This is a genomic window from Providencia sp. AGC89 (assembly GCF_053543535.1).
Genome location: NZ_JBIXLP010000046.1, coordinates 1 through 115,343, shown reverse-complemented (window position 1 = coordinate 115,343; position 115,343 = coordinate 1). Strand labels below are relative to the sequence as shown.

Here is a 115,343-nt window from a genome sequence, read left to right as displayed (position 1 = left end):
AGCATTAGTATCGATGGCTTTTGCTTGGACATTACGTTGGATTTTCCTAATGGAAGTTCAAGCTGTACCAAAATATAACATTATCGCTAACCCATATCATTTCCCACTGGGAACCGATGGACTATTGGCTATCGTAGGAACATTTGGTTTATGGATTGCGTTAACAATTATTGTTCGTGAAGGTGTTCGCTGGTTTGCGGGGAGAGTGCAACATGGCTAAATTCTCAAGACGTCAATGGCTTAAAGGTGGTTTGGTAGTTGGTGGTATCGCATTATTTGGTGCAAGCTACCGAGATGTGGCCAAACGCGCAGTCGATGGGCTAGTTAACGGCACTTCTGGTAAAGTCACTCTTGACCGCATTAATGGCAACTCTTTGCGACCAGAAGGTCAGGCGACTAAAGGCTGGCAAGAAAACCCGGAACAAGTAGTTGCAATGACCCAATGCTTTGGTTGTTGGACACAATGTGGTATTCGTGCCCGTGTCGATACCGCTAAAAATGAAGTATTACGTATCGCAGGTAACCCTTATCACCCATTATCACACGAAGAGCATTTTCCTTATGGAATGCCGCTGAAAACTGCATTTAATAAAATGAGCGGGGAATCAGGGCTAGAACATCGGTCAACCGCTTGTGCGCGTGGGGCAACCTTAATGGAAGGTTTAACTAGCCCACTGCGTATTTTAGAACCAATGAAACGTGTTGGTAAACGTGGAGAGGGCAAGTGGCAACGCATCAGTTTTGAGCAATTAATTAAAGAAGTTGTTGAAGGCGGTGATTTATTTGGTGAAGGCCATGTTGATGGTTTAAGAGCTATTCGTGACCTTGAAACGCCACTTGACCCAGCACAGCCAAAATTGGGCCCCAAAGCGAACCAGCTGCTGGTAACTAACGCAGGGGACGACGGGCGTGATGGGTTTATTCGTCGCTTTGCTCAAAACGCGTTTGGCAGTAAAAATTTCGGTGCCCACGGTTCCTATTGCGGTCTTGCTTATCGCGCCGGTTCGGGTGCTTTAATGGATGACTTAAACAAAAATGCGCACGTAAAACCAGATTGGGATAACGTTCGTTTTGCATTATTCCTTGGAACCTCACCAGCTCAGTCAGGTAACCCATTTAAACGCCAAGGTCGCCAGTTAGCGACAGCACGTCTGCGTGACTCGTTTAACTATGTGGTGGTTTCTCCTGCGCTACCACTGACAACCACACTGGCTAATGACCATGGTCACTGGGTGCCAGTACAACCCGGAACTGATGCAGCGTTAGTCATGGGAATGATCCGCTGGATCATTGAAAATGAGCGTTATAATGCCAAGTACCTTAGCGTGCCTAGTGAGAAATCAATGGAAGCGATGGGGGAGAAAAGTTGGACAAACTCAACGCATTTAGTCATTACTGATGATGCTCACCCATTAGCAGGCAAATTATTAATTTCATCTTATCTTACTGGCGAAGGCGACGATGAAAAAGCTTATGTCGTCCAAGATACGTCTGGTGAATTGAAACTTGCCAGTGAAGTCCCAGCCGCAGAGTTGTTTGTCACTCGCCAAGTGACATTGCATGATGGCAGTGAAGTTACCGTAAAATCGAGCTTCCAATGCTTAAAAGAAGCGGCCAATCGTATGACACTCCAAGAATATAGCGATCGCTGCCATGTTCCAGTGAAAACCATTGAATCATTAGGTAGAGCATTAACGTCATATGATAGAAAAGCTGCCGTTATTTCTCATGGCGGCATGATGGGCGGTAATGGCTTTTACACTGCATGGTCAGTCGTTATGCTTAACGCATTGATTGGTAACTTGAACTTGAAAGGTGGTGTGTCCGTTGGGGGCGGTAAATTCAACGGTGAAATGGATGGTCCACGTTACAAAATTGCCAGCTACAAAGGCAAAGTAAAACCAAAAGGCGTTGTTTTATCGCGTAGTAATGAAGTGTATGAAAAATCAGATGAGTTCAAAGCGCGCCTTGCGGCAGGGGAAAATCCGTATCCTGCAAAAGCACCTTGGTATCCGTTTGCTAAAGGGCAACTCACTGAGCAATTGGCATCAGCATTAATGGGTTATCCTTATGCATTAAAAGCCTGGATCACCAATATGACCAACCCGGTGTATGGAATCGCGGGTATCCGCCAAGTGATGGAAGAAAAACTGAAAGATCCAAAACACCTTCCGTTGATTATCGGTATTGATGCCTTTATGAATGAAACCACTGCGCTGGCAGATTATATCGTACCGGATACCCATAATTTTGAAAGTTGGGGTTTTAGCGCTCCTTGGTCAGGGGTTCAAGTTAAAGCGAGTACAGCGCGTTGGCCGATTGTTGAGTCACGCACCGCCAAAACGGCAGATGGTCAGCCCGTATCGATGGAAAGCTTCTGTATTGCAGTTGCCAAAGAATTGGGGTTACCTGGTTTTGGCGACAACGTGATTGAAGATATGGATGGCAACCTGCATTCACTAAATACAGCGGAAGATTATTATTTACGTGTTGCTGCGAATATGGCGTGGCTAGGTGAAAAACCAGTACCAGAAGCCGCTTCGGAAGATATCCAAATTAGTGGGGTAGAACGTATTTTACCTGCGATCACCAATACGCTAAAACCTGAAGAAGTTCGCCGTGTTGCTTATATCTTTACGCGAGGTGGCCGTTTCGCACCATATGAAAAAGCATGGGATGGCGATGCAACTGGTCCGCAATGGAAAAAAGGCTTACAAATTTGGAACCCAACTGTGGCCGTTAATCGCCACGCGATCACCGGTGAACGTTACAGTGGTTGCCCTACATATTACCCACCGCGTATGGCAAATGGTGACGATGTGAATGTGGTGTTCCCAGAAAAAGAATGGCCATTGAAACTAATGTCATTCAAATCCCATGTGATGAGTAGTTCGACAACAGTAATTGAACGCTTACGTCATGTTAAACCTACGAATCTTGTTGCTATTCACCCTGATGATGCCGCAAAAGTGGGGGTTAAACACGGAGATTGGATACGTATTACCACACCGGGTGGCCAAGCAGAGGCTCAAGTGAGTGTGCTTGATGGCGTGATGCCGGGAGTACTTGCAATTGAACATGGCTATGGTCATACCGAAATGGGCGCGAAACAGCATTATTTAGATGACCAACCGATGCCAATGAATGCTGCAAATGGTTCAGGGATCAATCTAAACGATTTAGGTTTTGCAGACCCAACAAGGGAAGTCGCCAATACATGGTTAGATTGGGTATCGGGTGCTTCTGTACGTCAAGGTTTACCTGCTCGAATTGAGCTCATTGGTTAAAAGAAGTAGTAAGGGTTGCTAGTGTGTGAGGGGCTGCATAGTCTCATCATTAGCAATCTGTTTTAAGCAGTTGACATTGCGCATAACACAGTGAGATTACCACACTGTAACTTCGGCAAATGCCTGGGAGGGGGAGCCCTCCCTTTTTTATTGGGTTAACGCAGAAGTGGCGAAATAGATTGCTCCAGCCCGACACTTTGTAGCATCAAAGCCCCCATCAGTATAAAGAAAACACCGGCAAAAATTTTTAATGCTATTCCCCAATATGGGGACAGCTGTTTTCCTGTTAACCGCGATAAACGAATAGCTTTATCACGCATAAAATGAACAAAAATAGCAATTAAACAAATGGTTAATGCTGTACCAACCGCCATTGCTAGCGCCGCGATAACTCCCCATGCGTATACTTCAATCACATAAGAAAACAATAATACGAGAATGGCACCAGAGCAAGGGCGTGCCCCCATAGATAGAATAATCAACACTTTACTTTTAAAACTAGATTGAATTTGGTGAGATTGGATGACGTGCTGATGACCACAGTGACAAACGGGGTGTGGTGTCAATGTTTTGGGCTGGATCATTCGCTTGGTTGATTGTGTTAATGGCTTAAGGTTTTTTATCACTAGTGGTGATAATGCCCTAGAAAGGCGTGTTTGCCAGTAACGGCGTAAAGCAGTAATACATAAAAAACAGCCAAGTATTATGACAAATAAATAGCTTAATTGTTCTGCATATAAGCTGACCTGATTCAAATGTTTGGTGGATAGCTGAAATAACACTAACACGACAGAAACTAACGTAATAGCAACGACCCCTTGTAAGAGCGATGCTAATAAACTAATGATAACACTCTGTTTTAAATGAGTTCCTTGGGTCGCTATATAGGTTGTGATAATGAGCTTTCCATGGCCGGGTCCCAGAGCATGTAAAAAACCGTATAAAAAGCTAACGGCAATTAGCAAACTTCCAGCATACAGTGGGTGTGAGCTGGTTTCTTGTAGTAAATCCGATAAACCTTGGTTTAACTGTTTTTGCCAGCCAATACTCAGTTGTAACCATGTTCCCCAATAGCGATACGCTAGCCAAATGGCGAAAGCTAATAAACTAAACGAGACAATGATTAGCAAAGTTTTTGTTGCTTTGTATACAGAGGATGAGGGGGTTAAGGACATCGAATATCAACTCGCTGTGCAAACTGTTTCCCAAGCGCTAAATCTTCTTCTGGGGTATCACTTTTATCTAAAGAAAATGCGTAAGCCCGCATCGAATCAGTGATATTGGCTTCTTGTAAGTCAATATCACAATTGGCTGCTAATTCAATTGGCAGAGTAATTTGTTGTTTATTTTGATACGTCATACTGACATAAAAGCTAGGGTCATAAGTTTGTATTTTGATATGTGAATCTGCAATAGGTAGTGGCTGCATAAATGAAGCTGTAAAGAAAAATACTAATGAAAACCCCTCTTTTTCTAAATGGTAGCTGTCAGGGATACGCTTAAAGTTAACCTTTTTGTCTTGATAATAAAAATCAGTGAAATAATTTTGCATTAAAATATTAGCCATAATAATGGCTTCTTGTTGTTTCCAGCGTGGGTCATCGGGTTTAACCCCTTTCAATTCATAGGCAATATCTGCCGATGTCATCGGGTCCATCTTCCAAACATAGCTTATACCTGAGTATTTGTTTTGTTTGGTTTCAAGGGACATTTGCATCTCAATAAAACTATGAGGATGAGCTGCAACGTGTGGCGCAAAGATAGCCAGTATTAATAGATATAAAGGAAAAAAACGTCTCATAAAGATAATCTAATTAGCCAAATATAAATATGTTATAACATAACGAATGGTGGGCGGGCATTAAAAACTTTTTGTTGATGTTTTATTTACAATACCCCTGCAAATAAAGGGTTTTTTATTAACATAATAACAGCGATAATATCCACCAAGATTAAAAAGCCTCAAGCAATGAGCTGAAATCTGAATAAATAGAAAATTATCAACGAGTTAAATAGGATTAAGAACACCATGCCAGTGTTACATAACCAAATTTCAAATAAAATATTAAAAGAACGCATGTTGGCGGAAACAGAGCCACGTACCACAATTTCTTTTTATAAATATTTTAATATTCAAGACCCAGTGGCGTTTCGCAATGAATGGTATCAACAGTTTACAGCGCTGAGTGTTTTTGGGCGTGTCTACATTGCGAAAGAAGGGGTGAATGCACAAATCAGTGTGCCTGAATCTAATGTTGATGCATTGCGCGAACTGATATATTCCACTGATACCGCACTAAATAACCTGCGTTTAAATATTGCGATTGACGATGACGGTAAGTCTTTCTGGGTGTTACGCATGAAAGTACGTGATCGCGTGGTGGCAGATGGCATCGAAGATGAAACCTTTAACCCAGCGAATACAGGGCAATATCTGAAAGCTCACGAAGTGAATGAAATGATTGACGATCCAAACACGGTATTCGTTGATATGCGTAATCATTACGAATATGAAGTGGGTCGTTTTGATAATGCAATTGAAATTCCATCAGATACTTTTAGGGAACAACTGCCGATGGCAGTGGAAATGCTGCAAGAGCAAAAAGATAAAAATGTTGTCATGTATTGCACTGGGGGGATTCGCTGTGAAAAAGCCAGTGCATATATGCTGCATAATGGCTTTAAAAATGTATACCATGTTGAAGGTGGCGTTATTGAGTATGCACGTAAAGCAAAGGAACAAGGTTTACCATTACGTTTTAAAGGGAAAAACTTTGTGTTCGACAACCGTATGGGAGAGCGCATTACGGATGATACCTTAGCCCAATGCCACCAATGTGGTGCACCATGTGATACTCATACTAATTGCAGTAATGATGGCTGCCACTTGTTGTTTATCCAATGCCCTAGCTGTGCAGAAAAATACGAGGGTTGCTGTAGTGTTTCTTGTACTGAGGAAATGAAACTCCCAGAGCAAGAACAACGTGCTCGCCGTGCAGGCCGTGAAGTCAGCAATAAGATTTTTAATAAATCGCGTCATCGTTTATCAGATGGCTTATTAAATAAAGAATAACGATAATAAGAAAGCCCTTTAATTAGGGCTCTCTCTTAATATAAATATTTAAATACATTATAGATAAAAAATAATTCAATTCTGTTTTTTACAAATACTTTCGAAGTGATATGTCTTTTCTGTGAATAAACCGTGCTATTACTAATCCCTAGTTTCCTTGAGATAATATGATTAGGTGTTTCATTCATCCAGTTATTAATAATGTTTTGTTCTTTTGCAGTGAAGATGGATGAATCTATATTATTAGCGAGCTTCGTGATATGTTCTATTTGTTCGTGTTCTCGAATCACTTTATCAAGGGTTTGGGTAATAATATTTTTGGATAGAATAAAAAAGTTATCCTTTAATAACAATGGGTTGGCTGTTTGTGGGTAAGGGGCATTTATATAAATATAAAACCTAATATTATTTTTTCTATTTAATAGATCTTGTAATACTGGACAGTAATTAGAGTAATGACAATAATAAGTTAAATTAGCCAATACAATACTTGGCGTGAATTCATTTATAAACCTGATAGCTTCCTCAATACAACCTGTACTAATAAATTCTAATTTTTCATTTTTAGATAAATATTCAGTAATGCCAAGTCTAGTGTAATAACATTCATCAATAACTAATATTCGCATCGGGAACATCCTTGTTCGAAAAGAGTCTTACAATAAATGGGAATTGCTAGTGAAGTCAACCGAGGATTAATAAAAATAGTAAATAGTGTTTTTATTTACAATTGTTATTTAGTTAAAAAGGTACAAGTAGTTATATATAAATATATAACTACTTGTTTGGTGAATATTATATAAAATAAAATGGATATTAAATTCTTAAATATCCATTCATTTCCCTAGTGTGTTTTAAGATTAAGTTCGATATATTCGCCTGACTCTATCTTATCTACGCCAGCTTGAAGTATATTAATCAATTGCTTAGCAACATCAGTCGTTAGCCACATAGTTTTATCCACAATGGCATCTCCTGAGTTTTTATCTTGTTCAGGGAGGTAGTGCAAACGCAACATCATCGCATCGTAGGAATCTACTGTGCTGATGTCCCAGCCAACAACTGGGTGAGTTTGAATAACATCATCTTTTCTATTCATGAAACCTCCTAATCAAACAGCGTGATAAATAGTAAATATCTATAACTGACTAAGAGCAATGTTCTCGAAATGAAGCCACTTTTAGTATAAGGAGATTTCGCTAATAAGGAAGCAATTAAAAATTTTTTTTGTATAAATGGCAGGAAATGCACAAAAATGGTGAGTATGACTATAAAAAGTAATATAGGAAGCCCAAATAGCTTCCTATAAGTGCTAATTATTTAGAAAGTGCGATTGTCCACTGAGAGTCCTCACCTGCTAAGAAAGGGACCAGCTTGTCATTACAACAATCAATTGATTCACAAGTAATATTGGGCTCTTTAGTTAATGTAATAAACCCGTCGTTAACAGGTAAATTATAAAACTTAGGGCCATTGAGTGAACAGAATGCTTCGAAGTGTGCTAGAGCGCCAAGTTCTTCAAAAACAGTGGCATAAGCGGCTAATGCAGTTGGCGCATTAAACACGCCAGCACACCCACAAGATGATTCTTTACGTGATTGCACATGTGGAGCCGTATCGGTACCTAGGAAAAAACGGTCACAGCCTGATGCTACCGCTGAGCGTAGTGCTTCTTGGTGAACGTTACGTTTTAAAATAGGTAAGCAGAATAAATGTGGCCTGACACCACCGACTAACATGTGATTACGGTTAAACATTAAATGCTGTGGTGTCAATGTGGCTGCGGTATATTCATTTGCTTCTTGGACGTATTGGGCCGCTTCTTTGGTCGTGATATGCTCAAACACAACCTTTAATTGTGGAAACTGCGCGCGCAAAGGTAGCATAACGTGTTCTATAAACAGCGCTTCACGGTCAAAAATATCAATATGGCTAGCGGTTACTTCCCCATGAATTAGCAAGGGCATACCTGCTTGTTCCATAGCCGCTAGTACGGGATAAATCTTTTTGATATCTGAGACACCATGGCTGGAATTAGTTGTCGCATTGGCAGGATACAATTTACAAGCCGTAAATACCCCTTCATGGAAGCCTTTAATCAGCTCAACAGGGTCAGTGCTATCAGTGAGGTAACATGTCATCAAGGGGGTAAATTGGTGACCTTCTGGAACGGCTTGAATAATACGTTCACGATAAGCTTTTGCCGCTTCAATTGTCGTCACTGGGGGGACAAGATTAGGCATGACAATGGCACGGCCAAAAAATTCACTCGTATAGGGAACGACCGTTTTTAACATATCATCATCGCGAAAATGAACATGCCAATCATCAGGGCGGCGGATTGTTAGGGTAGTTACAGTTGTCATTAAACCGGCTCCATAAGGGTAGAGAGGGGTGATGAGCGGGTGCTCAAGCCGGGATAGAATGATAAAGGGAAAGTCAAAAAATAGCTATGAGAAATCACAATTAAGGTTAATGTCATAGATAGATGAGGGGGAGATTAATGTACCAAAAGCAAAAAGCCTGCTTAATGATTAAGCAGGCTTTTCTAAATGATTGGCTCCTCCAGCTGGACTTGAACCAGCGACATACGGATTAACAGTCCGCCGTTCTACCGACTGAACTATGGAGGAACTCCTTGGTACGCAGAGGATATTAGCTTTCTCTTACTGGATTGTCAAAGGAGAATATCGAAAAAAAAGTTCGTTTGGCTGTTATCTGTGCGAACTGGGGGAAGTTTGATCGAAAATGATTTGGTGACAGTAAATTGAGGTTCATGCTGATAGGTAAATGAGTTAAAAGGTAAACCTCTATCATCTGTTTGTGGCTAAATTTTAGGTTGTTATTTCAGTGACTAACTTGTGGCTAATCACTGAGTTTGTAAACACGATTTGGTCGTCAAGAGACCTAGAAGCGTTAAAGAGGGATAACTAACACGGGTTGTCGAACGCCATTTAGCAAACCGCGGGTAACAGAAGTATTAAGCCAGCTAATACGCTTTTTGCTTTGAGAGCGCTATTTATTGTCCAAGCTTGGCATCTGCGTTTAGATAGAGACCCTGCACATCAATGGTTACGACAAGCGATAAAACAAATTTTCCTTGAAAAAGAGTGAGTGAAAATATACGGGGGAATTTATAATGGGGGCTTTACGGTATATAACCAGTTTGTGTGTGGTGGGTACTCAGTAGAAATAGATAGCAAAAAGCCCGCACTAGGCGGGCTTCTTAAATTTGGCTCCTCCAGCTGGACTTGAACCAGCGACATACGGATTAACAGTCCGCCGTTCTACCGACTGAACTATGGAGGAATTGCTTTGTTCCTGAGAACGAGGCGCATATTACCCATCCTATACTCAGTTGTAAAGCATAAAAATAAAAAAAATGATTAACTGCGTGTTAAGTAAGCAACTTGATGGTTATCTACCCCAATATGCATCAAAATTCAGGAAGTTTAGATAGTCATAGATAACAGAAAGGAATAAAAGGGCGAACCATTTTTTTGCCGATAGTACTGATAAGCTATAAGTACAACGAAAGTGAAGTTATTCGTTGAACCAATAATTTGCATCAACAATGATATGAAATAAAAAAGAGAGGATAGGTATGGATAACAAAAAGCCCGCACTAGGCGGGCTTCTTAAATTTGGCTCCTCCAGCTGGACTTGAACCAGCGACATACGGATTAACAGTCCGCCGTTCTACCGACTGAACTATGGAGGAATTGCTTTGTTCCTGAGAACGAGGCGCATATTACCCATCCTATACTCAGTTGTAAAGCATAAAAATAAAAAAAATGATTAACTGCGTGTTAAGTAAGCAACTTGATGGTTATCTACCCCAATATGCATCAAAATTCAGGAAGTTTAGATAGTCATAGATAACAGAAAGGAATAAAAGGGCGAACCATTTTTTTGCCGATAGTACTGATAAGCTATAAGTACAACGAAAGTGAAGTTATTCGTTGAACCAATAATTTGCATCAACAATGATATGAAATAAAAAAGAGAGGATAGGTATGGATAACAAAAAGCCCGCACTAGGCGGGCTTCTTAAATTTGGCTCCTCCAGCTGGACTTGAACCAGCGACATACGGATTAACAGTCCGCCGTTCTACCGACTGAACTATGGAGGAATTGCTTTGTTCCTGAGAACGAGGCGCATATTACCCATCCTATACTCAGTTGTAAAGCATAAAAATAAAAAAAATGATTAACTGCGTGTTAAGTAAGCAACTTGATGGTTATCTACCCCAATATGCATCAAAATTCAGGAAGTTTAGATAGTCATAGATAACAGAAAGGAATAAAAGGGCGAACCATTTTTTTGCCGATAGTACTGATAAGCTATAAGTACAACGAAAGTGAAGTTATTCGTTGAACCAATAATTTGCATCAACAATGATATGAAATAAAAAAGAGAGGATAGGTATGGATAACAAAAAGCCCGCACTAGGCGGGCTTCTTAAATTTGGCTCCTCCAGCTGGACTTGAACCAGCGACATACGGATTAACAGTCCGCCGTTCTACCGACTGAACTATGGAGGAATTGCTTTGTTCCTGAGAACGAGGCGCATATTACCCATCCTATACTCAGTTGTAAAGCATAAAAATAAAAAAAATGATTAACTGCGTGTTAAGTAAGCAACTTGATGGTTATCTACCCCAATATGCATCAAAATTCAGGAAGTTTAGATAGTCATAGATAACAGAAAGGAATAAAAGGGCGAACCATTTTTTTGCCGATAGTACTGATAAGCTATAAGTACAACGAAAGTGAAGTTATTCGTTGAACCAATAATTTGCATCAACAATGATATGAAATAAAAAAGAGAGGATAGGTATGGATAACAAAAAGCCCGCACTAGGCGGGCTTCTTAAATTTGGCTCCTCCAGCTGGACTTGAACCAGCGACATACGGATTAACAGTCCGCCGTTCTACCGACTGAACTATGGAGGAATTGCTTTGTTCCTGAGAACGAGGCGCATATTACCCATCCTATACTCAGTTGTAAAGCATAAAAATAAAAAAAATGATTAACTGCGTGTTAAGTAAGCAACTTGATGGTTATCTACCCCAATATGCATCAAAATTCAGGAAGTTTAGATAGTCATAGATAACAGAAAGGAATAAAAGGGCGAACCATTTTTTTGCCGATAGTACTGATAAGCTATAAGTACAACGAAAGTGAAGTTATTCGTTGAACCAATAATTTGCATCAACAATGATATGAAATAAAAAAGAGAGGATAGGTATGGATAACAAAAAGCCCGCACTAGGCGGGCTTCTTAAATTTGGCTCCTCCAGCTGGACTTGAACCAGCGACATACGGATTAACAGTCCGCCGTTCTACCGACTGAACTATGGAGGAATTGCTTTGTTCCTGAGAACGAGGCGCATATTACCCATCCTATACTCAGTTGTAAAGCATAAAAATAAAAAAAATGATTAACTGCGTGTTAAGTAAGCAACTTGATGGTTATCTACCCCAATATGCATCAAAATTCAGGAAGTTTAGATAGTCATAGATAACAGAAAGGAATAAAAGGGCGAACCATTTTTTTGCCGATAGTACTGATAAGCTATAAGTACAACGAAAGTGAAGTTATTCGTTGAACCAATAATTTGCATCAACAATGATATGAAATAAAAAAGAGAGGATAGGTATGGATAACAAAAAGCCCGCACTAGGCGGGCTTCTTAAATTTGGCTCCTCCAGCTGGACTTGAACCAGCGACATACGGATTAACAGTCCGCCGTTCTACCGACTGAACTATGGAGGAATTGCTTGTTCCTGAGAACGAGGCGAATATTAACGAGATCGACTCAGGCTGTCAACGGTAAAAACACAAAAAAAATCTAATTGCTCACTCACTGTTCATTATGGCTAACTTTTACGCTAGATAATTGATAATGCATTAATTTTGTGTTGCTAATTTACCTTGTAATGGCGTAGAAACTTCAGGGAAAACGACATGATAAATATCATAAAATGAAATTTCCCCTTTCAAGGCAATTAAACGTGATATTTCTTGCTTAATGGCTTGGCTAACCTCTTTCGAATCAAGTATTTTACGCACTGCGTTATCTGAAACTGGCTCAGTGACAAACCACTCACCGTTATAGCAAACACGTAAATCTAATACGCCGATATCTTCAAAGTGATAAACGGGTTTAATATCAAAAAGTAAAACACTGGCTAAAACTAAAAATAAGACAGTAATACCGAGTGTCCAATAAGGGCCAAAATATGGCGCGTACCAAAGAATAATAGCAAGAGGGATATAAGCGGCGACCATACCGATACATAAGTAAGGGTGATTACCAAGGAACTGGCTATTAAAGTAAGGCTTACCATCACGTTTTTCGCGTTTATTGATGGCATCTAAATCTTCAATGAGTATTTGTTTGATAATATCCATGTGATAACTCTCTGTCAGATATCTATACTAGGAGAGTATCACGAGCAGATTCGATTGTTATATATCAGTTAAGAAAAATATTTACTGGGATTGTCATTGTGGTGGGCATTTCTTGATTGTCTTTTTATAAAACGGGGCTCTTTTTATTAAATTTTTTTGTAAACTATCAACCAAATGCTGTGTTTTTATTAACATTATAGCCTGTAAAAGTGACGAACTCGAAAAAATTGCACAATTTTAGCGTTTGAACATATAAAATAGTTGCTATTATCTTTAAGTCATGAGTTAATGAGTATCGGCCTGTTTAGCAGTCCTATTTGATGTATGATTACTAAGTTAGTGTGTTCTAAAGAAGAAAGTTATCACAGATAGCCTTTGACCGTGACGCTTCATCTTGGTGTTTTCCTGATTAAATAGTTGACTCTGGCCCGTATATGCCAAAAAGGCAAGTTTTTTTGATGTTATATAGGAAAAGTCAAATGTCCGACAAAATGAAAGGTCAAGTTAAGTGGTTCAACGAGTCTAAAGGCTTCGGTTTCATCACTCCTGCTGATGGTAGCAAAGACGTTTTCGTCCACTTCTCTGCCATTCAGGGCGCTGGTTTCAAAACTCTGGCTGAAGGCCAGCAAGTTGAATTCACCATTGAAAACGGTGCAAAAGGCCCAGCAGCTGCTAACGTAACTGCAATCTAAGCTTATTGCTTAACTGATTTTCTAAAGCCCGTCATTTCTAATGACGGGCTTTTTCGTTTTTATTACATTTATGATTAACATCATTTCATTGGAAACTAAGTGTTATGAATATTAATGACCGTGTTTATGTAAAAACCGATGGGCAAGAGCGCCGAGAAGGTAAAATTTTACTCATTGAACCTTTCAATGAAGGCGTCATGTATTTAATTTCATTGCCGGATTACCCAGAAGGTATTTGGTTTTTTAATGAAAAAGATGGTGATGAAGGGACTTTTGTTGTCCCAATTGAAGGGTAGAGTTTTACTTTATTTAAAATAAATTAACACTTTGTTCTTTACATCATAAATTTCCCCACCTATACTCCACCCATCTTTTACTTAGGAGATTATTACTTGGACAGTCAGAGTTGGAATAAAAACTTAATTTAACGGCAAGCCAGTAATCGTCTTTTCTTTTCGCTGCTTGCCACTAGGGCGGGCGGTGTCTGATATTTTTCATCACACACACCCTTATATTATAAACAAAGTACTCTCTGCTATTTAGTTTAGTCAGTGTATTACTGCTATGTTGAGTGTGTATCATGTTGGTATATATTTACTCTCTATTCCCTCCAGGCAATAGCCAATAATTTTTAGGGTAATTTATTTACTCAAAATATGGCTATGTGCTTTTTATTAAGCATGTAAGTCTCATTATCCAAGCTGTTTTTGGAGGAGCTACTATGCTTTTTTCTCCTGATATTTTAAATCTGCTTTCTGCAATGTGCTTTGGCGCATTAATCGGTGCTGAACGCCAATGGCGTCAACGAATGGCTGGCCTTAGAACCAATGCTTTAGTGGCTACAGGTGCTGCGGTATTTATTTTAAGTTCGGTGACAACATCACCAGATAGCCCGGGCCGTATCGCGGCGCAAGTTGTCTCAGGAATTGGTTTTCTGGGCGCAGGCGTCATTATGCGTGAAGGTATGAATATTCGTGGCTTAAATACCGCGGCAACTCTTTGGTGCTCAGCAGGGATCGGCGTGTTGTGTGGATTAGGTCAGTACTCACTCGCCTTGATGGCCACACTGTTAATTTTATGTGCCAATATTTTACTAAGGGAAGCGGCTTCGCGGATCAATAAGCAACCACAGCAGCAAGCTCTTGATGTAGAGCAGCGCTATAAAATTCGCGTTATGTGTCATCAAACCGATGAAATCCTAGTAAGAACACTTATCTTGCAAGCCATTAATGGCTTACATATTCGTTTACGGTCTTTGAGTAGCGCGGACACTTTAAAGCCTGAACAACTGGAAGTGTGTGCTGAATTTTTAGCAACACCTGCCGAGCAGAAAGAAATCGAAGCATTGGTATGCCGAATAAGCCTTGAGCAAAGTGTCAGTGCTATCAATTGGAAAGTGGCATCAGAGCTACCCGCCTGATGCTAGAAATTAACTCACTATAGGAGCCGAAATGGACGATCACCCTCCGTCATGGAGTAGAAAATGGAGCTATCTAACGGATAATTAAAAGGTTTTTATTTTGGTTAGGTAGCGTAAAAATAGGCAATTGTTGTATTAGAGACAACGCTATGACTGAAATAAGACATCAACGCAAAAGCGTTAAAGCTGCTCCTGTTCGCCAAAAATTTATTGTTGGCGAACAGGCCAGTAAAAATATTGAGCAAGTACTTAATGAATATCAAACGAATTTATTAGGTCTGACAGAAAATGAGGCGATGGATCGCCTTGTTACTGAAGGGGAAAATGAAGTTGCTCATGAAAAAGCGCCTCCTGCTTGGAAGCAATTACTCATTTCTTTTAAAAATCCATTCATATTCGTACTCATTATATTGGCAATAGTGAGTTTTTTTACTGACTATCTTATACCTGAGCGACAAGGTGATGAGACTGATTTAACTGGTGTAATAATCATTATTACAATGGTTTTGCTGAGTGGGTTACTTCGTTTTTGGCAGGAGTATCGAACTAATAAAGCTGCTGAAGCCTTGAAATCATTAGTACGTACCACTGCTACCGTATTTCGACGTGATAATAAAACAGGTCGTTCTACTCGAAAAGAAGTGCCGATCAAATGCTTAGTACCCGGTGATATTGTTTTATTATCTGCCGGTGACATGGTTCCTGCAGATTTAAAATTGGTTGAATCGAGAGACTTATTTATAAGCCAAGCTATCTTAACCGGAGAATCTATACCGGTAGAAAAATATGACACTCTAGGTGATATTTCTGCTAAAAGTTTAGAACCTGTTTCACCAACAGAAAACGAGTTATTAGAAATATCCAATATTTGTTTGATGGGGACCAATGTAACCAGTGGAACAGCGCGTGGAATTGTTGTTGCCACAGGGTCAAACACATATTTAGGGTCATTAGCTAAATCCATTGTTGGTAGTCGGGCGCAAACGTCATTCGACCGTGGTGTTAATAGTGTAAGTTGGTTACTGATCCGTTTTATGTTAGTCATGGTACCTATCGTGCTACTGATTAATGGCTTCACAAAAGGAGATTGGTTTGAAGCCACGCTATTTTCACTAGCAGTTGCTGTTGGGTTAACGCCAGAAATGTTACCGATGATCGTTAGCTCGAATCTAGCTAAAGGCGCAATAGCAATGTCAAAGCACAAAGTTATTGTCAAAAGGTTAAATGCTATTCAAAACTTTGGTGCCATGGACGTACTTTGTACTGATAAAACAGGGACGTTAACGCAAGATAAAATTATTTTAGAACACTATTTAGACAATAATGGGCAGAAAAATAGTCAAATTTTGCAATTGGGGTGGCTCAATAGTTTCCATCAAAGCGGCACTAAAAACATGATGGATCAGGCGATAATTCGCCGAGGAAGAGGGAATAGTGAAGTTGAAAAACTAAAAGCATTTCAGAAAATTGATGAATTACCGTTTGATTTTATCAGACGTAAATTATCAGTGACGGTTAGAACCCCTTCAGGAGAGGCCTTGTTAATATGCAAGGGGGCAGCCGAAGAAATGCTGGCAGTATGTCAACATTATCAGCAGGATGGACAGTCTTATTTACTTGATGAGCAGGCGAGGGCGAAAATAACTGAGCTAGTAAGTGACTATAACAGGCAAGGTTTTCGTGTGTTGTTACTTGCGACTCGTCAGTTAAATGATGCGGAAGCTAGTTTGCCCTTATCTGCACAAGCGGAGCAACAGTTGGAGTTACAAGGTATTTTAACATTCCTTGACCCAGCAAAGGAAAGCGCTATTTCTGCAATTGCTGCACTGCGTGAAAATGGGGTTACTGTTAAAGTTCTGACGGGTGATAATGCCATTATTACCGAAAAAATTTGTCATGATGTAGGGCTAAATATTAGTGAAATCATGTCAGGTTTAGAAGTTGAAGCATTATCTGATGAAGAATTAAGTCAAAAAGTAGAGCAAGTTTCTGTTTTTTGTAAATTAACGCCATTACAAAAATCGCGTATTTTAAAAAGGTTACAAGCGAACGGTCATACTGTCGGTTTCTTGGGTGATGGGATCAATGACGCTCCTGCTTTACGAGATGCCGATGTGGGGATTTCTGTTGATACTGGAACAGATATCGCCAAGGAATCAGCAGATATTATTTTGCTAGAAAAAGATTTAATGGTGTTAGAGCAGGGGGTTATTAAAGGAAGAGAGACTTTTGGTAATATTATTAAATATTTAAATATGACTGCAAGTTCAAACTTTGGTAATGTATTTTCGGTATTAATTGCCAGTGCATTTATTCCATTCCTTCCTATGCTAGCCATTCACTTGCTCGTTCAAAATTTACTGTACGATATTTCCCAACTAGCATTACCTTGGGATAAAATGGATAAAGAGTTTTTAAAACGACCTCGTAAATGGGATGCAAAAAATATTGGGCGTTTTATGATTTGGATTGGGCCAACCTCTTCAATTTTTGATATCACAACTTTCGCCTTGATGTGGTATGTGTTCCAAGCAAATAGTGTTGCCCATGAAGCGCTTTTCCAGTCAGGTTGGTTTGTTGAGGGTTTGCTCTCGCAAACATTAGTTGTCCATATGTTAAGAACACAAAAAATTCCGTTTATTCAAAGTACAGCGGCATTACCTGTATTATTAACAACAGGGCTAATTATGGCATTAGGTTTATATATTCCATTCTCTTCATTTGGTGAAATGATTGGGTTACAGCCATTACCAATAGAGTATTTCCCATGGTTAGTATTAACATTGGTGAGCTATTGTGTTGTTGCTCAATTGATGAAGCAGTTTTATATTAAACGTTTTGGGACCTGGCTATAATAGGTTGTTAAATAAGAAAAAGGGAGGGCAAGGACTGCTCTCCCTATCTTCAACTAAACCGCCGTTTTTTTTCCGATTGAAAAGTATAAAGTAACAATCTCATCATTTGCTTGGTTGAGTTTATTTTCCAGCAATGCCACAGCTTCAGAATTTGCGCAATCTTTGACTTTCTTAAAATTAATATCCGGGAAAAAAATTTCCTGAATTCTGGCATTGACTGTATCAATTACATATTTGGTTACTGCTGCGCTATTTTCATTCGACTGTTCTTTTTTAAGGGATAGATAATGTGTAATTGCTTGTTTTATCTGAGTATGCTGAGGAAGAAGCTGTTTAATAAATAGTTGCGATGCATTTGTATCAATATCAGACTCAGGAATGCCACATTTTCTCGCAACACGATGAAAAATTTCTTTTTTATCATTAGAGGTAAGAGAGACTTTTGTTTTATCTAGTTTATCCGATAATTTTGCCCTTGTTTCATCAATAGCTCTGTTAATAGTGCTATTGATTTGAATTTTTTTTCGCCTTTTTTAAATTCTTTTAATAGGGTAACCTTTTCGATTTGAGATTTCAGTTTGCTCACAATTTTGTGTTCATTTAACGTAATCGTATTATTCTCAAATTTAAGTTCTATTTTTTTACTATTAATATTTAAAGCTTCTTTGATCTTATGGCTAAATTTACTACAACCCTTTGTTATGGTAATAAATGGCTTGGGTGACTTGACAACTTGGTTTAAATGCATGCTCATTATTTTTCCTTAATGTATTAAATCATTTTAATTCTATTAAGTTAAGGGGGGATAAGCTTGCAAAAAACTATGGGAAAAGTGAATGTATAGGAAGGGATGATTTCCTAGGTAATTAAGAGAATAAAAAGAGCCGCAATAGGGCTCTTTTTGGAAAACTGACTAATCTAAATAATTCTTTATTATAGACCTAAAGCCGTTTTCATTTGTTTCATCGCATCAATACCTTGTTGGCAAGCTTTGTCTTGCTGGTCTTTAGGTAGTGCTGCAACTTGCTTTTTACCTTCTTCCAGTTGACCTTTCATTGCATCCAACTGTGCTTTTGCTTGAGGGTTTTCTGAAGCTTTAGCAATTAAGCTATCAACTTCAGCGAAGTAAGTATTACAAGTTTCAGTTGCACCAGCAACTTCACCTTTTTTCTCTTCCTCTGAACAAGCAGTGATCGTCAGTGCCAATAAACCCATACCACAAGCTAAAATTAACTTTTTCATAATCAACCTTATTAAATTTATTTATTTATATAGCAAAACGAAGTATATAAGAGATGTTTTTAATATCAAACGTAACAAATCCTAAAATAATACTTCAATAATATAGTGGTATATGCGAAAGGTTGGATAATAATATCGGGATATTTTTTATTTTAGATTGCTATTATTCTTATAGCGATAAAATCATTGTTTATCAGTGTATTGAGTTGTTGTCATGAGACATGCATTCGAAGTAAGTACTGGGTACTAAGATAAAACATTTCAAAATTTAGCGAAGAAAATGACGTTGCTTACATATTATTGGGGTAAACATATTTTGAATTGAAAAATATGCTTACCCTAATGTTACGCATATTTACTTAACTTTATGGGGTCATATAACATTTTTATATTTATTATAATACTTTGTTATATGCGGTATCTATTGATTAAAACAAGGGTCAATTGTAACTAAATGTTTACATGTGAGTGATGAATTGGCTTTATTAAATATTTTTAGAATTAATATCTGTACATTTAAGATGCAACTATAGATACGAAAAGTGAGCTGCTTCACAAATTTACGAATAAAACCTTTGTATATGTATAAGTTTGATTTTTAAATCAAATTTTCTTTGTACGAAGATGAAATTATAAGGTAAAGTCTTTGCCTTTAGGCAGTCTGAACAGCTCATGTCGCTATTTGGTAGGTTAACAATAAGTGTACAGAGTTAACGGTATTTAGGTTAATTAGGTTGACGCTAAATCAAATTCATACCAAAATTGACTCACTGTTGAAATTCGCCAAAGAGCGAAATACAAGTTAGAATGCTTCAAATAAAGGGTATTAAATTTTCTTACACTACATTCTCAGGAGGATCATTCTCCTAAAGAGAAAGTAAGAGGGCGAGATGCGGGGTTACTCGTATCACTATGCAACATAGCAGATATTCTATTAATGCTATGGGCATGTAATGTATGTAGCTTGATTTATCTAGTTACAATTTTATATTTAGACTTACACACAGGGCTTTACCATTATGTCTGCTTCTATTGTAAAGAAACGGCCTCTGAGTCGTTACATTAAAGATTTTAAACATAGTCAAACTCATTGTGCACATTGTCACAAAACTTTGGATCGTATCTCTTTGGTTTTCAACGATGACATCTTAAATAAAGAAGCTATCGCTGATATGACTGAATTGGTTGATGAAAGTACTTGGGGGGAACTACAAGGTAAATTTACTGCACTTTGCCGTTTTTGTAGTGAGATTTATTGCAATAGTAATACTGATTATTTTGATATCATGTCATTTAAACAGTATTTATTCTTACAGACTGAGATGAGCCATAGTACTGTTCGCGAATATGTTGTTCGCTTACGCCGCTTAGATGAGTTGTTATCTTCATCTAACTTTTCTATGAAAGAATTTACTGCAAGTAAGGTTCAAGAACAGTTAAGTGAAAAAATGACAGACTCTGCATTTAGTAACTATAATATTGCCTTGCGCAAGTATGAGCAGTATTTATTCTGGGAATCAGAAAAAACTCAATAACATATTGAAAATACATAAATAATAGCTATTTTCATTGTTATAATTTAATGAATTGGTGTCCGTAGGGCACCTTTTGCGTTTTTATAGTATTAACCTATTGTTATAAAATGAATTATTATTCGAAATAATGCCCCAAAATTCATTATTCTCATTTGATAAAAAATATGGAAGGCTGAATATTCAAGGGATAAGTAAATAATGAATAGCACTATAAAGTAAAGACCTAGTCTCATGTACGGTGAAACTAGGTCTTTTGTTTTTTAGCCGATGGTCATTAAGCTTGCGTTACCGCCCGCGGCTGCGGTATTGACACTTAAGGAGCGTTCATGAACAAGGCGTTCGATAAGCAAGTTTGTTTCACCTCGTTCAAATCCTTGTACTGAAATAATTGGCCCTTTACGTTGTGCAATAGCTGCGCAAACGTCTTTTAACTGATCACTATCGCCGTGATAAATCACCCCTTCAATTGGCTCCTTCGTTTCTTGCCAGTTTTTAGTTAATGAGATTGATTTTCTCACTTTTTCAGGAAGTGATTTAAACAGTTTTTGATGGAGTTCGCTTTGTGGCCATAAGGACTGACAACCGGAGGAAAGAACCGCGGCTAACTGAATCAAACAATCTTTTTCGTTGTCACTAATACACAGAATTAAACCACGTGGGCGTAAGGTATATGTATTTCTTTCGCCTGTTGGGCCTGGCAACACTCTGGTGGTTCCAGCTTGTGTATAGCGAGTAAATAATTCAATTACCGAAGGTTCAATAATATTATTTTGTTTTTCTACCCATTGGGCAAAGGACTCAAAAGATGACAGTAAATCTGCTCGAGCACTTGCATCCATAGGTAAATGATTATCTTGTCTTTCTAATGTATTTGAAACTGCGTTATCCGGTCGTTCACTTAATAAACGATAAAGGTATAATGGACCGCCAGCTTTAGGCCCTGTGCCTGATAAGCCTTCTCCACCAAACGGTTGAACGCCAACAACCGCTCCGACCATATTGCGGTTAACATATAAATTTCCGACTTTAGCCTTAGAGACAACTTGGTTAATTGTTTCGTCAATGCGAGTGTGTACACCTAGAGTTAACCCATAACCGGCTGCATTAATTTGGTCTACTAAGGCATCTAATTCATTACGGTTAAAGCGAACAACATGCAGAACAGGGCCAAAAATTTCTTTTTTCAGCTCGTTGACATTATCTAGTTCAATTAATGTCGGTTTAACATAAGTTCCTTCTGTTTGTTCTTGTTGATCGTCAGGGTTTTCGAAAGCGGCTTGGAATACGGCTTTCCCTTTACTGCGCATTTGCTGAATATGTTGTTCAATATTTTCTTTTGCTTCGCGGTCGATAACTGGGCCAATATCAGTAGAAAGGTGCTCAGGGTTAGCCATCCGGCATTCTTCCATTGCGCCTTTTAACATGCGGATTGTTCTATCGGCAACATCTTCTTGTACGCATAAAATGCGTAACGCGGAGCAGCGTTGACCCGCACTATCAAATGCAGAAGCAACTACATCAGCAATAACTTGCTCTGTTAGCGCAGAAGAATCGACAATCATAGCATTCAAGCCCCCGGTCTCTGCAATGAGCGGAGTAGGGCGACCTTGTGCATCTAAACGCCCAGCAATATTACGTTGTAGTAGCCCTGCAACCTCAGTTGAACCTGTAAACATGACACCACGAACACGCTTATCACCAACCAACTGTGCACCGATAGTTTCCCCTTTACCGGGTAAAAACTGTAATACATCTCTCGGTATTCCCGCTTGATGAAGTATTGATACAGCAATGGCACCAATTAGCGGAGTTTGTTCAGCAGGTTTGGCGAGGACAGTATTACCTGCAGCAAGGGCTGCCGCAATTTGCCCTGAAAATATCGCCAATGGGAAGTTCCAAGGACTGATACAGACAATCGGACCTAACGGTCGATGGGTATTATTATCAAAGTCATTTTTGACTTGGGTCGCATAATAATTGAGGAAATCTACCGCCTCTCTGACTTCAGCGATTGCATTATTGTAGGTTTTACCCGCTTCACGTACTAAGACATCCAATAATGGTTGCAATTGCTGTTCCATCAGATCGGCTGCGCGTAATAAGATAGCTGCACGTTCAGAAGGGGGCGTTGCGAACCAAATGGTTCCTGCTTCATCGGCAATATTTAAGGCATGTTCCGCCTCTTGCTCAGTAGTTTCACGAACTTGCCCGACAATATCTTTATTACATGCAGGGTTAATGATTGGTGTCGATTCAGGTATTGCTTGGGATGGTTGGAAATCCCCACCGAGTAGCGGCTGGGCAATTTTTTGCTGCATTGCTGCACTGAGTAGAGCGCTAGATAAAGACGCCAAGCGATGTTCATTAGAAAGGTCAAGGCCCATAGAATTTACACGATCTTGACCATATAAATCGCGAGGTAATGGGATTTTGGGGTGCGGTAGCCCAATTTGGCCTTCTGTTTTTGATAATTCAAGGATGTCTTTTACTGGGTCTGCGACTAGCTCATCCAGTGGAATAGTTGCGTCAGCAATACGGTTGACAAATGAAGTGTTCGCGCCATTTTCCAGTAATCGGCGAACTAAATAGGCAAGTAAGGTTTCATGGGTGCCAACAGGCGCATAAATTCGGCAAGGGCGATTAAGTTTACCATCAGCAACTTTGCCTACGACTTGTTCATATAAAGGTTCACCCATACCGTGGAGGCATTGGAATTCATATTGCCCTGGGTAATAGTTTTTACCTGCAATTTGGTAGATAGCCGCAAGAGTATGTGCATTGTGTGTCGCAAATTGAGGGTAAATTAAATTTGGTACAGACAATAATTTACGAGCGCAAGCCAGATAAGAGACGTCAGTATATACTTTACGAGTATAAACAGGGTAACCCTCTAAACCGTCAATTTGAGCACGTTTAATTTCACTATCCCAATAAGCCCCTTTAACCAGACGGATCATCAAACGGCGTTGGCTACGCTCAGCTAAATTGATAATAGAGTCAATGACAAAAGGGCAACGCTTTTGGTAGGCCTGAATAACAAAGCCGATACCATTCCAGCCCGCCAATTGTGGTTCAAAACAGAGTTTTTCTAATAAATCTAAAGAAATTTCTAAACGGTCAGCTTCTTCTGCATCAATATTAATACCAATATCATATTGGTGTGCTTGTAATACTAAAGACAAGAGACGTGGGTATAATTCATCTATGACGCGTGAGTATTGGGCACGGCTATAACGCGGGTGTAGCGCCGATAATTTAATCGAAATACCCGGACCTTCATAGATACCGCGTCCATTTGATGCTTTACCAATCGCGTGGATCGCTTGCTGGTAAGATACCATATAATCTTGGGCATCTTTTTCTGTTAACGCAGCTTCTCCGAGCATATCGTAAGAGTAACGGAAGCCTTTATCTTCAAGCTTGCGTGCATTCGCTAGCGCTTGAGATATTGTTTCTCCTGTTACGAATTGCTCCCCCATTAGGCGCATTGCCATATCAACACCTTTGCGGACTAAAGGCTCACCACTTTTACTAATGATCCGATTCAAAGAGGTCGATAGTTTTGCTTCGTTGTGGGTAGAAACCAACTTACCTGTAAATAAAAGGCCCCATGTTGCTGCATTAACGAACATTGAACTACTTTGGCCTAGGTGTGATTGCCAGTTACCATTACTAATTTTATCGCGGATCAGGGCGTCACGGGTTGCTTTATCTGGAATACGAAGTAGGGCTTCTGCTAGGCACATTAATGCCACACCTTCTTGAGAGGACAGGGAAAATTCCTGTAGCAAACCTTGAACTAAGCCAGAACGACCGACACCATTTTTTTGGTTACGTAATTTTTCGGCAATCGAATAGGCTAATTTATGAGCAGCTTCGGCTTGTTCTACGGGCAGTTGTGCTTGCTGTAATAACATCGGTACTGCTTGTGTTTCAGGAACCCGATAGGCAGAAGTAATTGCGGAGCGTTTTACAGATTGTGGTAAAATGTGCTCTGCAAAATCTAAGAATGGCTGATAGCTAGAGTCAACCGTTGTGTCTTCATCTGTTGATTGGTTTTCTTTTGCGTCGACATCGGCTGATAGCTCAGGAAGAAATTGGCCATTATCGAATTGTTCTAGGTAATTATAAATAGCTTGTTTGATAAGCCAATGTGATGTGCGGTCAAGACGTTGAGCGGCATTTTTAATGCGTTCACGAGTTGCTTCATCAAGTCTCACACCCATAGTTGTTGTGCTACTCATCTTAATTCCTCTAGTTCACGAGTCGGTTAAATCGAAAAGTTACATCAGAGTATCCTAATGTTGCAACTTTGTGCAACATTGTTAATCGTGGTTTCTGAGGGAAATGTGAAACACATCTGGTTTTTATATGGTGAATATTATTTGCTCAATTTATGGTTATTTATTTTGTATATATTTCATATAGTTATAACCTTTTGGTTGTTGTGGTATTAGTTAGTCATTCATTTGTAAATCCGACTTTAAATTTTAACATTTGTGATATGGATTCTATTTATGGAATAAAAAATAGTTAATTTCTTGTTAATTTAATAGGAGTCTGTCTAGGATGGAGTCGCTAAGAAATTAAAATTAGTGCAACGCAAACAATCACAGCCTATTTGGTGTTCATAGAGATAAATGAAAAAGTGCAATAAAGTGCAACACCATGAAGTGACAAGTTATCAAAGGCAATTATATAAAGATAACTAACAATTTTTAAAAATACTCAATGGAGAAAACGGATGACTGTAAGCACTCCGATGATCATTATGTTCATCGTATACATTACTGGCATGTTATTAATCGGCTACTTGGCCTATCGCTCGACCAAAAACTTTGATGATTATATTCTTGGTGGCCGAAGCTTAGGGAGTGTTGTCACCGCATTATCTGCAGGTGCTTCCGATATGAGTGGTTGGTTGCTGATGGGGTTACCTGGTGCTATTTTCTTGGCGGGTATCTCTGAAAGCTGGATAGCAATTGGTTTAAGCCTAGGGGCTTACCTTAATTGGCTATTTGTTGCTGGGCGTTTACGCGTACAAACAGAAAAGAATAACAATGCCTTAACTTTACCCGATTATTTCACTAGCCGCTTTGAGGATAATAGTAAAATTTTACGTATTATCTCCGCTGTGGTTATTTTAGTTTTCTTTACTATCTACTGTGCATCAGGCGTTGTTGCTGGCGGTTTACTGTTTGAGAGCACATTCAATATGAGCTACGAAAAAGCCATGTGGTTAGGTGCATTAGCGACAATCGCTTATACCTTTTTAGGGGGTTTTTTGGCGGTTAGTTGGACAGATACCGTTCAAGCGTCATTAATGATTTTTGCTTTGATTCTGACGCCTATCGTGGTGATCCTTTCATTAGGTGGAATTGATACTTCAATTGAAGTTATAAAAGCGAAAAACCCTGAATACCTAGATATGTTTAAAGGAATGAACTTTGTTGCCATCCTATCGTTATTAGGCTGGGGGTTAGGCTATTTTGGCCAGCCTCACATTTTAGCGCGTTTTATGGCTGCAGATTCCCATCGCACTATTCGTTCTGCACGTCGTATTAGTATGACATGGATGGTTTTATGTTTAGTGGGAACTATTGCAGTAGGTTTCTTTGGTATTGCTTATTTTGAAAACAATCCAAGCTTAGCGGGTTCAGTGTCGAATAATAGTGAACGTATTTTCATGGAGTTAACCGGAATACTGTTTAACCCATGGATAGCGGGTATCTTGTTATCTGCAATATTAGCGGCAGTAATGAGCACATTAAGTTGCCAATTGTTAGTATGTGCAAGTGCGTTAACGGAAGATTTATATAAACCATTTTTCCGGAAGAAAGCGAGCCAAAAAGAGTTGGTTTGGGTCGGGCGTGGTATGGTGTTAGTTGTTGCAGCCATCGCTATTTATATTGCTCGTGACCCAAATAATAAAGTTTTAGCGCTAGTAAGTAATGCATGGGCAGGATTTGGTGCAGCATTTGGGCCAGTAGTATTAATCTCTGTGATGTGGAAGCGGATGACTCGTACAGGCGCATTGGCAGGTATGTTGGTGGGTGCTGTAACCGTATTAGTTTGGATGAAATATAAATGGTTCGATTTATATGAAATCATCCCAGGCTTTGTGTTTGCAACAATAGCAATTATTGTTGTCAGTATGGTAACTAAAGGGCCTAGTGCGGCAGCACAAGCACGGTTTGATGAAGCGGAAGCGGAATATAAATCTCATTAATTGAGGTGTACCGATAAGATAAAAAGCCGAGTAATTTCAATTGCTCGGCTTTTTTGTTTGTCAAATCAACAGCCTAGTAATTAATGGGCAAAGGTTAATTAACTTTCCTACGTTTAGCTATTTGGTAACCAATAGCCAAAACGATAAACCAGACTGGTGTTGCAATTAAAGCCTGTCTTGTATCGTGTTGGAATGCCAGTAACACCACCATAAAGGCGAAAAAGGCTAAGCTTAACCATGACATAACAATACCCGCAGGCATTTTATAACGTGAAGATTTATGCATCTCTGGTCGTTTCTTACGGAAATTCAAATAGCTATATAAGATCATACTCCAAATAAACATAAATAGGATAGCAGACACAGTGGTAACCAATGTAAATGCATGCATGATATCAGGAATAAAGTAGATCAGAATGATGCCGAAGCTCAGGCAGATGCAAGTAAATATTAGGCCTGTTGCTGGTACAGCTTTTTTTGATAATTGGCTGAATTGTTTTGGGGCATCCCCTTCTTTAGACAGCCCAAATAACATTCGACTGGTAGAAAATACACCACTGTTGGCTGATGAAGCCGCAGAAGTTAACACCACAAAATTGACAATGCTTGCAGCAGCAGGGAGGCTGATAAGGACAAACATTTCTACAAATGGGCTTTTATCAGCCAAGATAGTTCTCCATGGCGTTACTGCCATAATAACAATCAAGGACAAAACATAAAATGCAATAATTCGGATTGGGATTGCATTAATGGCTTTTGGTAATGATTTTTCGGGATCTCGAGTTTCTGCTGCTGCCGTTCCTACTAATTCAATCCCAACGAAAGCAAAAATAGCAATTTGGAAGCCAGCAAAAAAACCGCTTATTCCCATCGGGAACATACCGCCATCATTCCAAATATTATTTAAGGATGCGATATGCCCAGTTGGTGACTGGAAGTTCATGGCGATCAACGTCCCACCTACGGCAATTAAGGCAACAATGGCAACAATTTTTATCATTGCAAACCAAAACTCTAATTCACCAAATAGCCTGACTGAAACAAGGTTTAAGGTGAGTAGGCTGATCACACAGATAAACGAGGTTACCCATTCTGGAAATTCCGGAGCCCAAAAACTAACATAGGAGGTTATGGCAATAATATCCGCTATTCCTGTGATAACCCAGCAGAACCAGTAGGTCCAACCTACAAAAAAGCCAGCCCATGGGCCAATTAAGTCAGTTGAAAAATCACTAAAAGATTTATAATCAAGGTTGGATAGCAGCAGCTCTCCCATCGCTCGCATAACGAAAAACAGCACAAAACCAATTATCATATATACGAATATGATTGATGGGCCAGCAAGTGAGATAGTTTTACCTGACCCCATAAATAGGCCGGTTCCAATTGCGCCGCCAATTGCAATAAGTTGTATATGGCGGTTACTAAGGCTACGTTTTAATTGATTACGGTCAGCATTATGCTGCTTCGGTGTTGATGTTGGATTTTCTTCCATACTGTAAAGTGTCCGTAGTGGTTTGTTATTGTTAGCCACAGTCTTTTTTTATTTTGTGGTTATGTTTGCATGAAATATTGTGACATAAATCTCAATTAGAGTAAGGAAAAGTTACCTTACTGGAACCGGAGTGATGTTTATTCGAACTATAATTATCCTAAATTTAACATTCGCAACTAAAATTTAACTTAGGTAATAAAAATAGCAGAATAGTATTGACTGTATCAATTGATGGGCGTTAAATATTTCGTATTGGGTTGTTAGCTCAGTTGGTAGAGTAGGTGACTCTTAATCATTAGGTCGGGGGTTCGAGCCCCCCACAACCCACCAATTTTTTCAATAAGTTAGGTGTTGGTTGCGTTACTTATGCGTACCATTTGGGACGTATTTGGGACGTGAGCATTAAATATTGTATCAATTTGCTTGGTGTGTTTGGCTAAGTGATCTGGTGTTAAGTGTGCATATCGTAGAACCATTTTAATGTTTTTCCACCCGAAATCCCCATGATAGATTGGGCTTGACTGCATCACCACTTATCCCGAGTACCAAAACGAAAACGGCGACGAATTAGAAAGCGAGGCCCTTGCGATATTCCAAATGGTCACTGGATTGACGTGCGTGTAAATATGCCTAGTAACTTACTCTACAATCAAAAGCAAGCTGAAGCTGAGAGACTCGCTAAGCTAGAAGCAGAGCGATTAGCGCAAGAGGAAGCTAAATGTGTTGCGGAAGAAGCGGAAAGGGCAGAGCAGGAAGCGGCAGAACAGGTAGAGCAACAATAAAAATCAATGCGCCAACGACTTAAGCTGGCGCATTGGTTTAATCAACTTATTCTATCAAAATAGAGACATTCACATGCCCTTTGTAGGAGCCCGGCTTAACATTGCCTAGAGCGCATAAATTAAAATATAACGACTTAATAAAGTTTTGGCTAGGAAGCGTTGATAACGAGTGGCTGTTTAAGTATGAAATTGCGTCAGATGAGTTAGCATTACAAACAGTATCACTTTGAGAGCTTAATGATGTGGCGATATAAGGCAAGTCTGCTACAGCATTAGCAGTGCTACTCGTTAACACCATTCCTGTGGTGCTATTTTCCACCAGTGCATTCCCGGGGGATAACGTTAAAAAGCCTTCCTTTCCGGCCTCGTTACAGTTTACCTGTATAGACGCTAGGTTACTGGCTAATTTTTTCGGTGTCGGGAAATTCTGGCTTAATTGTGTTGGAAAAGTAATATCAGTTTGTGTTATAGGGGTGACTCTGCACGCTTTGAGTGCGGTGATAGTGAAGTTATCACCGCGAGTAAATAAAACGGGTCGACTTTCACTAGTTACGCCAGAAGATGTAGCTCGCAAAGCTACCGAGTTAATAGTTGAGCGTAATTTATATGTTCCCGGTTTTAACTTACCGCCAACAGCATAAGCAGAATAACTTGATACAGTAAAGACCGATGCGTTTTGACTACCATTAATACCTGTAGGTTTAAAAAATTTTTTACTGCCACTTCTCGGGTTTATCCCCCAAGAGCTCTCTGCTTTTTGATAGGGATTATTGTAAATATAAAGTCCATTCAATGAGGTTGTTTTTGTCTTATTGAGGGTTGCGGAAACATGTTGCATTGCCCCATAATCGCGCTTAAATTGTGCATTTAAGGCTCCATTGACAGTAAGTACAATCATCGGACCTTTAGGGTCGTTTTCGTTGACAAAGGGAATACCCGTTGTGCCTATTTCAGAATAATAGGGTAACCCTGAAACGACATTGCGTTCAGTGATGCTAAGTCCATAATAATCAGTATTGGCTTCAAGCGTCGTGATTGTTATAAGGTAGGCTGTAGTTACTGCAACAGGAGGAACAACCTCTCCTAAATATCCAGTTGCACCAACCGGCACTTTTAATTCAATGGCATGACTCTGTGTGGATAGGGTTAATAAGGTGCTGAGCAAGAGTAATGTTTTTTTCATATTCGTTATACCTGCTGTAGAAAGTCAATATAAGCGTAAAATAAGTGTAATGGTGTATTGTAGGGCATATAACGAAGTGCTAAGAGAGAATTTGTATTAGCATTTGTAAGTAATGGATACATTTATAATGAGTAAGAATGGAATTATATTGAAAGCAGGTGAAGAGGAGACTGTGCCAAATTGTGACACAAAAATGAGAGTGGAATTTACTGGCGTATCAGTATAGTGTCACTAGAATGTCACTATCTGGCACGAATATGTGAGTGTGAAAGCTAATTAATCCCTTAAATCAAATGGTTAATTATGGAAATGAAAACGCTTAATCATTAGGTCGGGGGTTCGAGCCCCCCACAACCCACCAAGTTTTTCAATAAGTTAGGTGTTGGTTGCGTTACTTATGCGTACCATTTGGGACGTGAGCATTAAATATTGTATCAATTTGCTTGGCGTGTTTGGCTAAGTGATCTGGTGTTAAGTGTGCATATCGTAGAACCATTTTAATGTTTTCCCACCCGAAATCCCCATGATAGATTGGGCTTGACTGCATCACCACTTATCCCGAGTACCAAAACGAAAACGGCGACGAATTAGAAAGCGAGGCCCTTGCGATATTCCAAATGGTCACTGGATTGACGTGTGTGTAAATATGCCTAGTAACTTACTCTACAATCAAAAGCAAGCTGAGGCTGAGAGGCTCGCTAAGCTAGAAGCAGAGCGATTAGCGGAAGAAGAAGCTAAACGTGTTGCGGAAGAGGCGGGAAGTGCAGAGCAGGAAGCGGCAGAACAGGTAGAGCAACAATAAAAATTAATGCGCCAACGACTTAAGCTGGCGCATTGGTTTAATCAACTTATTCTATCAAAATAGAGACATTCACATGCCCTTTGTAGGAGCCCGGCTTAACATTGCCTAGAGCGCATAAATTAAAATATAACGACTTAATAAAGTTTTGGCTAGGAAGCGTTGATAACGAGTGGCTGTTTAAGTATGAAATTGCGTCAGATGAGTTAGCATTACAAACAGTATCACTTTGAGAGCTTAATGATGTGGTGATATAAGGCAAGTCTGCTACAGTATTAGCAGTGCTACTCGTTAACACCATTCCCGTGGTGCTATTTTCCACCAGTGCATTCCCGGGGGATAACGTTAAAAAGCCTTCCTTTCCGGCCTCGTTACAGTTTACCTGTATAGACGCTAGGTTACTGGCTAATTTTTTCGGTGTCGGGAAATTCTGACTTAATTGTGTTGGAAAAGTAATATCAGTTTGTGTTATAGGGGTGACTCTGCACGCTTTGAGTGCGGTGATTGTGACGCCATCAGTTTGAGTAAATAATGGGGGATTACTGCGGGAGCCTCCATAGGAGCTAGCCGATAAACGGATACTATTATAAAATGGGAATAATTGATATGTCCCCGGTTTTAACTTACCGCCAACAGCATAAGCAGAATAACTTGATACAGTAAATATGGCTGGGTTTTTTGGGTTTGATGGTTCTTGCATGCCTGTAGCTTTAAAGAAGTTTTTTTGCCCACTTTTGGGGTTTATTCCTAAGTTAGTATCCCCTTTTGCATAGGAACTATTGTAAATATAAAGCCCATTTAATGAGGTGGCTTTTGACCTATTGTAGGTTGCTGAAACATGCTGTATTGACCCATCATAGCGCATAAATTGCGCGTTTAAGGTTCCATTGATGGTGAGAACGATCGCCGGACCCTCAATGTCATCCAAGTTCAAAAAGGGGATGCCCGTTGCGCCTATTTCATCGTAATAGGGTAATGAGAATGAAGAATACTCTTGAGAAGAGACGAATGAATAATTGTCTTCATTGGGGGCAAGATCAGCTCTGGTAGAAAGATAAGCTGTAGTTACTGCAACAGGAGGAACAACCTCTCCTAAATATCCAGTTGCACCAACCGGCACTTTTAAATCAATGGCATGACTCTGTGTGGATAGGGTTAATAAGGTACTGAGCAAGAGTAATGCTTTTTTCATATTCGTTATGCCTGCTGTAGAAAGTCAATATAAGCGTAAAATAAGTATAATAGTGTATTGTAGAGCATATAACGAAATGCTAAGAGAGAATTTGTATTAGCATTTGTAAGTAATGGATACATTTATAATGGGTAAGAGTAGAGTTATATTTTTTATCCGTTCAGCAATGTGTGTTCTGAGTGTATTAGTGAATATGACACTTTGTGTAATAAGATAGAAAAAAGCCGCAGAGAGTGACTTTACTTGCTATATGCATCCAATAAGTCTTGAATACTCACATCCAGAATACCTGTTATCATGGATAGGTCATCTACGAATATTGATTATTTTCCATTTTCATATTGAATATATTTAGTTTCAAGCACGTCTAGGTATTTTATCATTTCTTTAGTTGAGATATTTTGGGCTATCCGCAAGGATTTAATAAATTCACCGAGCTTTTTATTTTTTATAACTCATCCCACCTTTAGATTTGATACCTTGAATACTGAACTCATATTAAGAAAGCCTAATGTGGATTGCTTTTTTTATTTTATATATCAGGTTATTACATTTATTTTTTGTGGGATATAAGCTCGTTGGTATGAATAATTTTGCTTTCTGTCTCAGTTTTATAGAAAACATAGATGAACACTAACTCTTTGTGAGGTGGCTCACTATTTTAATTAATGCAACTGAGCACCAGCAATATAGGAGAAGAAAATGGGTGAGTAAGTGGCTGTGATAAATTGTGACACAAAAGTAATGGGACGTGGTTGGGACTAAGTGATCTTTAAATCATTTTCAAGTATTGTTAAGTGTACCGTTATGGGACGCAATTTCCACTACCTCTGTTAGCTTTTTAATCGGTTTAAACTTTATAGCGTAAAGTGCTTATACGTTATGATTTCATATCATATTACTATATGAGTCAGTAAAGTAGATAGATATAAACACATCATGGTCAACCGCAGAGATTGAAACATTGCAATGTTTCAAATGTTCCATAAATCTTAACAAAGTCACTTTGTTTACGCTAAAAGCGATTGTGTTACCAATATTTTGATTGTTCTTTTAAATAAGGGTAGGTGAACATCATTGTTGTTGATGACTAATGGCCCACCTAGGTCAAACCAAAACTTAAATTTAGGCGTTACTTCAAAAAATAAAATGTCTTTATACCATTTTATGGCATCGTCAAGGCCATCGACATACACATGTACATGGTCTATTGCTGTCAGTTTCATTGCGTACTTCAATAAACATATAGAGTAGGATTCATCAAGGTGAATAATTATGCCAAAAATGATTTTTTAATATTCTATGAGGGGACGGTTGTAGCCTATAAAAAATAATGCCCACCGATAAGTCAAAGATTGTTTAAAAAAGTATGAGATATCTAGGCGAAGCTAACTGAATTTGTTGCTGCATTGGAGAATGTTACACAGGGTTGAGGGTGTTTTTTGATAAGAAAAATAGTTTTTACGCATTTTTCTTGTATTGAATATCAGTTTTTTATGTTTGTGTTGTAACAACGTAGATAGGAACCTAGTTAGCTTAACTTGAAATGCGAGCAATAAGCTAACCTACGGAGTAAAAATGGCAAAGGTAATCACTATTTTTGTATTACTGTACAGTATGAGTTTACCTACTTATGCGATGAAAACCTATCAACTGGATTGCCCTGATCGTGGAATAATGACAGTGCTACATACGAATTATTTAATTACCACTTTGAAATGGGGAAGCGAGTTTTTTGTATCGCGACCGACTATCCGGTATCGCAAGGAAGATGCAAGATATAATATCTACGATTTTTTAAACGGTGATTCTTTGATTAAAACCCTAGGTGACAATAAGCGTTATTATTTTATATATAAAGATGGGGATAGGGTGGAGTGTCATAAGCAAAGTGAAACCCAACTAGTTATTACCCAACTACCTATAGTGCCTTAATAACTGGCTACACCTACCTTTCAATCTTGTTGTGATATTCTAATTCTGATAAGTTTTGCTTCTTCTAATACGCGCTTAGGTAAATAGACTTAATGAAACTTATTTCTTCACTTTTTTGTTCTTTTTTGATTGCTGGGTGTACATTTAATCCTAGTTTTGAAGCGAATAAATCAACATGGCCAAAGCCACATAAAGATCAGCGCACATCTGAACAAAAAAGAATAGATAGAGAAGCTGTACATGAACAACAAAGAGCAGTGATGAGAGGTGAAAAACCAGATTATGGTGTTTTTGATAGGTACTAACTTTTTGTTAAGTGTTTTTTAAAACTGTATGTTATAAACCTTTCTTTTATCACTAAAACAAGTGATTTTCTGGTGGTGAAAACCACCAGTTAAACCATACAATTATATTTCAATACGCCAATATGAATGGCCTCAATACTACCTTGGGGTGACGGTGACTGAGGCTTCATAACCTAATAAATACAAAGCTTGCTCTAAAATATCGAGCTTAGAAGCATAATGGATATCGAGTAAGCGTTCTATCTGCTGCGCATTGATATTTAACCTACGAGCGATATCGAGTCGTTGAATTTTTGAATCTAGCATCGCATTATGTAAGGCAATTTTTAGGCAGCAAGTTATTGGTAGGTAGACAGTGAATGCATTCTCAGTTGGTTGAGTTGGCGTAGGTATTCGTTTTTTCCCTTCAATATACTCTGCAAAAGTGGCTAATAATATTTCTTGGGCTTCTAATTCAACATCTTCTCTACAATAGCTCACACCTTGAAGATCAGGAAAATCAGCAAAACTGATTTCATATGCTCCTTCTTCCTCGACAAACTCGACTGTTGCTTGATAAGTAAACATACCTTTCCTTTTGCTTTTTTAATGAGGGAGGAAGTGTTGCATTTGCTTGAGGGTAAAACAAGGGATAACACATGACTTCCGAGTTTGTATGCTTAACTCTAACCATTATAAGGTAGGCCAAGGAAAAACAGACTAGCTAAAAACCTGATGGGAAGGCCGATAATTTTTTATATGGTCGCCTTAACACAAATGTATCAATAGCGGAATAGTTTTATTCGGAAACTATTAAGAAAGACAAGAAATATATGTGAATTAGGTCACAAACTTAACAATATTTTTAAGCTTAAAATGCAGCAAAATTTGTATCTTTTATAAGCATTATTTTAACTGAATTATTTTAAATAAAATTAATTTATTTTTATTGTTGTTGTTATTGAATTACGGGGTTTACTTAGATTTGGTTTTTAGTCAGCACCATTAGTTAAAATAAAAGTATATAGTAATCTTTGTAAATAATAACATATAGTTATTAGGTGGGCAGTATACAGTTGGGTGCCATTTAAAAAAATAAGTATTGTTACCAGTAAAAATGTGTTTATCGGCAATTATTTTGATCATATTTTGAGTATATTAAAATGATACAAAAAACATATCCTGAACAGAATGTTCTTAATTGAAACCTCTATTTTTTCTCAAAATGATAAAAGAGATTAGTTATCGTAGGTTGATCATTTTATTAAAAAAAATAAATATTCGACTATTTAAATAGAAAAATAAAATCGAATTAATACAAAAATAGACTTTAATGAAGTAATAACAAGATGATTACTGAAAATATAAAATAAACAAAAATATATAACAATAAATTTTAAGTTAAATGAATGATTGATTATATACAATACTCACAAAGTTAATTAATTTTATTAATATTATGATGTGACTATATAATAGACAATGTTTAATGATTCTAATGAAATTTGTGTGGAGTGGCGATAATATGTATGACAATATAATTATTTTTTATCTATACACGATTGAATAATTTTGAATGATGGTTCGTTTTTCAATTAAACACATTGAAAATTAATGACTAAATTTTATTCCCCTTATGCCGATATTGACTTAAATGTAATTTCAACAATTCAGTTTCTCAATACCAAACCTTGATTTGGATCAATATGTTGGTTTTGATGTTGTGATTGGTTTTTATTGCTTAGTTATCACATAAGGAGAGTGAACAGATTGATTAAAATCCTGCCATTTACCTTAGGTTGATTCAAAATGTTGTAGATATTTGGGATAAGATGAAAGAAGATAAAGAAATAATAAAGATTATTTAATGAATTAATGGGTAATCGCCCCAATGGTACAAAAAGAAACATAAGTACCTTGAATAGTTAATTTAGTGGTGCATAATAATTGACGACTAATAATGACATCGGCAAATTCTGACTTTTACTGAAAATGCTAACTTTCTAGTCATTCTTTATTGTTGTAGGTATTCAGGAAATGTATTTAATTTAAGTTTGAAACTTTGTGTTTTTATACTCCAAACTGGGTATTCACCAATGGACAACATGGGAAAGTAATGGAATACATATACCCAATTTAATTACTTTTTATATTTAATAATTTGGCTACACACAATACTTTCAAATTCATATTTGTTCTTTTTGCACACAGATGTTGATAAATATTCGTAAAGGAAAAAAAATGAGCTCGACGACAGATTTTCTGAAGCATATATACGATATTAACCTCTCATATTTGCTATTAGCCCAAAAACTCATCTCTCAAGAGAAAGCCTCTGCGATGTTCCGTTTAGGTATCTCTGATGCAATGGCAACTACTTTAGCAGAACTCACGCTTCCTCAATTAGTCAAATTAGCAGAAACAAACCAGCTAATCTGTCAGTTTAGATTTGAGAATAGCGATACGATAGAAAAGCTAACTCGTGATTCAAGGGTGGATGAATTGCAACAAATTCATACAGGTATCTTACTTTCGACCCGATTATTGCAAACGCATAATGAAGGCGACAATGAAATAGCGAGAAAAAGATGAGTACCGCAGCTGAGAAAAGTATTGTTAAAGAAGCGAATGATATTCGCTTAGCAATGGAGTTAATCTCTTTAGGGGCTCGTCTTCAAATGTTAGAAAGCGAAACTCAAATCAGTCGTGGCCGATTAGTTCGTTTGTACAAAGAGCTAAGAGGCTGCCCTCCACCAAAAGGAATGCTACCTTTTTCGACAGATTGGTTTATGACATGGGAGCAAAATATTCATTCATCCATGTTTTATAATGCTTATCAATTTTTACTCAAAAGTGGCCAATGCAAAGGGGTTGATGCCATATTAAAAGCGTATCGGTTATACCTTGAGCAATGTATTCCAGAGCCTGATCAGGAACCTTTGTTAGCTTTAACGCGTGCTTGGACGCTTGTCCGTTTTGTTGAAAGTGGCATGTTGCAAAGTTCACAATGCAGTTGTTGCCATGGGTCATTTATTACTTATGCACATATCCCTGAAAACAGTTTCACTTGCAGTTTATGCCAGCCGCCATCAAGAGCAATAAAAAAACGTAAACTTTCCGAGCATCTAGCCGATATTACGGTATATCGACAGGATGGCATTACTAAAGCGGTAATGTAATTGGATTGATTGGTCAACAGGCAAAGCTTTTTGCCTGTCATTTCCAAAATTCCCTTTGACTGCCATCTGTTAACCAACGGAGTGAAAGGGAATATTGTGTTAATACTCATCGGGTATCTCATTGTTACAGTAGCGGTTATTGGCGGATATATAATGGTCGGTGGCCATTTAGGTGCGTTATATCAACCAGCTGAATTTGTCATTATTTTAGGCGCAGGTTTAGGTGCGTTTGTTGTTGGTAACAGTGGCAAATCTATCATCGCTTTGTGCAAAGTATTACCAAAACTCTTTCGCCGTTCTTCTTATAACAAAACCATGTCGATGGATTTAATGGCGTTGTTATTTCAATTACTCAATAAATCACGTCAACAAGGGTTACTTGCCCTTGAGAAAGATATTGAGAACCCGCAAGAAAGTGAAATTTTTTCCCAATACCCTCGTATTTTAAAAGATGAAACAACCATGATGTTTGTGGTGGATTATTTGCGTCTGATGGTAAGTAGTAACTTACAAAGCCATGAAATTGAGGCGTTAATGGATGAAGAATTAGAAACCTTTCGTCAAGAAAATGAAGTCCCAGCTTCAGGTTTAAACATGGTTGGAGACTCGATGCCTGCATTCGGGATTGTTGCTGCAGTTTTAGGCGTGGTGAATGCGCTTGGCTCGGCCGACCGTCCTGCGGGAGAGTTAGGCGCTTTAATTGCCCATGCAATGGTTGGGACATTTTTAGGTATTTTAGTCGCTTACGGATTTATTCTGCCATTAGCAGCACTGATTAGGCAGCGTAGTAGCGAACAACTGAAAATGATGGAGTGCATTAAGGTGACCTTTCTTTCAGCATTACAAGGTTATGCGCCGCAAATCGCCGTTGAGTTTGGTCGTAAAGTACTCTTTAGCGTAGATAGACCTTCCTTTGTTGAACTTGAGGATAGAGTTCGTGAGGTGAAAGTAGGCGCTCGCACACAAGAAACGACTGAGGAGTAGCATTAGGATGGCAGCCAATACTCCTCATATTATCCGAGTTAAAAAGCGTAATTCACATCGGCAAAGTGGCCATGGCGGTTCATGGAAAATTGCTTATGCCGATTTTATGACTGCAATGATGGCGTTCTTTCTCGTGATGTGGCTGATCTCAATTTCAAGTCCTCAGGAACTGACTCAGATTGCTGAGTATTTTCGCACCCCATTAAGTACCGCAATTAACCCAGGTAAAAAAAGTGGGGATGCTACAAACCCAATTCCCGGTGGTGGTAAAGACCCTATTTTCCGCGAAGGGGATGTGATGCCAGAACCAAACAATATTATTGACGGTGACGCAAATTATCGCTTTGAAAAATTAAAAAAGTCCCTTGAACAAGCCATTTTAAAAGACCCTCGTTTGAACGAATTAAAACCACATTTGCTCATTGATATGATTAATGATGGTTTACGTATCCAAATTGTTGATAGTGAAAATCGACCCATGTTTAAAGTGGGGTCTGCCACTGTTGAGCCTTATATGCGCGATATCCTACGTGCGATTGCACCGCTTCTGAATGATGTCCCAAACCGTATCAGCATTTCCGGTCATACGGATGATTTACCTTATGCTAATGGGGCAAATTATAGTAACTGGGAGCTGTCATCTGACCGAGCAAACGCTTCTCGTCGTGAGTTAATTCGTGGAGGGATGGATGAAAACAAGGTACTACGAGTTGTAGGAATGGCATCTGCAATCCATTTAGATACCGAAGATGGACTTGCACCTATTAACCGCCGGATAAGCATTATCGTGTTAAATGATGAAGATGCAAAACAAATATTACGTGAATACAGTGGGGCAAAACCCATCAACGATGTGCTGAATAAACCGCAAAAAATATCGTCTGACCCCATTGTGGATGAAATATCTGCGGTAAAAATACCGTGATAAATCATAGTAATTTGAATTTATTACATGATTTGTTTAGTTGTCTGCCGGTCATTCCGGCAGACAGCGTTAAGTGAAACCTAAGCGAAACTGGATAAAAACCATGGATATTACCGAGTTTTATCAAACATTTTTCGATGAAGCCGATGAGTTGCTCAGGGATATGGAACAACATTTACTTGAGCTTGATCCTTTTGACCCGGACAGCGAACAGCTAAATGCCATTTTCCGCAGTGCCCATTCAATAAAAGGAGGAGCTGCAACCTTTGGTTTCACTCAGTTGCAAAACACCACTCATACATTGGAAAACTTGCTGGATAAAGCGCGTCATGATGAGTTAACGCTCACACCTGACATCATTGACGTATTTCTTGATGCAAAAGATGTAATGGCGTCACAGTTAGATGCGTATAAAAATGATTCTTTACCTGATGAGGAAACATTTAAGCGGATTTGCGAGGTCCTTAGCCGGGTTGAAAACCATGCTGAGGAGGTCACTGAGCTAGCTCCATCGCAAACGGAACAATTAGTTGAAACTGAGATTGCAGAAACGGCCACGTCACAAGGCGAGTTTTCACACTATTTTATGATCACATTAAATCAACTAAAAGAAAGTGAAGTTGATTTACTTGCCGATGAATTAAGTTTATTTGGCAATCTGTACCACACTGAAAAAACCGCTGATAGCCTACAGGCTTGGCTTGGAACTAATACAGATATTGATGATATTTGTGGCGTATTATGTTTTGTGGTTGACGAGTCACAAATTACTCATCAAACGGTCTCTTTTAGCGACTGCCAGGCTGTTGCTCCTGAAAAAATCACTGCTAGTGAACCTGACAACCAAGCCAACGCCAACGTTGTTGAGCCGAAGGAAGAAACTAAGCCAGTAGCCACATCACCGGCTACTGCTGTAACAACGAATACATCGAAAAAACCTGCTGTAGCTAAACCCAAAGGGGACTCTAGCAGTATTCGTGTTGCAGTCGAAAAAGTTGACCAACTGATTAACTTAGTTGGCGAGCTAGTCATTATCCAATCTATGTTGACGCAACATAGCCAGCAAGTAGACCAAAACGAATACAGCGATTTATTAAGTTCGATTGTGCAATTAGAGCGGAATTCACGGGCATTACAAGAATCTGTTATGTCTATTCGCATGATGCCAATGGATTATGTCTTTAGCCGTTTTCCTCGCATGGTACGCGATATTGCATCGAAATTAGGCAAAAAAATCGAACTCAAAGTGGAAGGTAGCTCCACGGAGCTAGATAAAAGCTTAATAGAGCGGATTGTTGACCCGCTAAATCATTTGGTACGCAATAGTCTTGATCACGGAATTGAAAAACCAGAAGTTCGGTTAGCCAATGGTAAACCAGAAGCTGGCACATTAACGTTGGCTGCGGCACATCAGAGCGGCAATATTTGCATTGAAGTTCGTGATGATGGTGCGGGGTTAAACCGTGAACGCATTTTGGCAAAAGCCAAGTCTCAAGGCATGAATGTGCATGACGGGATGAGCAATGATGAAGTAGCCATGCTGATTATGGCACCCGGTTTTTCAACTGCTGAGGTCGTGACGGATGTCTCTGGTCGGGGTGTTGGAATGGATGTTGTTAAGCGGAACATTCAAGACATGGGAGGGCGTATTCAGATAGGTTTCACCGAAGGTAAAGGGACAATCATCCGTATTTTACTCCCCTTAACTTTGGCTATTCTCGATGGTATGTCCGTAAAAGTTGCGGAAGACGTATTTATCGTGCCGTTAAGCGCCATCATCAGCACATTACAACCACGTCAGGAAGATATTTACCGTTTAGCGGGTGAAGAAAAAATGTTGCTTGTGCGTGGAGAATACTTACCACTCGTTGAATTACATAATGTTTTTTCAATTGACGGGGCTGAACGCCATTTAGATAACAGCATTGTGTTGATTATCCAAAATGCAGGTCATCGCTTTGCCTTATTAGTTGACAAGCTAGTAGGACAACAACAAGTGGTGGTGAAAAATATTGAAAGTAATTATCGCAAGATCCCAGGTATTTCTGCAGCAACAATTATGGGCGATGGCTCTGTTGCATTGATTTTAGATGTGGCCGAGCTGCAAAGAATGAATAACAGCATTTTGATTAAAAAGAAACAACAGGTTTCTCAACCTGTCGTGCACTAAATAGAGGCCATACACCATGTCTATGTTAGATGATGATTTAAATAAACACGAAGAAGAAAAGAACGGCGAAGGCTATCTTATTTTCACTTTAGGTGAAGAAGAGTACGGCATTGAAATTTTAAAAGTGCAGGAAATTCGTGGCTATGAGCAGGTTACTCGTATCGCGAATACACCAGATTTTATTAAGGGCGTGACCAATTTACGTGGTGTGATTATCCCTATTATTGATTTACGCGTGAAATTCTCCCATGAAAACGTGGTGTATAACGATAATACCGTTGTCATTGTGGTGAATTTAAAAGACCGAGTCGTTGGAATTGTTGTGGATGGTGTTTCTGATGTGCTGGTATTAAATGAAGAACAAATCGCACCGCCACCTGATTTTGCAGTGACCTTATCGACACAATATTTAACAGGTCTTGGGACAGTTAATGACCGTATGTTGATATTAGTCGATATTGAAAAGTTACTAACAAGCGATGAAATGGCACTAATTGACAGCATGGCTGAGTAATTCTCAGCCTAACTATTTGTGCAAATAATAATAAGTCATTGGCTAAAGTTTTTGGCTTGATGACCGATATCCAAAATACAACAAAATTATGTTAGTAAAACGTCATGTACAGTCGAATTAAAATCGTATCAGGACTTTTGTCCGTCATTTTTATCTTTATTTTACTGCAGCTGGTATCCAGTGGTTTGATGTTTACCAAACTGGGCGATAACAGCGACAGTATAAATTACTTGAATTCATTACAACGCCAAAGGCAAGTCTTAACAGAAAGTTGGGTTAATTTATTACAAGCTCGAGCTAATTTAAATCGGTCAATTAACGCTTATTTATTAGAAGGGCGCAAAATTCAAGACGATGCCACCAATGAAGAGCTGATTAAGGCTGCGAAAAATAACTTCAAAGCGGCGGATGGTGCTTATGACCGTTATAAGAAGCTAATGCAAAGTTCGGATTATGATAAAGCCAAATTTGAACAGCTTTTTAACACTTATGAAACCTACCGAAATGCACTAATTAAGCTAGGTGAATATGCAGAAAAAGGTGATTTAGAAGGTTTTTATGCCCATAGAACCTCAGGGCATCAAGTGAAATTTGAAGAGCAATTTAACGCATACTTTGCTGATATCTCCTCTGACTTTCAAGCCGAAGTCGTAAATGCAGACAATAATTATCGCCAGTCATTATATATGTTGATGACGTTATCGATTGCGTTAGCCTTTATTGGTTTCTTCAGTTATCGCTATGTTCGTAAGGGAATTATTGAACCTCTCAGTTTATTAAACCAACGAATTCAAGTCTTTGCTTCAGGGGATTTGACGCCAAATATAACCACAACGGCGAACAATGAAATTGGTGAGTTGGCGAATGGTGTCCAGCACATGCAGCAGGAGTTGATTAATACAGTGCGTGGCGTATTGGATGGTAGCGAAACTATTTACCAAGGCACTACTGAGATTGCTGCGGGTAATAATGATTTATCTGCACGAACAGAGCAACAAGTAGCTTGCTTGGAAGAGACTTCTGCCAGTATGAGTGAGCTGACGGCAACGGTGAAACAAAACACTGAGTATGCACATCAAGCCAGTGAATTTGCTAGCCAAGCATCGGTTATTGCGAAAGAGGGCGGTAAGGTTGTTTCCAATGTGGTGAGTACCATGTTGAACATTGCGGATAGCTCGCAAAAAATTTCTGATATTACCGCCGTCATTGACAGCATTGCCTTCCAAACCAATATCTTAGCATTGAATGCAGCAGTAGAAGCTGCACGAGCGGGTGAGCATGGGCGCGGGTTTGCAGTCGTTGCCGATGAAGTGCGTAACTTAGCTCAGCGTAGTGCGGATGCGGCAAAAGAAATTAAAACGCTTATTGAAGATTCAGTATCAAGAACGGATACCGGGGCACGCCAAGCCGAAGACGCAGGTGAGACAATGACTAAAATTGTCGAATCGGTTACCCGTGTGACAGACATTATGACTCATATTGCAACGGCTTCCGATGAGCAAAGCAAAGGGATTGCCCAAGTCAGCATCGCCGTAGCCGAAATGGATAAAGTCACACAGCAAAACGCGTCTTTAGTTGAGCAATCGGCAGTTGCTGCCAATGTATTGGAAGAACAAGTCGCGAAACTGTCGCAATTGATTTCTATCTTCCGCTTACCACCATTAAAACAAAGTGAAATACGTAATATTAAACCGGCAGAAAGAACGGTTTCGAATATCGTTAAAACGCCGGATTTAACAAAAATATCATCGAAGGAACATAAAGATGATGACAATTGGGAAACTTTCTAACGATTAAGCTCAGTTTTACGCTGCAAAGCTTCGGTTTTGCAGCGTTTCTGTGCATTAGAAAACAAGGCAATGTATTAGGCGATCAGTTCTCTTAGCTGGCACAAGTGGGGATTTCAATGTTTGGTAAAAATATCCGGATTTCAGTGAGTTTATATCTACTTCTCATTTTATTTTGTGGGATGCAGATCGTGTCTAGCGGGGTTTCTGTTGGAATAGTTGTTAGTGAATTAAATTCATTGGAACGCATCGATTTAGGGTCAAATAAGCGTGCACTATTAGAAGAAACGAATAAACACTTAATGCAGGCACGTAACAGCCTGACGCAAATTGCATTACTGAATAAAGTTGGGGGGCATGAGCCTCTGATAGAAGAAACACAGGTGACATTCGATAATTTACTAGCGGAAGCGGCTAAAGATTACACCGAATTTAAAAACCAGCCAATCCTTAGTGAAGAAGAGAACCTCGCGGCGCTGGATGAAAGGTACCAAGCTTTTGTTATCACATTAAAAGCGTTAAAAACGCATTTAGATAATAAAGATGTTCCAGCTTACATTGCCTTACCCGCTCAAGAAAACCAAGAACAACTTGAAGCAGGGATTCGCGATTACCTCGATTTACTGAAAATCGAGAATGAAGAGTCTTTATCTGCGGCAAGGATGTACAACACCTTCGCTTGGAGCTCATTTATCTCTGTTATCGTGATCATCATAGTAGTCATCGCATTTGCCCACTATTGGATGAAACGCAAGGTAATCACTCCTCTTAAAAGTATGGGAGAACACTTTGCATTAGTCGCAGATGGGAAATTAAACCAAACTATCGAAGTGAAAACGGGTGATGAAATTGGCGAGGTTTTTGGCAAGTTAAAGCAAATGCAAGAGTCTTTAGTCACATCAGTGACAGCGCTGCGTTCAAATACCGACCAAATGTATACGGGTATCCGCGAAATTGCTTTAGGCAATAATAATTTATCCTCACGTACTGAGCAGCAAGCCGCATCTTTGGAAGAAACGGCGGCTAGTATGGAAGAGCTGACAGCAACGGTTAAGCAAAACGCAGACAACGCGCGTCAGGCGAGTGAATTGGCGGTGAGTGCTTCTAAGACGGCAACGAAAGGGGGCGAAATTACAGAAGATGTCATCGATACCATGACGTCGATTGCAAACAGCTCTCAAAAAATCAGTGCCATTATTAGTGTGATTGATGGTATTGCTTTCCAAACTAACATCTTAGCGCTAAATGCTGCTGTTGAAGCTGCGCGAGCGGGTGAACAAGGGCGAGGTTTCTCTGTTGTTGCAGGGGAGGTTAGGGCCTTAGCCCAGCGCAGTGCCGAAGCCGCCAAAGAAATTAAAACTCTTATTGATGAGTCCGTGGGCCGTGTAAGTCAAGGTTCTCAATTAGTGAATGAAGCGGGTACCACAATGAGTGAGTTGGTTGCAGCTGTTAACCAAGTTACTGAATTGATGGGAAATATTGCTTCAGCCTCAAATGAACAAAGTCGGGGTATTGAGCAAGTAGCTACCGCTGTAAGCCAAATGGATCTTGTCACCCAGCAAAACGCAGCTTTAGTGGAACAATCTACTAGTGCTACTGCTGCCTTAGAAGATCAGGCCAACAACTTAGTTGATACCGTTGCGTTCTTTGAACTCCCCGAAAATGGGACTCAGCGAATTCGACGTTGAGTAGATGAGTTTTAATTTACAGTTTTAAGTGAATCAATTTATTGGTTTTCGGCTGAGGAAGTGAAACACAATTTTCATTTCCTCCGCCATCAAGAGCAGCCTGAATATCCGGCTGCTTCTGGGTTTTTATTGAATAGGACGACAAGTACGATGCTTTTTGTACCACAGGTGGAACCACTGACTGATGATGAGTTTAGTCGGGTTTGTCGATTTATTCATAAAAAATCAGGCATTGTCCTTACCATGAATAAAAAAAATATGGTCTATAACCGGCTATTAAAGAGGTTAAGGGATTGTAATATCGGCAATTTTTCGGATTATTTGCGGATGTTAGAGCGTGAACCTCAGCATCCAGAGTGGCAAGCTTTTGTAAATGCTTTAACCACCAATTTAACGGCCTTTTTCCGCGAACCGCATCATTTTGTGACGCTGGCGGAGTTTATCCGTACACGGAAAAACAGCCCTATTAATGTTTGGTGTGCAGCTTCTTCGACTGGTGAGGAACCCTACTCTATCGCCATGACACTGAGTGATGTTCTGGGGCCTAATGCTGTTAATGCCAAAGTGATTGCTAGTGATATTGACACTGAAGTCTTGGAAAGAGCTAAGCAGGGTGTATACCGCATTGAAGAGTTGAAGAACCTAAGTGCATTACAGCGACAGCGCTATTTTATGAAAGGTGTTGGTGAGTTTGATGGCTATGCCCGAGTGAAACCCGCATTACGGCAAATGATTGAATTTCGTTACTTAAATCTTAGCGACCATGACTGGCAATTACAGCATCGTTTTGACGCTATTTTTTGCCGTAATGTCATGATTTATTTTGATAAAGAAATGCAAATGAAAATGCTAGAGCGTTTTGTTCCATTGCTTAAGCCAGATGGTTTGTTATTTATTGGACATTCAGAAAATTTATCTCAGTTATCGCAAAGTTTTGTGATTAAAGGGCAAACCGTCTACAGCTTGCAAGCTGCGAGGAGGGGGTAATGAAAAAAATTAAAGTGCTATGTGTGGATGACTCAGCACTGATGCGTCAATTAATGCGCGAAATTATTAATAGTCATGAAGACATGGTAGTGGTGGATACCGCACCAGATCCTTATGTTGCACGTGACTTAATTAAACAACATGAGCCTGATGTCATTACGCTAGACGTCGAAATGCCACGTATGGATGGTATTGATTTCTTAGAAAAATTAATGCGTTTACACCCAATGCCCGTCGTCATGGTTTCGACATTAACCTCTAAAGGTTCCGAAGTGACGTTAAAAGCACTGGAATTAGGCGCGGTAGATTTTGTCACCAAACCGCAAATTGGTATCCGTGAAACGATGATCAGTTATCGCGATGTGATTGGTGAAAAAATTCGTGCAGCGGCGATGTCAAAAATTACACAGCGCAGTCGTTTTACGCGTGCAGAGAAAAAAGTTACAGAGCCGATTTCACAGGCTAAAGCTTTGTCTCCATATGTTTGTAATAGCCGAGTCATTGCGGTTGGTGCATCGACTGGGGGGACAGAGGCGATACGTCAATTTCTTGAAATGCTCCCTAAAGAGTGCCCGCCCGTAGTGATCACCCAGCATATGCCCGCAGGGTTTACTCGCTCGTTTGCTGAAAGACTAAATAAACTTTGCGTGTTGACAGTCAAAGAAGCGGAACACAACGAATTGCTGCAAAAAGGCCATGCGTACATTGCTCCTGGCGACTCACATATGCTAATTGCAGATAAAGGCAAAGGTTTTCAAGTCATTTTGCAACAGAGTGAGCCGGTTAACCGCCATCGCCCATCTGTTGATGTGTTATTTGATTCTGTTGCCCAGTGTGTTGGCCGAAAATGTATTGGCATTTTGCTGACAGGAATGGGAATGGATGGGGCAAAAGGGCTACTTAATTTACGCCAGCAGGGGGCTATCACTTATGCGCAAAACGAAAGTAGTTGCGTTGTATTTGGTATGCCGCGTGCTGCGATAGAAATGGATGCGGCGGATGAGGTGCAAGATATTCTTAAAATTGCCCCTAGCGTTTTAGCAAGACTTTCTTCTGTGTCGGTTTAACGATGCAGAAATTCACAATTGTTTTTTGAAGGAGTGGTTATGGCCGCTAAAGATCTCAGTTTTTTGGTTGTCGATGATTTTTCTACAATGCGTCGTATCGTCCGTAACTTATTAAAAGAGCTCGGGTTTAATAAAATAGAAGAAGCAGAAGACGGCGTTGATGCATTAGAGAAGATCCGCACAGGCAATATCGATTTTGTTGTTGCAGATTGGAACATGCCAAATATGGATGGTTTAGAACTGCTTAAAACTATCCGTGGTGATGATGCCCTGAAACATATTCCAGTTCTAATGGTCACCGCAGAAGCCAAAAAGGAAAATATTATTGCAGCCGCACAAGCAGGAGCAAGTGGTTATGTGGTTAAGCCGTTTACCGCAGCTATCTTGGAAGAAAAATTAAATAAAGTTTTTGAAAAAATGGGTCTGCAATAAACGCGTATACCAAAGGAGATTGTCATGACAGAACAGTGTGGTATCGGGAGCAATCGCAATGGTAATGATGATTTAAAACAAGTCATTACGCGGATTGGTACCTTAATGAGAACGCTAAGAGAGAGCATGCGAGAGCTTGGTCTTGAAAAAAGTGTTCAACAGGCGGTTGCCAGCATTCCTGATGGTAAAGATAGGTTACGTTATATTGCTCAAATGACTGCGCAAGCAGCAGAAAAAACGTTAAATGGCATTGATGTTATCAAGCCATTACAAGTTGATATGAATAAAAACGCACAAGCGTTACAACAGCAATGGCAAGAAGCGGAAAATGATGCTGTCCCGGCTCAATTGCGACAATCAACAGAGGCATTTTTAAGCCAAGTGATCCAAGACAGCGAAACGACTAAAGCTGAACTACTTGAAATTATGATGGCGCAAGATTTCCAAGATTTAACAGGGCAAGTCATCAAAAAAATGATGGAAGTTGTTGAAGAAGCGGAAAAACAATTACTGGCTTTGTTGATGGAGAATACGCCACCAGAAATGCGCGTCAAAACGCAAAATGAAGGTTTGCTCAATGGGCCTCAAATTAATAAAGAAGGTGTGAACGTAATGGCATCACAGTCACAGGTTGATGATCTTCTTGATGAACTCGGTTTCTAACCGAACATTTTAAGCCTTTGTTTATGGAGCTACCCTAATAGTCATCCTGCTAGAGTAGCTTCAATTTAGTTGATTATATCTTCATCAGACTGCAAGCGGCTGCGCTGTTGACTACATTCATTCACCTTAGTCACTTTGTTGATAGAGGCTTTATCGACGAGTTCATTTATTGGCTAGCGCTAACTTGAGTTATTTAGAGTATAGGGGGTATTGTAATGATAAATAACGATTTAATCTCTACTATAGTCAGGGACACTGAAACAGAACAACATAATGAGACTGATATTGAATCACCTTATATAGAATTAGAAATACGCAAAGAGATGATTAACCAGCTTAAATTAGCCCGCATTGCCAATAATTTAACCCAAGTCCAAATCGCTGAAAAAATGAAAACGCAAAAGCAAAATATTTCACGTTTAGAAAAAGGGCAATTTGACCCTAAGCTTGGCACATTACTAAAGTATGCAGATGCATTAGGCATGCGCCTTTCACTGAGCGTCACGGTCAAATAAGTTGAAAGGTACAGCGAATATTAATCATGCTGATATACCGTGATGATTTTGCTGCCGAGCACCTGTTCTAGTTGGTCGATAAAGCAGTCTTGTATGTCCCAATTATGGAAGCTAAAACCTAAATTTCCAAAAGCCCATTGTGGGTCAAAATTCCAACCGGAAAGTGGGGCATTGAAGTTGCAATTAAAACACCCAAGAATTTCAGGTCTCCCTTCGTACCAATCGGAAACGGTATCGCCCCATGCGTTACTATGTTCACTTTGTTCTTTGGCGCATTGTGGGCAATAAATACCAAGACCATTTCCCCCTGCGTGGAATACGGTGCGTTCGGTGACGATAGTTAAATAGTTTTTTAATGTCTCTTCAGGTAATTGAGTCGGTACTATCTCATCATTGACAACATAGAGAATTGGCTCTTTATAGGCGGGCGTTGGGCGATAAATGACTTCACCATATTCAATATGTTGAAAATGTGGGTCAATAATGCCTTGTTGCTTTAGCCAATTAAGTATGTGCTGCGCATGCTTAGGGGCATCTTCTAAGGGAATATCAGGGGCATCTTCTAAGGGAATATCAGGGGCAACAAGATGACAAATATCCATAATAACCTTTTATTGTTAAAAGCCATCAATAAGTAAGTCAATTGCGTGTTTAATCGTGTTTTGTTGGCAGTTCAAGTCAACGATTTCTTTCCCTAATAATGAATGAGGGACGCAAGCCATTTGGTGTGTCATTAAAACAAACACCTGCCCGTTGCTAAATAACTGGGGGTTAAGGCAAGTAGGTAATGGTTTTTTAGCTAGCCTGCTATCGAATAACGGGATGACTAAAAGAGTATTCAATATATCAATAATATTACTTTGAATGTCCAGTAAATATGGGTGTTTGACTGTATCTTCTCGATTTTGATAGAGGCAATATTGCATTAAAAACCCTTGTATTTATCTGAGAGTAATCCGTATTCTTCATTGTTCCTATTTAATTGATTAAAACCTTCGATATTTTCATTTTTCCACTTTTGTGCTTCTAGGCGTTTTAATTCAGCTTGTAAGGCACAAGTTAGTATTGCAGATAAGTTGAGTTTAGCCCGCCTTGCTTGTTCGCAGAGCTCAGGCGCTACAGTGATACTGATGTTTTTTTATTCTTTATTAATACGAAATATAGGATTATCTTCAGTGAGCGCTCATGTTTGCGAAGCTATTCGCAAGATTGCTGGCTTATTGCTCAATGGGCAAATAACCCCCTCGAAGTGTGTCTATTTTCCACCATTGATTTTCTTACACTCTGTCATGCTATGCGATAACTCGTATTTTAAAATGATGGAACAGATGTGTCCGACGAGAGTGATGTAGAAAAAACAGAAGAACCCACTCCCCATAAAAAGCAGAAAGCCAAAGATGATGGGCAAATAGTTCGTTCAAAGGAATTGAGCTCGTTAATGATGATGTTAGCGGGTATTAGCTTACTGTGGCTAAGTGGTGGGCATCTGGCAACTCAACTAAGACAAATAGCTCGCCAAGGGTTTATTTTTGATGGGCATTATTTACAAAATACGGGCTTAATGATCAGCTACTTAGCTAGGGTCGTTAGTGAGGCATTATTTGCTTTACTTCCGGTGATTGGTGGGTTGGCGCTCGTTGGGATTTCGGCTTCGTCACTGGTGGGCGGGCTAGTATTTAATAGCAAATTGATTAAGTTTGATTTGAAAAAACTTAACCCGTTGAAAGGGTTAAAACGTATTTTTTCAATGAATGCATTATCTGAGCTATTTAAAGCAATTTTGAAATCGTTATTTGTTGGGTTAGGGGCCTTTATATTTTTATGGGAAAGCTGGCCATCATTGCTGCATTTAGTGATGGAATCACCGATTACCGCCCTTAGTAATGCACTACAAAAAGTAATTTTTGCTGGCTACTTAATTGCCTTTTTACTGATCCCAATGGTGGCGTTTGATGTGTTTTACCAATTTCGCTCTCATTTGAAAAAATTAAGAATGAGCCGCCAAGAAATCAAAGATGAATTTAAACAGCAAGAGGGTGACCCCCAGATAAAAGCCAAAATTCGCCAGCAGCAACGTGCTATCGCGCGTAATAGGATGATGGCGGATGTCCCCAATGCGGATGTGATAGTCACCAACCCAACCCATTATGCGGTGGCGCTAAAATATGATGATAAAAGAATGGGAGCGCCAAAAGTATTAGCAAAAGGTGCCGGGGTTTTTGCTCAACGTATTAAAGAAATCGGTGAAGAACACCGAATATTGCAGTTAGAAGCACCGCCCTTAGCACGTGCATTATATCGCCATGCAGAGATAGGACAAAGTATCCCTGTTGCCTTATATGCTGCGGTAGCAGAAGTTTTAGCATGGGTTTACCAATTACGTCGTTGGCGTCGTGAAGGTGGGCTCAGACCGAAAAAACCGAAAAATTTACCAGTGCCACCAACACTGGACTTTGCTGGAGATAACAATCGAGATGGCTAATTTGGCTTCACTTTTAAAATTGCCGAAAAACTTACAAGGAACGCAGTGGCAAATACTTGCGGGTCCGGTTCTTATCTTATTGATTTTGTCGATGATGGTACTGCCATTGCCGGCATTTTTATTGGATTTATTGTTTACTTTTAATATCGCACTTTCCATCATGGTATTGCTAGTGGCGATGTTCACTAAACGGACCCTCGATTTTGCCGCGTTTCCAACCATCTTGTTATTCGCCACATTGTTACGTCTTTCCCTTAACATTGCTTCCACGCGGATTATTTTACTTGATGGTCATACAGGGCCAGACGCAGCAGGGCGAGTCGTTGAAGCATTTGGCCACTTTTTAGTCGGCGGTAATTTTGCTATCGGTATTGTGGTATTTATCATCCTAGTATTAATTAACTTTATGGTTATCACTAAAGGTGCGGGGCGCATTGCGGAAGTGGGCGCACGCTTCGTACTTGATGGTATGCCGGGTAAGCAAATGGCTATCGACGCAGACCTCAATGCTGGCATCATTAGTGATGACGAAGCGAAAAAACGCCGTGCCGAAGTAACCCAAGAAGCTGATTTTTACGGTTCAATGGACGGGGCGAGTAAGTTCGTCCGTGGCGATGCTATCGCGGGGATCATGATTATGGTGATTAACGTGATTGGAGGCTTAATTGTTGGGGTCGGTCAACATAATATGTCTCTGGGGGATGCGACCAGTGCCTATACCTTGTTAACCATCGGTGATGGTTTAGTCGCCCAAATTCCGGCATTAATTATTTCGACCGCGGCAGGGGTTATCGTCACTCGTGTTGCAACGGATGAAGATGTGGGTGAACAGATGGTCAACCAACTCTTCAATAACCCGCGAGTGATGTGGCTCAGTGCAGGGGTCCTTGGGCTAATAGGTTTAATACCTGGAATGCCTAACTTTGTTTTCCTGTTGTTTACTGCAGCGTTAGCGGCATTGGGTTGGTATCTAGTTCGTAAAGCTCAGCAACCGGAAAATGCCGCGGGGGACAACAACCAAGCACAACATTTTCAAGAAGCGAACAAAGTTGTTGAAGCAACGTGGGATGATGTGCAATTAGAAGACTTGTTAGCGATGGAGGTCGGGTATCGATTGATACCGCTCGTTGACAGTGAGCAGCAAGGTGAATTGCTGGGTCGCCTTCGTGGTTTACGTAAGAAATTCGCTCAAGAAGTAGGCTATTTGCCCCCTGTTGTCCATATTTGTGACAACCTAGCACTTTCCCCATGTGAATACCGTATTTTAATTAAAGGCGCTGAAGTTGGGCGTGGTGAAGCACAACCGGGGCGTAGTCTTGCTATCGACCCTGGTAATGCGGCGGGGTCATTGCAAGGTGATGAGACTAAAGAACCTGCATTTGGTTTACCTGCCGTTTGGATTGATGATGATTTACGTGAGCAAGCGCAAATTCAAGGCTATACGGTAGTGTCTGCGAGTACCGCGGTAGCAACGCATTTCAATCAAATTTTATTGCAAAACTCAAGCACGTTATTTGGTCGCCAAGAAGCACAAATGTTATATGACCGAGTGAAAAAAGAGATGCCAAAACTGGCTGATGACCTGATCCCCGATACCATCTCATTAACAATTTTGCACCGTGTTCTACAGAATTTATTAATGGAAGACGTAGTGATCCGCGATATGCGTACCATTATTGAAACACTAGCAGAAATGGCGGGGGAAAATGGCGAGCAAAAAGACACGGACTATTTAACTTCGCAAGTGAGAATTGCATTAGGCCGCGCTATTACTCAACAGTGGTTTGGTAATGCAGAAGAAATTCAAGTTATTGGTTTAGATGCGGGGCTTGAACAGATTTTATTGCAAGCGGCCAAAAATGGTGGGGGCTTAGAGCCTAACCTTGCGCAGTTTATTCAAACTCAAGCAGAACAAGCAATTTCTCACCAAGAAGCGATGGGGGCTCCTACAGTGTTATTAGTTAACCATGCTTTACGCCTAATTTTATCGCGTTTCTTACGCCGAAGTTTGCCGCAGTTAGTGGTGATGTCTAATTTAGAAATGACTGACCACCGTAAGATTAGAATGACTTCGATGATTAGTGGTAGCTAACCCTGTTGCGCCAACCTATATGGCCTGTAGGATAGGTATGTCATTGTTTTAAGGCATATACCGGAGGCGTATATTTGAACCCACGTTAAAGCGTAAAGAAAGTATGCAAGGTCACTCTTATTCGAGTGGCCTTTTCGCATTTGATAGCTGATTAAAATGAACTAATTTGTTTATGAGGGGAAACTGAATTAGGCCTTTATCAGAGGCTTCTTAGATGGGCTGCATATCAGGGGATAGCCAGCAGGTCGGTTAAATGGCGGTAGGTTTCCTTTAGTCGACTTAATGTTGAAGCTATATCAGGTCATTGAGTAAGCTGTCTGATAGGCTTTGAGATGATAAAAAAGGGTTTTTGAACTAGGCAGAACACAGCTTAAATCGAAATTTTTTTACCTAAAACAGGGCGTTTTGATTCTAAACCATCAGCACCATAAGTGGATTGGTTATTGTGTTTCTTTACAAAGTTTAGGCGTTGAGCATTGAGTTCTATATGTAATTGCAGCATTTGGTGGTTGCGATAGTTTAATTCTTTTAAGCTGGTTGTTAATACTTTAATCGCTTCCCATACACTGGCTAATTCAGTATTACCTTCATAAGGCGCGGTAATTTCTGCTTGTGATTCGAGTTGTAGCCGCTGGGTCTCCCCATGGCCTATCGCCGCAACAAGGAAACGTTTTTGTTCAGTCGTTTCCTGAAAAGGCGAAGGCGGAACACGCTGGTAACCTAATAGTAGTTCCTCATTTTTCATCACGATTTGCAATGATTGTAAATGAGCATGTTGCTGTTCTAGCAAGATTAATAGTTCATCAGTCATGGTAGTTATTTATTTCATTGATAACATGCACTCATGTGCATCACGTAAAATGCCATCAGCAATCTTTTCTGCATCCATTTTCAGGGTGCCATCTTTGATAGCTTGTTTAATTTGTTCAACTTTAGCGCTGTTAATATCGCTAGCTTGGGGCTGTAATAATTTTTTTTGCAGCTCACTCGGGACAAATGTACTTTCTTTAATGATTTCATTTGTCGAAATTTTTTTATCGCGCATCGGGGTAGCCGTATCTTGTGGGTCACGGTTTGTTACCTGAGTTAGCGCAGAAATTGCAGGTGTTTGCTCAATAGCCATAATGTGTTTTCCTGTTCCCGATTTTTATCATATGAGAGTTATCGGCGTATTTTGTGGGATCTTTAGTCTTTATAGTGTTACAAAATATTGCCTTTATTCGTCATATTTCAAGCCGCCTCTGCGTTAACTTACGCTCATTCGCACTAGTCACTTACTTATGTAAGCTCCTAGCGACTCATTCACTTGTCGCCTTGATGCGACTTGAACTATTTAGAATAAAGGTTCATTTTGAGTGAGTTGACATTAAGTACAGACTCGTCATATTCGGTCTTGATGGCATTTATTTTAATGCGATATTAACACTGCCATTCTCTTGTGCTAACCCATTGACTACTTGACCATTGAGTAATCTTACACGAATATTTTGCCCAATGGTGGCATTATTAATGGCTCTTCCTTCGTATTTCACTGAAAAATTTTCCCCATTAGCAAAGACAAATACGGTTTGACCTGCTTTTATTGCCCAAGGGAGTCGGATCATCGATTTGGTAAATGTTTGCCCCGCTGGGATATTACGAAGTGCTATTGCGCCGCGTAGTGCCATTTTATCAGTACTCGCTCCAGCGGGAAGCTTATGTAATAAGCCTTTTTTACTGCCAATATCCACAAACTCAATAGATTCACCACGATTTATATTACGTGTTGCAACGAAATATTGCCCCGTCACATTCACAATTAGCTGAATAAATTGTTTTTTCTTACCACACTGCACTGGAATAGATACATTTCCCATATTTCTGCCCCCAATAGGTGGACTGATTTGGGGTTTCTCACAGCTTGGCCAACGTTCAATCGGCGTTTTGATCTCAATAGAAACTTGGTTTTTTTTACCGTGAATTTGGCGGAAATAGTGATTGATATCTTGAGGTAATGAAGCTTGAGCAAGGCTAATGGTTAACCCTAATACACTAATTACAATGCTAAATGACAGCTTTTGACGATAACGCATGTAGGGATAGCCTCCTTGGTAAGCAAACTTTTTCACGATTGCAGTTTACGCAGGTCTTTAATAATGAATGAGCCAAATAGGTCAATTATTTTGCCTTTATCTTGCCATTAGATTTTTTAGTAGACGGCTAAGATATGCAGGTCGAATTTTAAATTATATGAGCGAATGTTCAGATTCAGGAGTCGCTTTATTTCCATTGAGGGCCATCATGATTGATAAATTAAATGCCACGTTTGCTTTTCAGCAGCAGGCGTTATCAATACGCGAAGCAAGGCAGACTGTTTTGGCTTCAAACATCGCAAATGCGGATACTCCGGGCTATCAAGCACGTGATATTGACTTTAATCGTCAACTTCAACAAGCAATGGACAAAGGTGTCGTTGGTTCAAAGGGCGTCACCCTTGCCGTGACAGCTAAAGGCCATATCGAAGGACGAGGCATTAAAGCGCCAAATTTAGACTTGAAATACCGTGTTCCTTATCAGACATCGATGGATGGTAATACGGTAGATATGGATATTGAACGTAGTCAATTCGCTGATAATACCCTGAAATATCAGGCTGATCTCACATTTATTAATAGCCGCGTTAAAAGTATGTTGGCTGTTCTACAGCAAGGGTAATAAGCATGGCGTTACTGAGTATTTTTGATATTTCTGCTTCTGCATTAACAGCGCAGTCTCAGCGTTTAAATGTCAGTGCAAGCAACATGGCAAACGCTGAAAGCGTCGCAGGACCGGACGGGCAGCCGTATCGTGCAAAGCAAGTGGTCTTTCAAATGGCACCACAAGGGCGCAATGAAGTGGGTGGTGTGCGTGTGAGTGAACTCATTGAAGACCCCGCACCGCCGCGTATGGAATATAAGCCTGGCCATCCACTGGCTGATGAAAAAGGTTATGTGCAAATGCCAAATGTCGACATGGTCGGGGAGATGATCAACACCATTTCGGCTTCTCGGAGTTATCAAGCCAACCTTGAAGTGATGAATACGGCAAAAACGTTATTGCAAAAGACATTAACAATAGGCCAGTAAGGGAGGTTTGTAATGGGAATTGCCGCCACAATGTACGACTCTTTGGATAATACTACAGCCGGTCCAGAGCCGGCTGCCAGTAATGTGCCAAAGAAAAGTCAAAGTGATGATATGCGTGACACATTTTTAAAGATGATTGTCACACAGATGCAAAACCAAGACCCTACTAACCCTATGGAAAATACCGACTTGACCAGTCAATTGGCACAAATCGCAACGCTTGAGAGTATGAATAAGCTAAGTGATAGCGTTAGTGGTATTTCCCAACAAATCGGTTCAGGGCAATCATTACAAGCCACTCAGCTTGTTGGCAAAGGTGTTCTTATTCCTCGCAACGAAATTATTTTAGCGCCACTTAAAAAAGAGAGCACTGGCGAAGATAGTTCAATCATTAAACCTTCAAATCCATTACCGGATGAGGGGATTAGCCCTGATAGTCCTTCAAACTTTGCACTGAGTGATAAAAGTGTGATGGGTGATGAAGGCGGCAGCGAAGAACCACAGTCCGAATTTATCTCATCTCCGTTTGGTTTCTTTTTGCCGAAATTGGCAGATAACGTTGAAATTACTATTCGCGATAAAAACAGAATGGTGGTACGCACCATTACTTATGATACCGAAGTCAAACCCGATATTTATGATATGGCTTGGGATGGTCGCGACAACAAAGGAAATCTAGTGGCAGATACAAAAGGGAAATATTACTTTGATGTGAAAGCCGTCAGAGCCGGAGCCGAAGTTGAAGTCACAAAACTAGGTTATACCCGCGTCAACGGCGTGACCCCAGGTTCTGACGCACCATTATTAGATGTTGGTATTGGGCAAAGTGTCCCCCTGAGCAGCATCTTCAAAGTTTATCCTTCATCTTAATTTATCCCCAATACTCATGGAGAAAATATGTCTTTTTCACAAGCAGTCAGTGGCTTAAATGCAGCATCAGCGGGGCTGGATTCAATTGGTAATAATATTTCCAACTCCGCGACCAATGGTTTTAAAGGGGCGACAACCTCTTTTGCCGATATGTTCGCAGGATCAGGCGTTGGTCTGGGTGTTAATGTTGCAGCAGTAACACAAAATTTTAAAGATGGCCCTATCACACGTACGGATAGACCAACGGATGTCGCTATTTCTGGCAATGGTTTTTTCCGTGTGCAAGACAAAAATGGCGATATTTACTATAGCCGTGATGGCCAGTTTTTACGTGATAAAAGCGGTAACTTAGTGAACAACCAAGGCATGATCGTCACAGGTTATCCGGCAGGTGTTGATGAGGACGGTAATGTTACTATTCAAAGTGGTGGTGTTCCTGCGGGAATTAACATTCCAACCGATATGATGGATGCTAAAAAATCAGACTTAGCCAAACTGACAGTTAACCTTAATTCAGAAGATAAAGTTAAAGATAAAAAGTTTGATATAACAAAACCTGATGATTCAGCAACTTATAATTTCAGTACCACAATGACTGCATTTGATAGTCAAGGTAATACTCACGAAATTTCAGTGTATTTTGTCAAAGAGTCTGACAATAACTGGACGGCTTATGCAAAAGATACTAACGACACAGAAGCTAAAAAATTAGGTGAATTAGAGTTTGACGGCAACGGCAAGCTAAAAGACGCTGATAAAGCCACATTTGCCTTTGCTTATAACGGGTTAAATGGGGCGGATAATGGAACGTTAAATGTCGATCTGAGTAAAACTCGCCAACAGAAAGTCAGTGAATCCTCGGTCAGTGCTATTGATGTAGATGGCTTTCCTGCCGGTGAATACACCACGTTTAAAATTGAAGATAACGGTTTAATTACTGCGAATTATTCTAACCAACAAAAACGTGTGGTAGGGCAAGTTGCGCTGTCTGCTTTTGCTAACCCGAATGGTTTAGTTTCTCAAGGTGGTAACGTTTGGGCCTCTTCAAATGCTTCAGGTAACCCAATGGATGGTGTCCCGGGTGTAGGGCAATACGGCAAATTAACCAGTGGTGCGCTGGAGTCTTCTAACGTGGACATGAGCCAAGAGTTGATCAGTATGATTGTGATGCAGCGTAATTATCAATCCAATGCGCAGACCATCAAAACGCAAGATCAAATGTTACAAACATTGGTTAACTTACGATAAACCGAGAGGGTGGGCATGGATCACGTCATTTATACTGCCATGGGTGGGGCGCGTCATGCGCTTGAAAACCAAGCGGTTGTTTCAAATAACATTGCTAATGTGTCAACGGCGGGCTTTAAAGCACAACTATCGGCAATGCGTGCTGTGCCCATTAACGGGGACAGCGAACCAACAAGGACACTGGTCGTTGCCTCAACACCCGGTGCAGATATGAGCCAAGGGCCACTGAACTATACAGGCAAGTCAACAGATGTGGCGTTAAATGACAAGCACTTTTTGGCTGTTGAACTTGCCGATGGCAGCGAAGCCTACACGCGTAACGGTAATATTCAGGTTTCGAGTGAAGGTGAGTTAATGATTGGCGAGCGTCGTTTACAAGGGGATGGTGGTCCTATTAATGTTCCGCCGAATGCCGAATTAACTATCGGCACAGACGGCACAGTGACAGCGCTATTGGCGACCGACCCCCCAACGATGCTAGGGCAGATTGGCCGTTTAAAAGTGGTTGAAGCACAGCCACAAGACCTACTTCGTGGGGAAGATGGGTTATTTCATTTATCACCTCAAGGCCAAGCGGCTAATGGCAATGTGCTTCCACAAAGTGAGCGCGCTATCGTTACCGCTGGTGTGATTGAGGGAAGTAACGTTAATGCTGCTGAAGCCATGGTTTCCATGATTGCCAATGCAAGGCATTTTGAAATGCAAATGAAAGTAGTCCGTAGTGCTGATGAAAATGCACAGCGGGCAAACCAATTGCTTGCCGTCAGCTAAATTCAGTAAGGAATTATTATGATCCGTTCATTATGGATTGCAAAAACAGGGCTTGATGCTCAACAAACCAACCTTGATGTTATTTCTAATAACTTGGCAAACGTCAGTACTAATGGTTTTAAACGCCAACGTGCCGTTTTTGAAGATTTAATGTATCAAAATATTCGCCAACCTGGCGCGATGAGCTCTGAGCAAACATCGTTACCGTCAGGGTTACAAATGGGTACGGGGGCTCGTCCCGTTGCCACAATGCGAGTTCACGCACAAGGTGCGTTAAACAAAACGGGTAATACCAACGATATCGCTATTCGAGGCCAAGGTTTCTTGCATGTACAAATGCCAGATGGTACCGACGCCTATACCCGCGATGGGGCATTGCAGCCCAACCAAGATGGCCAGCTTGTAACCTCAAGCGGTTACCAAATTGTCCCTGCGATTATGATCCCTGATAACGCAAACAGCATGTCAATTGCACGTGATGGTACGGTTTCTATCACCGTTTATGGTGATAATCAGCCGCAACAGATTGGTCAAATCACCTTAACTACTTTCATCAATGATGCAGGTTTAGAAAGTATGGGTGAAAACCTATATATGGAAACGGCAAGTTCAGGTGCCCCTAATGAAAGTGCTCCGGGAACGAATGGTGCAGGGTTGATTTATCAAAATATGCTAGAGACATCTAACGTCAATGTTGCCGAAGAGTTAGTGAATATGATCCAAACTCAACGTGCTTATGAAATTAATAGTAAGGCAGTATCCGCATCTGACCAGATGCTACAGCGTTTAACTCAGCTGTAATTGGTTTATTGAGCGGGAAAGACACAGAAAGGTAACTTGCAATCACGATGGTGAGTTACCTATGAGAGGGATCTCTTCGTGATGGTAGAACGTACACTGCAGCAAAAGAGTAGCATGATGATTGAAAGCAGCACGATTTCTCAACAGCAAAAAATAGCGTTGCAAACGCCTTTAATCGCAACCAAACAGGTGGGATTAGTCATTGCTTTGGTTTTGATTACCAGTGGCTGCGCACACATAAAATCACGTCCGTTAGTGGACACACAGACAACGGCAATTCCAAGTGCACCGACGGCACCTGCACCGAATGGCTCAATATTTCAAAGTGCTCAGCCGGCATATTATGGCTATCAGCCCCTATTTGAAGATAGGCGCCCTCGTAATGTTGGCGATATTTTGACTATCAATCTGCAAGAAAATGTCAGTGCTAGCAAAAACTCGTCTGCAAATGCGAATCGCACTGGGAAAACTGGTTTCTTGGCTGCGATACTGCCCGGCTTTATGCAAGGCTGGATTGGCGGTAAGAATACCGAACTCGATATTAAAGGTAATAGTGACTTTAGTGGTAAGGGCGGAGCGAATGCCAATAACACCTTTAAAGGGACGATTACCGTGACGGTAGACCAATTACTGGCGAACGGTAACTTACATGTCGTCGGTGAGAAGCGTATTGCCATTAACCAAGGAACGGAGTCGATCCGCTTCTCTGGCGTGGTTAACCCACGGACCATTGGGTCAGATAACCATGTAAGCTCCACACAGGTGGCGGATGCACGTATTGAATATGTGGGTGATGGTTACATCAATGAATCGCAAAACATGGGCTGGCTGCAACGCTTTTTCTTAAATGTTTCGCCTTATTAATTGAACATAAGAGAGAATAGCCGAGAGAACTCAATGAAAAACAAAGTATTAATTTTGCTATCGCTATTTTGCTGTTTTGTATTTGCAGCGCACAGTGAACGTATTAAAGATTTAACCACGGTTCAAGGGGTACGTGATAACGCATTAATCGGTTATGGACTTGTTGTCGGGCTCGATGGCACGGGTGACCAAACCATGCAAACCCCATTTACAACCCAAAGTTTAAATAACATGTTGTCGCAAATGGGGATTACGGTCCCCCCCGGTACTAACATGCAATTGAAAAATGTGGCAGCGGTGATGGTAACCGCAAAATTACCACCTTTTGCGCGTACTGGTCAGTCTGTGGATATCGTTGTTTCTTCAATGGGGAATGCAAAAAGCTTGCGGGGTGGAACATTATTGATGACGCCATTGAAAGGTGTTGATGGGCAAGTCTATGCCATGGCGCAAGGAAATATTCTGGTTGGTGGAGCTGGCGCAAGCGGTGGTGGTAGCAGCATTAAAGTGAATCAACTTAATGGTGGACGCATTACTGGCGGGGCAACGATTGAGCGTGAACTACCAAGTAACTTTGGGCAAAGTGGCGCAATTAACCTGCAATTAAACGAAGATAGCTTCACATTAGCGCAAGATATTGCAGATGCAATAAACCGTATGGGGGGAGTCGGTTCAGCTTCCGCGTTGGACTCGCGTACGGTTCAATTATTAGTTCCGGCTAACAACCGTGACCAAGTACGCTTTTTGTCTCGGGTACAGGAACTTAACGTGCGGACACCAATGGCAGAAGCAAAAGTGATCCTCAATTCACGGACCGGTTCAGTTGTCATTAACCGCAGTGTGACACTCGAAAGCTGTGCGGTGGCTCATGGTAGTTTAGCGGTTACCGTTGAAAGACAAACACAAGTCAGCCAACCTGATACCCCATTTGCAGGTGGGCAAACGGTCGTAACCCGTAACACCAATGTCGGTATACGCGACCAAGGTGGTTCATTGCAAAAAGTGAATGCGAGTGTGCAATTAAACCAAGTTATTCAGGCTTTAAATACTTTAGGTGCGACGCCAAACGATTTGATGTCAATATTGCAAGCTATGGAAAGTGCAGGTTGCTTGCGTGCAAAATTGGAGATCATCTAATGAGTGATATGCAGCTATTACAAGGTGCCGCGTTTGATTTACAGTCGCTAGGCCAGCTAAAAGGCGAACTGAATAAAAACCCAGAGCAAGGGCTGCGCCAAGTCACGCAGCAACTTGAGGCAACATTTGTCCAAATGATGCTAAAAAGTATGCGTGACGCATTACCCCAAGATGGTTTATTTTCCAGCGACCAAACACGTATGCTCACCAGTATGTATGACCAGCAAATCGCCCAAGATCTTTCACAAAAAGGCTTAGGTTTTGGTGAGATGATGTACCAACAGTTAACGCGCGAGCAAATAGAGCCTAATGTAGCGCTCAGCAATAGCATGTTACCGCTCGATGAAAAAGCCATCCAAACATTGCCACCATTTAATATGCAGCAGATGATGCGCCATTTTGCGCCTACGGGGGATACGCTTTCAGCACCATTTCAAAAAATCAAAGCGTTATCGCTTAACAGCAGTAATTTTATTCGTCGCTTAATTGAACCAGCAAAGGCTGCAAGTCAAAACAGTGGTATTTCACACTTTCTCGTCTTAGCGCAGGCGGCATTAGAAAGTGGTTGGGGACAGCGGGAAATTTTGAAAAGTGACGGTAAAACCAGCCATAACTTATTTGGTATTAAAGCTGGGAAAAACTGGCAGGGACCCGTCACTAATATCATGACAACCGAAGTCATTAATGGCAAAACAATAAAAATGCGCGATGACTTCCGAGTCTATGGTTCATACGAAGAAGCGATTGCTGATTATATCAGTCTATTAACCGAAAACCCGCGCTATAAAGATGTGAAAAAAGCGCCGACGCCTGAAATTGCTGCGCGTCGCTTACATCAAGCCGGTTACGCCACTGACCCAAGTTATTCAGACAAACTGATCACCTTGATTAACCAAATTCGCGGTCATCAACCGACAGCAAATACCTCGGCATCAAGGGCAGTGCAAGCCTATACCATAGACTTAAACGATATTTTTTAAAAACACGGAATTAATGCGAGTTTGGCCTAAACAATTACGCTGAATTTCCGATAACCAAATATGCTGTAAATAATTTGAGTTGCTTATCACTTTGATTGTGTCAGCCAATTAAAGGGGTCAGCATCTAGAACAGGAAAAGCTTATGCTGAACAATGTAATGAATAATGCGCTCAGTGGTGTGAACGCTGCACAAGGCGGGTTAAGTGTGATTTCTAACAACTTAGCGAACGCAGGTGTAGGTTACTATCACCGCCAAAGTGCTGTTTTCGGGGAGAATCCCGGTACGATGACACCTAATGGCTATTTTGGTAACGGCACTTATTTCAGCCATGTTCGCCGTGAGTTTGATGAATTTATCAATGCACAGTACAGCCAATCACGCGCTCGCAGCGGTGATTATGAGGCGTACGTTAAAAACTGTAATAAAGTCGATGATTTGCTTACTAATGATATTGAAGATATCTCCAGTAATATCGGTAGTTTTTTCACTTCATTAGATGCAGCAACCAGTGACGCCAGTGATAAAACATTGATTGACGTTTTCTTGGGCAATTCAAATGCGTTGGTAAGTCAATTTAAAGACGCTGATCGCCGTTTACAAGAAATGGAGCGGGATATTAATCACCAAATCGAAAATAAGGTGAAAGATATCAATACATATGCGGAAAAAATTGCTGGTCTAAACCAGCAGATCTCCCGTGTACGTTCAGTGAGCGGTTCTGAACCTAATGATTTATTGGATGTGCGTGATCGCTTAGTAAATGAAGTTAACTCGTTAGTTGGGGTTAAGGTCATTGAACAAAACGGCAACTATAATGTGACGTTTGCCAATGGTTTACCGCTGGTGACTGGCGAAAAAGCTAACCGTTTAGAAGCAGTCCCTTCATCAAAAGACGATAGCCGTTTTAGTATCGGTTTTGTGGGAGCAAATGGCCAAGCGCGTGAAATCCCAGATGGGTCATTTCGTGGGGGAGAGCTAAGCGGTATTTTGCGTTCTCGTCAGGAAGTGATTGACCCGGCTTATCAAAAACTCAATAAATTAGCATTAGTTTTTGCAACGAAATTCAATGAAGTTCATAGCAAAGGCTATGATGCCAATGGTAATACGGGTAAAGACTTTTTTGAGATTGGTAAAGGCAGCGTTGTTAGCAATACTCATAATGGCGGTAAAGCGGATTTCGATTTGAGCTATAGCGATGTCTCTAAGGTGACAGGCAATAACTATGAAATGCGTTTTGATGGTAGCGAATGGAATGTCACTCGCTTACCTGAAGGCATTAAAGTTTCGGTAGATGATTCAACCGCAGGCACACTGAAATTTGATGGTATAGAAGTCAAAATAAGCAATAGCCAAGGCATGACAAAAGGTGATTCTTTCCTTGTTAAGCCTGTGAGCGGTGTTATCAACGGTATGCAAACATTGATTAGTGATGCATCGGGCTTTGCTGCCGCGGGGAGTAAAGATAGTGGCCCAGGTGATAATGAAAATATTAAAGAGCTGGTTAAATTACAAGACCAAAAACTGATTGATGGCGGCTCGACCTTCTCTGATTTCTACGCAACCTTAGTCAATGATGTCGGTAGTAAAACTAAACAAGCCCAAATTGATTCGGAAACACAAAATAAAATGACTGAGAGCTTTTATGCCCAAGAGCAGGCTATCTCAGGCGTGAATATGAATGAAGAAAGTATTCAAATGCAGAAGATCCAGCAGTTTTTTAATGCGAATGCGCAAGTATTAAAAACGGTGGATGATTTGTTTAATGCGTTGATGCGTGCATTCTAAGTTTTAGCAATATAATAAGGGTTTAGCGATGCGTTTAAGTACAAATATGATTTATCACCAACGCCTGCAAGATATGAATAATGCTCAGGCGCGTTGGATGGATGCAGGTAGCCAATTAGCCTCGGGTAAGCGCGTGAGTAAACCGTCTGATGACCCTCAAGCCTCATCACAAGCGGTGCGAATTAGCCAATCAGAAAACCGTAACCAGCAATATGTCGCAAGCCGTGGGTTTGCAAAAACGGGCATGACATTGCAGATGAGTATTTTGACTCAAATGACGGATGTGACCACACAAATTGATACCACTATCATTCAAGCTTCTAACCAAGGTGCTTTAAGTGATAAAGACCGTCATTCACTGGCAGAGCAGTTAACAGGTTTAAAAGAACAACTGGTGGGATTAGGTAATACAACGGATGGTAATGGCCGTTATATTTTTGCTGGTTTTAAATCGGATAAGCCCCCGTTTGAAATTGACGCTGATGGTAATGTGTTGTACCACGGCGGTGATAAACCGATTATGCAAAATGTCGCTAGTGACCGAGAAATGACCACCTATTTTACGGGTGCGCAAGTTTTTGAGACGGGCAGCGATAATGTTGTTAATGTTTTCAAAGCGTTGAATGCAGGTATTGATGCGCTGAAAATTCCACAACAAGATGCGCCTCAAGCTGATTTAGACCGCGCTCAAGCAGGGATGGATGAAGCTAACCGTGGAATTAAAGCAGCGCTTGACCAAATTTCTAATATTGAAGCGAAACAAGGCTTACAACTGCAAGAAATTGATAAATTAGATTTCTTGGCAGATACCCGTTCGATTCAAAATGCAGCTCGTAAAAGTGAGCTGCTTGAGACCAACTGGACGGGCACTACGACGGATTACTATAAAGAAAAGGCGATGTTTGATGCATCCCAAAGTATTTTTAAAGATTTAAACAGTATGTCACTTTTTGGTAGCCGTTAATAAATTAAAGGTTTAATTTTACTCACCGCGCTTTGGAGTGATTCGAGCGCGGTTTTTTTTATTTTGAGGTACTTATATTTACGCACTATTTTTGTTTAGTGCATATTGCATAAATCCCGATTTGTTTTACCCTAGTTTGACCTTTATTTTTTGCTATTTAAAAAATTAATTATTAAACAATAAGTTAGGATACCCTCCCAAAACAAAGGTATTTTGGCGTTTATAAAGCTAGTACATTGTTTTCCTTTGTTTTATCTTATTTAACTAATAGTTCACTGCCATGCAGGCAGCTTAGAAACGAACCAGAGAACGTGATAATTTCATACCGTCGTTCACTGCCATGCAGGCAGCTTAGAAAAAACGCAGGTGTAGAGTTGCCCGCACCGTTATGTTCACTGCCATGCAGGCAGCTTAGAAACGATGCAAATCGTGTTACTCGACTGAATAAAAGTTCACTGCCATGCAGGCAGCTTAGAAAACAATAACGATATTTACCCTGATAATTCTGATGTTCACTGCCATGCAGGCAGCTTAGAAATGTTTGCATGCCGACAAGTATTTTTGATGGAAGTTCACTGCCATGCAGGCAGCTTAGAAATCATCACTACTTGATCATATGCACCGCTGCATGTTCACTGCCATGCAGGCAGCTTAGAAAATCAACTTTTTCAATCATATTGAGTAAATCAAGTTCACTGCCATGCAGGCAGCTTAGAAAATATCAAACATTTTTTTGCTTTTTCGGAATTGTGTTCACTGCCATACAGGCAGCTTAGAAAAATAGAAAAAGTGGAGTTACTTATACGAACTCGTTCACTGCCATACAGGCAACTTAGAAATCAGAAAAATCTAAGCTATCAGGTTGCCGCTTGTTCACTGCCATACAGGCAGCTTAGAAATACCGTTTCAGAACTAGCACCCAGTGTTGATGGTTCACTGCCATGCAGGCAGCTTAGAAACGAAGTGGAAAAGAAAAGAGCAACTATTGATTGTTCACTGCCATACAGGCAGCTTAGAAAGGAACTAACGCGGCTACGCCATAAATTATCGTGTTCACTGCCGTACAGGCAGCTTAGAAATCATGCTGATGAATGGGATCAGGATGTTCTCTGTTCACTGCCGTATAGGCAGCTTAGAAATCTTCATTGCATCCCTGCGAGTTAAATTAATCGTTCACTGCCATAAAGGCAGCTAAAAAACAGCCAAGGAGTTATTTTTACTGGATATTCTGTGAAACCCCTCGCAAATTTGGCTTTAGTGATAATTTAAGGCTTGTTTCATTGGTTAAAGCTTATTCTAATAAGATTGATTCAAAAAACTTATTATTTAAGGAAGAATTCAACTGCTTATGGATGACTTTTCACCTAGTGACTTAAAAACCATCTTACATTCCAAGCGCGCTAACATGTATTACTTAGAGCATTGTCGAGTGATGCAAAAAGATGGTCGAGTGTTGTATTTCACAGAGGCAAAAAATGAAAACCTCTATTTCAATATCCCTATTGCAAATACAACAGTTTTGTTACTTGGTACAGGAACATCAATTACCCAAGCCGCAATGAGAATGTTATCTCAAGCGGGGGTACTAGTTGGGTTTTGTGGGGGTGGTGGTACACCTCTGTATATGTCTACAGAAGTAGAATGGATGACACCACAAGGCGAATATCGGCCAACGGAATATTTACAAAGCTGGTTATCGTTTTGGTTTAATGATGAAAAAAGGTTAGCCGCGGCTAAGGTATTACAACAGTCGCGTATCACATACCTACAGAAAGTTTGGCAAAGCTCTCGTGAATTACAGAATGAAGGGTTTGTATACCAAGACAGCACGATTCAATCCGCATTAAAGGCCTTCCATAATCGCACTATCGCTGCTCAAGATACACAAGAACTACTGCTTACAGAAGCTCAGTTAACTAAAACCTTGTATAAATACGCTGCTAATAATACAGGGCAAAAAAATTTCACTCGTCAACACCAAGCTGTTGATAAAGCGAATTCTTTTTTAAACCATGGTAATTATCTGGCTTATGGGTTAGCCGCAAGTTGCCTATGGGTACTGGGTATTCCCCATGGTTTTGCAGTAATGCATGGTAAAACTCGTCGTGGCGCTTTAGTCTTTGATATCGCAGATTTAATTAAAGATGCGGTTGTTTTACCGTGGGCATTTATTTGCGGTAAAGAGGGGGCAACAGAGCAAGAGTTTCGCCAGCAAATATTGCAATCATTTGTTGACCATCAATCCCTTGATTTTATGTTCGATGTAGTTAAATCTTTGGCATTACAACAAAACGAGGCACAACAACAGGTTACTCAGCTATGATGGTAACCTTTATTTCTCAGTGTGAAAAGCACGCGTTAAAGCGGACTCGGCGGGTACTAGATGCATTTGCTAACCGAATTGGTGATAACACATGGCAAACCTTGATCACCCAAGAAGGGTTGCATACAGTACAAAAATTACTGCGCCGCAGCGCCAGTCGCAATACAGCTGTAAGCTGCCATTGGATACGTTCTCGCTCTCGCAGCCAATTATTATGGGTAGTGGGAAGAAAAAACAAATTCAATGAACAAGGTTATGTTCCAGTGAACCGAACAGAAAAATCCTTACTGGGTAGTGAGCAAGGAAATGATTGGAAGTATTTGCCGTTAATTAATGGATTTGTTCGTTTAGCCGCTTTGTTACATGACTGGGGAAAAGCCTCACAATTGTTTCAAGATAAATTAAACCCCGCGTCAAACATGCGTTTTAAAGGCGACCCGCTGCGCCACGAATGGGTATCTTCACTGCTATTTAGTGCATTGGTAAAAAGCCAGAAAGAACCGAATAGTGACGAAAATTGGTTGGATGCATTAATCACTTCATCATGGCATGAGCAACAATTACAGTCGTGGATGAAGGGAAAAAATCAACTGGAAAAACCACTAAACCAACTACCTGATGCAGCTTCATTGCTGGTTTGGTTGATTGTTTCCCATCACAGGTTACCCTTTTTGGCTAATAAAACAGAGCGTCTACAATATGCAGATCAACCCTGTAACTCATTAGCTCAATTATTAGATATTGTTGATAAACAATGGGGATACCAAAATCTCTATGATGCTTCAGAATATGCGCAACGCATTCAGCAATGCTTTGAATTCCCTCATGGCTTATTAAGTGAGTCAAAAGTTTGGCGTCAAGCCCTAAGTCAAGCGGCAGAACACCTTAAACACCAACTTCCGTTATTTGATGAAGCGCTAAGCAATGGTTGCTGGCGATTAGTTGCTGAACAAGCACGCTTGTGCTTGATGCTGGGAGATCACAATTACTCCTCAAAGGAGGCAGACCCAACATGGCAATCAAATATGGCGTTATATGCCAATACCCAGCGCGTGAATGGGCAAACTGCATACAAGCAACGGCTTGATGAACACTTGGTTAATGTGGCTAATATTGCGGCAAATATTACGGAGTACTTGCCATTCTTTGTCATAGAACCCCCTGTAGCGAGTGACATTAACTTACTGAAACAGCATAAAAATGCCTCAGGGCAATTTAGTTGGCAGGAAGATGTGGTTAATACCATTGAGCAATATCGAGAACAGCAACAAGATAAAACGGAAGGGTATTTTGTTGTCAATATGGCAAGTACGGGCTGCGGTAAGACGGTTGCCAACGCTAAAATTATGCAAGCGTTATCGGAGGATAAACAAAGCTTGCGGTTTATTCTTGCGTTGGGCCTCAGAGCTCTTACATTGCAAACAGGGGATGAGTATCGTACTCGCTTAGGCATAAAAGATGACAACCTTGCAGTATTAATTGGCTCTAAAGCCGTTTTAGACCTTCATCAAGAAGATAAACAAAAAACAATTCAACAAGAGCTCCAATTAGCAGAATTTGGTTCTGAGTCCCAAGACCGCCTTTTTGATGATGAAGGGCTTGAATTAAATTGGTCAGAAGAAAAATGGCAAGGTAGTTTACCAGAAGAAGAGTTGGCTACTGTATTGACGCGGCCTAAAGATAGAGCTTTGCTTTATGCCCCTATTTTAGCTTGTACCATTGACCATATTATGGGGGCGACGGAAACCCTGAGAGGTGGTCGCTATATTCTTCCCTATCTTCGATTAATGTCATCTGACTTAGTTATTGATGAAATTGATGATTTTACAGGGAATGACCCCGTAGCTATTGGGCGGCTTGTTTATCTCGCAGGGGCCTTGGGGCGTAAAGTTATGATTTCATCAGCCACTATCCCCCCAACACTTGCTGTTTTTTATTTTAATGCTTACCAACAAGGTTGGCATATTCATGCGCTCAGCCATCAAAAATCCTTAAAAGTCGGTTGTGTTTGGGTGGATGAGGGGCAGTATGATGAGAAAAAAGATAAATGCATACATGCATGCCAAATCGCAACCATTACCACAGCCGATGATGAATTAACGGTCAGTCATTATCGCCAGTACCATAACAATTTTATAGAAAAACGTGTAAAGGCATTGCGGGCGCTGGTTGCTCGCCGAAAAGCCTTTATCTTGCCGATACAAAAAGAACAAGGTAAAGACTTACAAACTCAGTATTTTGCTCACATTCAGCAAGCTATTCTTAGATTGCATCAGGCTCACGCCTATTCTGAGAGGGAAACCCAGTTGCAAGTTTCCTTTGGGGTTGTGCGTGTTGCTAATATTCCAGTTTGTGTTGCATTGACTCACTATTTACTGGCGGCACAATGGCCTGAAGAGGTGGAAATTCGTACTATGGCCTACCATAGCCAACAGGTACTACTTTTACGTCATGAGCAAGAAAAACACCTTGATGGCGTATTGAAACGTAAGGAAAAAGAAGGAGAGCAGCCTGAAGCATTCCAAAACCCTATTGTTAGGCAGCATTTAGACCAAGCCCACCGAAATGGGAAAGCTAAACATCTTATTTTTATTTTAGTGGCAACACCGGTGGAGGAAGTCGGGCGTGATCATGACTTTGATTGGGCCGTTATTGAACCATCATCTTACCGCTCAATCGTACAGATGGCGGGGCGGGTTCGTCGGCACCGTGCGGGTGAAGTGGCGAGCCCTAACATCGTTTTACTGCAATATAACTGGGTCGCTTTTCAAGGGAATAATCAACGAGATGCATTTTCCAAACCAGGTTATGAAAATCGCAATCTAAACCTTAGCTTATCAACTTATAACCTATCTGAGCTGGTGGATGAATCACAGCTACTTAAATCTGTTGATGCCATTCCTAGAATACAGCCCATTACAGGTTGGAAAACTCAGCAAACAACTAATTTAGCCTGTTTAGAACATGCATCAATCGAACGGCTGATGGGCGATGTATCCACCGCTAAGCCTGCTAAGGCAGCCGTAAGAACACGCTCTACATTTTTATCAAGCGCAGTACTTCCTAAAAACCGCCCGACCACGCTATGGGGGTATACCAGTGGGGGGTGGTGGATGACGGCACTTCCTCAGCAGTTTGCGTCATTTAGGGAAAGTGAACCGACCAGACGGGTATCCTTAATCTTATCAGCAAAAAATAGACTTCACTTTTGTGAGTACGACAAAGACAGTGGTTGGGTCACGAAGGAGGATGAGTATGGAATTGGTTTTCAACCACTTGCCGAACCATTAAAACAGCGCTTATGGCTCATCCGAGACTATCAGCAATCATTGGCGAGCCGAGAAAATGAATATCAGCAAGCAGAGCAGCTTTCAAAACGGTATGGCGAAATTAGTTTCTTACCGCGTAAAAGTAGCGGAGTTTTTTACCACTATAACGACCAAATGGGGCTCAGCACATTTAAGGTTTTTGAATAGAAACTTAAGTCACAAGGACCATTTACTATGTTAGATCCAGCAATAGAGGCTTTCTTTACAGAGCGTAAAGAAAGTTGGCTTAAAAAAAATGTAAAAGCGTCGATGAGTGAAGGGGAAATACAGCAACTGCAGCAGAAATGTGATGCTATTTTGTCATTGGCTCAGTGGTTGCCGAGTGCTGCGAAGCGGGCGGGGCAAATTTCATTATCCACGCATCCTTGTACCTTTAGTCATCCAAGCTCTAGAAAAAACAAAAACGGGTATGTCACCCCAATATTAGCGAGGGCAGAGCACACAAATGATGGCTTGCTCCGAACAGGGAATGTCATGGTTGAGACGGATGCATTGGGTAATGCGGCAGCGCTTGATGTATATAAATTTCTCACACTTGAATTGCAAGATAACCGAACGTTGTTGGCCCATATTAAGGATGAAACACCGTTAGCAAAAGACATACTTAATCAAGGGGATGAAGAGTATCATTTACTCAGGGATGGTTTTCTTGCCATGGTGGCGGCAGATAAAACCGTGATCACTAGCTCAAAAATAAAACAAGTTTACTTTCCTGTGTGGTTGGAGGATAACGAATACCATTTATTATCTCCACTGACCCCATCCGGTTTGGTTTTTGAACTACGCAAACGTATTGATACAATTCGATTTTCTGAGCAAACTAAGGCACTGCGTGATTTAAAACGCAAGGGGGAATTTAGCCAGGTTGGCTATAAAGAAATTTATGGGTTAACCACTATTGGCTATGGGGGAACTAAGCCCCAAAATATTTCCGTGCTTAATAATCAAAATGCAGGGAAAGCCCATTTATTGCCGTCATTACCCCCCCAAATAGCTCAGCGTAAGCGGCGTTTACCTACTTATGACTTCTTTACCAATACTGTAAACCCTTGGCAAGTTAAAGAAACGTTAGAAGCATTTCATGGCTTGATCTCCCTACCGAAAGCGCAGCGTGGTAGCCGTTTTATTGAATATCGTGATAGGCGTATCCAAGAATATGTAGACTACATTATGTTGACCATGTGGGAGGTCAGGCGTGGGTTTGAACAGAATAACATTCAATTACCCACTCAATTAGCAAAAGTACAGCAAATTTGGCTGTTTCCAGACCAACAGCAGCGTAATAACTCGGATGAATGGCTAGAGGGAATTATTACTCTTATTGCTCAGCAATTTATGCGTCATTACAAAAAAGTGTTAGGGAAAAAAGCCATTGCTTTAGGTAACGACGAGCTAGCGGCTATCGCGCAGGTTATCGCCATTAATAAGGAGCTGTTACGATGAGCTCAACCTACATACTCAAGCTTCCTCATATCAAAATACAAAATGCCAATGCGTTATCTAGCCCTTATACCATTGGCTTTCCAGCCATGACGGCTTGGCTCGGTTTTATGCATGCCCTAGAGCGTAAATTGCGGGCTGATGGCCACTTGGATATTGTGTTTGATTCTATTGCTGTTATTAGTCACGCGTGTGATTTACAAACCTATCGCGGGCCGAATGATTATGTTAACTCCATTGTAGGTACTGCAAACCCATTGAATAGTGACGGTACGCGTTCCGCATTTATCGAAGAGGCCCGTTGTCATTTAGACGTGTCATTACTTATCAGATATGGCGTGAATGACGGTGGTAAGACTAAAGCACTCCCTACACAATCGCCTATTTTAGAGGTCATTTACGACTTAATACAGACGATGAAGCTCGCTGGTGGCGACATTCTTTCATTAGGTAAACCAACAGCACATATTCTGCAATCAGATGAGGTAGACGGGGAATCAAGGCAGGGGCTGCTAAATAGCGTAATGCCCGGTTATGCGCTAATAGAACGCAGGGATTTAATGATTCGAGCGATGGAAGATGGGCAAGATGCTATGGATGCTTTGTTGGACTATGTGGTGGTAGAGAATAATTGCGTCCAATGGGGCAAGGAAAATGAGGAAAAGTCGCAATTTGAATGGCGTGCTCAACGTAAAGTGGCAGGTTGGGTTGTACCTATTGCTACCGGATATCAAGGGATTTCGCCACTTGCTCAGGCAAAAAATCAGCGAGATTTAGACGTACCTCACCGGTTCGCAGAAAGTGTTGTGACGCTCGGTGAGTTTATTTTGGCAAACCGCGCTAACAATATTAATGAAATATTGTGGCAATACGGTTATGACGAACCTAATAACCTTTATTTATGCCAACAAGTGGCATCTAAATTTATTTCGAGTGGAGAATAAGTAATGGCGAAGAATAATGATGTTGCATCTGTTTTAGCATTTGAAAAAAAATTGGTTCCATCTGATGGTTATTTTTATGGTACTTGTTGGGAAAATAAATCGCATTTTACCCCTTTATCATTACAAGAAAAATCGGTACGGGGTACTATTTCCAATCGCTTAAAAGGTGCGGTAAAAAATGATCCTTTAAAGCTAAACTCTGAGGTGGAAAAAGCCAACTTACAAACAGTCGATGCCTGTGCGCTAGGAACTGAGCAAGATACTTTAGTTCATCAATTCACCTTAAAAATACTTGGTGGAGTTGAGACACCTTCTGCGTGTAATAACGTGTTATTTAAAAAAGGTTATGTGCAAGCAGCAAAAGGTTATATTGAAAAAGAAGGCTTTCGTGAATTAGGTTATCGTTATGCGCAGAATGTCGCTAATGGGCGCTTTTTATGGCGTAACCGAGTAGGTGCCGAACATATCGAAGTGGTTGTCAAAGTACTTAATAAAGGGCAATCAATGGAATGGGTTTTTGACGCCACACAATATAGTATTCACCAATTTGATACTCAAGATGAAAAAGTGGCTCAGTTAGGTGAGAAAATTGCTACCGCTTTAGCTCACCCTCAAGGTGCATTATTATTAGAAATTACCACTTACTCTCAACTAGGCAAAGCACAAGAAGTTTACCCAAGTGAAGAGCTGGTGATGGATAAAGGCAAAGGGGATAAAAGCAAAATTTTATATCATGTGAATGGGCATGCTGCGATGCATTCACAAAAAATTGGTAATGCTTTGCGCTCCATTGACACGTGGTACCCCGCGTATGGAACTGAAAGTGGTGCAGGGGCTATCGCAATTGAGCCTTATGGCGCAGTGACGAATTTAGGTACCGCTTTTCGAACGCCAAAAGATAACCAAGACTTCTATACCCTATTCGATAAATGGGCTCGCGGTGAAAAATTATCACGTATTGAAGATGAGCATTATGTGATGGCAGTTTTAGTGCGTGGCGGTGTGTTTGGTGAAAGTGATAAATAAGGTGAAATATGAATTATTATCAGGAGGTCACTTTATTACCTGACTCAACCGTTTCAGTGGATTTTTTGTGGCAGAAAGTTTACCAGCAAATTCATATTGCGCTGGCAGATAACCAAACGGCTGAAGGCCAAAGCGCTATTGCTGTTGCATTTCCTGAATATGGTAGCGTTGGTTTTCGCTTAGGTAGAAAAATCCGTTTGCATGCTAAAACACCAGAGGAACTTGAGCAGCTAAATTTACCGAAGTGGTTAGCAAGGTTAATGGATTACGCTCATATTAAATCTATTCAAACCGTGCCAGAGCAAAGTGTTCCTGTCAGTTATATTCGACGACATGTAAAAGGCCAAAACCGGATAGAAGCCGATATGCAGCAAAAGGCACGTTTATGGTCTGAAAAATCAGGTCAGTCAGTGGCGCAGTGCTTGGAAGTGTTATCTAAAAGTCGGCCGAAAGCCAATAACCGTTTACCGTTTATTTGGGTTACAAGTTTACATGCAAAGAATGAGAAAACAGGAAGCCGGCCTTTTCCACTCTTTATTGAAAAAGTGATAGCAACACAAATGCAAGCTGGGATGTTTAATTGTTATGGTTTAAGCCAGCTTTCAAATGACCAAACGTTGGTTGCAACGGTTCCTCATTTTTAACCATTATTTTTTGTTCTTTAAAAAATAACTTTTAAATCAGTATGTTATAATTATTCATAAATTAAAGGGTATTTTATAATAAATACCCTTAACTAATTGTTATAGCATGATTATTATATTAAATTGCATAGTTCACTGCCGTATAGGCAGCTTAGAAAATCGCTCAAGGCATCACGGAACCATGCTTCAAGTTCACTGCCGTATAGGCAGCTTAGAAACATACCAGGACGACCGCCAATGACAATAAAATGTTCACTGCCGTATAGGCAGCTTAGAAAATTCATAACCCTGACAATTATGATCACATTGAGTTCACTGCCGTATAGGCAGCTTAGAAAATGCCCGTGAAATCAAGAAACGCCTCATCTATGTTCACTGCCGTATAGGCAGCTTAGAAATAACCAACTAAAGCCTGCTGGTTGAAGAATAAGTTCACTGCCGTATAGGCAGCTTAGAAAACCCTGACTTAGCTGATTGCACATCTTGTGATGTTCACTGCCGTATAGGCAGCTTAGAAATCTGGCAGCCTTACTGGCTTACCTTTGTGGAAGTTCACTGCCGTATAGGCAGCTTAGAAACTCAACAGAAATAATGTCTTGCGCGTCAATGAGTTCACTGCCGTATAGGCAGCTTAGAAAATTCCATGTTTCAGAGTTTCGTGTATCCATTCCGTTCACTGCCGTATAGGCAGCTTAGAAATATCTGATCCCGAATAATCTGACAGGCAGTGTGTTCACTGCCGTATAGGCAGCTTAGAAAAGACATATCAGGCATTGAGGACGTCATGTTTTGTTCACTGCCGTATAGGCAGCTTAGAAAGCAGGTATCGTCTCTGAGTACATATACGCCAGGTTCACTGCCGTATAGGCAGCTTAGAAAATTTCCATTATTATTGCCGTCATTACCCCTACGTTCACTGCCGTATAGGCAGCTTAGAAATTCAAATGTGCTTGAAGGGGTGACTTATCAGAGTTCACTGCCGTATAGGCAGCTTAGAAATGTAGTAGTCGCGTATTCGCTCATAGTCCTCGGTTCACTGCCGTATAGGCAGCTTAGAAATGTCGAAATTCAAAACTGTCAAAAGTCTTATAGTTCACTGCCGTATAGGCAGCTCAGAAAAGTGGATTAAAGAGCTTAATTTATCAACTTAAGTTTACTGCCATATAGGCAGTTTAGAGAAGAATATTAAAGAATAGATATCTAGACTCTTTAATTGGTGAAAAAAATAAATGTGAGTTAAAGCTAGTTTTTTGTGAAATAAGTAGTTATACCATCTTTATCTTAAGTTAAATTTAATATCAAATATAATACGTATCTATCATTCGATAGCTTAGAAATGAAATATAGAACGGGTATTATATTACTGCCACAAAGGCAGATTTTGATTAGAGATAAATACCTGAAAAATAGATCGGGTAATCAGATAATAATAGGGATAACTAGGAGGGGCTATGAGCTTTGAGTTTGAAATAAATTGTTATTGGTTTTCAATCATCATTCGATTTTATAAATGATTTTATAAACCTACATTTAATTAAAAAAATACAAACATCACGGCTCAAATAAACAAATTAAACATCAATGACAATTGCTCAAAAGCTTGGTGGATAAGGCGTTCAGTATATCGGGGAAGGATGGAGATAATTACCCCTAGCATACTGATACCTATAGTTAAGGTGAGGGGGAAACCCACCACAAATACGGACAGTTGTGGGGTCATACGGTTTAGGATACCGAGCGCAAGGTTGAGAATTAAAAACAATGTAATAAAAGGCAGCGCTAACATTAACCCATTAATAAATAAGGTATTGGCAAATTGAACAAATACCCAAAAACCGTCTCTATTCAGTGGGGCTGTTTGAATGGGGATCAATTCAAATGAATTGACGATAATATAAATTAACCATAAATGGCCATCGAAGGCGAGAAACAATAAAATAGTAATCACATTGAAGATGCGCCCTAAAATAGGCATATTGGGCCCACCGGTTGGGTCAAAAAAGGTCGCGAAAGATAACCCCATTTGCAAACCAATGACTTCTCCTGCATGGCGAACCGCGGCAAAGGCGATTTGCATGGTTAAACCCATCGCCACACCAATCACAATCTGTTGCACAATGACCCATAACCCCATTGCAGAAAATAGGGGAATATTTACCACGGGAAGTTGCGGGGAAACAATCAACACGACAAAAAAAGCAAGGGCAACTCGAACCTTGGTAATGGCTTGTTTTTCATTAAAAAAGGGCGCTGTTCCGAGCAGCGCCAAAAGGCGTATGAAAGGGTAAAAACCTTGGCTCAACCAGAGCGTGAGCGTTTCACTGGTAATGGTTAACATTGTTAGCCAATAATAAAGGGTAAATTACTAAGCAACGTTCGCATATAGTCGGTTAGTAGGTTGAGCATCCAAGGCCCCGCAATGATGATCACTGAAATGACTGACAAAATTTTAGGGATAAAAGATAAGGTCATTTCGTTAACCTGTGTTGCGGCTTGCAGTAAGCTAATAATCAACCCTGCGGCTAGTGCCGCCAGTAATAATGGAGCCGCTAGCATTAAGGCAATTTTCATTGCTTCAGTGCCCATTGCCATGACAGATTCAGGTGTCATCGTTACTCCTAATTAAAAAAGCTTTGCGATAATGAACCAAGTAATAATTGCCAGCCATCGACTAATACAAACAGCATTAATTTAAAGGGAAGTGAAACGGTTGCCGGTGGAACCATCATCATCCCTAAGGCCATTAAGACGCTAGCAACAACCAAGTCTATGATTAAAAATGGAATAAAAATGGTAAAGCCGATTTGGAATGCCGTTTTTAATTCACTGGTGATAAATGCGGGAACGAGGATCCGTAAAGGAACATCCTTCGCCTCTTGAATCTCCCCCACTTTGGCAATACGAGCAAAAAGCGCTAAATCGGATTCGCGAGTTTGCCCTAACATAAAGGTCCTTAACGGGGCAGTCCCTTTTTCTAGAGCGACTTCAAGGCTGATTTTATCTTCGCTAAAGGGTTGGTATGCTTCACGATAAACTTGGTCGGCAACGGGGGACATAACGAAAAAGGTCAAAAACAGCGCTAAACCTAATAATACTTGGTTTGGTGGTGCAGAGGGTGTCCCTAAGGCATTTCGTAATAAACCGAGAACAATAATGATGCGTGTAAAACTGGTCATCATTAAGAGTAAGGCGGGTATAAAGCCTAACAGGGTTAAAAATAGTAAGGTTTGAACGGGTAATGACCAAGTTTGGCCTCCATCGGCTAAACTATGGCTGATAACGGCAGGGAGTGCTGCTGATGCAGAACTTGGCAATGCAAATAGAAGCACAGCAATCATCAGTAGGGATTTACGTGGTAACATGTGTGCTTCCAATTACTTATACAAAGGTGTTACTGATGCCGCATGATCCGCCGCATCTTGTTTTTTCTTTAATACGGATTGGAACGTAAGGGGCTCAATAACTGAAGATACAGTGGTTTTATTTTGTGCAGGGTATTGATGTAACAGGCTAATATTTTGAGCTGTCACACCTAATACTAAACACTCATTATTGACTTCAACCACGACAACCCGTTCTTTATTGCCTAATGAGCAACTGCTTGTCACTTTCACAATTTGCTCTTTCCCCATTTTCTTCGGGGCAAAACCCAATTTTTTAACCAACCAAGCGCCAATCAGAATCAATAAAATAATGACCCCCAATGAGCCTGAAATTTGCGTTAAGCTATTACTATGGTCGATAGCTGGCGCATTCAATTCACTGGAAGGAACGCTAGTTGACAAAAAAGGCACGGATGCTGGTGCCTGTTCAGCTTGGTTGGTTATTGCCATTTTCAGTGACTCATATTGTCTATTAACGGCTTAAGCGGCGCATACGTTCGGATGGCGTAATGATATCTGTAATGCGAATACCATAATTATCTGAAACGACGACGACTTCCCCTTGAGCGATTAAATAACCGTTAATTAAAATGTCTAATGGCTCGCCAGCTAAACCATCGAGAGAAACGACAGAGCCTTGAGACAAACTGAGTAATTTTTTGATGGTCATTTTAGTACGCCCTAGCTCAACGGATAGGCGAACTGGGATATCCATAATCATATCGATGTCGGACAACTGATTTAATGGATTCTGCCCATCAAGGTTATCAAAAGCCTGTGCACCAGCTGAGGCGGATTCCGCTTTTTTTTGCTGTTCCAGCGCTTCAGCCCATAGGTCTTCACTAGCGTGATTGGTTGATGCATCAGGAGAGTTCTTCGCCTCACTCATTGGTACTTTCCTCATCTAGAGTGTTTAAAACAGGGTTAATCAAATGTTCTACACGCAACGCATATTGGCCATTTTGAGTTCCGTATTGACTGGTTAGTACAGGAACGCCATCAACATTGACAATGAGGCGGTCAGGCTTCTCAATAGGGAGCACATCCCCTTTTTGCAGTTGCAGTAAGCGAGAAATTCGCATTGGAATGTCAACAAAATTGGCAACCAATTCAAGTTCAGAACGTTTTACTTGTGTGACGAGATTTGTCACCCAAGTTTCATTTTCTTGGTGCCCTTGTTCCATTGGTGGGTTAATTAAACGCTCACGCAATGGTTCAATCATGGCAATGGGAATACAAATACTGAATTCACCAACCGTATTGCCTATCTCAACTAAAAATGGCGTGGTTACCACAATGTCATTTGGTGATGTGGTGATATTAGTAAATTTAACTTGGATTTCGGAGCGTACATACTCCACTTCTATATCCGCTATTGGTCTCCAAGCATCGCGATAAGCCCCTAATGCTAACTTCAACATTCGGTTAATAATCCGTTGCTCAGTATTGGTAAATTCTTTACCTTCCTGACGAACAGGAAAACGACCGTCTCCCCCAAATAGATTATCAACCGCGATATAAACGAGAGCAGGCTCAAAGGTAAAGAGCGCAGTGCCCCGCAATGGTGGCATGTGAATTAAATTTAGGTTGGTTGGTACTGGTAAGTTACGAGCAAACTCGTGATAAGGTTCAATTTTAATTCCGCCCACCGTGATATCCGGACTACGGCGTAACATATTGAATAACCCCATACGGAATTGGCGCGCAAAACGTTCGTTAATGATTTCAAGAGACTGCATTCGCTCCCTGATGACCCGACGTTGCGTATTTGGGTCGTAAGGGCGAATATTATCTTTTCCTTGATTCTCTGGCACCGGCGTATCGTTTGAAGGCGCATCATCATTAAGAAGCGCATCAATTTCAGCCTGAGATAAAATATTATCGCTCATGAATATTACCGCAGAATAAAAGTAGTAAATAACACATCAGAAATATCCTGATCGGTATCCCCCGGGATCAGGGTAGGGGTGAGTGTTTGCTTAATGTCTTTCATTAGCTGCAACTTGCCTTCATGAACTTCAATATTTTTTGATTTTTGTTCTGATAGTAATAGTAGTAAGCGACTACGTACTTCAGGGAGATATTCATGAAGTTGTTTACGAGATTTTTCATTTGCAAGTCGCAAGGTTATATGAATATAGAGCACACGATCAGGGCCATTATCAGCACCGGCTAAATTCACGGTAAATGGCTCTAACTCCATAAAAATGGGTTGTGGCATGTTCGGACGTTTTTCTTCTTCACTAGCCGTTTGAGTGTTTTGCTGTGTCGTCCACCAGGTGTAACCACCAAAACCAGCCCCTGCTAAGGCAATAAGGGCAAGCAGAATGATCAACCCTTTATGAGAACTTTTTGATTCTTTGCGTGACGACATGTTAGCTGAATTCCTGTTTCTTGGATGCTAAACCCAAATGGGTTTTTTACTTTATGATCTCTAGCATTATCGCTTGATTGCTAAGAGTTAAAGGAGTGAAAAACGAAACAAAAAGGCGGTAACTCGGCGCTTTAGCTAGGAAATTACCGCATTTCGTTTACTTATTATGCAAAAGTGTTAATCCCACCTTGCCTAGATACCGACTTTTGAGCGGCAACAGAAGCATTCGCTTCACTGATACCAACGGCACCGGCCGTTGCATGAGTGGCTTGAATATGGCCATCATGTTGATGCGTGTTGTGCTGTTGATTATCTGATGAGTTACCCAAGTTATCTTGCCCCACAGAGCCTTGAGCTAAGTGAATGCCACTTTCTTGTAGCGCATTACGTAATACAGGCATCATGGACTCCATCGCGGCGCGAACATGGCTGTGAGGCGAAACAAAGTGCATGACGGCTTGGTTATCTTCAATGCGTAAATGCACATTGAGTGAGCCTAACTCTTCAGGATGTAAGCGAATTTGCGCCTGAGAAACACCTTGTCGGGAGAAAAATAACATGTGTTGGCTTAACTGTTGTTGCCAAGCTTCGCTGCCTAATTGGCTAGTGAGATGCAAGGTTGGCGCTACGGTCGGAGCGTTCATTGCAGCGGCTTGTGCGACAGAGGTTGTTGGCATCATGCTAATTGGTTGAGTTGATGTCTGGTGTGTTGTGGCCGTGGTAAAGGCACTCGTTTCGCTTTGTGTGACAAAAGCACCTTTCCCGTTTGAACCAAGCATATCAGTCGAAAAAGTGGGTAGGCCAGACTGCGGCTCTTTATCGCTCACTTTTTTATTTAATGGCATAAAATCCGCTGTCAGGTTTTTACTACGAACGTCACGTTGATTATCTAACGGTAAAAGGGGCTGATCGCGACGCTCATCCTTTTCGTTTTTAATAAACGCCGTTATTGCCGGTTTATCTTCTTGTTCATCAAGCACTAATTGGCTCTTATCTAGCAGTTTGTCACTAGTTAGTGTGATATCTTCAAGGTCACCATTTAGTTGCTGCATCTTTTGGTTAAACGCGCCTAACTTAGGGAGCGACTCAGCGGCAAGTTGCCCATTAGCTGATGGATGTAATTGACTAGAAAGCGATAATTTTAAATTATTGAGCCAAGGTTGTTCGCTTGAATTTTCCCCGACTAACAGCTCAGATTGTAGAGCGGTTTGTACGCCGTCACCTCTAAGATTGCGGGTGAAATTAAGCTGCTCAAGGGTGTTCTCACCATGAGTGGGTGTTTTGCTTGCCGGGGACGCGCTTGTTTTATCTGAAACCGCTAACTTATCGGCGACAATTTCTTTATTCAGGGCTTGTTCATCAACGGCCGTGTTTACAGCCGTATTTTTGGGCGCGGGTTGCTGGTTATCAAGTAGCGCTTGAAATGGTAATGCGGGAGCTTGGTTTTCGTCATCCTTGGGGCCATTTTGCTGTTCATTAGCACTTTTTATGGTCTTTGCTGGCGGTGCAACAGGTACGATAGTCGCGTTGATGTCCATTTATTGTGGTCTCCGTAAAGTCGCTCGTTGGGCAAATTCATCCATTTGTTTTTGCTCTATACGATTTTGACGTTGATGTTCGGTGTGTTCAGCGCGTTGTATCAAAGTATCAAACGCATTGACCCGTTGTTGTTTTTCTTGCCAATGACGATTAGCCTCATCCACTTTTTGTTCCCACAAATTAAGTTGTTGCTGCTGTTGTTCAATGGTTAGCTCTAACGTGACGAGAAATTGCTGGTAATTTTGCCATTTATCGGAGGCCATTCCGCTGTGCAATGTCTGGTTTAATGTTTGCCGATATTCGGTTTGATAATTCTCCAGCATGGTTAATTGTTGCGCCATTTGTGTATGAGTTTGGCGTACTTGCGCTAACACCTTTGCTGCCTCTTCGGAGGCTTCTACGGCTAAACTGAGTAATGTCGTTAAGGCATTGTTATTGGCCATTTATCCCCTCGTTACTCGCTAGGTACCACTTGCTGTAATTGCTCGCAAGCAGTTTGGTAATCACAACGTTCATCAATATCTTGCTGTAAAAACTTAGACATACGTGGGTAATATTGAATTGCAGTATCCAGCATTGGGTCACTTCCCATTGCATAAGCCCCCACGTTGATTAAATCGCGGTTGCGTTGATAGCTAGAGGTGAGTTGTTTAAAACGCTGAATTTTTCGGTAATGTTCTTTTGGGATCAGTTCAGTCATTGCACGGCTAATGGACGCTTCAATGTCAATAGCTGGGTAGTGCCCTGACTCTGCTAAAGAACGAGAAAGCACAATGTGACCATCAAGGATGGCGCGAGCAGAATCTGCGATCGGGTCTTGTTGGTCATCGCCTTCAGTTAATACGGTATAAAAAGCGGTGATCGAGCCGCCATTCTTGCCATTACCTGCGCGCTCAACGAGTGCGGGTAGCTTGGCAAAAACAGAAGGGGGGTAGCCTTTCGTTGCTGGTGGTTCACCGACGGCTAAGGCGATTTCGCGTTGAGCCATACTGTAGCGAGTGAGGGAATCCATGATCAGCAACACGCTGAGGCCTTGATCGCGGAAATATTCGGCGATACGCGTGGCATAAGATGCACCTTGCATACGTAAGAGGGGGGAAACATCAGCAGGTGCAGCAACCACCACTGCACGTTTTAAACCGTCAGTGCCTAAAATATTTTCAATAAAATCTTTAACTTCACGGCCACGTTCCCCAATCAGCCCAACGACGATGATATCGGCTTGGGTAAAGCGTGCCATCATGCCAAGTAATACACTTTTCCCTACGCCTGAGCCAGCAAACAGGCCCATGCGTTGCCCTCTACCCACAGTCAATAACGCGTTGATTGCTCGTACACCGACATCGAGCACACTACTGATTGGTGTGCGCTCAAGAGGATTAATGGGGGGTGTGATTAATGGGGCTCGCGTTTTAACTTCGAGTGGGCCTTTGCCATCTAATGGGGTGCCTTGTGCATCAAGCACTCGCCCTAATAGTTCATTACCAATAGGGAGTAAGCGGCTGGTTTGCCCGTCATCCCCCGTTGATTGAGCATAGACACGAGCACCTGGGGAGATACCTTCGAGGTCGGCTAATGGCATCAACAACATTCTAGGCCCACTAAAACCGACGACTTCACACACAACTTCGTCTGTACCGCCATTAATGGAGCGTTCAATAAAGCAGGTTGCCCCTAAGGGCATTTTAATCCCCTCGGCTTCCATGACTAAGCCCGTAATTTTTGTTAGGCGGCCATAACGGCGTACCATCGGAATGCCTTTCATCCGCGATTCAAAATCGTCAAGCGAGGCAATCCAGCGTCCCAAACGTGCGGTCATGTAAAGCTCTCCGGTGCATATAAACGGCACAATTCTTGCCAACGTGTTGCGACGGTCATATCGATTTCGCCATCTTCAGCGACCACACGACAACCCCCAATATGCAGCTTAGGGTCTGCGACTAACCGCCAACCATTCAGATTTAAGAGTGAACCAAGGTGCTGTTCAATCAACTCAAAATGATTGGGGTTAACATGTAATTCTGGTTGACCCGCAAAAATAGGTTTTTGCTGTAATAAGTTACTGATTTCCTCAAGTAATGCAGTACCATCACATACAGTAGATTGACCCAACACTTGTTTTGCAGCGGTTAATGCAATTTGTAGCAGCTTTGTGGTAACAACCGTATCAAAGGTATCAAGAGAATAATTGAACTCAGATAACAATTTTTGCCATGTCTCAATGACGGGTTGTTGCAAAGCAAGTGCTTGCTCACGCCCTTGCTCTTCGCCAGCACGTAAACCTTGTTCAAACCCGGCTTGATAACCCTCTTTTTGGCCTTGTTCATAGCCTTGTTGATAACCTGTACGCTGCGCATCTTCTTTTATGTTATCGAGCAAGTTGATTTGCTCTAAGACTTCTTTCGGCTCTAAGCATGGCACTTTTGGTGCGTCTGGCTCAGGAGCTTCATTTAAAGTTGAATTAAGATCCCATTGGTTAAGCTCACGCAGTTGCCAAGGCTGCCATTGGTCGTTAGGCGTTGTTGAATTAGACATACACATCGTCTCCACCACCGATGGCGATTTCGCCTTTTTCTACTAAACGACGAACGATAAGCAGGATCGCTTTTTGCTCGTTTTCCACTTGGGACATGCGAACCGGTGAACGCGATTCCAAGTCGTCGCGAACAATTTCGGCAGCGCGAACCGCCATATTGTTGAGGAAGTGGTCGCGCAGGGCTTGATTGCTGCCTTTGAGGGCAATGACCAGTGAGTCGGTTGACACTTCTTGCAAAATACGTTGGATACTGCGGTTGTCCACTTCGATAAGGTTTTCGAACAGGAACATTTCATCAATAATGCGTTGAGCCAATTCGCCATCGTAATCCCGCATTGCATCGATAACGCTTTCTTCTTGTTGGCTTTTCATTAAGTTGATAATTTCTGCTGCTGTTCTTACGCCACCCATTTTGCTGCGTTTGAGGTTTTGGCCGTCCAATAAGTTGTTTAAGACTTCGGTCAGTTCCGCTAGGGCTGCAGGTTGCACTCCACCAAAAGTAGCGATACGTAGCATAATGTCATTGCGTTGGCGCTCTTCAAATAGTTCAAGTACGTCCGCAGCGAGGTTACGTTTCAAGTGAACTAAAATTGTGGCGATAATTTGTGGATGTTCATCACGAATAATATCGGCAACGGTTTGTGGCTCCATGTAGTTGAGGCTTTCGATACCTGAGGTGGTTTCTTGTTTTTCAAAGATATCTTCAAGTAAGCTAGCTGCGCGTTCCTCACCCAACGCTTTGACCAGTACCGAACGCAGGTAATCATTTGTGTTGATATTTAAGGCCGCGAATTGAATTGCTGACTCTTCAAATTCAGTTAGCACTTCCGCAAGTTCGTTATTGGAGATTTGGCGCATGTTAGACACCGCCATACTCAATTGTTGAACTTCTTTAGGGTTTAGATGCTTAAATACTTCCGCAGCCTGATCTTCACCGAGTGTCATTAACATTACGGCACTTTTTTCTGTTCCACTTAAACTCATAGGGATTTTCCTAACCACTGACGGATAACCATTGCCACGACTTGTGGGTCTTTCTCTGCCATTTCACGTATACGTTGGCTTTGGATCTCTGCACTAACACGCTGGCGAGTAAGACGGCGGCGTGTTTGCTCATCCATGTCTTCGTTTATTTCTTCATCTACCACGAACGGTGCTTTTGCCTGAGTTGCGACAAAAATTTCAGCATCAACTTGGGCTTGTTGTGTTTTACGATATTTAACCCATTGAGGTTTGATACCGAAGCGCCACATAAACCAAGCAATGAGGGTGATGAGCAATATTTTTCCGTAATCCAAAAGTTGTGTAATCAACTGTGGATTGGACAGTAATGATGGCTCTACTTCAACAGGCGTATCATCAGTAAATAAGGAGTTAGTGATGTTGATTGAGTCTCCTCGTGCTGAAGAAAAGCCCATCGCTTCTCGTGTTAACGCTTCAATTTGCTGTAGCATCTCTGGCGGCAATGGTTTCATTTCTGGCCCATTTTCGCCTTCTTGTGAATGGTAATTAACAATAACTGCGACCGAGAGCCTATCAATGACGCCAATTTGCCGTTGAGTATGGCTAATTTTGCGATCTACTTCGTAATTTGTGGTTTCATCGCTTTGCGAGTTAGTCGTGTTATTACGGTTATTGGTGGTTTGCTGTGCGTCTTTATTGTCTTTGTTAGTTTCAATTGGCGCATTCGGTGCGCTAACTGGTTGATTCGACAATGCCCCCGGGACACCGCCCGTGCCGCCATTATTGTTTTGCATACTTTGGCTGTTCTGGCGGGAACGAATAGCGGCGCTGTCCGGTGTTTGGTTCGGCTTATATTCTTCGGAGGTTTGCTCAACCTTGGAGAAATCCATTTGCGCGGTGACTTGTGCATGAATATTGGCACGCCCAACTAATGGTGACAAAATATCTTCAATGCGTTGTTTGAGATGAGATTCCATCTCTTTGGTCATCTTAATTTGTGCGCTATTAGCTGATTGCTGGCTGTTATCATTATTTGTGAGCAAGCGTCCCGCTTGGTCGACTATAATTACATTACTTGCAGTTAATCCTGTTACGCTACTTGAGACCATATGCACAATGGCGCTAATTTGCCCTTCGTCGAGCATTCTTCCAGGTAATAAACCTACCGTGACAGAAGCTGTAGGCAACTTTTGCTCACGGACAAATAGTGTCGGTTTTGGGATTGCTAAATGTACACGCGCACTTTGCACGGGGCTCAACGATTCGATAGTGCGAGATAATTCACCCTCTAAAGCACGCTGGTAGTTAATTTGTTCACTAAATTGGCTAATACCAAACTGTTCTTTATCTAATAATTCAAAGCCAGTATTCCCCCCTTTAGGTAAACCAGATTGGGCGAGCTTCAAACGTAATTCATGCACTTTATCTGCAGGAACTAAAATGGCGCTACCATTATCAGCGATTTGATATGGCACATTCATCTGAGTTAATTGGCTGACAATATCGCCACCATCTTTAGCACTAAGATTACTAAGAAGTACGCGATAGTCAGGACTGCGTAACCAGAGAAGTAGGGCAACAATAATTGAAACAGCTGCAGCCGCCGCAATCATTAACGGTATTTTAGGATCAGCTTTAATACGATCAACTATTGAGGCAAAACCCTTTTTGGCCTCCCCCGTGTCTTTAGATGCGGCACTCATAAATATTCCCTGCTTGGCAGACTACTAGACGGATGAAAATACTTTTGGTGAAACAATGTTATTTCCCTCTTCGTAACGTCACTTTTTCACTTTGCTATTATTTATTGTTTTGTAGGGTTCTAATGACGGAATCAGCCTATAATTTAGGTGTTATTTATCGGCTTCAAGTTAAAAAGGGTGTGGTAGGGTAAGCTTGCTAAATAAATTTGTGACAAAAATTCACACTATATAAGAAGAGAATAAAATGACAGTTCAAGCGATTGAAGGAGTTGTATCACAATTAAATGTTGTGGCAACTCAGGCAACGAACCCAACAAAACCTATAATAGAACCCGTCGGTTTTGCTGATCATCTGGTCGCCTCTGTGAATCAAATAAATAAAACACGTAATGATTCTGCTAAGCAAGTTGAAAACTTTACGTTGGGAAAACAAGATATTTCTTTGAATGATGTGATGGTTGATATGCAAAAAGCGAGTTTAAGCCTCCAAATGGGCATACAAGTCAGAAATAAGCTGGTGGCTGCATACCAAGAAATTATGTCAATGCCAGTGTGATATGGTTATCTATTTGAATTAAAAAGAGTATTGTTAATTTCAATTCCATTTGGGGACGCATAGGGGACATTATTACTCAATCTTTGGTTTAATAAAGAAATTTGGTCTTGGTCGTTCTCAGGCATCCAAGCGCCATAAACATCATGAACCATCTTTGAGGATGAGTGTCCCATTTGTGTCGCTATAAACGAAGGGTTTGCGCCTGTGCTTAGCATCCAGCATGCGTATGTGTGCCTAGTTTGGTATGATTTTCTATGTCTAACTCCTGATTTTCGAATTAATGATTTCCATATTTGTGAGAATCCACCGGGAGAATAATATTTACTAGTGCCGCCATTGACGCTTACAATTGATGGTTGAAACACAAACGTGCATTTATCCTTCCTTATTTTTTTAAATTCTCTGGTATTTACATTTATATCTATCTGCTGCGTTAGCTTTGTATATGCAGATTGGTTTTTCAAGCAATTAAATGCAGCATCAACAAGATGAATGACCCTATCTGTCCCAGCGCTGGTTTTGGGATATGAAAACTTGGATGGTGCAAATATGTTGCGTCTAACCATTAGTGTTTTCTCGACCATGTCTATATCTTCCCAAGCTAATCCTATTGAGTTCACGTTACCTGATTGGTATCAGCACGGCATAACTTATCAGATGGGGGATGTGCAATGACTGATAAATACAAAAATCTTCGAGTTGCAATAGCAGCGGCTAGAAGAAAATCAAGAGAATCACTTCATCGCGCCAAATTTAGTGTTATTCAGCTTCCACTAGGAAATCTGGCTGTTGTGAAAACTTTTGATGCGCAACAAAGAGGAAAGTCGATTGTTTACTCAGTAGGTTGAGATAGGCATCACACAGTATTGCCGGAGGTAAGATGAGACTCGAAGACTTACCTAAGTACTTTTCACCTAAGAGCCCAATGTTTAGTGACTATCCAGCCGCTACAGCTTCAGATAACCTAACAATCACCGATGTAATGGCCTCGCTTGGTTTGGCGACCTCGAAAGCGAGAATGGGGATTGAATTGTTTTTGGCGAAACACGGTATCAATAAGCCAGATGAAGCGGTGGAAAGTCTCTATCAATATGCACTAACTCAGGCGCATAAATACAGTGCTATCCAAAAGCTTAATGAAGATGATAGGTCATCAGTTCTGCAAATACTCGCAAATTATGCATTTCAGGACTATGCAAGAAGCGCAGTCAGTAAAAAGGCTTGCCCTGATTGTCACGGAGGATTTATTGAAGCCGAGGTGTTCGATACTAAATATTCCACTAAGGCAAAGGTATTTGTATCTTCAGGAGGGCTAGCGCCACTTCGGATAGCTAACACTGCAAGAGAGGTTCGAGATACAACTAAAATAATTTGCAAAACATGCTGCAAATGCTCGGGGCGTGGATATTCACGGTTATCGGCTGAAGATGTAAGGCGTGAAATCTGCGATAAGGTTTTTGATTTGCCCGAAACTTCATGGCGTAGAAACATTAAGCCATTCTATGAAATGCTAATTCAGGAATGTTTCAAAGAACAGGAGAACGCAGAAAAGCAACTATCAATCGTCACAAAAAGAGAAAGTATTTCCATAAATTAACACTTAACTAGAAATATTCATTGCATGAATGGCGATAGTGGACTATCATGCTTCCAATGATGGGAATTTTGCATTTCATTATCCCAAGCGAAATAAAATAGAGCCTCACTTCGGTGGGGTTTTTTGCTTTCAAAGTCTAACGATTGTATTTTGTTGAATATAAGTAAAACGATTATGGAATTTTTGAGCGCTAAAGTATTTATTGGAATACTATCTAATACCGATAATTATTTAGAGTGACTATATGAAAGCGATAATAATATTACCTTACTTATTTTTGCTTGGATGCTCCACACCTGCAATGGAGATAAAAAGTGAAACCCAAAAAATTAAAGGATCTTCCAGCAGAGTTAAACCCATAAATACCTACTCAGTGGGGCACGGCAAAACAAAGTTTGAGGTTGAATTAGAGCAACAACAAAACAGAGTCGCTGTAAGAAGTCAAAATGATGACTCATATGCCTATTCGTTGGATTATCTTAGATATGAAAGAGATAAGCAAGAGAATGACAGGCGAAAGAGGGAAAAAGAGCAATCTGAAGCATCGCAACGAAAAATCCAATCTTTAGATAGAGAATATAGCTCGCTTGAGGCTATGTATATTTATAGAGATCTATCTAGAGATGAAAAGCAAAATATCGAGAGTAGAATGAAGCAAATAGAGATCGACCGAAATAGGGAAAGACTTCAGAGTTTAGGCTCCATAGGTGGAGATAGCAAGTCTTGGGAATGGCGGTGGGAACGATGATATAAATCATCATCTGATTTTTGTTATTAATTCCAACTCTCCGGAATTTCCGGATAGTTCACATTCAAGAGGTCGCCTAGTGCGGCCTTTTTTCGTATACGCCGCCACAGAATCAATTACCCTCGTTATCAATTAACACAAGAGCTGTGTGCGGCTATTTATTAACTCAACCTCAGGCACTCCGTAGGGGGTGAAGCTACAGCGCAATGAGAGTGATAAAGAATTCATTGATTCATTTAATGCTGTCGAATATATCAATGCATCCCGTGTCCACTTTGAGATGAATCGCGATGAAGCCGAGAAGCTCACAATGTCAGAGTTTCTGATGATGCTTAAAGCTAAGTATTCAGAGGAAAAAGGCTTCACCAAAGAAGAATATGACACTGCTGTTGATGATTATTTCGAGCGTAAAAAAGCGTCGAATTGCACAAGCTAAAGGAACAAGGGGTAACTATGTATTTACATGTTTTACGCAAAAATCCTGTAGGTAAGCTTAACGTAGAGCAGGAGTTGATTAAAGTAAGTAGCGTTGAGTTCACTAGTGGTTTTTCTTCTAACGATAGATATTATAGTGATGTTGTTATCATTTGCAGGGTTGATAGCTCAAGGGAAAATAATCTAATGTTTATTGAATTAAAAGAAGGAGATGTATTTCAGGCGTTAAGTGAGTCTGGCGCTATTCTGAAAGAATATAAAAAATAACGCCATGAGACTCTACTTCTTAATCCCTAATTTTTCTTTAACGACTTCCATCTCTCGTTCAAGCTGGAATATGCGCTCAGCCGCATCAGAAATCGTTAAAACTTCAACATGAGAATTACGCAGTATCCAATATTCGATAGCTGCGACCGTTTCTTGATTGGCTGACTGATTATTAAATTCAGCTAACTCTTGAATTCTATCTTTTAAATCAGTCGGTAATCTGAGGTTAACCTGCGGATGCTTATATTTTCTTTCCATGCCACCTATCCTCAAAAACTCTCATTCTAGATAGGTGTTTTTTAGGTATTAATGAGTATCAAGTAGGTATCGTTGTATATGTATACAGTATTTTTGTTTGCGTGGTGCTTTTGTCAGTGGCAAGGTATCTTTTTATTGCAGATAAAAAAGAGCATGGCAATCTCGCGGGGCGCGAATTATACGAGCGTCAATGTAAAATACAAGCAAAACTGTTGACTTAATGAAACTTAACTTTCATTATAACCAGAGGTAATACGCATCGTATACCTAGATGTAAATTATAACTCATTGGTTTATAACGAAGTTAATATGAGTCACGCACTGCAAAAGCCTAATCGCTTAAATATACCTGCTCGTGACAAAAATAAAATCGCAGCGCCAAGAGCTGCCATGAGCGAGCAAGGAAGTCATGATAATCAAGTCAAGAATGCTTTTGACTTTGGTTTCACTCGCTATGAAAAAACCATGGAAAAATTAGCTAAGGTATAGTGAGTGCTGAATATCACAGGGGAGTTTGTTGAAGGAATTAACTATCTGTCTATCGATGATATAATAAACATCAATAGAACATTGATAGAGCGACAAACGCCCAATGAGCCAATCGAAGTATTAAACTTTAACAACCTTAGCTCATCCCAATCAAGACCAAGCCAAGTAAAATACTATGAATAAACAGATGATATGTTTGTTCTTGCTGCAGTATTAATTGAAAGCCTGATACAAAACCATCCTTTTGCCAATGCGAACAAACGAACCGCCATGATGGCAGGGTACGTTTTTTATTACTTAATGGTTATGAACTAACGGCTCCAGAGGATGAAGTGGTCGAAATGGCTCGCGGACTAGCAACTAAAGAATATTCGCTTGATGAACTGGACAGTTGGCTGTGTAATTGGTCAAGAGATTTTGATTCAAGGCAACTTTGCAAAGAGCGAATAGGCATTGAATACTGCTCGATATTCAGCATTAAATCAGATTAACCCACCTCGGTGGGTTTTTTATTGTCTTAAATGCAGCATTGCCATAACATGCCGATGAACTTAAGCTAAACTTTTAAGGTAATGGAATGAATAAATTACTAGCGTGCTTTTTGAGCGTATCGATTTTAAGCTCTACTGGGTGCGTAACTGCAGCTGTTTGGGATTCTAACGCAGCAAAAGAGACTAAAACAAGGGCGAGTGTTGATTTAAAAGATAATATTGTATCAGCTTTTGAATATAAAGATATTAGCGTTAAAAATAAACTAACTAATAAAAAATTAAAAGATATTGAGCTTCCTACTTCAGGTTATGGTTTTTTAGGTGATAAATATGTTTATATACTCACGAATGGCTCTGCTGAATTAATGAAATTAAATGAGTTGGTTAAAGTAATTCCATTGTCAGCATTTAATAACCCTGAGGGAGTTATTAGAATAGAGATAAAGCCAGATGAGCGCAAAGAAGGACTAGTAAAATTTAATGACAGCTACTTTGTTTATATAGATAAAAAGTACAAGTTAAGTCCAGAACAAGAGAAAAACCTTAAGGATTTTGGTTTTAGTGAGAGGCGATTTGATAATGATAAGTCATGGGTTAAAACAATCCCGCTAAGTGGCTATTTATTTGATAGGGACGAGATCACTCTTCTATCAGCCCCCAATGCTAAGCTAAACCAATCATATAAGGTTGAGTTTTATACTTCAGAGGAATATACATCACTTAGTGCTGGGAAATTGGCTGGCAATGTTATGATTACACCATTTACTATTGCTGCTGATATTATTGCGACGCCAATATTACTTATACTGTATGCAAATTACGTCAATAAGTAATGAACAAATAGCAAAAACATTGATTAGGTCGCTCATGCGGCCTTTTTTGTTTGCTTCAATTTGCACTCCCGCTAAGCTAACACTCGGTAGGAATCTAGCCTGTCCTTGGGCTGATTTCATTGCATTACCCATCGGTCATTAACCCAACTGGTAGGGCTGTCTTCAATATTTACAATCCAATCGGCTGAAGATAGCGATAAAGTTAACTGCGAAAGTGCTTCAAGCCAATACTCGATTGATTCCATTAATATAGCTTCGTCTTCTAAAGGCAGTTTCGTTGAGCCTTCTAAAATAAACCCCTGAGACAACTCTTCATAAAAGTTTAGAGTTTCAGCTTCATTTTTGTATGGAAAGGATTGATTTAACTTATTCACCAGATTGTTAAATGAGTCTTTTTCGGTGGTTGTTAATAGGGAGTTCCTAGTTGCTGAATAATAGATTGATACGCCCATGGCTAAGGCCTCACTGTAAGAGAGTTAGAAATAGCGAATAATAATAGGGTAGTTATAAGCAATAAAATAAGAGTTAGCTTAATTAAGTAAGATTGCTGTAGATAGCCCGTCCTTGGGCTTGCAATCCAGATCACACATTACGCCTCTTGATTGAGGTTTTTTCGCTTCCTTGATAATATCAATAAATCTTAAGTTAAATTTATGGTGGTGTATGAAAAAGGGAATTCTTCTATCTTTTATTTTTGTGATTTTGCTTTCAGGTTGTAGCTACGTGACTGATAAGTATTATTTGAATAGTGAATAGCCACCAATTCAGTAGACACTCACTAATTTTCCTTTATACCGTTTTTCATACTCTACAGGCGACTGTTGATTATTGGAACCGTGCCTGCGTTTAACGTTGTAGAACATTTCGATATACTCAAAAATATCAATTTAGCTGGCATCATTTTCAGTTATCCACACTATATATATTATTAACCATTCAAGTTCTCCTTTAGGTTGAAGAGTTAATTTTATTGTTATGGCTAGGCAATTAAAATATGGGGTTCATGGTGTACTTACGTTTTGGGTTACACGTAATTTGTATTTATCAATATTCATGCTTACCTCTGGATGTGGGAAACCATTACTTATCGATTGATAACAATTATTTATTCTGTTTAAATGATTGCATTCTGATTTGTATAGGTGTTATTTATGGAAGCTTCATTTGTTGCTATTCAATTTTTCGGGCAATTATTCCCTACGCATCCTTTCACGTTAGCTGAAAGTGTTGGGAAAGCGGTTTCCATTATTATGTTTATACATTAGTGTTGGTGCGGTGGGTTACTTGTGCTTGATAGCGTTTTGATTTTTGGCTGTCATCACAACCATTCCAGTGAGCTTATCGAGGGCATTTTTACGGCTCCCAACGTTAACAGCCTGAGTGATTTGTCGGTTTATATCTTTATTAATGCCTTTTAATTTTTCCTGAACGGGCCTCTTTCACGTGCTTGTCCGTTAGCCATGTGATTAGTCTTGCTCCATTTCCATAACCTTCATTAAAGTTTCCATTATCACTGACTTTCTTTTCCAAAAGATTTGCGTTCTATTATCCATCTACCAAAACCTCATGAAGAAATAGATAGGGCGTTTAGTGATATGCCACAAGTATGACAAGTGACCATAATAAATATATATTGTCAGGTTAATAAAGAATATAGAGAGATTGATAATGAATACTTTGGATAAATTAAAAACTAAATACCCAAATGCATCGGTATGGTCATTCGGTGATAGCCCCGAACTTGCTGATGAGTTAGTTGCTCTTGTAGTTAATGGGCGTAAAACCGCGTCATGTAGTTCATTGAAATCCTATTTATCTGAAGATTTAATTAAAATTGGTGGCATCAATATTATCCTTAATGGGGCTAAAGAGCCTAAGTGTGTGATACGGACAACAGCATTAAAACTAATTAAGTTTAATGAAGTTACTGAAGAGTTTGCGAGGAAAGAAGGTGAGGGTGATTTAAGCTTAGATTTTTGGAGAGCGGGTCATAAGGACTTTTTTACTCGAGAAGGCTGTTTTTCTGATGATATGGAGCTAGTTGCTGAAGAGTTTGAGCTAATTGAAGTCATTTAAAAAACTTACAAGACCCGCTTACAGTGGGTTTTTATTGGATGGAATATAAAATAAACATATTTATCCTATGCGCCGTAAACCCTGGTCATTAAACTTCTCTTATAAAGCTAGTTATTTAATGGTTAGTATAATAAAGTTTGCTATCTCTAAATATTTGTGGTCTAATTCGTTCACTGGTTTGGAAGTACAGGCCTATTTATGCTAGTCAGTTTTAAGATGTTCACCATTAAGCGCTATCTCAGATACCTCTTCATTGCGAATTCCTTCTAATTAATTCCCATAAGTAAAAATACCAAACAAACCGCACATATGCCTTATGGCAAAATTAAAAAATTAAAGGAAATTCTATGTCTAATACAATGACTGGTTCAGTAAAATGGTTTAACGATGATAAAGGTTTTGGTTTTATTACTCCTGCTGATGGCAGTAAAGATGTGTTTGTTCACTTCTCTGCAATCCAGAGCGATAACTTCAAATCTTTAGCTGAAGGCCAACAAGTTTCATTTACCATTGAAAATGGTATGAAAGGTCCAGCTGCTGCAAATGTAGTTGCGCTTTAAGGGCACAATAAAAATTTATTTTTATTTTAAATGTCCTTGCTGTAGCGGCTCACAATATCGGACTTCACAGTTTGATATTTCAGTAAGTAATCCACATGGTGCAAAATGTATTTTTTGCAAAAGTGCGATGAAAGCTCAAGCTAATTAGCGGCCAGTTAGGTCAATATTTAAAACCTCGCCAAGTGCGGGGTTTTTTGACATTAATAGGTTAGGTTTTTACGATAACCTATTATATGGCGATTAAATTCCAATAATATATATGCATGATCTTCAGATAATTAATAAAATAATAACCCTATTCATATTATAAAGGCTACATTAAGTAGCCTTTAGTGACGCTAATTCAGCCTGCCTTGGGTCACTATTGAGCCGCTCTCTGTATCGCTTCGCCTCCGGCCTCGACATCTTCACCGACGCCTTTGGTGGTATTACAGGCTGTTAAAGAGAATATAACCGCGATTGAGCATACGAATAAACTGATCTTTTTTAACATATCTTCTTCCTCTCGTTGTAAAAAAACACAAGTCATCAGATAGTGCTTGTTTAATTATAGCAGAATATCAACAGTGTCATTTTTCGCTTATTTTGCCGATGTAAATAAATGAGTATTTCAGGAAATAAAAAGAACCCTGCAATTGGGTTAAGGGATCGCAGGGTATCAAGGTTTAAATACACTAGACTGTCTTATTAGTATGCTATCGAGAGTAATTTATTGCTTGGTTCTATGTACTCAGTGTTTTTAACGTTCTTCAGCTGAGAATATTAATGTATAACCATGGTTAAAAAATAACCAGAATAATTTTGTAAAGGTTTGAGCTAACGTTGCTTGGTCATTTATCCTTTACGCGAGTTTTATCTATGTCACCTAATCACTCAATTAATGTAATTGCCTGATGAGTACGCGTTTTTATTGCTCTGGATGGTTATAAAGAGTACATTTTGAGCCTGTATTTCATTCATGGTTATTTGATGTGCTAACTAAGATTTTGCGTTTCTTATGTGTTCTATTATTGGTATTGCTTGCATTTGTATTTGGCGTTTCTCTGAATGTGAGTAAAAACCCGAGCGTTATTGACGGCGCAAAAGCGATGGTTGCTGATTTTATGTATCAACCTCAAGCGGCTAGTTTTAAAAATGTCACGTTTTATTCAAACGGCACTAGCATGAAAAATAAAGTGATTGGTCATGTCTGCGGCGAAGTTTTTACTTTTAAGGATGGGAGCCCTTATAAATATAAACGGTTTATCGTCCAAGTGGCCGCAAGTAAGCAGGGCTCATGCGTGTATTCTTTTCCATTATTTGATTTTGAAGGTGAAATAATGTCAGAGAATGACTTTCAAAAGAGATGGGGTAATAGTTGTGAATAAGATTACGGCTAAAAAATTAATTTTGTCCAATGTGAAGTGTTCCATCGGGTTTGCTTAGGTTAACGATTATATCAAGAAAAAAATGGCTCCGAGTAGGAGCCGAAAGGAATGTATTAAATGAGATTAACATTGGTGTTCACTATACCGCTTCTTTAGTTAGCTTATGAATACATAGTTAAAAATATGTTTCTTTTTGTAAGTTTTTAACAGCAAGAGTAACGTTATCAAAGTTAACTAGACTATATTCTTAAAAATAATTAATAAAATTCAATAAGTAATCTAGAAAGTGAGAGCTGTATTTATCTGTAGATTAGGCACTTATTGGTATTCTAGTTGTATAACCCTATTTCCAAAGCATCAAGGTATTTATTGGTTTTAATTTGCATTTTTACTGATCTAACATGGTTGCAGTGAGTTGATGAGGGCAAAACATGAAGAGAGACGAGGTCATTGATTATATACAGAGCCATTATGGTGTAGCTCCTGAACACCCATGGGCTAAGCTGCCTAAATACCTTGTTTTTCGGCATACAAACAACTCAAAGTGGTTTGCTGTTATGATGAGTATTCCAGCAAATAAATTATATGAAGGTGGAGGGGGTAAGATAATTGACATTATAAACCTGAAAGCTGCCCCTGAATTAGTTGGTTCTTTAAGGCTAATTAAAGGTGTTTACCCTGCATACCATATGAACAAGGAGCACTGGGTGACGGTACATCTGAATAGTGATTTTAATAAGCACGAACTTACCTTGTTGATCGATGAAAGTTATAAACTAACCTATAAATAGCGGGTTGGTTTGTAAACTTGTTACTGTATTTTTTCTTTAGCGTTATGGTATCCAGTTGTTAGTATCATTTACTACTTTCAAACGATAGAACACTAAAAAGGCATGATGATGAAAAAAATTTTAGTCGCAATGGCTTTTACAGCCTTATTAGTTGGTTGTGATAGCAAGCCTGATGCTCCATTTGGCTTAACTTGGGGGCAGTCAATGGAAAGTATCAACTTTGTTAAAGATGGTAACTGTGAAACGAAAGAAAATATCACAACTTGTAAGTTTGAAAATCAGAAGCCTTTTAATCAATGGTCCTATTCAAATGAACTCACCTTTGATAAAGGAGCGCTGGTCAAAGTTATTTCTACATTCGCGGGGATTGATGGGCGTAATCCCAGTTTCCAGAATTTTAATGAAAAGCTGAATATTGAAGCTGATTTTCTGCAAAAAAATGGTTTCAATGCAGACCTCATCACTAAGATAAAGCAAAATTGCCAAAACAGTGAGGCTTGCGATAAAACAAGTGAGAGGTTCACAACACCTATAGGTAACATTAGTATTTGGCTGACAACTAAATCAACACACAACCCCATTGGGGTTGTAACATTCACACCTTAATACTTTGGGTTATATTAAAAATAACTTGATTGGTCGTTATTTATAATAAATTTAATTTAAATATAAGCGGCATATGGTTATTAAATTAGTAAACTAATGTTATTAATTGGCAGTTAAAGCATTAATGGTTATTAATTAAGGCAGATTAATCTTAATTATGAAATATTGAAAAATGCCCCCAATGGATATTGGGGTGTTTTTTCTCAAAGTCATAATCTTTTTTAGTCAAAAAAAGAGTCTTAATCTGATTTTTAATTGCTTCATTAATAATATTTAGTTTATTTAATATTTTGATTTAAGTAGGGTTACTTAGTGGGAATTGTTGGTAATTCCTAATTAAATCATTATGTTAAGTGTTGCTGTTATACCTGTTTAATGTAATATTGAATTTGTTTGAAATTCCCTTGGTTATATTTATGTTTAAACCGCCTGAGTGGCGGTTTTTTTTTACCATTTATCCGATATCCAAAGCCCACTCTTTTTCATCGCAAAACCAAAAAGTATGCCAACAAGTAATGATTGAATGGTAATTAACCATGCGCCTTGTGTTGCAAAAATAGTGCATGTCCCCACAAAGGTACCGGGTATATAAGCTAGCCACTGTTTTTTGGCTTGAATACACATAAAAAAAGCAACTAAGCCTGTAATAAAATAACCCACATAACTGGGTAGATGTTGAATATAATGGCCACTATTGAGGATCACTAACCCCCAAATAACGCCACTACTAACCGTTAAAGCAGTAATACCAAGCCCTTTAACGCCATCTTTTGGATAAGCAAAATAAGCTGTACAGCCAAGAAAACCAGCCCAGCTAATTAACCCTAAAGAGTCTGCGACCCAAGCCCAAATACCAGAGAGAATGGCGGTGGTTAACGAAAGACAAAATAGTAATTTCACAATATGCACTTTAAGTTATGTAGAGTATATCTCTAGGTTGTATGGCTCTAAGTTGATTCGATTCAGCTTTGTGTTCTTTTTAATAGCCTGATGCTGTTAATGGGTATAGCACCAAGTTAACTTATTAATAATAAGGTAATTATTGCTTGAATGAGGAGGATGCCCCCTTGTAAAGGCGAGCATTGTATAGAGATAAATAAAGCGTTGCAATTTGTATCCGCGATTATTTACGCTTAGATCAATTGCAATCGATTACATCGCACAATGGTGTAAAATATCAGCTTAGCTTAAAGGGGATAGTGTCGCGATAAATGAACCAATATTGATAGAGTGTAAACAGGACGATGTATAGAATGACACTTTTTGCCAATTTTTGATGCAGTTTGTTAAATAACATGGTATTTTTCTGTCAAATTTCACTATACTTTGTTTTTTCAGGGAATTTTAACTCAATTTGTTCACTTTCTTTATCATTAATAGGGTGTTGAATAAATTGCGTTCAATCTAGATGTCATTTTTTGCATATTGTTAGTAAATAAAAAAGCCGATAATGTTTTTTATACTTATTCTTTTAAAAATAGCTAAATAACTTAATGTGTCAGCCTATTTAACTCTTAATATCTATTTTTACTATATTTATTAAGTGGTTGTGGCCGCCATTGTGGTGATATAGCAACTTTAGCTGAGCAATAGATTTAATTATTGAGAATAAAGACTGAATTAATAGGATTTAAACCATGGCAGTAAGAGAAATTATTGAAATCCCTGATGAGAGACTGCGTATTAAATGCAGCCCTGTGACGGATTTCGCCGCAGTTCAAACCTTAATTGACGATTTAATCGATACCATGTACAGCACTGATAATGGAATTGGCCTTGCTGCAACCCAAATTGCTGAAACCAAGTCGATTATGGTGATAGATATTTCAGAAAACCGCGACCAACCAATGGTGTTTGTGAACCCTGAAATTGTGGAAAGTGAAGGGGAAACTAGCTACCAAGAAGGGTGTTTGTCAGTCCCTGAAATTTATGCGGATGTAGCGCGTTTTCTGCGTGTTAAAGTTAAAGCATTCGATAGGCATGGCAAAGCGTTTGAAGTCGATACTGATGAGTTCTTGGCGATTGTGATGCAGCATGAAATTGACCACTTACATGGCAAAGTGTTCCTCGACCACCTATCACCACTAAAACGTAATATGCTATTAAAAAAGCTGAAAAAACAACAGCGTTTAAAACAGCAACAATAGTCGTTTTTGGTATTTATATCCGAAAATGGCGTGTCAGGTCTAATGGCCTGACACACGGACTGGTTTTTATTCCATGGGGCGAATGACAATCGGGGTATCTGGCTCATCAAATTGGCCGTAGCTATTATTGAGTACCCGTTTTTGGTCTAATTGTTTCATTTCTTTGCTTAAGAAATTTAAATGCTGCTGTAAATATTCTTTAGTAATACGTTCATTTTCAATAATTTTATGCAATAACTGAATAAATTCTTCAGTGATTGGTTGTTGTTGTTCGAACGCTTGGGTCAACTGGGTGAGGTTTTCCACCGCAAGGACATATTCTGTCTCGCGGGAGACTAATGTCTCCCATTCCCCGGATTGCGCTAAGGCAACTAACTCTTCACTCAATACTAAGACATTACGGTATATTTCATGTAAATCGATAGGATTTTTATTGTCCACCTGATTATCTTTCATCCACATTTGCACCGATTTGCTGCCATGCAGAAGCGATATCGGAGAGTAATTGGTAAACTTCTTGGACATAAGCCACGTTGTTTTCGAGGTTGGCGCGAAGTAACTGCATTGTCATATACTCATACAAGCTTGCTAAGTTTTCAGCAAGCTCGCCGCCAGCCTCATAATTTAACGACTGCTTTAACCCTGTGTCAATGATGTCGATAGCTTTTGAGATTTCTTTACCTTTTTCTGCCACCTTACCCTGCTGCATAAAAATCTCCCCGCGTTTTAGGGCACTAAGCGCCCCTTTAAACAGAATCTGGATCAATTGGTATGGGGTCGCATTGGTAATTTCACTTTCCAAATCAACCTGCTGATAGGTTTGCTGTGCGTGTCTTTGATACATGTTTTTAACCTAAAAGTATTAGCCTAATAATCGGCCTAATGAATTACTGGTGCTGTTAAGTGACGTCATCATTTTGTCGAGGTTTTGGAATTGACGACGGTACATGTCCATGGTGTTTTCGATTTGTTTATTAGTCTGCTCAATACGTTTGTCTAAGCTTTTCTTTTTCTTTTGAATACCATCGGTAGCGTTGTGTAACGTGCCTTCTTTGCTGTCTAAAGTATCTTTTAAGTAGTTAAAGTTTTCTGTCCCAAAACCAGTTTCTTTACCGTCTCCAGCAAAAAATACTTTGACGCTCGATGGGTTTTCTTTGAGGACTTTATCCAGCACTTTATTATCGATTTCTAAGGTACCATCCAGCTTTTGCTTAATGCCCATTTTGCTTAGAGTATCGATGTCTCCACTGGCTTGTGGCATGCGAACTTGGGTGCGTAAGGTGCTTTGGATCATGCGTAAAGTGGAATCACCAATTAATGGTCCGTTGCTTTTATCCGGTGCTGTGCCTTTTTCTGTAGGGGTATATTTGGTGAGTTCTTTCGCTAAAGTTTGGAATTCATTATAGGCATCCACCCACGCTTTAATTTTACCTTTGGCGGGTTCGATATCTTCCGAAACAATCAGATGGTCGGCTTTACCGTCTTCGCTTTCTTTTTTCAGCGTTAAGGTTAAACCAGGAAATAAATCTTTGGCTTCATTGGTTTGTGACTCTAATTTGAAACCATCAATTTCCAGTAATGCGGTTTGTGGTGGAACTTTTTGCTCCATACCAATGGTATCGGCATTTTTTAAGGTGACAACCCCATTCTCATCTATCACAGACTCAACATTCAGGATGTCAGCTAGTTTGTCATCGCCTTCCACATTGATGCTAATACGGTTTTCACTGCCTTCTTTTTTAGAGGTCACGACAAGGTGGTAGATATTGTCTTTGTCTTTAATAACCGATGCCGAAACGCCTTTATCGGTTTTATTGATGGCGTCTGCAATTTCAATCAGTGAAGTGTGTTTGTTATCCAGTTTGATAACGATTTTATCTTTATCTTCTTTTTGTGATGGTTGGGTGATGGTAATAGTACGTTCTTTAGCACCGTTACCGAGTAATTCTTTATTATCTTTTTGACCTTTAGTGGCGATAGTTTGTGCTTTTGCTAAACGTTCTACGGTAACATCATGTACACCTGCTACCGCTTTACCGTCAGTTTTCACATCAAAGGCTTTATATTCGCCATTGACTTTGGTGGTACTGATATCGCCGTATTTCTTTAAGTCTTCCGCAGCTTTCTTTAGTTTTTCTAAGGACGATTGCATTTTGCCAAAGGCACTGATTTGTGCGTCATAGCTGGCTTTTTGTGTCGTCAGTGGTTCCAAACGACGGCGTTCCATCGCTTCGAGTTGATCCATTTGCACATTTAAATCTAAGTTTGACCCGATACCGAGTGTAGATATTCCTGCCATGTTTTCTCCTACGCTATGTCGGCGACATAAATCTTGAATATAAAAACTATTTAGACTGTTATCGGCGAAATGGAGCAAAATTTTAGACTATTCTGAAAAAGAGTGATGGCAAGAACTGAGAAGATAAAAGTAGGTAATTATTACTATTGGAATTAAATAATAAGAAAATTAATAAAAAAAATTTGTTTGCTAAAAAATTAAGGGCTAAAAAGCGGGTTATAAAGCCATTTCTGCTCGTGAGAAGAAAAATTTTCACTAAAAAGCCTAAAGGGGACTTTTTTGTAGCCGATAACCTAGTTGCTGACGAAATTCATCAAGTTAAGCATTTTGGCTTAACGCATTAATTTGAATAATAAGGATCACATCATGGCACAAGTTATCAACACTAACATTCTGTCTCTGACCACTCAGAACAACTTAAACCGTTCACAAGGTGTATTAGGTTCTGCAATTGAGCGTTTATCTTCTGGTTCACGTATCAATAGCGCAAAAGACGATGCAGCAGGCCAAGCAATTGCTAACCGTTTTACTGCTAACGTCAAAGGTTTAACCCAAGCTTCTCGTAACGCTAATGACGCAATATCTATTGCACAAACGGCTGAAGGTGCGGTTAATGAAATTAATGAAAACATTCAACGTATTCGTGAACTGACAGTTCAAGCAAAAAATGATACTAACTCAAGCTCTGATCGCACTTCAATTCAAGACGAAGTTCAAGCGCGTTTAGATGAGATCAAACGTATTTCTGACCAAACTCAATTCAATGGCATCAATGTTCTTTCTCAAGAAACGACCATGAATTTTCAAGTTGGTGCTAATGATAGTGATGTTATTGATTTTAAAATGGAAAAAATTAATGTTGAATCTTTGAATTTAACTAATTTTGATTTGAAAGGTCCAATTGAAGTTAAAGCAGCAGTAGAAGCTGACTTAAAAAAGCAGTTCACCCTTCCTAAAACTCAAGTAAGTGAAACTGAATTTACAGGGATTGATGTTGCCGACGTTGTAACTGATGCTAAAACTGGTAAGTTATATACCAAAGATGGCGATGACTACTTTGAAGTCAAAGCAGAAGCTAAACTCGATGATGCTACTGGAGACAAAACTGAAGTTACTTTGACTAAAGGAGATGCAGTTTCTACTGGAACTGTAATTGGTGATGCTGATGAAGTTGCGAAATATCAAGAGTCAAAACTAAAGCAGTTAGATGATGCTTTGACTCAAGTAGATTCATACCGCTCTAAACTGGGTGCGTTCCAAAACCGTATGCAGTCTACCATCAACAACCTGAACAACTCTGTTAACAACTTAAGCGCAGCACGTAGCCGTATTCAAGATGCTGACTTCGCAACAGAAGTTTCTAACATGAGCCGTGGTCAGATTCTGCAACAAGCAGGTACTGCAGTGTTAGCACAAGCTAACCAAGTTCCACAAGGTGTTCTGAGCCTGTTACGTTAATTTAGACTTGTATTTTTGATTAAAGGCCAGCGATGCTGGCCTTTTCTTTGCCCGTCATATTTTGCACTACAAGGGTATTGCTTTCATTCGCTCACCCTCATCACGTACCTATGTACGCTCACCGGGATATCTTCACTACAACTTAAATTATTTAAGGGATTCAATTTGTTTTTTTAAAGCTAAAAGGAAAATACAATCAAACCCTAAAGATAACCTCCTTTAAATCAAAAATTGCTTCTCAACAAAACCACCACTCTCACTTGTATTGCCAGTAAAATTCCCTAAAAATTGTGTTAAAACAATAATTAACATTGTAATCATTCAAATTTGACCTATTTAGGATAAGGCAAATAAAGCCCTATTTATTGCCTTACTCTACGGATTGAATTCAAATCCAACACTGATAATGAGTACCTTTTATAAAGCTTGAAGGGTGATTCAGGTTGTGAGTGATTTGTATACTGCCGAAGGTGTGATCAATAAAAATAGCCTATGGGAGCGTTATTACCCTCTAATACGCCATGAAGCCCTGAAACTGCAAGTCAGATTACCTGCCAGTGTTGATATTGACGACTTAATTCAAGCGGGGGGCATTGGTTTATTGCATGCATTGGAACGTTTCGATGTTACCCAAGGGGCGTCGTTTGCCACCTATGCGGTGCAACGTATTCGAGGTTCGATGCTCGATGAGCTGCGTAGCCGTGATTGGGTGCCGCGCAGTGTGCGCCGCCAAGCGCGTGAAATGACCAAAGCTATTGGTGCGTTGGAGCAATCGTTAGGGCGCAGTGCTACCGAGCCGGAAATCGCCAAAGCACTGAATATCGACCTTGCGGAGTATCGTCAAGCATTATTAGATACGAATAATAGCCAGTTGTTTTCTTATGATGAGTGGCATGAGGTTCACGGGGAAAGCTGTGAGCCGCAAATGGATGAAGATGATGGCGGCAACCCATTGAGTTTGTTATTGGATTCCAGTTTACGCGACCAAATTGCAGCGGCTATTGAGCAATTGCCTGAGCGTGAGAAAATGGTGCTAACGCTGTATTACCAAGAAGAACTGAATTTGAAAGAGATTGGTGCGGTGTTGGATGTGGGGGAGTCTAGGGTGAGTCAACTTCATAGTCAGGCTATTAAACGTCTCCGGGGACGCCTTAAGTGATGCCCCTCGATGCTCGTCATACTTCGCATTGTGGGGGTGTCGACTGTGCTCGGCTACTCGGGTCACATACTTGTGTATGCTCCCCGAGATATCCTCACTGGTCTTCTACCCACAACACGAATTATTTAGAGCATCCGCATAGGGTGAATTTTTAATAAAACCTAAATTGAAACTGTTTTTTTAGATATTCCCTGAGTTTTCGATACTTGTGTATGCTCCCCGAGATATCCTCACTGGTCTTCTAGCCACAACACGAATTATTTAGAGCATCCGCATAGGGTGAATTTTTAATAAACCCTAAATTGAAACTGTTTTTTAGATATTCCCTGAGTTTTCGATACTTGTGTATGCTCCCCGAAATATCCTCACTGGTCTTCTACCCACAACACGAATTATTTAGAGCATCCGCATAGGGTGAATTTTTAATAAAACCTAAATTGAAACTGTTTTTTTAGATATTCCCTGAGTTTTCGATACTTGTGTATGCTCCCCGAGATATCCTCACTGGTCTTCTACCCACAACACGAATTATTTAGAGCATCTGCATAAGGGGATATTTTTAATACCCTCTAAATAGAAACTGATTTTTTGAGTGCTTTGTATCACAGAATGAATTATTTAACGTATTAGTTCAAAAGGTACTTTTAAAAAGCATTTAAATTAAATCTATTTTCTACAATATTCGTGGCTTGCCGCTTGATATCTGCGTTATCCGGTAGCTAAACGCGAATAATGCCATTCTCTTTTTTGATATATTCGATGCACACTTTTAAAAGTGACTCACAATAAAAAGCCATCAAATCCAGCTCCTCATCTAACCATTGGTTTAATTGTGCTTCAGTCACGGTATACACATCATTATCGTAAATTGCGGGTTTAGTGTAGTCCTCATCAAAATAACAGCCTATTTTCTCATCATATAATATCGTTCCCATTAACGTATGATGTACTTCAAGGGCACTTTCGAGGGTATTGATGGCGTCAATTTCTTCATTGGTCATGACAGAAGCATCAAGCAGGTAATCCCAAATATTTTGGGGGCAATGGGCTCGTGTTTGAGTCAAATAAAAGCGCGCTAAGGCAGTTTCTTCAACGGGTTCAGGGTAGGGGATAATAAAAGAAGAATACGTAAATGTGAATTTTTGAGTCAGTAGTCCTTCAAGGGCGGTGACCATATTCTCTTCATGTTCGTAATCGGAATATAAAGCGTAGGATAAAACGCGCAGGTCAAAATAACATTTCATTTTATCCATGACTGTGTGGCATTTCGATATGGCATAAACAGCATGTTTTACCGCTTTTTCATAATCATCAATGCCTTCATATTCTCTAAAGGTTTTAAAAGGAATAACTTGGCTTTTATTTGCTGCTTTAACGGCGCGTATTCTTAAAAGGATAATACTAAAGATAAGGAGTAAGACAGCTAAAAAATAATACATATTGCATCCTGACTAAAAGGTGTACGCGCTATCGCAAACTCACTACGCCACACAGGCGGCTAGGTGACATAAGTGAAATATTATACGCTATTTACTGATCTCGACGCAAAAGAAAGGCTATGTAAATAGTCTATTTATCATTCCCCATCTATTAATTTAGCCAAAAAATTCTCTGCCGTGGTGTGCCACGCTCTTGGGGATTGAGTAAACCCCAGTCTTAGGTACTCGGTGAGGTTACTGTCGGTCGAAAAAAATAAAAGGTTGCATTCAGAAGGCAGTTCTTCAGCGGCAAGGCGCATTAAATGACGGTCGATACCGTGCTTTTGATAATTGGTATCTATGGCAAGCTCACAGATATAGCAGCAAGAACTAAAATCGGTGACCGCTCTTACAAAACCCACAACTTGCTCTTCATCCCATGCACTAATTAATAAGTCCGCATTATTTAGCATTGCATCTAATTTGGTTAGGTTATCGGTAGGTACGGTTTCTTTAAATGATGACTGATGGATTAAGCGAATAAAATCCTCAATGTTAATGGCAAAATTCATTTTATAGGTCAATCGGTTGGCGATGGCATCCATAAATTCCCCTTGCAAGACGTGAGCTCTCTTATAGGTTTAGCTCTAAATAGCGAAAATTTCCTGTTTTTGTGGGATGTTATCGATTTGCATCTTCATTATTTGCCAATATATTTAATATTTATCATTGTTCTACTATTCCAATTGCCATATAAATGTCTTAAGTTAAATTCAAGGTAAGTCGTTATGTTTAGCCCATTTAAGCAGTAAAGCTAAACACCATATGAATTCTATTCAACAGATAAGTGAACGAGATATGACTATGGAACTAAAGGATTATTACAGCATCATGGGTGTAAAACGCACCGATGATTTAAAAACCATTAAGACCGCGTATCGCCGTTTAGCGCGAAAATATCACCCCGACGTCAGTAAAGAATCGGATGCCGAAGCCCGCTTTAAGGAGATAGCAGAAGCGTGGGCGGTATTAAGTGACAAAGAAAAACGCGCCGAATACGATGAAATGTGGGAACATCGAAATGACCCTTATTTTAATCAAAGGCACCAAGGTCAACAAAGCCAAGGCTATTCCCAACAAGGGTTTGATGCGGGGGGCTTTGATGATATTTTTTCATCGATGTTTTCCCAACGCGCACGCGGCGGCAGTACAAGGCAAGCACGCAGCCATCGTGGCCATGACTTAGAGGTTGAATTAGCCGTTTTCCTTGAAGAAAGCCAAGAGTCACATAAACGCACTATCAGTTATAACTTACCGGTCTACAACGCTTTTGGTTTTATCGAAAATGAAATCCCTAAAACACTCAATGTGACCATCCCTGCGGGGGTAATTGATGGGCAACGCATTCGCTTAAAAGGACAAGGGACCGCGGGAGAAAATGGCGGTGAAAACGGTGACTTATGGATAACCATCCGTATTGCGCCACACCCCTTATTCGATATTAAAGGCTATGACCTAGAAGTGGTTGTGCCATTAGCCCCTTGGGAGGCGGCGCTCGGAACTAAAGTTACTATACCAACCTTAAAGGACCCGATTGTTATTACGGTTCCCGCCAATAGCCAAGCGGGGCAAAAATTACGACTTAAAGGTAAAGGGCTGAAACATAAAGATAGTGCAGGGGATTTATACGCCATTATAAAAATTGTAATGCCCGATAGTAATGATGCGGAATCGAAAGCATTGTGGCAGAAGTTGGCGGAGGCTCAAACGCATTTTGACCCACGTAAAAATTGGGGAGGTAAATAATGGAACAGTTAACTACATTAACCGTTATTGATTTCTGCTTTCATACGGGGATTGCTGAAGATGAATTACAGGAAATCGTCGGGCTTGGGATTGTACAACCTATTGAAATTAGAGATGAATGGTTATTTGACGACCAAGCCGTGGTGGTCGTGAGAAGGGCGGTACGCCTTTATCATGAATTAGAGATTGACTGGCCGGGCATCGCAATGGCAATGAGCCTGATGGACCAAAATGAAAGGCTACGGCGCGAAAATGAGATGTTGCGTTTACAGTTGCAGCGTTTTATTGGTTAGCTTAGTTAGTGTTGTCAATGAGTTAGTCACTAACCACCATAAGCCTTGTTCAGTGAAATTAGGCTTGTGGTGGTTATTTATGTGAGTATTTTAGCTCTTGATTAAACGCTGTTTATTGATTCATCATGATAATGGGCCGCCCCATTTTATGGGGTGCTAATATTTTGTTTATCTAACAAGTCTTGAACTCGGGTATGCCATGCAAGAGTAAAGGGGTTAAACCCTTGTTTGAGATAATAGTCTTGAGTCTCTTCAGTAGAAAGAAAAATAATACTGCATTTTGTTGGAAGCTCAGTTGCTATCATTTGAATTAACTGTGTCCCAATCCCGTTATTTTGGTAGTCATTGTGGATTATCATTTCAGATATATAACAGCAGAAACTAAAATCAGTTATGGCTCGAATATAAGCAATAAATCGTTGGTCTAACCAAACGCTAATTAACAAATTGGCATTTTCTATCATGCTTCTAAGTTGTTTTGTATCATCAGTAGGGACAATTGAATTTAGTGGAGATTGCTTAATCAGCGAACGAAAATCATCAACGGAAATTGCCGAATTAACTTTATAAGTCAGGTTATTAGCGATAGTACTCATCTTTATTCCCTATAATAAAATGTATTCTTATAGGTTTAGCTTTAAATAGCTAAACTTTCCTGTTTTTATGGGAAATAAATGGGTATTAAATAAAGGTAATGACTTGGTTTAATGGCTTTTATATGTAATAGCCAAAAAAATACCCTTACCATTAGGCAAGGGCAACATAACGACAACGAGATTTTATTTTTTAATTAGAGACTTGCTGCTTCAGCAACTAATTTTGCAAGTTCATCCCAGTTTTCACTGTCAATTAATGCATTTGGTACCATCCACGAACCGCCGCACACTAATACAGACGGTAATGCGGTGTATTCTTTAATATTTTTCATACCGATACCACCTGTTGGCATAAATTTAACAGGGTAAACGGCGCCGAGTGCTTTGAGCATCGCAACCCCACCAGAGGCTTCTGCAGGGAAGAATTTTAAGGTGGTGAGGTTAAACTCAAGGGCTTGCTCTACCAAGCTTGGGTTATTGACGCCCGGAATGATAATCACATTTTTTTGTTGGCAGTAGGCAACAATTTTCGGGTTAAAGCCTGGGCTGACAATAAAGTCCACGCCTGCTTCAATGGCTTGGTCAACTTGCTGTGTGGTTAATACGGTACCTGCTGCGATCAGCAACTCAGGGTAGGCAGCGCGCATGTTTTTGATAGCTTGTACCGCGGCTGGGGTGCGGAAAGTAACTTCTGCGCACGGTAGGCCATTTTCCACCAACACTTTAGCTAGTGGCGCCCCATGTTCTGCGTGGTTAATGGTGATCACAGGGACAACTTTCAGCTGCTTAATTTTTTCAATTAATTGATTCATGATTAAACCTTTTCAATGGGGGCTAAAGTAATGGTTGGCATGGCCTCGGATGGAATAATCGCTCCCCGGTGTTGGATGACGCTTCCAGCCAGTAAATGACCTGTTTTTGCCGCATCGCAAGGGCTGCCACCTAAAATGCGGCAAGCTAGGTAGCCGGCACTAAAGGAATCCCCTGCGGCAGTTGTATCAACAACATGGCTAATTTTATTTGCAGGAATTTCAAAGCGTTGGTTATCAATAACCACAAAACAAGCATCAGCCCCGCGTTTTATCACGATTTCATTAACGCCATATTGTTGAGTGCGAAGAATTGCATCGGTTTCGTGATTATCACCGTATAGCAATTGTTCGTCATCAAAGGTCAAAAAAGCGATATCGGTTAGGCTTAAAATTTGCTGGTAAGCTTGCTGTGCCGCTTGTTTTGAAGGCCAAAGAGCTGGGCGGTAGTTATTATCAAATACAATTTTTGCGCCATGCTGTTTGGCTTGCTGTAAAATTTCTAATAACAATTGGCGTGTGGCGTCAGGTAAAATAGCTAAACTAATGCCACTTAAATAGATGAATTGTTGTGCATTAAGCTGTTGCTGTGTGTGTGCTTTGCTATTTTCATCTAACCAAAATTTTGCTGCTGCGTTATCACGCCAGTAGAAAAAACGGCGTTCACCATTGGGGGCGGTTTCAATTAAATACATACCCGGTAACCGTGTATCAGAAATAAACACATCATCGGTATTGATCCCTTCTTGCTGCCAGCGGGTAAGCATTTGTTGGCTAAATGGGTCTTTCCCTAAACCAGTAATATATCGGGTTGTCACTCCGTGTTTCTGAGTTAAACGTGAGAGGTATAACGCGGTATTTAGCGTGTCCCCACCAAAAGTTTGGCTGTAAAGCTCACCCGATTTTTGTAATTCAACCATGCATTCGCCAATGACGGCAACTTGCGGATGTGTACTCATATTTACCACCTGCGCGATTACGACTTAGTAAACTAATACTGACCTGATAGAGCTATTAAAACTCATTTTATTCATAACTTCAAATAAAAATGAAACGCTGTTTTAAAAATATTGAATCACTGTTCTTGTTTTTCTGTGACCTGCCTATTATGCTATTTAGCCTAGAGTGGTATTGGCTGGTTTCGCTATAATATCGCTATCAATTGAATTGGATGATGGAAAAGCAATGGATAAGACGACTCAAACGGACGCCGTTTCAGCTGTAGTCAAAGTATTTAGCATACTTAGCGCTCTTGGTGAACAAAAGGAAATCGGTGTATCGGAGCTTTCCCAGCGTTTGCTGATGTCAAAAGCGACAACATTTCGTTTCTTACAAACCATGAAACAGCTGGGGTATGTGGAGCAAGAAGGTGAGGCAGATAAATACTCACTGACATTAAAGCTTTTCGAATTAGGGGCGAAATCCCTCGAGTACGTTGACTTGATTGAAATTGCAGATAAAGAAATGCGCCAGATTGGCCGACTCACCAATGAGGCCGTGCATTTAGGCGCATTAGATGAAGACGCTATCATTTATATTCACAAAATAGATTCTAGTTATAATTTACGTATGTATTCACGGGTCGGTCGCCGTAACCCGTTGTATTGTACCGCGATAGGTAAAATTTTATTGGCTTGGCAAAGTGAAGACGCTATTCGCTGTGCATTAAAAGATGAATTATTTACCAAAAAAACCAATACCACGATTTTAACGTTGGATGATTTGCTGGCGGAATTAGCCACCGTTCGCGAATGTCATTATGCGCAGGATAGGGAAGAACAAGAGCTTGGCTTACGTTGTATCGCTGTCCCAGTATATGACCGGTTAGGGCATGTGATTGCAGGGCTATCCATTTCATTTCCAACGATCCGCTTTGATGAACAATGTATTGATGATTATGTTGAATTACTAAAAACGGCGGGGCGTAATATTTCAGAAAAAATGGGTTATCACCAATACCCATAATATTGGTGATAACGGGTTATCTATGAGTTAAGTTTTTGAGTAAATAGTTCTGTATATTGAAAATCATAGGTTTGTTCTGGGTTACCTGAGCTTGTTGCTTCTGGGTAGGGTTTATTACCAGGACGGTCACGGGTTAAGCTCCACATCGACACGAGGTTCAAACCTATTTTTTTTGCGAATTCGCTTAGAATGTCGGCATCATGGAAACTGAACATAGCATGGTCATCATTTAGGCCAATCATCGGGGTAATTTGAACGTAATTATACATTTCCTTATCTTCTACCGATGGGTAGAAAGGTTTTAATTGGTTTTTAATACTGATGGCAGCCTTGATAGCGGCATCGCCCAAGCTAATGATGTTTGGGTCATAATAATCCATTGCCATTCCATTAACTTTCATGACCAAACCTGCTTCTACAGATTTTTTCACTAATGCTAATCCAGTATTTGTTAACCCTGTCGGTAGGGTGGGTAGGGTTAGGCTTAAGGTGATTTTTGGGTTATTGTCGACAATCACTTTTAAAGCAGAAAATGCATTATCAGCATCATAGAGGCCATTTTCGAAGTCTAAATCTATATGCGATGCGTTTAGTTTATCGATAGCTTCTTGATAGGTTTTGATTAGTTCTTCTTGTGTCTGTACCAATGAGACATCTTGATTAGCGGCTCCTCCGAATGACACTGCAATTTTTACCCCGCCAGCAATAAGTTCGTCACACAAGGGTTTAGCCCAGCTTATTGGCATTGTGGGTTGGGCGGACCATGCCGCTTGTCTATTTCGGTCCGCAGTTAAAAAACCAAGGTAAAGTATATCAACCCCATATTGGATTGCAGCTTGGCTGTATTTAGCATTTGGCCTGCCATCAGGGTAGTTTTGCCAATCGTTCCAAGTGGCATCGACACTGACATCGATATAAGGACCAAAATAGGTTTTATTCATTGTATATTCCTAGTCTAATGAGTTAGATAAAGTGAAATTGGTGCCCAATACTAACTAATAGGGCAAGGTCACTTTTATAGAAAATAGGCTTAGGAACAAGACTAAAAATTATTAGTAACCTAATAGGTTACAGTCCTATTATGATCATGATAATAGAGGTAATTCGATACAAATTATTAGGTTAATTTGAATGATGGTAGTTAGTCTTTTTTGCATCTTGGCTTATTTCATATCATCACATCATTGGTCTTTCATGTGAGGGGTAATTATTAAGAACAATTGGTTGTGATTGAGGTGAACTGTATTTATGGTCGTGTATTCAATATAGAGATCATCACAATAGGTAATACTCCCGCTCTATGAATGTGCCGATGATTTTATCATGCATTTCAGGCGACTTCGAATAACCTAACGTCTTACGGTTAAGACGCTTTAAGCGATTTCTTAAATTCAAATTCTCTCTTTCTATTCGTTGGGTATAAAACTTACTTGCTACGTGTTTTTGTTTAGGTAATATCTCATAAGCACTGAACTTATCCGTGCACCAAAAAGCCACATTAAACCGAGACAGTAAAGCCAGTAACTGGCGAAGAGTTCTCTTGTTTCGACGACCAAACGTATGAGCAATAATCCGTTTTAGGCGAGGTTCCCAGGCATACCAAAGCCAGCGTTGTTGTTTCTTATTAGCCACAAAAGACCACTGTTCATCGACTTCACAAAGGAGTTCAATGTGCAAATTAT

General features: G+C 40.2%; 112 protein-coding genes, 9 tRNA genes, 5 pseudogenes and 2 CRISPR repeat arrays (1 of these 128 running past the window's edge). Of the genes and pseudogenes, 67 read left to right on the top strand and 59 right to left on the bottom strand.

Annotation, left to right across the window (positions count from 1 at the left end; all coding sequences use genetic code 11):
• Positions 1-220: the final stretch of a tetrathionate reductase subunit TtrC gene (gene ttrC, locus ACIPUA_RS07915; RefSeq protein WP_131680688.1), read on the top strand. 827 nt of this gene lie to the left of the window's left edge; 220 of the gene's 1,047 nt are visible here — the last part of the coding sequence; its start codon lies beyond the left edge, outside the window; it ends in the stop codon at positions 218-220.
• Positions 213-3,287: a tetrathionate reductase subunit TtrA gene (gene ttrA / locus ACIPUA_RS07910; protein WP_071547922.1), complete on the top strand. Its 3,075-nt coding sequence runs from the start codon at positions 213-215 to the stop codon at positions 3,285-3,287. Before ttrC ends, ttrA begins: the two co-directional genes overlap by 8 nt.
• Before the next feature lie 155 nt (positions 3,288-3,442).
• Here ttrA and ACIPUA_RS07905 read toward each other — a convergent pair whose 3' ends face one another.
• Both ACIPUA_RS07905 and ACIPUA_RS07900 read right to left on the bottom strand, forming a co-directional pair.
• The gene (locus ACIPUA_RS07905) at positions 3,443-4,462 is read right to left on the bottom strand and encodes a nickel/cobalt transporter (RefSeq protein WP_131680687.1); all 1,020 of its coding nucleotides are present in this window, start codon (positions 4,460-4,462) and stop codon (positions 3,443-3,445) included.
• A complete protein-coding gene (locus tag ACIPUA_RS07900) occupies positions 4,453-5,088 on the bottom strand; it encodes a DUF1007 family protein (protein WP_042847966.1) in 636 nt (211 codons plus the stop codon). Before ACIPUA_RS07900 ends, ACIPUA_RS07905 begins: the two co-directional genes overlap by 10 nt.
• Before the next feature lie 228 nt (positions 5,089-5,316).
• On the opposite strand from ACIPUA_RS07900, the gene trhO reads away from it, so the two are divergent.
• Entirely contained in the window at positions 5,317-6,360 is a 1,044-nt protein-coding gene (gene trhO / locus ACIPUA_RS07895) for an oxygen-dependent tRNA uridine(34) hydroxylase TrhO (protein ID WP_042847962.1), read from the top strand.
• Between the two features lie 35 nt (positions 6,361-6,395).
• Here the strand turns inward: trhO and ACIPUA_RS07890 are convergent, their stop codons facing one another.
• The 12 genes from ACIPUA_RS07890 to ACIPUA_RS07835 form a co-directional block, all read right to left on the bottom strand.
• Positions 6,396-6,989 (bottom strand): LuxR C-terminal-related transcriptional regulator, encoded by a 594-nt coding sequence (locus tag ACIPUA_RS07890; RefSeq protein ID WP_449059532.1) that lies wholly within the window; start codon positions 6,987-6,989, stop codon positions 6,396-6,398.
• Between the two features lie 215 nt (positions 6,990-7,204).
• Positions 7,205-7,459 carry a biofilm formation regulator BssS gene (bssS, locus tag ACIPUA_RS07885; protein WP_042847959.1) on the bottom strand — a complete coding sequence of 85 codons (255 nt, stop codon included), beginning with the start codon at positions 7,457-7,459 and terminating at the stop codon, positions 7,205-7,207.
• Positions 7,460-7,676: 217 nt separating this feature from the next.
• Positions 7,677-8,726 (bottom strand): dihydroorotase, encoded by a 1,050-nt coding sequence (gene pyrC, locus ACIPUA_RS07880; protein WP_071547923.1) that lies wholly within the window; start codon positions 8,724-8,726, stop codon positions 7,677-7,679.
• A gap of 191 nt (positions 8,727-8,917) precedes the next feature.
• Positions 8,918-8,993, bottom strand: a tRNA-Asn gene (locus ACIPUA_RS07875).
• A gap of 600 nt (positions 8,994-9,593) precedes the next feature.
• Positions 9,594-9,669: transfer RNA gene (locus ACIPUA_RS07870), tRNA-Asn, on the bottom strand.
• A 336-nt stretch (positions 9,670-10,005) separates the two neighbouring features.
• Positions 10,006-10,081: transfer RNA gene (locus ACIPUA_RS07865), tRNA-Asn, on the bottom strand.
• 336 nt (positions 10,082-10,417) lie between these two features.
• A tRNA-Asn gene (locus tag ACIPUA_RS07860) sits at positions 10,418-10,493 on the bottom strand.
• Positions 10,494-10,829: 336 nt separating this feature from the next.
• Positions 10,830-10,905, bottom strand: a tRNA-Asn gene (locus ACIPUA_RS07855).
• 336 nt (positions 10,906-11,241) lie between these two features.
• Positions 11,242-11,317 (bottom strand) — tRNA-Asn (locus ACIPUA_RS07850).
• Between the two features lie 336 nt (positions 11,318-11,653).
• A tRNA-Asn gene (locus ACIPUA_RS07845) sits at positions 11,654-11,729 on the bottom strand.
• A gap of 336 nt (positions 11,730-12,065) precedes the next feature.
• Positions 12,066-12,141: transfer RNA gene (locus tag ACIPUA_RS07840), tRNA-Asn, on the bottom strand.
• 135 nt (positions 12,142-12,276) lie between these two features.
• Positions 12,277-12,780: a YlaC family protein gene (locus ACIPUA_RS07835; protein WP_042847955.1), complete on the bottom strand. Its 504-nt coding sequence runs from the start codon at positions 12,778-12,780 to the stop codon at positions 12,277-12,279.
• Positions 12,781-13,259: 479 nt separating this feature from the next.
• Here ACIPUA_RS07835 and cspE (ACIPUA_RS07830) point away from each other — a divergent pair, with 479 nt between their 5' ends.
• The 4 genes from cspE (ACIPUA_RS07830) (at position 13,260) to mgtA (ending at position 17,747) form a co-directional block, all read left to right on the top strand.
• A complete protein-coding gene (gene cspE / locus ACIPUA_RS07830; RefSeq protein ID WP_008911725.1) occupies positions 13,260-13,472 on the top strand; it encodes a transcription antiterminator/RNA stability regulator CspE in 213 nt (70 codons plus the stop codon).
• A 104-nt stretch (positions 13,473-13,576) separates the two neighbouring features.
• Complete coding sequence (gene dsrB, locus ACIPUA_RS07825) at positions 13,577-13,768, top strand: protein DsrB (RefSeq protein WP_042847951.1); 192 nt, start codon at positions 13,577-13,579, stop codon at positions 13,766-13,768.
• A gap of 425 nt (positions 13,769-14,193) precedes the next feature.
• The gene (locus ACIPUA_RS07820; RefSeq protein ID WP_042847948.1) at positions 14,194-14,892 is read left to right on the top strand and encodes an MgtC family protein; all 699 of its coding nucleotides are present in this window, start codon (positions 14,194-14,196) and stop codon (positions 14,890-14,892) included.
• 149 nt (positions 14,893-15,041) lie between these two features.
• On the top strand, positions 15,042-17,747 hold the full coding sequence (gene mgtA / locus ACIPUA_RS07815) for a magnesium-translocating P-type ATPase (RefSeq protein ID WP_071547924.1): 2,706 nt from the start codon (positions 15,042-15,044) through the stop codon (positions 17,745-17,747).
• 451 nt (positions 17,748-18,198) lie between these two features.
• Here mgtA and ACIPUA_RS07810 read toward each other — a convergent pair whose 3' ends face one another.
• On the bottom strand, positions 18,199-18,501 hold the full coding sequence (locus ACIPUA_RS07810) for a hypothetical protein (protein WP_042847943.1): 303 nt from the start codon (positions 18,499-18,501) through the stop codon (positions 18,199-18,201).
• A gap of 179 nt (positions 18,502-18,680) precedes the next feature.
• Positions 18,681-18,989, bottom strand: coding sequence for a DUF5339 domain-containing protein (locus ACIPUA_RS07805; protein ID WP_042847942.1), 309 nt, complete (start codon positions 18,987-18,989; stop codon positions 18,681-18,683).
• 1,019 nt (positions 18,990-20,008) lie between these two features.
• Between ACIPUA_RS07805 and fliZ the strand changes: the two genes are divergently transcribed.
• The gene (gene fliZ, locus ACIPUA_RS07800) at positions 20,009-20,524 is read left to right on the top strand and encodes a flagella biosynthesis regulatory protein FliZ (protein WP_042847941.1); all 516 of its coding nucleotides are present in this window, start codon (positions 20,009-20,011) and stop codon (positions 20,522-20,524) included.
• Between the two features lie 260 nt (positions 20,525-20,784).
• Here the strand turns inward: fliZ and putA are convergent, their stop codons facing one another.
• Positions 20,785-24,768 (bottom strand): trifunctional transcriptional regulator/proline dehydrogenase/L-glutamate gamma-semialdehyde dehydrogenase, encoded by a 3,984-nt coding sequence (gene putA / locus ACIPUA_RS07795; protein WP_042847940.1) that lies wholly within the window; start codon positions 24,766-24,768, stop codon positions 20,785-20,787.
• Positions 24,769-25,268: 500 nt separating this feature from the next.
• On the opposite strand from putA, the gene putP reads away from it, so the two are divergent.
• Positions 25,269-26,753 (top strand): sodium/proline symporter PutP, encoded by a 1,485-nt coding sequence (gene putP, locus ACIPUA_RS07790; protein ID WP_042847939.1) that lies wholly within the window; start codon positions 25,269-25,271, stop codon positions 26,751-26,753.
• 94 nt (positions 26,754-26,847) lie between these two features.
• On the opposite strand, the gene cycA is transcribed toward putP, so the two are convergent.
• Positions 26,848-28,248, bottom strand: a complete 1,401-nt coding sequence (gene cycA, locus ACIPUA_RS07785) for a D-serine/D-alanine/glycine transporter (RefSeq protein WP_042847937.1) — start codon at positions 28,246-28,248, stop codon at positions 26,848-26,850.
• 254 nt (positions 28,249-28,502) lie between these two features.
• Here cycA and ACIPUA_RS07780 point away from each other — a divergent pair.
• Positions 28,503-28,578: transfer RNA gene (locus ACIPUA_RS07780), tRNA-Lys, on the top strand.
• Positions 28,579-28,592: 14 nt separating this feature from the next.
• Here the strand turns inward: ACIPUA_RS07780 and ACIPUA_RS07775 are convergent.
• A pseudogene (locus ACIPUA_RS07775) lies at positions 28,593-28,742 on the bottom strand (integrase); the annotation flags it as partial.
• A 27-nt stretch (positions 28,743-28,769) separates the two neighbouring features.
• Between ACIPUA_RS07775 and ACIPUA_RS07770 the strand changes: the two are divergent.
• Positions 28,770-29,030, top strand: a complete 261-nt coding sequence (locus tag ACIPUA_RS07770) for a phage tail fiber protein (protein WP_449059545.1) — start codon at positions 28,770-28,772, stop codon at positions 29,028-29,030.
• 46 nt (positions 29,031-29,076) lie between these two features.
• Here ACIPUA_RS07770 and ACIPUA_RS07765 read toward each other — a convergent pair whose 3' ends face one another.
• Positions 29,077-30,213: a hypothetical protein gene (locus tag ACIPUA_RS07765; protein WP_449059531.1), complete on the bottom strand. Its 1,137-nt coding sequence runs from the start codon at positions 30,211-30,213 to the stop codon at positions 29,077-29,079.
• 391 nt (positions 30,214-30,604) lie between these two features.
• Positions 30,605-30,727, bottom strand: a pseudogene (locus ACIPUA_RS07760) (integrase); the annotation flags it as partial.
• Positions 30,728-30,859: 132 nt separating this feature from the next.
• Between ACIPUA_RS07760 and ACIPUA_RS07755 the strand changes: the two are divergent.
• Positions 30,860-31,015: a hypothetical protein gene (locus tag ACIPUA_RS07755; RefSeq protein ID WP_155405751.1), complete on the top strand. Its 156-nt coding sequence runs from the start codon at positions 30,860-30,862 to the stop codon at positions 31,013-31,015.
• A gap of 46 nt (positions 31,016-31,061) precedes the next feature.
• Here the strand turns inward: ACIPUA_RS07755 and ACIPUA_RS07750 are convergent, their stop codons facing one another.
• Together ACIPUA_RS07750 and ACIPUA_RS07745 are read right to left on the bottom strand one after the other, a co-directional pair.
• Entirely contained in the window at positions 31,062-32,204 is a 1,143-nt protein-coding gene (locus ACIPUA_RS07750; RefSeq protein ID WP_449059530.1) for a hypothetical protein, read from the bottom strand.
• A 1,010-nt stretch (positions 32,205-33,214) separates the two neighbouring features.
• A complete protein-coding gene (locus ACIPUA_RS07745; protein ID WP_048606782.1) occupies positions 33,215-33,430 on the bottom strand; it encodes a hypothetical protein in 216 nt (71 codons plus the stop codon).
• A gap of 352 nt (positions 33,431-33,782) precedes the next feature.
• On the opposite strand from ACIPUA_RS07745, the gene ACIPUA_RS07740 reads away from it, so the two are divergent.
• A complete protein-coding gene (locus tag ACIPUA_RS07740; protein ID WP_042844291.1) occupies positions 33,783-34,139 on the top strand; it encodes a hypothetical protein in 357 nt (118 codons plus the stop codon).
• Between the two features lie 92 nt (positions 34,140-34,231).
• Complete coding sequence (locus ACIPUA_RS07735) at positions 34,232-34,444, top strand: AAA family ATPase (protein ID WP_129465768.1); 213 nt, start codon at positions 34,232-34,234, stop codon at positions 34,442-34,444.
• A gap of 138 nt (positions 34,445-34,582) precedes the next feature.
• Here ACIPUA_RS07735 and ACIPUA_RS07730 read toward each other — a convergent pair whose 3' ends face one another.
• The gene (locus ACIPUA_RS07730; protein ID WP_042844289.1) at positions 34,583-35,011 is read right to left on the bottom strand and encodes an antitoxin HicB; all 429 of its coding nucleotides are present in this window, start codon (positions 35,009-35,011) and stop codon (positions 34,583-34,585) included.
• Positions 35,012-36,664: 1,653 nt separating this feature from the next.
• Between ACIPUA_RS07730 and flhD the strand changes: the two genes are divergently transcribed.
• The 13 genes from flhD to ACIPUA_RS07665 all read left to right on the top strand — a co-directional run bounded on the left by flhD (position 36,665) and on the right by ACIPUA_RS07665 (position 49,334).
• Entirely contained in the window at positions 36,665-37,015 is a 351-nt protein-coding gene (flhD, locus tag ACIPUA_RS07725; protein WP_042844288.1) for a flagellar transcriptional regulator FlhD, read from the top strand.
• The gene (flhC, locus tag ACIPUA_RS07720; RefSeq protein WP_042844287.1) at positions 37,012-37,602 is read left to right on the top strand and encodes a flagellar transcriptional regulator FlhC; all 591 of its coding nucleotides are present in this window, start codon (positions 37,012-37,014) and stop codon (positions 37,600-37,602) included. Before flhD ends, flhC begins: the two co-directional genes overlap by 4 nt.
• Positions 37,603-37,698: 96 nt before the next feature.
• Positions 37,699-38,586 carry a flagellar motor stator protein MotA gene (gene motA, locus ACIPUA_RS07715; RefSeq protein ID WP_042844286.1) on the top strand — a complete coding sequence of 296 codons (888 nt, stop codon included), beginning with the start codon at positions 37,699-37,701 and terminating at the stop codon, positions 38,584-38,586.
• Between the two features lie 7 nt (positions 38,587-38,593).
• Positions 38,594-39,511: a flagellar motor protein MotB gene (gene motB, locus ACIPUA_RS07710; RefSeq protein WP_042844285.1), complete on the top strand. Its 918-nt coding sequence runs from the start codon at positions 38,594-38,596 to the stop codon at positions 39,509-39,511.
• A gap of 103 nt (positions 39,512-39,614) precedes the next feature.
• Positions 39,615-41,681, top strand: a complete 2,067-nt coding sequence (gene cheA / locus ACIPUA_RS07705; RefSeq protein WP_042844284.1) for a chemotaxis protein CheA — start codon at positions 39,615-39,617, stop codon at positions 41,679-41,681.
• Between the two features lie 16 nt (positions 41,682-41,697).
• Positions 41,698-42,195, top strand: a complete 498-nt coding sequence (cheW, locus tag ACIPUA_RS07700) for a chemotaxis protein CheW (RefSeq protein ID WP_042844283.1) — start codon at positions 41,698-41,700, stop codon at positions 42,193-42,195.
• Between the two features lie 104 nt (positions 42,196-42,299).
• Positions 42,300-43,985: a methyl-accepting chemotaxis protein gene (locus ACIPUA_RS07695; RefSeq protein ID WP_042844282.1), complete on the top strand. Its 1,686-nt coding sequence runs from the start codon at positions 42,300-42,302 to the stop codon at positions 43,983-43,985.
• 116 nt (positions 43,986-44,101) lie between these two features.
• A complete protein-coding gene (locus ACIPUA_RS07690) occupies positions 44,102-45,670 on the top strand; it encodes a methyl-accepting chemotaxis protein (RefSeq protein WP_042844281.1) in 1,569 nt (522 codons plus the stop codon).
• A gap of 150 nt (positions 45,671-45,820) precedes the next feature.
• On the top strand, positions 45,821-46,657 hold the full coding sequence (locus tag ACIPUA_RS07685) for a CheR family methyltransferase (RefSeq protein ID WP_042844279.1): 837 nt from the start codon (positions 45,821-45,823) through the stop codon (positions 46,655-46,657).
• Positions 46,657-47,724 carry a protein-glutamate methylesterase/protein-glutamine glutaminase gene (locus ACIPUA_RS07680; protein WP_042844278.1) on the top strand — a complete coding sequence of 356 codons (1,068 nt, stop codon included), beginning with the start codon at positions 46,657-46,659 and terminating at the stop codon, positions 47,722-47,724. Before ACIPUA_RS07685 ends, ACIPUA_RS07680 begins: the two co-directional genes overlap by 1 nt.
• 39 nt (positions 47,725-47,763) lie before the next feature.
• Positions 47,764-48,156, top strand: a complete 393-nt coding sequence (gene cheY, locus ACIPUA_RS07675; protein WP_034782834.1) for a chemotaxis response regulator CheY — start codon at positions 47,764-47,766, stop codon at positions 48,154-48,156.
• Positions 48,157-48,180: 24 nt separating this feature from the next.
• Positions 48,181-48,819, top strand: coding sequence for a protein phosphatase CheZ (locus tag ACIPUA_RS07670; RefSeq protein WP_042844277.1), 639 nt, complete (start codon positions 48,181-48,183; stop codon positions 48,817-48,819).
• 215 nt (positions 48,820-49,034) lie between these two features.
• Positions 49,035-49,334, top strand: coding sequence for a helix-turn-helix transcriptional regulator (locus ACIPUA_RS07665; RefSeq protein ID WP_042844276.1), 300 nt, complete (start codon positions 49,035-49,037; stop codon positions 49,332-49,334).
• Positions 49,335-49,354: 20 nt separating this feature from the next.
• Here ACIPUA_RS07665 and ACIPUA_RS07660 read toward each other — a convergent pair whose 3' ends face one another.
• From ACIPUA_RS07660 to ACIPUA_RS07650, 3 genes are read right to left on the bottom strand one after another with little or no spacing between them, the layout of a single operon-like run.
• The gene (locus ACIPUA_RS07660; RefSeq protein WP_449059529.1) at positions 49,355-49,936 is read right to left on the bottom strand and encodes a hypothetical protein; all 582 of its coding nucleotides are present in this window, start codon (positions 49,934-49,936) and stop codon (positions 49,355-49,357) included.
• A gap of 15 nt (positions 49,937-49,951) precedes the next feature.
• Positions 49,952-50,260, bottom strand: coding sequence for a CcdB family protein (locus tag ACIPUA_RS07655; protein WP_129465771.1), 309 nt, complete (start codon positions 50,258-50,260; stop codon positions 49,952-49,954).
• Positions 50,260-50,460, bottom strand: a complete 201-nt coding sequence (locus tag ACIPUA_RS07650) for a type II toxin-antitoxin system CcdA family antitoxin (protein ID WP_238563506.1) — start codon at positions 50,458-50,460, stop codon at positions 50,260-50,262. Before ACIPUA_RS07650 ends, ACIPUA_RS07655 begins: the two co-directional genes overlap by 1 nt.
• Positions 50,461-50,664: 204 nt before the next feature.
• Between ACIPUA_RS07650 and flhB the strand changes: the two genes are divergently transcribed.
• On the top strand, positions 50,665-51,816 hold the full coding sequence (flhB, locus tag ACIPUA_RS07645; RefSeq protein ID WP_449059528.1) for a flagellar biosynthesis protein FlhB: 1,152 nt from the start codon (positions 50,665-50,667) through the stop codon (positions 51,814-51,816).
• Complete coding sequence (gene flhA / locus ACIPUA_RS07640) at positions 51,809-53,908, top strand: flagellar biosynthesis protein FlhA (protein ID WP_042844272.1); 2,100 nt, start codon at positions 51,809-51,811, stop codon at positions 53,906-53,908. The genes flhB and flhA overlap by 8 nt, the downstream gene beginning before the upstream one ends.
• Positions 53,909-54,278: 370 nt before the next feature.
• Here the strand turns inward: flhA and ACIPUA_RS07635 are convergent, their stop codons facing one another.
• The 3 genes from ACIPUA_RS07635 to flgA all read right to left on the bottom strand — a co-directional run bounded on the left by ACIPUA_RS07635 (position 54,279) and on the right by flgA (position 55,980).
• Positions 54,279-54,719, bottom strand: coding sequence for a flagella synthesis protein FlgN (locus ACIPUA_RS07635; RefSeq protein WP_042844271.1), 441 nt, complete (start codon positions 54,717-54,719; stop codon positions 54,279-54,281).
• 9 nt (positions 54,720-54,728) lie between these two features.
• Positions 54,729-55,031, bottom strand: coding sequence for a flagellar biosynthesis anti-sigma factor FlgM (gene flgM, locus ACIPUA_RS07630; protein WP_042844270.1), 303 nt, complete (start codon positions 55,029-55,031; stop codon positions 54,729-54,731).
• A gap of 280 nt (positions 55,032-55,311) precedes the next feature.
• Positions 55,312-55,980 carry a flagellar basal body P-ring formation chaperone FlgA gene (gene flgA, locus ACIPUA_RS07625; protein WP_131679912.1) on the bottom strand — a complete coding sequence of 223 codons (669 nt, stop codon included), beginning with the start codon at positions 55,978-55,980 and terminating at the stop codon, positions 55,312-55,314.
• Positions 55,981-56,188: 208 nt separating this feature from the next.
• Here flgA and flgB point away from each other — a divergent pair, with 208 nt between their 5' ends.
• The 17 genes from flgB to cas6f all read left to right on the top strand — a co-directional run bounded on the left by flgB (position 56,189) and on the right by cas6f (position 76,139).
• The gene (gene flgB, locus ACIPUA_RS07620) at positions 56,189-56,602 is read left to right on the top strand and encodes a flagellar basal body rod protein FlgB (RefSeq protein WP_042844268.1); all 414 of its coding nucleotides are present in this window, start codon (positions 56,189-56,191) and stop codon (positions 56,600-56,602) included.
• Positions 56,603-56,607: 5 nt separating this feature from the next.
• Positions 56,608-57,012: a flagellar basal body rod protein FlgC gene (gene flgC / locus ACIPUA_RS07615; protein WP_042844266.1), complete on the top strand. Its 405-nt coding sequence runs from the start codon at positions 56,608-56,610 to the stop codon at positions 57,010-57,012.
• 12 nt (positions 57,013-57,024) lie between these two features.
• Positions 57,025-57,882, top strand: a complete 858-nt coding sequence (locus ACIPUA_RS07610; RefSeq protein WP_048606788.1) for a flagellar hook assembly protein FlgD — start codon at positions 57,025-57,027, stop codon at positions 57,880-57,882.
• Between the two features lie 27 nt (positions 57,883-57,909).
• Positions 57,910-59,130: a flagellar hook protein FlgE gene (flgE, locus tag ACIPUA_RS07605; protein WP_048606790.1), complete on the top strand. Its 1,221-nt coding sequence runs from the start codon at positions 57,910-57,912 to the stop codon at positions 59,128-59,130.
• Positions 59,131-59,145: 15 nt separating this feature from the next.
• On the top strand, positions 59,146-59,901 hold the full coding sequence (locus ACIPUA_RS07600; protein ID WP_042844263.1) for a flagellar basal body rod protein FlgF: 756 nt from the start codon (positions 59,146-59,148) through the stop codon (positions 59,899-59,901).
• Positions 59,902-59,919: 18 nt separating this feature from the next.
• Positions 59,920-60,702, top strand: a complete 783-nt coding sequence (flgG, locus tag ACIPUA_RS07595; RefSeq protein WP_042844262.1) for a flagellar basal-body rod protein FlgG — start codon at positions 59,920-59,922, stop codon at positions 60,700-60,702.
• 81 nt (positions 60,703-60,783) lie between these two features.
• On the top strand, positions 60,784-61,566 hold the full coding sequence (locus ACIPUA_RS07590; protein WP_173424802.1) for a flagellar basal body L-ring protein FlgH: 783 nt from the start codon (positions 60,784-60,786) through the stop codon (positions 61,564-61,566).
• Between the two features lie 33 nt (positions 61,567-61,599).
• Positions 61,600-62,703, top strand: coding sequence for a flagellar basal body P-ring protein FlgI (locus ACIPUA_RS07585; RefSeq protein ID WP_042844261.1), 1,104 nt, complete (start codon positions 61,600-61,602; stop codon positions 62,701-62,703).
• Complete coding sequence (gene flgJ / locus ACIPUA_RS07580; protein WP_048606792.1) at positions 62,703-63,683, top strand: flagellar assembly peptidoglycan hydrolase FlgJ; 981 nt, start codon at positions 62,703-62,705, stop codon at positions 63,681-63,683. The genes ACIPUA_RS07585 and flgJ overlap by 1 nt, the downstream gene beginning before the upstream one ends.
• Positions 63,684-63,825: 142 nt before the next feature.
• Complete coding sequence (gene flgK, locus ACIPUA_RS07575; protein WP_449059527.1) at positions 63,826-65,469, top strand: flagellar hook-associated protein FlgK; 1,644 nt, start codon at positions 63,826-63,828, stop codon at positions 65,467-65,469.
• A 28-nt stretch (positions 65,470-65,497) separates the two neighbouring features.
• Entirely contained in the window at positions 65,498-66,433 is a 936-nt protein-coding gene (flgL, locus tag ACIPUA_RS07570; RefSeq protein WP_210786961.1) for a flagellar hook-associated protein FlgL, read from the top strand.
• Positions 66,434-66,703: 270 nt separating this feature from the next.
• Positions 66,704-67,632: a CRISPR direct-repeat array (repeat unit 28 nt; unit sequence GTTCACTGCCATGCAGGCAGCTTAGAAA).
• A gap of 149 nt (positions 67,633-67,781) precedes the next feature.
• Positions 67,782-68,756, top strand: a complete 975-nt coding sequence (gene cas1f / locus ACIPUA_RS07565; protein ID WP_042844257.1) for a type I-F CRISPR-associated endonuclease Cas1f — start codon at positions 67,782-67,784, stop codon at positions 68,754-68,756.
• Positions 68,753-72,232: a type I-F CRISPR-associated helicase Cas3f gene (gene cas3f, locus ACIPUA_RS07560; protein WP_449059526.1), complete on the top strand. Its 3,480-nt coding sequence runs from the start codon at positions 68,753-68,755 to the stop codon at positions 72,230-72,232. The genes cas1f and cas3f overlap by 4 nt, the downstream gene beginning before the upstream one ends.
• Before the next feature lie 27 nt (positions 72,233-72,259).
• Entirely contained in the window at positions 72,260-73,528 is a 1,269-nt protein-coding gene (gene csy1 / locus ACIPUA_RS07555; RefSeq protein WP_042844255.1) for a type I-F CRISPR-associated protein Csy1, read from the top strand.
• Entirely contained in the window at positions 73,525-74,469 is a 945-nt protein-coding gene (gene csy2 / locus ACIPUA_RS07550) for a type I-F CRISPR-associated protein Csy2 (RefSeq protein ID WP_042844254.1), read from the top strand. The genes csy1 and csy2 overlap by 4 nt, the downstream gene beginning before the upstream one ends.
• A 3-nt stretch (positions 74,470-74,472) precedes the next feature.
• Positions 74,473-75,495 carry a type I-F CRISPR-associated protein Csy3 gene (gene csy3 / locus ACIPUA_RS07545; protein WP_042844253.1) on the top strand — a complete coding sequence of 341 codons (1,023 nt, stop codon included), beginning with the start codon at positions 74,473-74,475 and terminating at the stop codon, positions 75,493-75,495.
• Positions 75,496-75,503: 8 nt separating this feature from the next.
• Positions 75,504-76,139, top strand: a complete 636-nt coding sequence (gene cas6f, locus ACIPUA_RS07540) for a type I-F CRISPR-associated endoribonuclease Cas6/Csy4 (RefSeq protein ID WP_166685259.1) — start codon at positions 75,504-75,506, stop codon at positions 76,137-76,139.
• Between the two features lie 130 nt (positions 76,140-76,269).
• Positions 76,270-77,318: a CRISPR direct-repeat array (repeat unit 28 nt; unit sequence GTTCACTGCCGTATAGGCAGCTTAGAAA).
• A 379-nt stretch (positions 77,319-77,697) separates the two neighbouring features.
• Here the strand turns inward: cas6f and fliR are convergent.
• The 13 genes from fliR to fliF all read right to left on the bottom strand — a co-directional run bounded on the left by fliR (position 77,698) and on the right by fliF (position 88,637).
• A complete protein-coding gene (gene fliR, locus ACIPUA_RS07535; RefSeq protein WP_042844251.1) occupies positions 77,698-78,477 on the bottom strand; it encodes a flagellar biosynthetic protein FliR in 780 nt (259 codons plus the stop codon).
• Between the two features lie 2 nt (positions 78,478-78,479).
• The gene (gene fliQ, locus ACIPUA_RS07530; protein ID WP_042844250.1) at positions 78,480-78,749 is read right to left on the bottom strand and encodes a flagellar biosynthesis protein FliQ; all 270 of its coding nucleotides are present in this window, start codon (positions 78,747-78,749) and stop codon (positions 78,480-78,482) included.
• An 8-nt stretch (positions 78,750-78,757) separates the two neighbouring features.
• Positions 78,758-79,477, bottom strand: coding sequence for a flagellar type III secretion system pore protein FliP (fliP, locus tag ACIPUA_RS07525; RefSeq protein ID WP_173424801.1), 720 nt, complete (start codon positions 79,475-79,477; stop codon positions 78,758-78,760).
• A gap of 36 nt (positions 79,478-79,513) precedes the next feature.
• A complete protein-coding gene (gene fliO, locus ACIPUA_RS07520; RefSeq protein WP_129465773.1) occupies positions 79,514-79,972 on the bottom strand; it encodes a flagellar biosynthetic protein FliO in 459 nt (152 codons plus the stop codon).
• A 22-nt stretch (positions 79,973-79,994) separates the two neighbouring features.
• The gene (gene fliN, locus ACIPUA_RS07515) at positions 79,995-80,411 is read right to left on the bottom strand and encodes a flagellar motor switch protein FliN (RefSeq protein WP_042844248.1); all 417 of its coding nucleotides are present in this window, start codon (positions 80,409-80,411) and stop codon (positions 79,995-79,997) included.
• Positions 80,404-81,411: a flagellar motor switch protein FliM gene (fliM, locus tag ACIPUA_RS07510; RefSeq protein ID WP_042844246.1), complete on the bottom strand. Its 1,008-nt coding sequence runs from the start codon at positions 81,409-81,411 to the stop codon at positions 80,404-80,406. The genes fliN and fliM overlap by 8 nt, the downstream gene beginning before the upstream one ends.
• A 5-nt stretch (positions 81,412-81,416) precedes the next feature.
• Positions 81,417-81,896, bottom strand: coding sequence for a flagellar basal body-associated protein FliL (gene fliL, locus ACIPUA_RS07505; RefSeq protein WP_042844245.1), 480 nt, complete (start codon positions 81,894-81,896; stop codon positions 81,417-81,419).
• Between the two features lie 164 nt (positions 81,897-82,060).
• Positions 82,061-83,434: a flagellar hook-length control protein FliK gene (locus ACIPUA_RS07500; RefSeq protein WP_449059525.1), complete on the bottom strand. Its 1,374-nt coding sequence runs from the start codon at positions 83,432-83,434 to the stop codon at positions 82,061-82,063.
• A complete protein-coding gene (gene fliJ, locus ACIPUA_RS07495; RefSeq protein ID WP_042844242.1) occupies positions 83,435-83,878 on the bottom strand; it encodes a flagellar export protein FliJ in 444 nt (147 codons plus the stop codon).
• Positions 83,879-83,889: 11 nt separating this feature from the next.
• Entirely contained in the window at positions 83,890-85,254 is a 1,365-nt protein-coding gene (gene fliI, locus ACIPUA_RS07490; RefSeq protein WP_048606797.1) for a flagellar protein export ATPase FliI, read from the bottom strand.
• Complete coding sequence (fliH, locus tag ACIPUA_RS07485; RefSeq protein ID WP_042844240.1) at positions 85,251-85,970, bottom strand: flagellar assembly protein FliH; 720 nt, start codon at positions 85,968-85,970, stop codon at positions 85,251-85,253. Before fliH ends, fliI begins: the two co-directional genes overlap by 4 nt.
• Complete coding sequence (fliG, locus tag ACIPUA_RS07480) at positions 85,963-86,955, bottom strand: flagellar motor switch protein FliG (protein WP_042844239.1); 993 nt, start codon at positions 86,953-86,955, stop codon at positions 85,963-85,965. Before fliG ends, fliH begins: the two co-directional genes overlap by 8 nt.
• Positions 86,952-88,637 (bottom strand): flagellar basal-body MS-ring/collar protein FliF, encoded by a 1,686-nt coding sequence (gene fliF / locus ACIPUA_RS07475; RefSeq protein WP_042844238.1) that lies wholly within the window; start codon positions 88,635-88,637, stop codon positions 86,952-86,954. Before fliF ends, fliG begins: the two co-directional genes overlap by 4 nt.
• A gap of 244 nt (positions 88,638-88,881) precedes the next feature.
• Between fliF and fliE the strand changes: the two genes are divergently transcribed.
• On the top strand, positions 88,882-89,193 hold the full coding sequence (gene fliE, locus ACIPUA_RS07470; RefSeq protein ID WP_042844236.1) for a flagellar hook-basal body complex protein FliE: 312 nt from the start codon (positions 88,882-88,884) through the stop codon (positions 89,191-89,193).
• Positions 89,194-89,198: 5 nt separating this feature from the next.
• Here fliE and ACIPUA_RS07465 read toward each other — a convergent pair whose 3' ends face one another.
• On the bottom strand, positions 89,199-89,813 hold the full coding sequence (locus tag ACIPUA_RS07465; protein ID WP_276319016.1) for a tyrosine-type recombinase/integrase: 615 nt from the start codon (positions 89,811-89,813) through the stop codon (positions 89,199-89,201).
• Between the two features lie 51 nt (positions 89,814-89,864).
• Here ACIPUA_RS07465 and ACIPUA_RS07460 point away from each other — a divergent pair, with 51 nt between their 5' ends.
• From ACIPUA_RS07460 to ACIPUA_RS07440, 5 genes are all read left to right on the top strand, one after another.
• On the top strand, positions 89,865-90,041 hold the full coding sequence (locus tag ACIPUA_RS07460) for a hypothetical protein (RefSeq protein WP_155405727.1): 177 nt from the start codon (positions 89,865-89,867) through the stop codon (positions 90,039-90,041).
• Between the two features lie 32 nt (positions 90,042-90,073).
• On the top strand, positions 90,074-90,790 hold the full coding sequence (locus ACIPUA_RS07455; RefSeq protein ID WP_449059524.1) for an antitermination protein Q: 717 nt from the start codon (positions 90,074-90,076) through the stop codon (positions 90,788-90,790).
• A 244-nt stretch (positions 90,791-91,034) separates the two neighbouring features.
• Positions 91,035-91,538: a hypothetical protein gene (locus ACIPUA_RS07450; RefSeq protein WP_048606800.1), complete on the top strand. Its 504-nt coding sequence runs from the start codon at positions 91,035-91,037 to the stop codon at positions 91,536-91,538.
• A gap of 190 nt (positions 91,539-91,728) precedes the next feature.
• Positions 91,729-91,974: a DUF6246 family protein gene (locus tag ACIPUA_RS07445; protein ID WP_048606803.1), complete on the top strand. Its 246-nt coding sequence runs from the start codon at positions 91,729-91,731 to the stop codon at positions 91,972-91,974.
• 17 nt (positions 91,975-91,991) lie between these two features.
• Entirely contained in the window at positions 91,992-92,240 is a 249-nt protein-coding gene (locus ACIPUA_RS07440) for a hypothetical protein (protein ID WP_449059523.1), read from the top strand.
• 12 nt (positions 92,241-92,252) lie between these two features.
• Here the strand turns inward: ACIPUA_RS07440 and ACIPUA_RS07435 are convergent, their stop codons facing one another.
• A complete protein-coding gene (locus tag ACIPUA_RS07435) occupies positions 92,253-92,498 on the bottom strand; it encodes an Arc family DNA-binding protein (RefSeq protein WP_048606807.1) in 246 nt (81 codons plus the stop codon).
• 309 nt (positions 92,499-92,807) lie between these two features.
• On the opposite strand from ACIPUA_RS07435, the gene ACIPUA_RS07430 reads away from it, so the two are divergent.
• The 3 genes and pseudogenes from ACIPUA_RS07430 to ACIPUA_RS07420 all read left to right on the top strand — a co-directional run bounded on the left by ACIPUA_RS07430 (position 92,808) and on the right by ACIPUA_RS07420 (position 94,311).
• Positions 92,808-92,987 carry a hypothetical protein gene (locus ACIPUA_RS07430; RefSeq protein WP_048606808.1) on the top strand — a complete coding sequence of 60 codons (180 nt, stop codon included), beginning with the start codon at positions 92,808-92,810 and terminating at the stop codon, positions 92,985-92,987.
• A 12-nt stretch (positions 92,988-92,999) separates the two neighbouring features.
• Positions 93,000-93,478, top strand: a pseudogene (locus tag ACIPUA_RS07425) (type II toxin-antitoxin system death-on-curing family toxin).
• Between the two features lie 86 nt (positions 93,479-93,564).
• Positions 93,565-94,311, top strand: coding sequence for a hypothetical protein (locus ACIPUA_RS07420; protein WP_449059522.1), 747 nt, complete (start codon positions 93,565-93,567; stop codon positions 94,309-94,311).
• A gap of 116 nt (positions 94,312-94,427) precedes the next feature.
• On the opposite strand, the gene ACIPUA_RS07415 is transcribed toward ACIPUA_RS07420, so the two are convergent.
• Entirely contained in the window at positions 94,428-94,763 is a 336-nt protein-coding gene (locus ACIPUA_RS07415; protein WP_449059521.1) for a hypothetical protein, read from the bottom strand.
• Between the two features lie 312 nt (positions 94,764-95,075).
• A pseudogene (locus ACIPUA_RS07410) lies at positions 95,076-95,195 on the bottom strand (IS3 family transposase); the annotation flags it as partial.
• A 784-nt stretch (positions 95,196-95,979) separates the two neighbouring features.
• Here ACIPUA_RS07410 and ACIPUA_RS07405 point away from each other — a divergent pair.
• The 3 genes and pseudogenes from ACIPUA_RS07405 to ymcF form a co-directional block, all read left to right on the top strand.
• Positions 95,980-96,387: an ASCH domain-containing protein gene (locus ACIPUA_RS07405; RefSeq protein WP_042844226.1), complete on the top strand. Its 408-nt coding sequence runs from the start codon at positions 95,980-95,982 to the stop codon at positions 96,385-96,387.
• Positions 96,388-96,734: 347 nt separating this feature from the next.
• On the top strand, positions 96,735-96,947 hold the full coding sequence (gene cspE / locus ACIPUA_RS07400) for a transcription antiterminator/RNA stability regulator CspE (protein ID WP_042844225.1): 213 nt from the start codon (positions 96,735-96,737) through the stop codon (positions 96,945-96,947).
• Between the two features lie 7 nt (positions 96,948-96,954).
• Positions 96,955-97,077: pseudogene (gene ymcF / locus ACIPUA_RS07395) on the top strand (cold shock small protein YmcF); the annotation flags it as partial.
• A 231-nt stretch (positions 97,078-97,308) separates the two neighbouring features.
• Here ymcF and ACIPUA_RS07390 read toward each other — a convergent pair.
• Positions 97,309-97,440 (bottom strand): entericidin A/B family lipoprotein, encoded by a 132-nt coding sequence (locus tag ACIPUA_RS07390; RefSeq protein ID WP_048606810.1) that lies wholly within the window; start codon positions 97,438-97,440, stop codon positions 97,309-97,311.
• A 478-nt stretch (positions 97,441-97,918) separates the two neighbouring features.
• Here ACIPUA_RS07390 and ACIPUA_RS07385 point away from each other — a divergent pair, with 478 nt between their 5' ends.
• The 3 genes from ACIPUA_RS07385 (at position 97,919) to ACIPUA_RS07375 (ending at position 99,711) form a co-directional block, all read left to right on the top strand.
• The gene (locus tag ACIPUA_RS07385) at positions 97,919-98,314 is read left to right on the top strand and encodes a hypothetical protein (protein WP_449059520.1); all 396 of its coding nucleotides are present in this window, start codon (positions 97,919-97,921) and stop codon (positions 98,312-98,314) included.
• A 431-nt stretch (positions 98,315-98,745) separates the two neighbouring features.
• Entirely contained in the window at positions 98,746-99,105 is a 360-nt protein-coding gene (locus tag ACIPUA_RS07380; RefSeq protein ID WP_071547939.1) for an MmcQ/YjbR family DNA-binding protein, read from the top strand.
• Positions 99,106-99,213: 108 nt separating this feature from the next.
• A complete protein-coding gene (locus ACIPUA_RS07375) occupies positions 99,214-99,711 on the top strand; it encodes a hypothetical protein (RefSeq protein ID WP_048606812.1) in 498 nt (165 codons plus the stop codon).
• 447 nt (positions 99,712-100,158) lie between these two features.
• Here the strand turns inward: ACIPUA_RS07375 and ACIPUA_RS07370 are convergent, their stop codons facing one another.
• Positions 100,159-100,611 (bottom strand): DUF1097 domain-containing protein, encoded by a 453-nt coding sequence (locus ACIPUA_RS07370; RefSeq protein ID WP_042844220.1) that lies wholly within the window; start codon positions 100,609-100,611, stop codon positions 100,159-100,161.
• Positions 100,612-101,348: 737 nt separating this feature from the next.
• On the opposite strand from ACIPUA_RS07370, the gene def reads away from it, so the two are divergent.
• Positions 101,349-101,858 carry a peptide deformylase gene (gene def, locus ACIPUA_RS07365; protein WP_042844218.1) on the top strand — a complete coding sequence of 170 codons (510 nt, stop codon included), beginning with the start codon at positions 101,349-101,351 and terminating at the stop codon, positions 101,856-101,858.
• A gap of 66 nt (positions 101,859-101,924) precedes the next feature.
• On the opposite strand, the gene fliT is transcribed toward def, so the two are convergent.
• Genes fliT through fliD form a run of 3 tightly spaced genes read right to left on the bottom strand, consistent with a single transcriptional unit; the run spans position 101,925 to position 104,157 of the window.
• Positions 101,925-102,314 (bottom strand): flagellar protein FliT, encoded by a 390-nt coding sequence (gene fliT / locus ACIPUA_RS07360; RefSeq protein ID WP_042844217.1) that lies wholly within the window; start codon positions 102,312-102,314, stop codon positions 101,925-101,927.
• Positions 102,304-102,702, bottom strand: a complete 399-nt coding sequence (gene fliS / locus ACIPUA_RS07355) for a flagellar export chaperone FliS (protein ID WP_048606814.1) — start codon at positions 102,700-102,702, stop codon at positions 102,304-102,306. The genes fliT and fliS overlap by 11 nt, the downstream gene beginning before the upstream one ends.
• A gap of 18 nt (positions 102,703-102,720) precedes the next feature.
• Entirely contained in the window at positions 102,721-104,157 is a 1,437-nt protein-coding gene (gene fliD, locus ACIPUA_RS07350; RefSeq protein ID WP_449059519.1) for a flagellar filament capping protein FliD, read from the bottom strand.
• A 366-nt stretch (positions 104,158-104,523) separates the two neighbouring features.
• Here fliD and ACIPUA_RS07345 point away from each other — a divergent pair, with 366 nt between their 5' ends.
• Together ACIPUA_RS07345 and ACIPUA_RS07340 are read left to right on the top strand one after the other, a co-directional pair.
• Positions 104,524-105,615, top strand: a complete 1,092-nt coding sequence (locus ACIPUA_RS07345; RefSeq protein ID WP_449059518.1) for a FliC/FljB family flagellin — start codon at positions 104,524-104,526, stop codon at positions 105,613-105,615.
• 445 nt (positions 105,616-106,060) lie between these two features.
• Positions 106,061-106,774, top strand: coding sequence for an RNA polymerase sigma factor FliA (locus ACIPUA_RS07340; RefSeq protein WP_129465792.1), 714 nt, complete (start codon positions 106,061-106,063; stop codon positions 106,772-106,774).
• Positions 106,775-107,493: 719 nt separating this feature from the next.
• Here the strand turns inward: ACIPUA_RS07340 and ACIPUA_RS07335 are convergent.
• Entirely contained in the window at positions 107,494-108,213 is a 720-nt protein-coding gene (locus tag ACIPUA_RS07335) for a DNA-binding protein (protein WP_187550470.1), read from the bottom strand.
• A 137-nt stretch (positions 108,214-108,350) separates the two neighbouring features.
• Positions 108,351-108,797 (bottom strand): GNAT family N-acetyltransferase, encoded by a 447-nt coding sequence (locus ACIPUA_RS07330; protein WP_449059517.1) that lies wholly within the window; start codon positions 108,795-108,797, stop codon positions 108,351-108,353.
• A gap of 259 nt (positions 108,798-109,056) precedes the next feature.
• Here ACIPUA_RS07330 and cbpA point away from each other — a divergent pair, with 259 nt between their 5' ends.
• Together cbpA and ACIPUA_RS07320 are read left to right on the top strand one after the other, a co-directional pair.
• Complete coding sequence (cbpA, locus tag ACIPUA_RS07325) at positions 109,057-109,998, top strand: curved DNA-binding protein (RefSeq protein ID WP_071548837.1); 942 nt, start codon at positions 109,057-109,059, stop codon at positions 109,996-109,998.
• Complete coding sequence (locus ACIPUA_RS07320) at positions 109,998-110,291, top strand: chaperone modulator CbpM (RefSeq protein WP_042844210.1); 294 nt, start codon at positions 109,998-110,000, stop codon at positions 110,289-110,291. Before cbpA ends, ACIPUA_RS07320 begins: the two co-directional genes overlap by 1 nt.
• A 146-nt stretch (positions 110,292-110,437) precedes the next feature.
• On the opposite strand, the gene ACIPUA_RS07315 is transcribed toward ACIPUA_RS07320, so the two are convergent.
• The 3 genes from ACIPUA_RS07315 to ACIPUA_RS07305 all read right to left on the bottom strand — a co-directional run bounded on the left by ACIPUA_RS07315 (position 110,438) and on the right by ACIPUA_RS07305 (position 112,655).
• On the bottom strand, positions 110,438-110,887 hold the full coding sequence (locus tag ACIPUA_RS07315) for a GNAT family N-acetyltransferase (RefSeq protein WP_181469209.1): 450 nt from the start codon (positions 110,885-110,887) through the stop codon (positions 110,438-110,440).
• Between the two features lie 194 nt (positions 110,888-111,081).
• Complete coding sequence (locus ACIPUA_RS07310; RefSeq protein ID WP_131679929.1) at positions 111,082-111,699, bottom strand: bifunctional 4-hydroxy-2-oxoglutarate aldolase/2-dehydro-3-deoxy-phosphogluconate aldolase; 618 nt, start codon at positions 111,697-111,699, stop codon at positions 111,082-111,084.
• A 2-nt stretch (positions 111,700-111,701) separates the two neighbouring features.
• On the bottom strand, positions 111,702-112,655 hold the full coding sequence (locus ACIPUA_RS07305) for a 2-dehydro-3-deoxygluconokinase (RefSeq protein WP_042844206.1): 954 nt from the start codon (positions 112,653-112,655) through the stop codon (positions 111,702-111,704).
• 226 nt (positions 112,656-112,881) lie between these two features.
• Here ACIPUA_RS07305 and kdgR point away from each other — a divergent pair, with 226 nt between their 5' ends.
• Positions 112,882-113,661 (top strand): DNA-binding transcriptional regulator KdgR, encoded by a 780-nt coding sequence (kdgR, locus tag ACIPUA_RS07300; protein ID WP_042844205.1) that lies wholly within the window; start codon positions 112,882-112,884, stop codon positions 113,659-113,661.
• 20 nt (positions 113,662-113,681) lie between these two features.
• On the opposite strand, the gene ACIPUA_RS07295 is transcribed toward kdgR, so the two are convergent.
• Both ACIPUA_RS07295 and ACIPUA_RS07290 read right to left on the bottom strand, forming a co-directional pair.
• Positions 113,682-114,602: a chitinase gene (locus tag ACIPUA_RS07295; protein WP_129465796.1), complete on the bottom strand. Its 921-nt coding sequence runs from the start codon at positions 114,600-114,602 to the stop codon at positions 113,682-113,684.
• A gap of 334 nt (positions 114,603-114,936) precedes the next feature.
• Positions 114,937-115,343 (bottom strand): IS1 family transposase (locus ACIPUA_RS07290; RefSeq protein WP_449059346.1); only part of this gene is annotated, 407 nt, incomplete at its 5' end.

Bases quoted from the DNA above. Each gene is read 5' to 3' on its own strand.
- ttrA (WP_071547922.1), top strand. From the start codon at position 213: ATGGCTAAATTCTCAAGACGTCAATGGCTTAAAGGTGGTTTGGTAGTT.
- ACIPUA_RS07905 (WP_131680687.1), bottom strand. From the start codon at position 4,462: ATGTCCTTAACCCCCTCATCCTCTGTATACAAAGCAACAAAAACTTTG.
- ACIPUA_RS07900 (WP_042847966.1), bottom strand. From the start codon at position 5,088: ATGAGACGTTTTTTTCCTTTATATCTATTAATACTGGCTATCTTTGCG.
- trhO (WP_042847962.1), top strand. From the start codon at position 5,317: ATGCCAGTGTTACATAACCAAATTTCAAATAAAATATTAAAAGAACGC.
- ACIPUA_RS07890 (WP_449059532.1), bottom strand. From the start codon at position 6,989: ATGCGAATATTAGTTATTGATGAATGTTATTACACTAGACTTGGCATT.
- bssS (WP_042847959.1), bottom strand. From the start codon at position 7,459: ATGAATAGAAAAGATGATGTTATTCAAACTCACCCAGTTGTTGGCTGG.
- pyrC (WP_071547923.1), bottom strand. From the start codon at position 8,726: ATGACAACTGTAACTACCCTAACAATCCGCCGCCCTGATGATTGGCAT.
- ACIPUA_RS07835 (WP_042847955.1), bottom strand. From the start codon at position 12,780: ATGGATATTATCAAACAAATACTCATTGAAGATTTAGATGCCATCAAT.
- cspE (WP_008911725.1), top strand. From the start codon at position 13,260: ATGTCCGACAAAATGAAAGGTCAAGTTAAGTGGTTCAACGAGTCTAAA.
- dsrB (WP_042847951.1), top strand. From the start codon at position 13,577: ATGAATATTAATGACCGTGTTTATGTAAAAACCGATGGGCAAGAGCGC.
- ACIPUA_RS07820 (WP_042847948.1), top strand. From the start codon at position 14,194: ATGCTTTTTTCTCCTGATATTTTAAATCTGCTTTCTGCAATGTGCTTT.
- mgtA (WP_071547924.1), top strand. From the start codon at position 15,042: ATGACTGAAATAAGACATCAACGCAAAAGCGTTAAAGCTGCTCCTGTT.
- ACIPUA_RS07810 (WP_042847943.1), bottom strand. From the start codon at position 18,501: ATGAGCATGCATTTAAACCAAGTTGTCAAGTCACCCAAGCCATTTATT.
- ACIPUA_RS07805 (WP_042847942.1), bottom strand. From the start codon at position 18,989: ATGAAAAAGTTAATTTTAGCTTGTGGTATGGGTTTATTGGCACTGACG.
- fliZ (WP_042847941.1), top strand. From the start codon at position 20,009: ATGTCTGCTTCTATTGTAAAGAAACGGCCTCTGAGTCGTTACATTAAA.
- putA (WP_042847940.1), bottom strand. From the start codon at position 24,768: ATGAGTAGCACAACAACTATGGGTGTGAGACTTGATGAAGCAACTCGT.
- putP (WP_042847939.1), top strand. From the start codon at position 25,269: ATGACTGTAAGCACTCCGATGATCATTATGTTCATCGTATACATTACT.
- cycA (WP_042847937.1), bottom strand. From the start codon at position 28,248: ATGGAAGAAAATCCAACATCAACACCGAAGCAGCATAATGCTGACCGT.
- ACIPUA_RS07765 (WP_449059531.1), bottom strand. From the start codon at position 30,213: ATGAAAAAAACATTACTCTTGCTCAGCACCTTATTAACCCTATCCACA.
- ACIPUA_RS07755 (WP_155405751.1), top strand. From the start codon at position 30,860: ATGCCTAGTAACTTACTCTACAATCAAAAGCAAGCTGAGGCTGAGAGG.
- ACIPUA_RS07750 (WP_449059530.1), bottom strand. From the start codon at position 32,204: ATGAAAAAAGCATTACTCTTGCTCAGTACCTTATTAACCCTATCCACA.
- ACIPUA_RS07745 (WP_048606782.1), bottom strand. From the start codon at position 33,430: ATGAAACTGACAGCAATAGACCATGTACATGTGTATGTCGATGGCCTT.
- ACIPUA_RS07740 (WP_042844291.1), top strand. From the start codon at position 33,783: ATGGCAAAGGTAATCACTATTTTTGTATTACTGTACAGTATGAGTTTA.
- ACIPUA_RS07735 (WP_129465768.1), top strand. From the start codon at position 34,232: ATGAAACTTATTTCTTCACTTTTTTGTTCTTTTTTGATTGCTGGGTGT.
- ACIPUA_RS07730 (WP_042844289.1), bottom strand. From the start codon at position 35,011: ATGTTTACTTATCAAGCAACAGTCGAGTTTGTCGAGGAAGAAGGAGCA.
- flhD (WP_042844288.1), top strand. From the start codon at position 36,665: ATGAGCTCGACGACAGATTTTCTGAAGCATATATACGATATTAACCTC.
- flhC (WP_042844287.1), top strand. From the start codon at position 37,012: ATGAGTACCGCAGCTGAGAAAAGTATTGTTAAAGAAGCGAATGATATT.
- motB (WP_042844285.1), top strand. From the start codon at position 38,594: ATGGCAGCCAATACTCCTCATATTATCCGAGTTAAAAAGCGTAATTCA.
- cheA (WP_042844284.1), top strand. From the start codon at position 39,615: ATGGATATTACCGAGTTTTATCAAACATTTTTCGATGAAGCCGATGAG.
- cheW (WP_042844283.1), top strand. From the start codon at position 41,698: ATGTCTATGTTAGATGATGATTTAAATAAACACGAAGAAGAAAAGAAC.
- ACIPUA_RS07695 (WP_042844282.1), top strand. From the start codon at position 42,300: ATGTACAGTCGAATTAAAATCGTATCAGGACTTTTGTCCGTCATTTTT.
- ACIPUA_RS07690 (WP_042844281.1), top strand. From the start codon at position 44,102: ATGTTTGGTAAAAATATCCGGATTTCAGTGAGTTTATATCTACTTCTC.
- ACIPUA_RS07685 (WP_042844279.1), top strand. From the start codon at position 45,821: ATGCTTTTTGTACCACAGGTGGAACCACTGACTGATGATGAGTTTAGT.
- ACIPUA_RS07680 (WP_042844278.1), top strand. From the start codon at position 46,657: ATGAAAAAAATTAAAGTGCTATGTGTGGATGACTCAGCACTGATGCGT.
- cheY (WP_034782834.1), top strand. From the start codon at position 47,764: ATGGCCGCTAAAGATCTCAGTTTTTTGGTTGTCGATGATTTTTCTACA.
- ACIPUA_RS07670 (WP_042844277.1), top strand. From the start codon at position 48,181: ATGACAGAACAGTGTGGTATCGGGAGCAATCGCAATGGTAATGATGAT.
- ACIPUA_RS07665 (WP_042844276.1), top strand. From the start codon at position 49,035: ATGATAAATAACGATTTAATCTCTACTATAGTCAGGGACACTGAAACA.
- ACIPUA_RS07660 (WP_449059529.1), bottom strand. From the start codon at position 49,936: ATGGATATTTGTCATCTTGTTGCCCCTGATATTCCCTTAGAAGATGCC.
- ACIPUA_RS07655 (WP_129465771.1), bottom strand. From the start codon at position 50,260: ATGCAATATTGCCTCTATCAAAATCGAGAAGATACAGTCAAACACCCA.
- flhA (WP_042844272.1), top strand. From the start codon at position 51,809: ATGGCTAATTTGGCTTCACTTTTAAAATTGCCGAAAAACTTACAAGGA.
- ACIPUA_RS07635 (WP_042844271.1), bottom strand. From the start codon at position 54,719: ATGACTGATGAACTATTAATCTTGCTAGAACAGCAACATGCTCATTTA.
- flgM (WP_042844270.1), bottom strand. From the start codon at position 55,031: ATGGCTATTGAGCAAACACCTGCAATTTCTGCGCTAACTCAGGTAACA.
- flgA (WP_131679912.1), bottom strand. From the start codon at position 55,980: ATGCGTTATCGTCAAAAGCTGTCATTTAGCATTGTAATTAGTGTATTA.
- flgB (WP_042844268.1), top strand. From the start codon at position 56,189: ATGATTGATAAATTAAATGCCACGTTTGCTTTTCAGCAGCAGGCGTTA.
- flgC (WP_042844266.1), top strand. From the start codon at position 56,608: ATGGCGTTACTGAGTATTTTTGATATTTCTGCTTCTGCATTAACAGCG.
- ACIPUA_RS07610 (WP_048606788.1), top strand. From the start codon at position 57,025: ATGGGAATTGCCGCCACAATGTACGACTCTTTGGATAATACTACAGCC.
- flgE (WP_048606790.1), top strand. From the start codon at position 57,910: ATGTCTTTTTCACAAGCAGTCAGTGGCTTAAATGCAGCATCAGCGGGG.
- ACIPUA_RS07600 (WP_042844263.1), top strand. From the start codon at position 59,146: ATGGATCACGTCATTTATACTGCCATGGGTGGGGCGCGTCATGCGCTT.
- flgG (WP_042844262.1), top strand. From the start codon at position 59,920: ATGATCCGTTCATTATGGATTGCAAAAACAGGGCTTGATGCTCAACAA.
- ACIPUA_RS07590 (WP_173424802.1), top strand. From the start codon at position 60,784: ATGGTAGAACGTACACTGCAGCAAAAGAGTAGCATGATGATTGAAAGC.
- ACIPUA_RS07585 (WP_042844261.1), top strand. From the start codon at position 61,600: ATGAAAAACAAAGTATTAATTTTGCTATCGCTATTTTGCTGTTTTGTA.
- flgJ (WP_048606792.1), top strand. From the start codon at position 62,703: ATGAGTGATATGCAGCTATTACAAGGTGCCGCGTTTGATTTACAGTCG.
- flgK (WP_449059527.1), top strand. From the start codon at position 63,826: ATGCTGAACAATGTAATGAATAATGCGCTCAGTGGTGTGAACGCTGCA.
- flgL (WP_210786961.1), top strand. From the start codon at position 65,498: ATGCGTTTAAGTACAAATATGATTTATCACCAACGCCTGCAAGATATG.
- cas1f (WP_042844257.1), top strand. From the start codon at position 67,782: ATGGATGACTTTTCACCTAGTGACTTAAAAACCATCTTACATTCCAAG.
- cas3f (WP_449059526.1), top strand. From the start codon at position 68,753: ATGATGGTAACCTTTATTTCTCAGTGTGAAAAGCACGCGTTAAAGCGG.
- csy1 (WP_042844255.1), top strand. From the start codon at position 72,260: ATGTTAGATCCAGCAATAGAGGCTTTCTTTACAGAGCGTAAAGAAAGT.
- csy2 (WP_042844254.1), top strand. From the start codon at position 73,525: ATGAGCTCAACCTACATACTCAAGCTTCCTCATATCAAAATACAAAAT.
- csy3 (WP_042844253.1), top strand. From the start codon at position 74,473: ATGGCGAAGAATAATGATGTTGCATCTGTTTTAGCATTTGAAAAAAAA.
- cas6f (WP_166685259.1), top strand. From the start codon at position 75,504: ATGAATTATTATCAGGAGGTCACTTTATTACCTGACTCAACCGTTTCA.
- fliR (WP_042844251.1), bottom strand. From the start codon at position 78,477: ATGTTAACCATTACCAGTGAAACGCTCACGCTCTGGTTGAGCCAAGGT.
- fliQ (WP_042844250.1), bottom strand. From the start codon at position 78,749: ATGACACCTGAATCTGTCATGGCAATGGGCACTGAAGCAATGAAAATT.
- fliP (WP_173424801.1), bottom strand. From the start codon at position 79,477: ATGATTGCTGTGCTTCTATTTGCATTGCCAAGTTCTGCATCAGCAGCA.
- fliO (WP_129465773.1), bottom strand. From the start codon at position 79,972: ATGGCAATAACCAACCAAGCTGAACAGGCACCAGCATCCGTGCCTTTT.
- fliN (WP_042844248.1), bottom strand. From the start codon at position 80,411: ATGAGTGAGGCGAAGAACTCTCCTGATGCATCAACCAATCACGCTAGT.
- fliM (WP_042844246.1), bottom strand. From the start codon at position 81,411: ATGAGCGATAATATTTTATCTCAGGCTGAAATTGATGCGCTTCTTAAT.
- fliL (WP_042844245.1), bottom strand. From the start codon at position 81,896: ATGTCGTCACGCAAAGAATCAAAAAGTTCTCATAAAGGGTTGATCATT.
- ACIPUA_RS07500 (WP_449059525.1), bottom strand. From the start codon at position 83,434: ATGGACATCAACGCGACTATCGTACCTGTTGCACCGCCAGCAAAGACC.
- fliJ (WP_042844242.1), bottom strand. From the start codon at position 83,878: ATGGCCAATAACAATGCCTTAACGACATTACTCAGTTTAGCCGTAGAA.
- fliI (WP_048606797.1), bottom strand. From the start codon at position 85,254: ATGACCGCACGTTTGGGACGCTGGATTGCCTCGCTTGACGATTTTGAA.
- fliH (WP_042844240.1), bottom strand. From the start codon at position 85,970: ATGTCTAATTCAACAACGCCTAACGACCAATGGCAGCCTTGGCAACTG.
- fliG (WP_042844239.1), bottom strand. From the start codon at position 86,955: ATGAGTTTAAGTGGAACAGAAAAAAGTGCCGTAATGTTAATGACACTC.
- fliF (WP_042844238.1), bottom strand. From the start codon at position 88,637: ATGAGTGCCGCATCTAAAGACACGGGGGAGGCCAAAAAGGGTTTTGCC.
- fliE (WP_042844236.1), top strand. From the start codon at position 88,882: ATGACAGTTCAAGCGATTGAAGGAGTTGTATCACAATTAAATGTTGTG.
- ACIPUA_RS07460 (WP_155405727.1), top strand. From the start codon at position 89,865: ATGACTGATAAATACAAAAATCTTCGAGTTGCAATAGCAGCGGCTAGA.
- ACIPUA_RS07455 (WP_449059524.1), top strand. From the start codon at position 90,074: ATGAGACTCGAAGACTTACCTAAGTACTTTTCACCTAAGAGCCCAATG.
- ACIPUA_RS07450 (WP_048606800.1), top strand. From the start codon at position 91,035: ATGAAAGCGATAATAATATTACCTTACTTATTTTTGCTTGGATGCTCC.
- ACIPUA_RS07440 (WP_449059523.1), top strand. From the start codon at position 91,992: ATGTATTTACATGTTTTACGCAAAAATCCTGTAGGTAAGCTTAACGTA.
- ACIPUA_RS07435 (WP_048606807.1), bottom strand. From the start codon at position 92,498: ATGGAAAGAAAATATAAGCATCCGCAGGTTAACCTCAGATTACCGACT.
- ACIPUA_RS07430 (WP_048606808.1), top strand. From the start codon at position 92,808: ATGAGTCACGCACTGCAAAAGCCTAATCGCTTAAATATACCTGCTCGT.
- ACIPUA_RS07420 (WP_449059522.1), top strand. From the start codon at position 93,565: ATGAATAAATTACTAGCGTGCTTTTTGAGCGTATCGATTTTAAGCTCT.
- ACIPUA_RS07415 (WP_449059521.1), bottom strand. From the start codon at position 94,763: ATGGGCGTATCAATCTATTATTCAGCAACTAGGAACTCCCTATTAACA.
- ACIPUA_RS07405 (WP_042844226.1), top strand. From the start codon at position 95,980: ATGAATACTTTGGATAAATTAAAAACTAAATACCCAAATGCATCGGTA.
- cspE (WP_042844225.1), top strand. From the start codon at position 96,735: ATGTCTAATACAATGACTGGTTCAGTAAAATGGTTTAACGATGATAAA.
- ACIPUA_RS07390 (WP_048606810.1), bottom strand. From the start codon at position 97,440: ATGTTAAAAAAGATCAGTTTATTCGTATGCTCAATCGCGGTTATATTC.
- ACIPUA_RS07380 (WP_071547939.1), top strand. From the start codon at position 98,746: ATGAAGAGAGACGAGGTCATTGATTATATACAGAGCCATTATGGTGTA.
- ACIPUA_RS07375 (WP_048606812.1), top strand. From the start codon at position 99,214: ATGAAAAAAATTTTAGTCGCAATGGCTTTTACAGCCTTATTAGTTGGT.
- def (WP_042844218.1), top strand. From the start codon at position 101,349: ATGGCAGTAAGAGAAATTATTGAAATCCCTGATGAGAGACTGCGTATT.
- fliT (WP_042844217.1), bottom strand. From the start codon at position 102,314: ATGAAAGATAATCAGGTGGACAATAAAAATCCTATCGATTTACATGAA.
- fliS (WP_048606814.1), bottom strand. From the start codon at position 102,702: ATGTATCAAAGACACGCACAGCAAACCTATCAGCAGGTTGATTTGGAA.
- fliD (WP_449059519.1), bottom strand. From the start codon at position 104,157: ATGGCAGGAATATCTACACTCGGTATCGGGTCAAACTTAGATTTAAAT.
- ACIPUA_RS07345 (WP_449059518.1), top strand. From the start codon at position 104,524: ATGGCACAAGTTATCAACACTAACATTCTGTCTCTGACCACTCAGAAC.
- ACIPUA_RS07335 (WP_187550470.1), bottom strand. From the start codon at position 108,213: ATGTATTATTTTTTAGCTGTCTTACTCCTTATCTTTAGTATTATCCTT.
- ACIPUA_RS07330 (WP_449059517.1), bottom strand. From the start codon at position 108,797: ATGGATGCCATCGCCAACCGATTGACCTATAAAATGAATTTTGCCATT.
- cbpA (WP_071548837.1), top strand. From the start codon at position 109,057: ATGGAACTAAAGGATTATTACAGCATCATGGGTGTAAAACGCACCGAT.
- ACIPUA_RS07320 (WP_042844210.1), top strand. From the start codon at position 109,998: ATGGAACAGTTAACTACATTAACCGTTATTGATTTCTGCTTTCATACG.
- ACIPUA_RS07315 (WP_181469209.1), bottom strand. From the start codon at position 110,887: ATGAGTACTATCGCTAATAACCTGACTTATAAAGTTAATTCGGCAATT.
- ACIPUA_RS07310 (WP_131679929.1), bottom strand. From the start codon at position 111,699: ATGAATCAATTAATTGAAAAAATTAAGCAGCTGAAAGTTGTCCCTGTG.
- ACIPUA_RS07305 (WP_042844206.1), bottom strand. From the start codon at position 112,655: ATGAGTACACATCCGCAAGTTGCCGTCATTGGCGAATGCATGGTTGAA.
- kdgR (WP_042844205.1), top strand. From the start codon at position 112,882: ATGGATAAGACGACTCAAACGGACGCCGTTTCAGCTGTAGTCAAAGTA.
- ACIPUA_RS07295 (WP_129465796.1), bottom strand. From the start codon at position 114,602: ATGAATAAAACCTATTTTGGTCCTTATATCGATGTCAGTGTCGATGCC.